The following is a 113,117-nucleotide window of genomic DNA, read 5'->3' as shown; positions in this document are numbered from 1 at the left end:
ACGCTGGCACTCGCGGGCTGTATCGGCGGCACGGGTGGCTCGGGAACGAACGAGAGTGGAACCGACGACTCGAACTCGGGGTCCGAGCAGGGAAGTCAATCGCCGAAGAAACTACGGGCTGGCGGCTCTTCGACGGTCTACCCGATTACGAGTACCGCGGGGTCGGTCTGGTCGTCGAATCCGCCCGCCAGCGACGAGGAGTATTGGGGTCCGAGCAACTACGACATCGACACCAACGAGCGTCGGGAAGCACAGTTGGATAACCTCCCCGACCCCGAGAACTAAGCGGTCACTCCGGCACGAAGGCGTCGAGTGGATACGCGGCGACCACGTCGTCGATGTCGTCGTCGAGTGCCCCGAAGTCGTAGCCGCCCTGTCGCCGGTCGAAACTGGCGAACGCGCCGATTTTCCGGTCGTCACCGGTCAGGAACGTCCGGAACTGCTCGAACTCGCCGAACCCACGGACGGTGTAGGCGTAGTCGGCGTAGTAGAGGTCTCGGTAGATGTCTCGGGTGATGTAGCCGTAGCGCTCGTTGTCCAAGAATCGCGGCACGTCGAGGTCCGCGATTTTTTCGGCCACGTCGTCGCGCAGGTAGAGTCGTTCGTGGTTGCGCTGGTCGAACAGCCACACGTCCCGAAGAGCGTCGTTCTCGAACGTCGAGAACGCTTCGACGAGCGCGCGCTTGGCTTCCGGTCGGCGTTCTGCGTTCTCGTCTCCCATTTCACTCAATCTGGGTCGCCCTCGTGTATAAAAATTAGGTCCCATTCGGCTCTCCGGAAACTGGACCAACCCCGGAATCGCCGACCTCGGAATCGCCGACCCCGGAATCCGCCCCGACGCCGAGACGAACCATTTACCCCGCGCTCGGTCGTACGCTCGGCCATGCCACGACCGAAGTCGGAGTTCGAACAGCTCCACCCCTGTGACTTCTACACTGCCGAGGAACTGCTCGACGCCGACCAGATGTACACCGTCTATGAAATCGCGCGCCTCCTGCAGGGTCTCGAACCCGACGCGGAAATCGACGCCGAGACCGAGGACATCCTGCTCGACTGGGCCATCCCGTGGGTGATGAACAACGCCGACGACCTTGTCATCGCCGAACCCGAGGACGACGACGAACCGGGCTACTACGGCCTGAAGTCCGACGACCGATGAGGATACTCGTCGCTGGCGGCGAGCGCGTTGACGCCGGAAAGACGACGTTTACGACTGGCCTGCTCTCCCGACTCGGCGCGGTCGGGTTCAAGCCCCGCGCGGGCAACGACTACTGGTTCGACCACGACGACTACCGGCACGCCGTCTCCGAGGGCCGACTCTACGGGAAGGACGCCAAGCGACTCGCCGACGCGAGTTCGACCGCCTGTGACGCCGATTTCGATCCCGAAGACCTGAACGCGGTCCATCGACTCTGGCGGCCCTCGCCCGGTCCCGACACCGGACTCGTCGGGCAGGCCCGCCGACAGTTCGTGCTGGACCGCGTCGGCGAGTCGTTCGTCGTGAACGCCCGCGCCGACGTGCCCGAGTCCGCCCGCAAAGCTCTCCCGTTGGCCGACGCGCCCGCCGTCGAATCGGTCGCCCAACTGGACGAAATCACCCGACAGCTCCACCTGCCGATGTTCGAGGGGTTCGCCGAGCGCGTCCGCGAACTCCAGCGCGAGACCGGCGGGACCGCAGTCGTGGAGTCGTACGGCGACGTTGCGCTCCCGATTCGGGGCCTCTCGTTCGACGCGGTAGCCGTGGTCGAACCCGGCCGCATGCGGGCCTACGACGGCGAGCGCTTCCTGAAGGCCTGCGAGGTGGCGGGCGGGAGCGCCCGCGAAGGCCGACTGGAGGTTCACACCGACGACGTGACAGACCTCGCGGACCCCAAGGCGACCGCACGCCTCCCGGCGCTCCCCAGCGAGGACCGACGGGACCCCGCCGCCGTCGCGCGCGCCTACGCCGACGCGTTCGGCGAACTGCTGGCGGTCACCGAGGCGTAGTCAGAAACCGATGTGGGAGGTCGAACTCGGCGCGTCGTCGCCGTCGTCCTCCGCGTCGTCGCTCCCTTCTTTCGCTCCGTCTTCGAGGCTTCCCTCGTGGACGAACTCGTAGCCGTCGTCGGTCAGGTAAACCCCGCCGTCTTCGACCGCGACTGCGACCGAGACGAGCGTCGTGCCCGCGGCGTCCCCGTTGTCGCAGTCGCCCGAGCAGGCATCGAACAGCGACCCGTGCTTCGGGCAGACGACCTGCCCGTTGCGCATCGCCGCGCCGAATCCGCGGTCGAGTCGCTGGGCCTCGTGGGTACAGCGGTTGACCCACGCCTCGACCCCGGAGTCGGCGCTCGCGTCGCTTGCGTCATCGTTCCTGTCTTTGCCGTCTTCGCAGGGCACCAGAATCACTTCGTCCAGTTCGCCGTGACGGTCTCGGACCGTGAACAGCCACGAACGTTGTTCATGGACCGTCTCCGCCGCGGTCAGTCGCGTTTGCTCGGTCACGGCGCGAAACACGAACCGACAGAAAATAAATCTGGCCGACGGGTCGCCGTTCGCCGAAACTCACCCCATCCGGGCCGCGCGAGCGGCCAGTTCCACGTCGTGATACGGGTCGGTGGTGACGCTCGGCCCGTGGCCGACGTACATCTCCGAGAGCGTCTCGTCCGTGCGCTCGCGCACTCGGTCGATGCTCTCGACGAGTCGGTCCCGGTCGCCCTCTTCGAGGTCGGTCCGGCCGAAGCTTCCGTTCTGGAAGATCAAGTCGCCCGCAAACAGGACGCTCGCGGCCGACGTGTGGAAGCAGAGGTGGTCGTTCTTGTGGCCCGGCGTGTGGAGTGCCGTGTAGGCGTGGTCGCCGAGTCGCACCGTCTCCTCGTCCGCGATGGCGTTCTCGACGGCGGGGTGGTCGGTGTCGAAGCCCCACGTCTCGACGCCGAACGCCTCCGTGACGGCGTCGAGGTTTCCGATGTGGTCGTGGTGGGTGTGCGTGAGAACGACCGCGTCGAGGTCCGCGCCCCGGTCGCGGACTCGCTCGACGGCGTCGAAGTTCGCCCCGGTATCGACCAGCACGGTCCGGTCGCCCTCCACGAGAAAGGCGTTGCTCGTGAACGCCTGCACGCCGCGCGCGAGGTTCGTAATCATGCGTCGTGGTAGTAGCGGGAGGGGTTTGTGGGTGTCGCTGTCAGTTGAATCGGAAATTGCCTCCGACGAAAGCGGGAAACAAAAAAGGCGAAACACCGAAGGTGGCTCTGTGGGATATTCCGATAACCGAGAGCCTACTATGGAAGTCAAACTGCTGAAAGCCACTGAGGACCCGGAAGAGACGATTTGTACCGCGGCGCGCAACGATTACATGGAGGAGTTCGCCGGTGACAAGTCGTTCAAGGAAATCATGACGACGATTGAGGGCGAGACCATCGAGGAGAAGAAGGAGACGCTTATCGGACATCTTCTGAAGCAGGGGCACTTCGGTCCCTTCGAACACCCGCAGGCGACGTTCGCGGTGAAGGGCATCAGCCGGTCCTGCATGGCTCAAATCACGCGCCACCGGCACGTCTCGTTCGACGTACGGAGCATGCGCTACGTCTCGTTCGACGACGTGGACCCCGAGAACGTCGCCGAGGGCGAGATGGTTGTCACGCCGCCGTCCGCCAACGACCCCGATTGGGTCGGTCGGAACCAGAAGGGCGGCGCGGTGGACGACGAAACCGTCGAGAAGCGAGAGGAGATTTTCCGGGAGTCCGTCAAGCGGTCGGTCGAGGATTATCAAGAGCTGCTCGACCTCGGGATGCCACCGGAGGACGCCCGGTTCGTCCTGCCCATCGGAACCGAGGTCAACATGGTGCTGTCGATGAACGCCCGGATGCTCATGCACGTCGCCGATATGCGCGCGGCGGCCGACGCCCAGTGGGAAATTAGGGAGATGACGGAGGAAATCCTCGACTTGGCGAAGGAGTGGTGTCCCATTACCTTCGAGTACTACGAAGAGAACATGAAGAACCGAAAGAATCGACTCGCGCCCTAACTTCTCGTCGCGGTGCTGGTCTGGTCGCTCCGCTACTCGTCGGCCAGTTCTTCGACCAACGTTTCTAAACTGTAACTCTCCAGTGGATTATCAGTATCCCGTAACGAGGAGATGACGAACGTCGAGTTGGTGCGCTCGACGCCGTCGATGCTCTCGAACTCGCTGATGAGGCGTTCGACCGCGTCGCTGTCGGGGAGGCGCGCGACGAGGATGAAGTCGGTTTCGCCCATGGCGAAGTACGCCTGCGTGACGCCCTCGACAGCAAGCAGTTCCTCGCCGAACTCCTCGTAGGAGTCGCTGTAGTCGGCCAGCACCTCCACGACGACGGTGACGCCGAGACCCGCCGCTTCGAGGTCGATGTCGTAGAGGTCGTTCTCGATGACGCCCTCCTCGCGCAGGTTGTTCAGTCGGTAGTGGATGGTCGAGACCGGGATGTCGGTCTCCTCGCTCAGTTTCTCGGGACTGCCGGTTCCGAGGTCGGCGATGGCCTTCAGGATGGTCACGTCGCGCTCGTCCATTTTCCTCCACGTTGCGGCCCCGACTACTTAACCTCGGGTCTGTCGGTGTGGCGAGAATAGGCGACGCCGACCGTCCGAGTCAGGTCGAACCGAGAAGAGTCAGTATTTGCGATAGATGTTGGCTAAAATAACCGTCTTTAGTCCTATATTCGTCTCCAGTTCAACTACGACTGGCTCTGTTGTAGAAGCGTTTAAGGACGAGTAGCCACGACGATTGAAACAGAATCATGATTTCGGAGAAGGTTGGAAGTAAAATTCCACTCTCTGCCGTATTGTTCGTACTACTCGCTACGTTCTGGGGCGGTTCGTTCGTCGCCATCGAAATCGGGCTGCATTACTTCCCGCCGCTGACGTTCGCCGGACTCCGCTACGCGGTCGCGGGCGTAGTCATTCTGGGCTACGCCGTCGTGGCGACCGACCGCTGGCGGCCCCGCGACCGCGAGGAGTATCTCGCGGTCGCCGTCGTCGGTGCGTTCGTCATCGCGGGCTACCACGGCCTGCTCTATCTGGGCGAGATGCGCGTCTCCGGCGCGGTCGCGTCGGTCGTCGTCAGCCTCTCGCCGGTCCTGACCGCCGGATTCGCGGCGGTCCTGCTTGACGAGCGACTGACCGTCCTGAAGGGCGTCGGCTTCGCGCTCGGTATCACGGGCGTGGCAATCGTCGCGGGCCTGAACCCCGCGAGCGCACTCTCAGCGAGCGTCGTCGGCGTCGGTCTCGTCGTGGTCGGCATCGCGTGCTTCGCGCTCGGCGGAGTCCTGACCCGACCGCTCCGGACCGACCTGCCGATAGCGACGCTGGAGGGGTGGGCGATGCTCAGCGGTTCCAGTCTGCTGTTCGTTATCGGCGCGGCCCGCGGCGAGTCGCTCGGCGCAATTCGGCCGACGCCGACCGCGCTGGCGTCGTTCGCCTACCTGACGCTCCTCTCGGGGGTCGTGGCCTACATGGTTTACTTCTACCTGCTGGACGAGGTGGGACCGACCCAACTCAACCTCGTGGGCTACCTCGAACCCGTCGTGGCGACGCTGGCGAGTTGGGCGCTACTGGGCGAGTTGGTCGGTCCCTCGACGCTCGTCGGGTTCGCCGCCATCTTCGCCGGGTTCGCGGTGCTGAACCGCCACGCCGTCCGCGAGTTGGTGGTCTCGGCCCAGCGTTCGATTGGGCGCGACGACAGCTCAAACGCCGACGGCGAAGAGAGCGCGTGGTCCGGCTCTGCGGGACCCGCCGACGACTAGTCGCCGTATTTCAGCCGCTTTCTCGACATACTCCATGTTGTTCGACTATCGAATTTATATCACCTATTTCTTCACCGATATTATTTATATCAATTTTTAACTTTGTTGGAGGACGAGTTCTCCCCGAGCAGAGTCTGTCGGAGGAAAAATGGATTTAGAAACGTGGACCACGCGCGAACGTGGGCAGGTCGGTATCGGGACACTCATCGTCTTTATCGCAATGGTGTTAGTGGCGGCGATAGCCGCGGGCGTACTCCTGAACACTTCGGGAGCGTTGGCCGACAGAGCCGAACAGACGAGTCGTGACTCAACCGACCGGGTCTCGAACCGCCTCATGGTCGTCAGCGCGTACGGGCACGTCACCGACGAGGAGTACAACTCCGAGCCGAAATCGACGACGGACATCATGCCCAACGAGAGCGTCGATACCGTGGAGTTGACGGTGAAGTTGTCGCCGGGGTCGGGCACGGTGAACCTCTCGCAGGCGACGCTCTCGTGGGTCGGTCCGCGGACCGCGACCACGCTCGTCCACGGGGAGTCCGCCGATTACGCGCCGGGCGTTCTGGATAAGGGGAACCCTGGAACGTTCGGTTTGGAACCCGATGACGGCGATTCCGACGACGACCAGACCGCTCCCCATCAGGTGTTCAACACCTACGCGCTCGACGACAACGACCACACCACGCTCTCGGGACAAGGCCAGCGAATCAAGATACACGTCAACGCCGGTCTCGTCGAGGCGGAGACCCGCGACGCGGTCACGCCGCCGTACTCCGAACCGCTCCGGGGCGGGAGCGAGGTCCGACTGAAACTCACCACGCCATCGGGCGCGACCACGGTCTATCGTCTCACGGTGCCCCAATCGCTGGCGGGAAGCGAGTTCGTCTCGCTGTGAGTCAGACTCCACTGAACTTGTCGCGCCAGTAGATGAGAGAGACGACGAACGGCTCGGTGTCCCACTCGCGCTCTATCGTCTCCGCTACCTCTTTCAGTACGTTGACGCCCTCCGAACAGCGGTTCCGCAACCCCTCACTTTACCATGGTGCGTGCAAACACGGGAATATGCTCGTAGTTCGAGGCGGAACCGTCGTGGACGCCGACGGGACCAGAGAGGCCGACGTGGCGGTCGAAGACGGACGAATCGTGACGGTCGGCGACGTACCAGCCGACCCCGACAAGGAAATTGACGCGACGGGCCAGTTCGTCGCGCCCGGACTCATCGACGCGCACGTCCACCTGATGATGGACGGGCGGGCCGACCCCGGCGAAATCGACGGCGACAGCGAATCGACACTCGCCTACCGAGCGACGGCCAACCTCCGGGACGCGCTTGATGCGGGTGTGACGACCGTCCGGGACCTCGGCGCGCCGGGGTCGCTCGCGCTCGACGCCCGAGATGCCGTAGAGGCGGGCGTCGTCGAGGGACCGCGCGTCCTCGCGTGCGGCGAGAACATCGTGATGACCGGCGGGCACGGCCATTGGTTCGGCCGCGAGGCCGACGGCGTGCCCGAAGTCAAGAAGGCGGTCCGCGAGCAACTCAAGCGCGGCGCGGACGTGGTGAAGTGCATGGCGACCGGCGGGGTTCTCACCGAGGGCGCGCTGACGGGCGCGCCGGAACTCGACGAGGCGGAACTCGAAACCGTCGCGGAGACCGCCGGAGCCAAGCGGGTGCCGACCGCGGCCCACGCTCACGGGACCGCGGGCATCAAGAACGCGACTCGGGCCGGGATTTCGAGCATCGAACACGGGACTTTCATGGACCGCGAGGCGGCCGAACTGATGGCCGACCGAGGCACCTACTGGGTGCCAACCGGGAAGGCGCTCTACGGCATCGTCGAGACCGGGACTGAGGCGGGGATTCCGGAGTTCGCCGTCGAGAAGGCCGAGGAGGCCAAGGAGTCGTGGGACGACGCCTTCGAGTACGCGCTCGACGCCGGGGTGCCGATTGCGATGGGGACCGACGCCGGAACGCCGTTCAACCACCTCGCGGACGCCGCCGAGGAGTTAGAGTTGATGGTCGAACACGGTCTCTCGGAGCGACAGGCGCTGGAGGCCGCGACAGTCAACGCCGCAGACCTGCTCGGGCTTGACGACGTAGGCACGGTCACTGAGGGCGCTCGCGCCGACCTCGTGGTGCTGGATGAGAGTCCACTGACCAACGTGACAGCGTGGCAATCGCCAACGCGCGTCGTGTGTCGTGGAACCACAGTTCGGTGACAGGCCTACGTCAAAAGGTCTTTTATAGCGGGCAATGGAGAATTAAGGTACATGAGACGGCTGCTGGCTGTCAGCCTCGTAGTCGTGTTATTCGTTGGGACGGTCCCCGTAGCGCCGGTTTTGGGTGTCCCTGCGCACGACGCGACGGGTCCCTCGACGATGTCCCCCACGGAGACGCGCGACGAGATTCCGCGAACGGCTCCGACACCGAAGACTCTCGACACGTCCGGGGCGACGCTCGCCGAGTTCCCGACGACAGTCACTGCCGCCCCGCGGACGCTCGGCGTCGCCAATAACTTCGACAGCGTCGAGTTTCACATCACGGTCCACGAGAACGGGACCGCAGAGTGGACGTTCACCTACCAGCGCACGCTGAACAACGAGACCGAGCGCCAGCAGTTCGAGCAGTTCGCCGAGGAGTTCAACAACAACTCGACGCAACTCTACACCAACTTCAAGCAACAGGCCCGCCAGTTGGCCAGCGAAGGCCAGAACGTCACCGAACGTTCGATGAAGGCCGAGAAGTTCGGCAAGCGGGCCGAAATCGGCGGCATCGTGAACGACAACCGGGGCGTCGTCAAGATGTCGTTCCACTGGACCAGTTTCGCCCGCGGTGACGAGGAGATGACCGTCATCGGCGACGTGTTCGTCGGCGGTCTCTACATCGGTCCCAATCAGTCGCTGGTCGTCCACGCCGGGTCCGGCCTGAAGTTCGAGTCGGTCGAACCCCGCGAGTCCGCGATTCCGACCGAAGACTCGCTGGCCAGCAGCGAGTCGGTGACGTGGCAGGGAGAACGCGATTTCGTTGACCAGCGCCCGCGCATCAAGTTCGAACCGCTAGCGACCACGACCACGGCGACGGAGGAGACGACCGCGGATGGCGGTAACGTCTCGACCGTCACGACGAACCCGGCCGGACAATCGCCGTCTGGCGAAGACGGCTGGTCGCTTCTGATGCTGTTTATCGGTGCCGTCGTCGTCCTGCTCGGTCTCGCGGCCGCGTTCGCCTATCGGCAGGGCGACTTCGACTCGTTCTCCGGGAGTAGCGACACCTCCAACGGCGGCGACGGTGGCAGCGGAACGACCGCGGCAGGCAACGGCGGGACCACCACCTCGGAGCCGTCGGTCAGCGACGAGGAACTGCTCACCGACGAGGCCCGCGTCAAGAAACTCTTGGACGAGAACGGCGGCCGGATGAAGCAGGTCAACATCGTCGAAGAGACCGGCTGGTCGAAGTCGAAAGTCAGCATGCTCCTCTCGGAGATGGAAGAAGAGGGCGACATCAGCAAACTTCGCGTCGGCCGCGAGAACATCATCAGTCTCGAAGGCCACGAACCCGACGCCGCGGGGTCGCCGCTCGAAGGCGAGTAATCGTTCACGTCCGTTCATTCTGACTGGTTGTCGAGACTGTTCGGAAAACGACGACCGGAAAGCACCGATTTCGCCTGTGTGGACCGTTCTCGGTCGGTGTACGTATCCTGTGTGAGGATTCGCTAGCCATGCGGACAAGACCTGAGAGACGAGTCGCGCAGCGGCACCCACAATGGTTGGGAGAGATACAATAGCTCGCTAATATGGGGGAGCGGAACACGGCGGCGTTGAAACGCAACTGTTAAACATTCCGTGCCACTACGAAAGAGTGCAGGCACGCTCCGTTGGTGTAGTCCGGCCAATCATCTTGCCCTCTCACGGCAAGGACCAGGGTTCGAATCCCTGACGGAGCATTCTTCCTTTCGCTGTCCTTCGGTTTTGAGCGGTGGCAATCGAGGGAGAGACCTTGCTACGGATAGCGTGTGTACCGCTGACGCTCGTTGCATTGCACTTATCGTGAGGTCCCGTATTTGTTTCTACGTTGTCGCTTCCGAACGACAAAACATCTGTCCGGCAGGTCAATCTACTCGACGGCCCGTTCCAGACTCCGTAAGAGGATTAACCGACCACTGGAAAGTTTCACCACACAATGACGAACAGCCGACAGCTGTGGCGGCGCACCTTGGCTGGCGTAGCCGTGGCCAACGCCCTCCCGCTCGTCGGAATCGCTCTGTTCGATTGGGGTCTCGCACACCTCCTGATCGTCTACTGGGTCGAGATTACCGCCGAAGCGCTCCGGCGAACGCTGGAGGCGACGTTTGCGGGCCAGCGTGGCGCTGCGGAGAATTGGGCGGCCGCCGACTCGCGGTGGGGATGGCGCTCACCGTTTCGCTCGCTCCGAGAGAAGCGTGGCGGGGTCCAACTCCACGAGACACTACCGCCGACCTACCCGCGGTCGTTTCCTCGCGTGTTCGACCTCGGACGAGCAATTCTTGGTCTCTCGCTCTTCAGCGGTGCTGGACTCTGGCTCGCAACCGCCGGGAGCGGCGTGTTCGTCGAGAGTCTACTCGTCGCGGGCGCGACGACACTCGCCCGCGAGGGGACGACACTCGCAGATCACGTCCGCTCGCGCGACTACCACGAACTCGTCCCACAGTCAATCCTCACCCCGCGATCAATCCTCGGAGTCGTTTTGCTCGCGGTAATCGTCGTCTGGGGCGTTGCGCTCGGTCCATCACCGACCGAAAGCACAGGAGTCGTCTTCGCGCTCGTCTACCTCGCTCGCGTCGGGTTCGACGTGTACAGCGTGGTCGGACAGCGCGAACGGTTCGACCCGCTCGACCCGAGCGAAGCCGACTTCGAAGACGACGATGAGTGGCAACTGGTCATCGTCCCCGACAGAGACCCGACGGACGTATTTCACACGAATCGCCGCGCGGTGTGGCTCAGCGCGGTCGTCGATGGACTCCTCGGAATGTTGAACCCCCGGCGCTTCGCCGCGGCGGGCGTCACCGCCTTCCTCGGGTTCGTCGTTGCCGGGACGATGTGGGCAGTCGTCGGTGCGAGCGTAGTTGTGATAGTAACAGTCGCACACACGCTCGTGGAGAAAGACCTCCGGTGGGGGCACTTGGAGTACCGAGTGTACGAGGGTGTCGTCGTCTGTTACGACTGTCTGCTGGACGAACCGCAGTGGCGCGTCGAACGCGGACAGGTCACGGACGCGACGGACCGGTCCGGACTGCTCGGAAGCGCTCTGGGCGTCTCATCGATTTCGCTGGAGCGTCGAGGAAACGGAACCCGCCGGACGCTCCGGCACCTCGACACTGCCAACCCACCGGTCTCGGAACTCGGCTGACGACCTGCCAAGGTCTGATGCCGTCGATTTCGTTTCGCGTTTCCCAAGGTTATAGGCTGGTTTAAACGCGCAACGGTTCTGCTGAAACCGACGCGCCCCTCGGCGCGAAGCGGTACCACAAGCAGCTTCAAACCCACAAGGGTTCTGCTGAAACGTCGTCGAGATGACCGCCGCGGGGTCGGACTCAACGCTTCAAACCCACAAGGGTTCTGCTGAAACAAACCGCCGACAATTCGCGTATTCAGCGATTGGATGCTTCAAACCCACAAGGGTTCTGCTGAAACTCGCTGAGTCGAGTTGGTCGAACGGTTGCCCGATGCTTCAAACCCACAAGGGTTCTGCTGAAACCGCTCGGTCCGAACGCGCGGCACCGACCCGATGAAGCTTCAAACCCACAAGGGTTCTGCTGAAACCATGGCAGGTAAGCGAAGCCAACACGCCGTGTACCTGCTTCAAACCCACAAGGGTTCTGCTGAAACAGCTTCCGAGCGGTGCGGGCCTTGCTGTCCGAGAGGTCGCTTCAAACCCACAAGGGTTCTGCTGAAACTCAACTCGGGGTTAAGTGACACTCTGAGTTACTTAGCTTCAAACCCACAAGGGTTCTGCTGAAACCAGCGAGGTCTCGTCTTCATCGCCGGGACCATCGGGCTTCAAACCCACAAGGGTTCTGCTGAAACCGGTGACTCCATCCGAGGTGAATCGCGTCGGCCGCGAGCTTCAAACCCACAAGGGTTCTGCTGAAACCGGATAACTCTCGATTGGACGTTAGAGACGAACGGGCTTCAAACCCACAAGGGTTCTGCTGAAACGGCGTGCGACCCGCGAGACCACGCGGACCACCACTTGCTTCAAACCCACAAGGGTTCTGCTGAAACTCACAATGTGGGGAGTTAAAGGTTCGGGTCGGGAGGTAGGGCTTCAAACCCACAAGGGTTCTGCTGAAACCGGCAGACGGCGGGAGCGTTGCTGAAGTGGTTGCGGCGGCTTCAAACCCACAAGGGTTCTGCTGAAACCTGGAAGCTTCCCAACCCTCGAAAACTCCTCTGGAGCGCTTCAAACCCACAAGGGTTCTGCTGAAACACGTAGCGGTCGCCCCCGGCGTAGGTCGTCACCTGGCTTCAAACCCACAAGGGTTCTGCTGAAACACGTAGCGGTCGCCCCCGGCGTAGGTCGTCACCTGGCTTCAAACCCACAAGGGTTCTGCTGAAACAACCACCGTCGAGACCGCCGACGGCGAGCAACAGGCTTCAAACCCACAAGGGTTCTGCTGAAACCGCCGGAGCCGCCGCCTCCGCCGCCTCCGCCCCCCGCTCCGGGCTTCAAACCCACAAGGGTTCTGCTGAAACCCGACCTTTTCTTGCGCTTCGCTTTTCGAACCACATGCTTCAAACCCACAAGGGTTCTGCTGAAACGAGGCTCCAATTCGATAGTTCCGCGGTCGCCGCGGCTTCAAACCCACAAGGGTTCTGCTGAAACAGTCCCATGCGTTCTATACTAGGGCCGGTAGCTCAATGCTTCAAACCCACAAGGGTTCTGCTGAAACACGTGTCGTCTTCTTCGATGGATTTCGAGACCGAGCTTCAAACCCACAAGGGTTCTGCTGAAACCCTGCTGGCGAAGCTTCTCGCGGGCCTGCTCGCGCTGGCTTCAAACCCACAAGGGTTCTGCTGAAACGGGGCCGGGGGTCGTCAATGGGGGTGTCTTCGTAGGCTTCAAACCCACAAGGGTTCTGCTGAAACGGCAAAACGCTCCGAATCCCGGAGGGTGCGAGCCAGCTTCAAACCCACAAGGGTTCTGCTGAAACTCGGGTCCACGTGGTCGCTCGGTCGGGCTAAGGCGCTTCAAACCCACAAGGGTTCTGCTGAAACACCGCGGCGGCCGCGTACAGGATGGCGTCGCTCACGGGCTTCAAACCCACAAGGGTTCTGCTGAAACCATGCCCGATTCGCGGGCCTCACCCCGGTCTACTCACCGACGACACATCAACATTTTCGTCAACCCTCGATACCCGCTGTACCCCCCGAGGTCGATGACGCGTTCACGGAACACTCCGGAAGCGAACCCCTAACGAAGAGTTACAGAAAGCGCCGGTCTTCGGTAGGGTCCTCGCCGAACACCGACCGGTCGAGTAGTTTCTCCGAGGAGACTTCGTAGATGATGGTCGATTCGTCGGGTTCGAGAAGCGAGTCGAGCCGGTTCTCGATGGTTTCGAGGTCGCCTTCGGTCACGTCGCCCTCGAAGACCGAGTTCTGTACGTGAGTCAGGTACTGGCGGAGGAAGTTGAGCAGGAGGTGGGTGCGGTCGGCCTGCACGTCGTAGACGACGACTACGTACACCACGCTACCACCACCGCTCGAAGGGTTCGTAGTTCTCACCGGTCAGCAGGTGCTTTTTGAGCTTGTACGCTTCCAGTCGCAGGAGGTACTGATAGCTGACCTTTCGCTTGAGGTTCGGATGCTCGACGGTCTCCTCCAGCGTCTCCTCGAAGGCTTTCGAGAACGTTTTCCGACCGCTCTCGGTGAGCAGACAAGAGTTGAGTTCCGTCTCGAACTCGTCGGTACTGAGTTGTCCGCGGTTCACCAGTCGGAAGATGAGGCGGTCGGTAAGGAGTGGTTTGAACAGCTCTGCGATGTCCAGTGCCAGCGAGTAGCGCCGCTCGCCCGGTTCGTGGAGGTAGCTCACCGCGGGGTCGAGCGCCGTCGCCCGAATCGCCGATACGACGTTGGCGTACACCAGCGAGTTCCCGAACGAAATGAGACTGTTGACCTCGTTGTTCGGCGGATTGTACTGTCGTCCCCCGAAGACGAACCCCTCGGGCAGAATCGCGTCGAAGATCGAGTAGTACGCCCGCCGAGCGGTCGCTTCGACTCCCATCGCCTCGTCTACGTCGTCGGCCTCGTCCAGATTCCCACGGCAGTCCTCCAGCGTCTCGACTATGCTGGCGAAATCGTGGCCGCGGTTGTCGTAGTATTTGACGTTGGTCCGCATGTTGTGGATACTTCCCGCAACGAACTTCCGAGCGAGACCGAGTCGCCGTTCGGGGTCGTCGTAGGCACGGACCTGCTCGACCAGCGTCTGCCCGGAGGTCTGGCCCCGCTTGGGCATTATCGACCCCGAGTAGTAGTCACCCCACCCAAATACGTGCATGGCGACGCCGTGGTCGTCCAAAAACGACATCAAGCGCGTGTTGTAATCGACCTGCCCGTGGACGAACAGTGCTTCGGCGTTCTCGACGGGGAGATACTTCTTCTCGCCGTCCTCGGTCACGAGTCGGACCGTGTCGTTGTTGCGCTCGAGGCGACCATCCGAAAAGACGTGGTAGTTCCTATCCATGTTAACAACTCCAGCAGAAGTCGTAGTACGCACACGATTCGCAGAACGGTTTTTCCTCGGCAGGCGGCGGCGATTCCCGAGTCACAATCTCGTGAACTCCGCGGATGGCGTCTTCGACTCGCGCCGCGTTTTCGTCGGTCAACTCGACCGATTCCCGCTTGCGCTCGGTCGGGTGGGCGAGGACGCCCGATTTCTCGACGCCGACCACGCGGTCGAGATACCACAGGTAGTACAGCAGTTGGAGCTTCGCCGGTTCGACCAACGATGACGAGGGTTTGACCTCCAACACCTGCCCGTCGTCCAGCACGTCGAGCGAAATCGTCCCGTCGATGCTGAAGTTCCGGCGTTTCTCCTCGTAGGTCTCGTCGTCTACGTGCGTTCCTCGGACGACAGCCGGGTTTTCGCGGTCGATTTCGATATTTCGGCTCAGAAACCAGAGTTCGCGCTCACACACCTCGTAGTATTGCATCATCACGCCAGTGACACGAAACTCGTCGTGGACCGCTTCGTCGCGCGCCGACCGCAGGAGGAGTTCGACCGGGTCCTCGGGAGTCGAACCGCCGCCAGCGCGTTCGTCGTCGGTCAGAAAAATCGCGCCTCCACGCCGCTCTCGGGAAGATGAACGCCCTCCCGAACGTCGAAGTATTGCTCGAAGCGCCCGACATCTCGCTCGGGGTCGAGGACGCGCTCGGTGTCGTGGTCCCAGCCGGTCCGGTCAGACCCCTCGCTGTAGTCGAACAGCGGTTCGGCGTTCTTCAACTTCCGTGCGGCCTCCGAATCCGGACGATAGACCGGTACCGAGACCCGCAACTCGGCGAGGTCTTTCCGGAGTCGCTTCACCCTCTCGAACGCCCGCTCCTCGCGGGCGTCTCGCAACTCCTCGACGCGCTCGCTCTCAGTTTCGGTCCGGCAGACGTAGACTTCGAACGCGAGGTGTTGGTCGATGAGCGATTTCTGCCGGAGCGACTTCGCCTGAGCGTTCTCGAAGTCGTCCACCATGTCGATTCCGTCGGGCGTCACGTCGTGGCCGACGAGACAGTGATACGTCTCGACCGCCTCGTCGGCAACTGTCGCTTCGGAAGCCGTCACCTCGTCAGCGAAATCTTCGACCGTCTCATCGAGCGCGTCCCGAGTCGGCGCAAGAAGGTTCTTCTCGCCGGGTTTTTGCGGGCGCGCGTAGACCGCCTTCGAGGGAAGCATCTCACAGTCGTCGGGCGCATCGAGTTGCCAGACGGATACGTTCCCGAGACCTTCCTCGCGCTCGAACGACCGGTTGCACCGGCCCGCCGCCTGCACGATGCTGTCCAAGGGAGCGAAGTCGCGGTACACGCGGTCGAAGCTGATGTCCACGCCCGCCTCGATGAGCTGCGTGGAGACGACGACCAGCGGCACGTCGAGCGCCGTCAACTCCTCCGCGATTTGCAACAGCGCCCGGCGGTCACAGGGCCGGAGGCGAGTCGAGAGGTGGAGGAGCGCGAGGTCAGAGGACTCGGTTCCCGTCTCGCGGTCGATTCGCGCGACCAACTCGCCCGTCGATTCGGGTCCCGCGAACGAGTCGCCGAGCGCGTTGGCGTAGCAGTCGTTCACGTCTGTCAGCGATTCCGCATCGACTCGCTCTGCGACCGCTTTCGAGAGGTCTTGAGCGCTATCGATAGTGTTACACACCGCGAGCGCCGAGTCGGCGTCCTCGCTTGCCGCGGCGACGAGTCGGCTCGCGGCCTCGTCGTAGCCGAGAACCGCCGCCTCGTCGTCGGCCGTGGCGGTCGAGTCGAACTCGTAGCGCACGCGGTCAGGACCCGGCCCGTCGAAGTACCGGTCTTTCTCCCGAATCAGGTCGAATCGCTCGTTCGAGTCCACGATTTCGGGCTGGGTCGCCGTCATCAGGACGACGCGGGCGTCGTACACCTCGGTCAGCACCTCGACGAGGCGTTCGACCAGCGGCCACCAGCGAAGCGGTAGGGCTTGCGGCTCGTCCACGACGACCACGCTCCCGTAGAGTGCGGGGAGCTTCATGCTCTGGGCGTTTCCCGGTCCCGCCAGACTCTCGAACAACTGGACGAACGTCGTCAGTGTCGTCCCTGAGCGCCAGCTCTCGCCGACCAGATACTCGTCACGCGCGTACTCGTCGGTCGGGTCGTCGGCGTCGCGCGCCGTCTCACTGTCGTCTTCTTCGGACTCGTCGCCGACCGTGACGGTCTCCGCGAGGTGATGGTGTATCGTCAGCCCTCGGCCGGTCGGGTCGGCGTCGAACACCTCCCAAAGCGTCTCGGCGGTCTGGTCGATGATGGAGGTGAACGGGAGCGCGTAGACGACTCGCCCGTCGGTATCGCGCTCGGCCTGCATTTCGAGCGCCGCCCGCAGGCCGACCAGCGTCTTGCCGTATCCTGTCGGGAGTGTGACGGTGGCAACCGACTCCTCGCCGTCGAGGAAACGCTGGACGTTCTCGGCGACCTCGTCTTGGGCGGCGTCTCGGAGTCGGTTGAGCGTTTCCTCCTCGTCGTTTTTCGGGTCGCCACCGAGGTCGTCAAGATGTGACTTGAGGTCGTTCAGTTCGGCCGTCTCGGGTTTCAATCGCTCATCCGTTATCTTGCCAGCACACGACTTGTCGGCGAGGACGAGCGCGCTCGACAGTTGGACCGTATCGGTGTAGGTGTCCTCGGTTATCACGTCAGAGGGCGCGCCCCACGAGTTCGACAGTGTCGGTGCGTCTCGGATAGCTTTTCGCACGTCGGGGACGCTCCTGAGGAACTCCGACCACGAGGGCGCGTCGTCGGTCGCGCCGTCTCCGATTGCGTCGGCCAAGAGACGGTCGGCGAGGTCGGGTCGGTGTCGCTGTATGTTCCCGGCTTGCTTACATACCTCGCCGTACGGCCCGGTCTCGGTGTCGTCACTGAGTTCGTCTTTGAGGCCGGTCTCCACGTCCGGAAGCGCCCCGTGGTGTTTCCAGACCGCAACCGTGCCCGCGATGCGCGTCTGCTGGCTGTAACCACACTCGTCGAGCGCGTAGTAGGCCACGAACGCGCCGAGTCGGGCGTGGTGAGTCGCTTCCTCGGGAGACCCGCCGCGGACGTGTTCCTGAAAGAACGTCGTGAGTTTCCCGATGTCGTGAAGCCGACCCAACAGCTCTGCGAGTTCTCCGAGGTCGTCGCCTTCGCTGGTCGTCGCCCCGTCGAGAACGAGTTTCCGGGCGCGCTCGCCGACCTCACAGAGGTGGGTTTCGAGCCAGACCGACCCGAGACCTTCGGGGTCGTCCTCTACGTCCGAGGTGTGAGAGAGGACCGCGTCGTAGCCGTCGCTCACACGAAGACCACCGTTCGGTCGCCGACCTTCGCGGGGTCAACGCCCCGTACTTCGAGCGCGTCGCACTCGGGACTGTAGGTGTAGGTCAGAAACCCGGTGGTCTTCCGACCGGTGAACTCGCCTTCTCCGGAGGTCCGAGTCATGTATCCCGGCGAGCGCTCGGTGCCGTAGGTCACGCCCGCGTCGGGAACGACGCCATCGGCGTCCGGAATCGCGGAATCGACTCTCGCGGTTCCATCCACCGCCACCGGCTCTGCGCTCTTCTCGCCGTGATACTCAATTTCGGCCAGATGCTCCGAAAGGCCGAGCGAGGGCGTGTAGTACGATTTTCCGGCGTCGAGAACCGACTTGAGGTGGTCGTAGGCCTCGCCGTCGGCTAGCCACACGTCGATTCGGTACTCGGGGTCTACTAGCACCTCGTAGTTGACGCGCTGTCGGTCGGCACTCGGGTCCGGGTAGGTAATGGAGACCTTCCCGCGACTGTTGACCGTCTTCAACCCTTCGCCGGAGGTCGTCAGGCTGTTTTCGGGCAGGTTCATCGTTCGAATCTCGCTGGTCGGCTCGATGGCGATGCCGGACTCACCGCGAGCGAACAGGTCGTAGTAGCTATCGCGGTCGTAGCCCGCGATTGCGGCGAGCAGTCCCGCGACGGTCGTCCGGGGCATAATTCGGTAGGTCCGCTTGATGGTGTTACCATCGACATGGCGGAAGTGGCCCCACGGTCCCGAGACGGTCAGTGAGAGACATCGGCGTGTCTCCCCGTGGCTGTCGGAATCGCCTTCGTCAGCGTCGTACGTGCCGAGTTCGGTCTGAGACATGGGTTACGGGCGCGTCGCCTCGTACTCGTCGTAGACATCGACCGAGCGAACCGCGTCCTCGCCGAGTTCGGCTTCGAGCGCGCCGGTCACGGAGTCGTGGTCCGCCTCGGTCGAAACGTCCAGCACGTCGCTCTCGACGACGTGGACAGCCTCGATTTTGTCGGCGTGGTTGTTGAGGCGCGCCACGAGGTCGGTCGCATCGAGAGTCACATCGTGAATCGTCCGGAACTCGCTTTCGTCCTGTCCGTCGCGGCCCGCTACGTCAAGGAGATGCGTCAGGCCGCCGAGGTGGAAGCTCTCCTCGGCGTACTCGACGCGGAGGTAGAGGCGCGGCTCTTGACCGACTTTGCTTCGCGTGATGGTCTGGTTCTTGATGGCGCGCCAGAGCAAAGTGTCGAGACGGCGCACGTCCTTCTCGGCGAGGTTCGTGTTCTCGGCGGCGTGTTCGTCCACGAGACCGTGGAAACCGACGAGTCCATACTTGATACGGTGGTCGTCCAAGTCGAACCCGCCCTGCTCTTTGTCGTCGCCCGTGGCGATGACGCTCGTGAGACTGTTGTACTCCTCGTTGATTTCGACCGCGTGGAGCGTCTTGCCGGGCGAGAACTGGACCGGGCCGGTGAAGTTGTCCGGTAAGTCCTCCTCGATTTTCCCGATGATGTCGTCGTCGCTCGTGTCGATGCTCATCGTTGCGCCGAACAGGCGCACGTCGGCCGCGTTGGCGAGGAACTCGCCGTAGGGGTCGTCGGGGATGTCCTCGGAGTCGGTGACGCCGAGGGCGTCCTTTATCATCTGCTCGCGCTGTTTGGCGTTCTCGTCGCGCTCGCGCGAACTCGTGATGTAGACACCGTGACCGTCAGCCTCCAACTGGTCGCGGAGATAGCGCTTGAGACGTACGTCGGTCACGACGGCTTGCTTGGTGTGGGGATCGATTCGCGGTCGGTTCGACCCGCTCAGGGGGTTGCCGTTGGGGTTGGCGTCCACGGCGTCGTACAGGTAGACGATTTCGGAGCGGTTCTCGACGGGTGCGTAATCAGTCATCGTTGTAGTCCTCGTTGGAAGTGTCGTTCAGTCCGTAGGCGATACCCATCGCGTAGTGGAAGCGCAGGTCCTCGGTCGTGAGGGTCCAATCGCCAGCCATCTCGTACTGTAAGTCGTCAGAGAGGCGGTCCGCCAGTTCGTTGCGGATACGACTCCTGTCACCTTCGCTCCAGTATGTGTGGTTCAGGTCTACGACCTCAGTCGCAGTGCGGACGACGTTGTGTTTCGTCAGTCCGTCTACCGGGTGACGTTTCACCGCGGTCATGCTCTTGCCCTTGTACCGCTGATGTTGCGTGAGGCGACCGACGAGCGCGCCGAGGAGGAAGACACCGCGACGTTCGTGGTTGTCGGCTTTGTCGTCTTCTTTGCGCTCGATAGCGGGATGTCGGTCGATAAAGTCGTCTAACGCTTCGATTCGAGACTGTTCGTCCGCGTCCGGTTCGTCGGTCATCTGTAAGAAATTTTCCAAGGGTTCGGTGGTTTCGCGGCTCGCGTCGAGGACGCCTCGGTCTGCGAGCGCGGCGAGCTGTGCGTACTGGGAAGCGACCAATCGGTCCGGGTAGCCTCGAAGTCCATCGCTGGCGTCGAACTCGTCGCCGATTCGCTCGACGTAGGATTCGAGGAGAGACTCGACCCGTATCGACTCGCCGGAAATCGCGGCGACGGTCGCCCGGAAGCGTAGGTCGTCGGCGCTCGGGTCGTCCTCGTCGGTCTCGGCGCAGGTCCGGAAGAAGTAGCTCGGCTCCGATACCAGCCCAGTGTACTGCGGTCCAGTTCGTGAAGCATCGAGGAGGCCCCACGACTCCACGGTCGGGAATGCTCGCTCCGGGCCGAACGTCGGTCCATTCAGAACATTTCGATGGGCCTCACCGAGCTTCGAAGTTTCGGCTGCCGACACGTCGCCCGACCCAGCGACGAGTCGCCACCTGTCTTTCTGGTACTTGTGGACGACGAGGACGAAGTACCGGAGCGCGTCTCGACTCGCGGGATAGTCCTCGTAGGCCCGCTCGATTGGCGTGCGAGTTTCGTCGCCGTCGGACCCGTCGAGGGCGGCGAGGAGTTCGAACAGACGCTGTGCCGTCTCGGCGTTTGGAGTCTTCCGAAGATACGGCAGGTAGTACACCGACACGCCCCTTGAACCCGAATACTGGCAGGCGTCGAGAAACGTCTCGGCGTTCTGGGCCGCGATTGCGGCGTCCCTGCTCAGGGGTTGGGTACGCCACGACTCGTCCGAATCGAACCGAGGGAACTTCTCGGCCTGCTTCGAGAGGTACGACTTCATCGGGTCGTCAACAACGCCGTAGACCGACTCTTCGGTGTCGCTGACGAAGCAGACGCCATCGCCGACCGCGTCTTTCGCCTCGTTTTTGGCCTTGAACTTCCGGGTCTTCCGGGCGGCCATCGCCTCCTGAAAGACCTCGAACTCGCCGGGATAATGGTACTCGGCGGCGGAATCGTAGGTCTCCGTCTTGGCGACGCTCGCTTCGTCGTCGGCGTCGAGCGCGACACGGACCGTGACCAACATCGTCGCTTCGGGCGGGACCTCGCTCTCTGCAGTGGCTTCAAGCGTGTCCATCATCTCGTCGTCCTCGCCGAGGTCGGCCAGCACGTCGAGGAGCCAGCCGTCCTCGTGGCGCTCGGCGGTCTCCCGAACTGCGTCCTCGGTCGGCCAGCGCGTGAATCGGTCGGTCGCGTGGACCGCCAACTTCTCGGCGCTGTTGTCTCGGCCGGACTGGTGCGTGAGACTGTGGTCCACGCCGCGGGCCGAGGCGTACTTCGAGTGAGCGAGCATCGGGACGAGGTCGTCGCGGTACATCTGGACCTCGACTGAGTCTTCCTCGTCGAATGCGGGTGTTTCGCCCCGGAGGTCCAACCGAACGACGAGAACCGACTGGTCCATCCCGAGGAGAGTAGCCGCTGCGTCGGGCGTGCGGTACTTGGCGTACTCGTCGCTTCCCAACTCCGCGAGCGCGTAGAGTTCGCCGTATAGCGCTTCGATATCCCGGAGCGACGTGACCGGACGGTCCGGCAAGGCCGCCTCGATTCGCTCGGGGTCCACCTCGCTGAGTGCGTCGGTCTCAACCATCGTCGTCCTCCACGATATTCACGAAGCCGAAACCCAGCGCGTTGCGCTCGCCGAGACCGCAGTCGAGCGCGAGATTCAGGTGTCGTCGGTGGTGGTCGTCTCGGACCGTATACTCGAAGCGCCACTTGCTGAGGACGTAGGTCATTTGCTCGCCCGTCGTCACCGTGACCGGCAGGGCGAACGTCTTGATGAGTTCGTGCGTGTCGAATAGCGGTCCGTCGCGGTCGCTCGGGCCGGGACGCTCGGGATAGAACCGGCCGTGCTTCCGGTCGAGGTTGTTCGTGATTTGGACCCGGAAGGGTTCGGTCGTGTACTTGGGCCGCCAGAACGCGGCGGTGTCGCCGTCGCGGTCGATTCCGTACTCCTCGAAGCGACGTGGCGGGATACGAACGACGACGCCGGTTCCGCTCTCGATAACGCCCGTGGTCCCCGGTTCACCAACGTCGGGAGAAAGCTGGCTCAGTCCGTCAACGTAGAACGGCATCTCGCCGACGTTTAGCTCGCGCTTCGTCTGGAGATCGCGGGCGACGTGGCTGAGTAGTTCCTCGTTGGGGGACGCGACGAGCAGCGTTCGCTGGTCGCCTTCCGCCATATCTCTCGGTGGAAACGGGTTCGAGTAACAGAACTCCGAGGGGACGTTAGCGTCGTGGCGGTCCTCGAACTCAGTCCCTTCGAGGGCCTTCCAGAGCCGCCCGCGAAGCTTGTGGTGATACGCGTCGTCGTACACGGTGTCGGCGCGTGCCGACAGTCGAACTAAGAGCCGCATCCCGAAGCGGTCACCTCCGACCGCTCCACGTATTGTGTCGCATGTCCGAACGAATCGAACGCATGTTATTAATGGTTTGGGTATTGGAATTTTAGGGGTTTTGGGGCGGGCGTCCGGCCGTCGAGAGCGCCGTTTCGTCGTCGACCGCCGGGGGTACAGAGGGTATCGAGGGTCGACGGAAATGTTGATGTGGGTTCGGCCGCGAGTGGGCGTGTGGCCGGGAAATCCGGCATGGTTTCAGCCGAACCCTTGTGGGTTTGAAGCACCGAACCCTTCACCGTAATAGGTGGCTAACAGGAAAGTTTCAGCCGAACCCTTGTGGGTTTGAAGCCAACGATGTTCGTCAGACTCATGGCGAGAAGGACGTTCGGACCGAGGTCGAGTTTCAGCCGAACCCTTGTGGGTTTGAAGCGCCACGACGGCGAACACGGTCAGAATCGTTAGCAGTTGTTTCAGCCGAACCCTTGTGGGTTTGAAGCGTCGGAATCGGGTGCGTCGCGTTGGTCCTGCACCCAAGGTTTCAGCCGAACCCTTGTGGGTTTGAAGCTGTTGCCAGTCGGGATGGGTGCGCTCGGTGATGTCCGGTTTCAGCCGAACCCTTGTGGGTTTGAAGCGCGTGGTTCGTGTCGGTGCTCGCGGTCGGTTTGGTTGTTTCAGCCGAACCCTTGTGGGTTTGAAGCGTCGTCCAACTCCTCAGAGAGAAAGGCATCAAGCGGTTTCAGCCGAACCCTTGTGGGTTTGAAGCACAGACTGTCTTGCCGAACCAATCCGACTCGTTCTCGTTTCAGCCGAACCCTTGTGGGTTTGAAGCGTGGCCGACGACGGCGAGCGCGGCGTCTTCCGGGTTTCAGCCGAACCCTTGTGGGTTTGAAGCCCTCAGTTTCCACAAGGAGAAGCTCCGACTCGGCAGTTTCAGCCGAACCCTTGTGGGTTTGAAGCGCTCAATTTGCTGATGTCGAAGCTTGGTAGCGTGGTCTGGTTTCAGCCGAACCCTTGTGGGTTTGAAGCGGGTCACTGTCGAAGTCTACCGATATGCCTCCATCGTGTTTCAGCCGAACCCTTGTGGGTTTGAAGCAGCCCGGCGACGCGGTGGCGAGTGGCTTCGAAGGTTTCAGCCGAACCCTTGTGGGTTTGAAGCCCGGAAGCGACGCGCTTGAAGGCGGACTGGAGGGTTTCAGCCGAACCCTTGTGGGTTTGAAGCACGCAGACAGACCTCTCCGAGTCACGACAGTGGGGTGTTTCAGCCGAACCCTTGTGGGTTTGAAGCATCATTACTGTCGAACCCTCACTCTCGAACTGCCCGGTTTCAGCCGAACCCTTGTGGGTTTGAAGCCAAACGTCAGTCCCTCCCGAGAGTTCGCCGACAACGGTTTCAGCCGAACCCTTGTGGGTTTGAAGCAACAGCCAGCAGAAGCCGTACGTATGGGGTGAGACGGTTTCAGCCGAACCCTTGTGGGTTTGAAGCGGATAATTGTCGGTCTCCATGACGCCGGTCGCGTGTTTCAGCCGAACCCTTGTGGGTTTGAAGCCGAGCGAGCTGTGGTCTCAGATAGACAATTTCGTGAGTTTCAGCCGAACCCTCGTGGGTTTGAAGCCTGAATGAGCAGAACCACGCGGTTGAACCCGCCTTGTTTCAGCAGCACTCTCGTGAGTTTCAGACGACGTGGTCTACGAGGTGACGCTGTTCGACGGACACCCTTTCTAAACAACATAATTTATACACAGAGGAGCTTATTTTCTCTTTATGGAGAAAGAAGATAACGTACAGTCCTGTGGAATCGGTATCCGGGGCGTAGCGATGGCGATTGACACCGTCATTTGGTTCGCGCTGTTTTTCGTCGCCACGTTCCTGATTGCCTCGGTTTCGGGAGACATAGTAACCAGTAGCACGGGCGCGGACGCGGACCTGACGGGAACACCGGCGCTGGTGGCGCTCATCCTCTGGCTCGGACTCTCGATAGGGTACCACACGATTCTGGAGTGGCGATACGGAAAGACCATCGGGAAGGGTCTCGTGAACATTCGGGCCGTGAAAGACGACGGCTCGTCGTTGACGTTGGGGTCGTCGTTGACCCGGAACGTTCTGCGACTGATCGATTTTCTGCCGCTGCTCTACGTGATCGGCATCGTCTTCATGATCTTTTCGAGCCGAGACCAGCGGCTCGGTGACCGACTCGGTGGGACGACCGTCGTCCAAGCCTGACCCGAGACTTCGACTTTCTTCAAGCTACTACTCGGTCGTCAGCGACGAGTCGCTGAGCGTCCCGGATTTGCACGACTCGACACGGGACCCGTATCGAGGTCGGGCGACGGCAGTGGACGTGTTCTGGACGAGTAGGGCCGATAAAAAGTTCTCCGGCGAAAACAACTCCGCCGAAGAGGGAGTACGGCGTGGCTGAACCGAAACGTTCAGCCTGCTCCCTGTTGTTGGTGTGGTGCGCTGCGACTGTCCTCGTTAAATGAGGACGACCGACGTGCCCGCGGACCGACAGAGCGAGCAGCCGACGCGTTCCCACCCACCGTCGTCCTCGTCACAGAACTCACGCCCGAGACAGACCTCTCCATTGCCGCCGAGTTCGAGCGACGGGTCGGGGTTGAGCGGGTTGCCGATGCTGGCGTTGAGCGTGACCGACACCGTCACCTCGAACGGGACACCGTAGAACGTACCCTTGGTACTAACGTCGATGGTCTTCCCACCGAAGCCGACATCGACGCCAGCGATGCTGACGCAGGAGCCGCCGACGCAGATGTCGAAGCTGGCGGAGACGCCGCTGAGACCGACACTGGCCGAGACCTCGATGGTAACGTCTTCGCCGCCGATGTGCGGAACGGAGTCCGGAATGGTCCATGTGAAGAGGGTCGCCGACGCGCTGACGCTGAGGTTCTGGGTGCTCACGTCGCCGCCGCCGACCGAGCGACTGTGGATGGCGGACTGGTTCGCGTCCGCGGTTTTGTTCGGACCGACGTAGATTTCGGTCGCGCGGGGTCGCGTCGATGTGCTGATGTCAGGCTCACTCTGGCTCTCGACATCGATGTTGACGATCCAGTCGCTGGGGTCTAGCTCCTTCTCCTGTGCGGAGGCGATTCCGGGAACGCTGAGCGCGGTACCGGCACCGCCAGCGAGTGCACCACCGGCCACACCGAGCGATTTGATTACGTTACGACGCTGCATGTCTTGATTACTGTCATTTTCAGGCATGCATTAATTTCACGGTAGAGATAGTTATTAAATATTTTGATTTAAATCTATAATGTGAATAAATTTATTAGAATCCCTATTGTATCTTCCCTTCTAGTCGTGAGCAGAGCGTCTGAGAACATTTTTCCTGGGCGAAACGCGTCAGTGTCCGGGCGTGAAAGTTCCCGTGCGATTCTTCCACCCGCCTGCACGCCGGTTAGATGGGATGGAGTGTTGGCACCCGACGCCGTAGGACGACGAGATGGTGCGACGGAGTCGTAGCGACAGGAGCAGTCGGCGGTACCGAGTCGCACTGGTCGCTGTCGTCGTCTTCGGTTCGCTCGCGGGATGTGTCGGCGGTGCGCCACCCGACGCCAACTCCGAGAGCGCGCCGCTGGACTCGTCTCGAAACGGGACCCTCTCGGTCCACTTCATTCACGTCGGACAGGGAACCAGCGTCCTCGTCGTCGGTCCCGAGGGCGAGACTCTGCTCTACGACACCGGCAACTGGAACGACGACGGCGAACACGTCCTCGACTACCTCCGGAGTCGGAACATCACCAGAATCGACTCCCTCGTGACCTCTCACGCCGACGCCGACCACATCGGCGGCCACGCCGAGGTCATCGAGCACTTCGAGACCGAAGCGGAGGGCGTCGGCGCAGTCTACGACCCCGGCATCGCGGCGGCGACCCGGACCTACGAGGACTACCTCGATGCAATCGAGGAACACGACGTGGCGCTCTATCGGACGCAGGCGGGCGACAGGATTCCGATGGCGGGCGCGTCGGTGCGCGTCCTCGTACCACCCGAGGACTCGCTCGCCGACCGCGAGCGTAACGAGAACAGTCTCGTCCTCCGGGCGGAGTACGGAAACGCGAGCGTCCTTCTGCCGGGCGACGCCGCGGCGGCGGCCGAGCGATACCTGACCGAGACTTACCGTGGGTCGCTGAACGCGACCCTGCTCGCGGCGGGCCACCACGGGTCGAACTCCAGCACCGGTCGGCGGCCCAAGCCCGGTTCGACAGGTTGACCGAGCGCCCCACCGGGGATTCCGACGACGAGTAAGCGGACGTATTTCCTGGACCCGAAATCGCCCGCAAGCGGCGCGCCGGAGCGTTGCCAGCCTGACCCACACGCCCGCCGTTTGCGTGAACTTAAGTGCGCGCCAGATAATATTCGGATATGTCTCAGCGAGCACTCGAATCCGACCTCTCGGAGTCGGGCGAGCGCACCCTCTACGTCGGGCGCGACCGTCCCATCCGCATCTCCAGCGGCCACCGCATTCAACACCACGACGGCAAGTGCAGTCGGCCCCACGGCCACAACTACGAGATTACGGTGAAAGTCGTCGGCGAGTTGCGCGATGAAGGGTGGGTCGCGGACAAGGGAGATATTACCTCGGTAATCTCCGAGTGGGACCATCGCTTCCTGCTCGAAGACGACGACCCCCTCGTGGAGGCCTTCGAGGAGTCGGGCGACGGCGACGCGCTGGTCGTGTTAGACGCGCCGCCGACCGCCGAGGTCATGAGTTCGGTGCTGGAGCGCCGCCTCGCCGAGGAGTTGCCCGATAACGTCTCGGAGGTCGCCGTGCAGGTGAGCGAGACGGCCGAACTCTGCGGCGGGGCGACGTTTTAGCGATGCCCGTCACCAGCGACGTAGATGTGAACCCAAAGGCGGACGCAGACGCCGACTCTTCGGAGTCCGCGTCGGAAACCGGCGACGAACTTCCCATCAACGAACTCTTCGAGTCTCTACAGGGCGAGGGCCGACTCGCGGGCGTGCCAAGTGTTTTCGTCCGCACCTCGGGGTGTAACCTCCGGTGTTGGTTCTGTGACTCCTATCACACCTCGTGGGAACCGACCCACGCAACGATGAGCGTCGCGGAGATCGTCGCCGAAGTCGAGTCCTACGACGCCGACCACGTCGTCCTCACGGGCGGGGAACCCCTGATGCACGACGCCGCGGTCACGCTCTTGGAGGAACTTGACGCGCGGGGCTACCACACCACGGTCGAGACCAACGGCACTGTCGCCCGCGACGCGCCCATCGACCTCGCCAGCGTCAGTCCCAAGTTGGCCTCCAGCACGCCGACGCCCGAGAAGGACCCGACCCCGGACGGGAACGCGGGCGAGTGGGCCGAGCGCCACGAGGAGCGCCGCATCGACCTCGACGCGCTTGCTACGCTCGTGGAGCGATACGACTTCCAACTCAAGTTCGTCGTGAGCGAGCGCGAGGATGTCACCGAGATAACCGACCTGCTCGGCCGGATTCGGGACGCCGCCGCGGTCGAGATTCGGGACACCGACGTACTGCTGATGCCCGAGGGTGCGACCAGAGAGCGCATCGCCGAGACCCGGCCCGTCGCCGCCGAACTCTCCCAAGAGTACGGCTTTCGGTACACGCCGCGCCTGCACGTCACCCTCTGGAACGACGCGCCCGAAACATAATTTCAACGACGCGCCGGAGAACCGAGCGGCGGACCGGTAGGGCGAAAAACGGGGGGAAACGCGGGGAAAACGCCGGGAAAAGAAGTAGCGCGAGGTTTCAGGCGACCGAGTCGAGACAGTCATCGTAGAACGCGACTTGATACACCGACCCGAACGCCGAGACGACCGTCGAGACGACGGCCACGAGCACGGCGACGATTGCGAGGAGACCGAGACTCAACTCGGGCCCGGCCGCGTTGGTCGTCTCGGCAAACCCGCCACCGGCGACGACCGAGACGCCGATACCACTGATACCGCTGACGAGACCGACTAGCACCGCGACGACGAGATAGCCGAGCGTCGAGACGAAGTTCCGGCGGACGAGGAGCGCGCTCCGCTTGAACGCCGCCCCGATATCGAGGTCCGAGACGACGATTGCGGGGGCGTAAAACTGGAAGAACAACACCGGGAGGAGGAACGCGAGCGCGCCGAGCAGTCCGACTACGACGAGAATGGCGAAGTTACCGCCTGAAACGGTGAGCGCCTGCTCTGCACCGCTGACCCCCGTCCCGACGACGAAGATGGCGATTACCGCGCCGACGACGAGAACGGTGAAGCCGATGATGCTGATGAGGACCGAGAACAACAGCATCGACCCGAGCAGTCGGACGTAGTTGTCTTTCCCGCCGCTGACGAACGTGTCGAATCCGGTCGTTCCGTCGAGACCTTCGTACGCCATCGACAGGATTCCGCCCGTGAAGAACGGTGTGAGCAACAGCGACAGTCCCGACCCCACCATCGAGGCCAGCGCCGCCGCCGCTGGCGGGAGGACCGCGCTGATTCCGGAGGGTATCAGGCTGACGAGCATGATGACGAACGCCGCGGCGAACAACACGCCGTTTCGCTTGAGCGTTCGACCGGTAGTCGAGAGGGCAGAGATTGCACCCATAAAACACCCATCAAATCTACGTGTTTTATTACTGTCGATATCGCGGTCCGAAACCGCACCGCTCTTAGTATTCGCAGGCGAGTAGTCGAGTATGACCGAGAGCACATCGAAACGCGCGGTCGTCCTCGCCTCCGGCGGGATGGACAGCGCCACCGCGGCCTACCTCGCCGCCGACGAGGGGTACGACTGCTACCTGCTCCACACCTCCTACGGGCAGGAGACCGAGGACAAGGAGTACGAGTGCGCCCGGCAACTCGCCGACGAAATCGACGCCGCGGACTTCCTCCGGGTCGAGACCGGCCACCTCGCGGCAATCGGCGACTCCAGTCTGACCGACGACGAGATGGCCGTCGAGGACGCGGACCTCGACTCCGAGGAGGTCCCGACCTCCTACGTCCCGTTCCGGAACGCCAACCTGCTGGCGATGGCCACCTCCTACGCCGAGGCAAACGACTGCGAGGCCATCTTCATCGGGGCACATAGCGAGGACTTCTCGGGCTATCCGGACTGCCGCCCGGCGTTCTTCGACGCCTTCCAGCAGGTCATCGACACCGGCACGAAAGACGAGACCGACATCGAACTCCGTGCGCCGTTCGTCGAGTGGAGCAAGACCGACATCGCCGAGCGCGGCGCGGAGCTGGGCGTTCCCTACGAACACACCTGGAGTTGCTACCGCGCGGAGGTCCCGGCCTGCGGAACCTGCGACGCCTGCGCGTTCCGGTTGCAGGCGTTCCAGAACATCGGCGCTCGGGACCCCATCGAGTACGAAGAGCGGCCGGAGTACGCTGAATAGGGTGCGAGTGAACTAGGTTTGTGTAGACCTCGCGCGGAACGGCGCGGCGCGCAGTCGCGCGCCGGGCAGAAGATTCGCCGAGCGCGCGAGTACGTCCGTTCGACCGTATTCACCTGCTGAGTTCTCACTTGCAATTTGGGAAAACTATTCGTCCGTGGTCCGAGTATCCGGAGGACGAATGGCGCGAACCATCGACCTCTCGGGCGACTGGCTCAGTCTCTTCCTCTACGCCTGCCAGTTTTGCGGGGGTCTAGGAGTCCTGTTCGTCGTTGCGCTCCCCCCTCGACGGATTCGCCAGCGTCGCGTTAGCGGGCCTGTTCGCGGTCATCGTGACCGCGACGGCGGTCGGTCTCTGGCGGCGGATGACCGACAGCGACGGGGCAACGTATCTCGGCACGGCCGAAGACATCACCTACGACCCGTTCGCGGACCCCGGACAGGCAGTGCGTCGTCCGCCCGGCGACGACGAGCACGATGACTGACCGTAAATATACGCTAAAAGAGCGGAAATCGCGCGAAAGCGTCGCGGTTACTGTCGCCGGAGGGCCACCAGCGCGGCGGCCACTAGCGCGACCAGCGCGACGCCGATACCGAATCCGGGGACGCCCGAGGAGTTGCCGGGCGTGGTCGTCTCGACACCGTTCGACTCGTCGGTGGTTGCCTGCTCCACCATGACTTCGGCGCTCGCGTCGCCGACGCCGAGTTCGGTGACGCCGCTTCGTGCGAGCGCGTGCGTGAAAGTTACTTCGGCCGTCTCGTCCGCCGCGACGGAGACCGTCTCGGCGGTGACGGCTTCGCCGCCGACGGTGAGTTCGACCTTCCGCGTGGCGTCGGCGTGACCGGTGTTCTCGACCGTCGCTGTCACTTCGACGGACTCACCGGACTTGACCGATTCGCTCCCCACCGAGAGGTCAGTAACGCTCGTGACTGCCTTCCCGATACCGACCGCGAAGGTCCCCTCCGAGACGTTCGCGCGGAACCGGTGGGAATCGTTGGTCTTCTCGACGTGGGCCGTCTCGACGGCGCTCCACTCGCCGTCGTCGTGGCGGAAGAGACCGACCGCGTCCGCCGACGCGCTCGCTTCGCCGAGTCGGTCCGTCGAGACGTTGAACAGCACTCGCTCGCCGCCGCTGACGTTCAGATACGAGAGCGCCGCGAAGCCATCAGCATCGGCGCTCGGAGCGGTGACGTTCTCGGGCGCGGTGTCGGTCACGTTGATTTCGGGGTTCGCGCTCGCACTGGCCGCGCGGACCGCAATCGACCCGACTTTGCCGTCGCCGTCGTTCAGCGGCGCGATGGCCTTCGAGTCGTCGTGTTCGTCGTCGTTCCCGTCGGGACTCGCCGGTGGGAGACCGCCGCCGGTGTTACCTCGGTTCGGTGAGTCGTCGAAACCGCCTTCCTTCGAATCGTCGCCGTCGTCACCACCGTCGCCGCCATCGTCGGCTTTGACCGTGATGGTCTCGTTCACGACGTTCTCCACGCCAACGCGGGTGCGCATGACCAGCGAGACCGTCTGTTCGCCCTCCTCCTCGAAGGCGGTGGTCCACTCGGTGGTCCGGTCGGGACCGTCAGTCTCGCCGACCGTCCAGCCGAAGTGGTCCAAGTCCTCGAACGCCTGCGTGGGCTTGCTCGCGGTGAACGTCACGTTCTCGCCGACCGCGACCGTCTCGTTGGAGGCCTCGACGGTCGCGTTGGGCGTGACTTTCTCGATGGTGTAGCTCACTGTCTCGGAGTCGGTCTGCCCGGCCGAGTCCACGACGGTGACCGTAGACTGGTGCGTGCCGGGGTCCATGGAGTGGTTGTACGGTTTGAACGACGTTATCTCGTCGTCACTCCACTCGACTTCGCCGTCGCCGTCCACGTCCCAGCGGTAGGTTACGATTTCGTCGTCGTCGGACGACCCCGAGGCGTCGAGCGGGTAGAACAACTGGCTCATCGTTCCCGTCTCGGGTGCCGAGAGCCGCGCGGTCGGCGGCGAGTCGTCGCTCCCGCTCAGTTCGCCCGCGGTCGCGGTCCGGGCGGTCGCGTCGCTCTGGCCGAATTTGCTCCGGTTGAGCGTCCACACCGCGCGCTCGTCGTCGCTGTCAGGCGTCCACGTCACGGTGACGGACTGCTCACCGGACGGGAACTCCTCGGGAGCCTCGCCCGAGACGTTCCCGGAGAAGGTGCTGTTCGACAGGCTCAGCGTCTCCTCGTTGGGGTTGTCCGCGACGAACGTCACCTCGTAGGTGCCGTTCTCGACCTCCGTGACGCTATCGACGACGACGGTCACCGGATGAGGCTTGATGGTTTCGGCGTAGTAGTCGAGTCGCGGATTCTCCTTCTGGGAGTCGGCCTCGCCGGGGAACTCGTCTTCGTGAAGTCCCACGAGGTTGATAACCGTCCCGTTGATGCCGTAGTCTTCCTCAATGTGGACGACGGTCGTTCCGGAGACGTTCTCCTCGACGTACCGCGACTGGCCGTATCCGCTCTCGGTGTAGTAGCCGAGCGTGAGGTCCACCGCGCGGTAGGTGCCCTCGACTTCCACCGCGGTCGCGTTGAGGTAGGTGACGTTACCGCCGGGGGTGGAACCGGCTTTTTCGACGGTTACCGTCGCCGTCGCGCTGTCGGCGTTGCCCGCCTCGTTGACGACCGTCACCGAGGCGTCGTAGCTGTCGGCGGCGTCGTACGTGTGGTTCGTCTCCGGGGACGAGGTGTTCGTCTCTGCCTCGCCGTCACCGTCGAAGTCCCAGCGGTACTCCGCGATGGCGCTTCCGCCTTTGGTCGATTCGCTGGCGTCGAACGAGACTGATTCGCCGATCTGTGCAGTCTGGGGCGACGCCGAGAGCGCGGCGCTCGGTCCCGAGTCGTCGTCGCAACTGCCTTTCTCGATGGTCAGTTGCTGGCCCTTGGTGAGGTCGTACTCGGTTCCGTCGCCCGACCGGAGCTTCCAGTCGGTCTCGTTTTCGGCGTACGGCCACTGCGGGTCGCGGTCCTGATACGCCCACGAGTTCTCGCCGAAGGCCGACTCGACGGTGATGGCGTCGAAGCTATCGCCGAGTCCGCGGACCGCGGCACCGTCGGTCCGGTTTGAGGCCCACATCCAGTCGATGGACGAACTCGTCGCGCCGTGGTCGAAGTTGTCGTCCGGGTTCTCGTAACTGTCGTCCTCGACGACCCACTCGCGGCTCTCGGGCAGGCCCGAGAGGTCGAACGAAATCGCGCCGCCGTCCGACTCGTTGAGGTCGTCGTGTAGCATCACGAGGCTCAGCCCCTCCGCGCCCTCGTAGACGAAGAGGTGGCTGACCTGATTGTCCTGAATGGCTTGCGCTCCTTCGCCGTACGAACCGTACTTCGTTCCGGCACCGGCCCGGTAGTCGTAGAACTCTTCGACCGTGTCCTCGTCGGAAGTCACCGTCGATATCTCGTAGCACTGGCCGCCCTGCGTGACGTGGAACGTCGTCTCGTTGCCCGTCGGCGTCGAGGCGACCGTTCCGACGCCCATCGAGAGCGATGAGGCGACTATCAGGAGCGCCAGCAGGACGCTCCGTGCGCGTTCGGTCACAGCGAGTCACCGCCGTTCGGCGTCCCGCGGTCTGCGCTCCGCGGTGCTTCGGTTGGCCTGTCGGTGCTAGTGCGGCAATACCGCCGCGTCGGCGGTTTTCCGTGGTGTTCGTGGCGGGGGTTCGAGTCGAACATTCGTTTTGGTTTTCGGGAGTTAATTCGGGTTTTCCGTGCGTTCTGACCATCGTAACCGGGAGTCCGTTCGTCAGCGCATCGTTACCCCGAAGCTTCCGCCACGGTGGCCCTTTGTTATCGTTCGGCTGTAGGGGCTATAGAGAGCGCCTGAAAATCGAGAAAGCGGCGTCTACTCGGCTCAAACACTCGGTTGGGAGCGGTTAAATTCCTACGCACAGCGCCCGACGGCGGCGCTCTTGGTGTGCGCCGTCTACGCGCCGCTCGGTCGCCCGGTCGCGGTGACGTAGATGCCCGCGAGGACGACCGCACCGCCCGCCACGGTGAAGGCATCCGGGACCTCGCCGAGTAGCGCGAGCGCGAGGAGCGTCGATCCGACCGGTTCGCCCAACAGCGTGACGCTGACGACGCTCGACTCGACGTACTTCAGCGCCCAGTTGATAACCGTGTGGCCGAAGATTCCCGGCCCGACGGCCATGCCGACGAAAAGAAGCCACTCCTCGGGCGGATAGTCGGTCAGCGCCGCCGCAGTCGCGGCCGCGCCTCCGGCGTCTACCTCGACCACCGCGACGGCAAGCAGGACGACCGCGCAGACCGAGTAGACGACCGTGACGTAGGGCACGAGCGCGACGCGTTGGCGGAGCGAGCGCCCGGCCAGCACGTAGCCCGCGGCCATGACCGCGCCGACGAGCGCGAGACCGTCGCCGTAGAGCGGGCGCGCCCCGGCGAGCGCGGCCCCCGAAAGCAGGCCGCCCAGCGACATGAACGCGACGCCCGCGACTGCGAGGAGGATGCCGCCGACCATCCGGCGGTTGAGCGCCTCATCAAGCAGGACCGCCGCACCGACGGCGACGAACAGCGGTTGGGACTGGACGAGCGTGACGCTGGCGGCGACCGTGGTCCACTCCAGACTCTCGAACCACGTTGCGAAGTGGGCCGCGAGCGCGACGCCCGTGACGACGGCAACGAGCGCGTCCCGACCGGACAGCGCCCGGAGGTCCTCGCGGTAGTGCGTCACGGCGAACGGTGCGAGCAGGAACGTGGTGAACACCACTCGGTAGAGCGCCTTGACAATGCTCGGGGCGTCGCTGAACCGAACGAGAATGGCGCTGGTGCTGACCGCCACGACGGAGACCGCGAGAGCGGCCATCGGCGGGGTTCGTTCTTCGAGCGACGCCAGTCCCGTCATCGTCCCCGAAGTCGAACGGCGGTCGTTTAATCGAACCGATTTTGTAAGGTCTCTCCCAACGCCGGGCATGGACCGAGCGGGAACCGCGCTGGTGTTGGTATCGGCCGCCGGGTTCGGAACGCTGGGCGTCCTCGGCGAACTGGCGGCGGACGCGGGGCTGTCGATTCCCACGGTGCTGGCGTTTCGGTTCCTGCTCGCCACACTGGTCGTGTGGCTCGTGCTGGGCGCTCGCGGCCGACTGCACCTGCTCGAAGGTCGGGCGCTGGCGGTGGGCGTCGCGCTCGGCGCGGTCGGCTACGCGGCCATGAGCGGCCTGTTCTTCTGGGGCTTGGAGTTCATGACCGCCGGACTGGTCGGCATCGTTCTCTACACCTACCCGGTCTTCGTCGTCGGCGCGGCGGCGGTGAGACTCGACGAACCGGTGACGCGCCGGACGGTCGCCTCGCTCGGGACCGCGCTCGCGGGCGTCGCGCTCGTGACCGGCGCGGACCCGGCCGGGGCGGACCCGCGAGGAATCGCCGTCGTCCTCGCGGCCGCGGTGGTGTACGCGGGCTACATCACCGCGAGTCGGTCGGCGCTGGCGACGGTGGACCCGCAGGTCCTGACGGCGCACGTCCTGCCGGGGGCCGCGGCGTCCTACCTCGTCGTCGGAACCGCCACCGGGAGACTCGCGACTCCGGCGACCGACTACGAGTGGGCGCTGGTCGCGGCCATCGCCGTCGTCGCCACGGCGCTCCCCATCTTCACGTTCTTCGCGGGTCTGCGGCGCATCGGCGCGAGCAACGCCAGCATCGTCAGCACCGCGGAGCCGGTGATAACGCTGTTGCTCGGCGCGGCGGTGTTGGGAGAGCCGATTACGCCCGCGACGGTCGTCGGCGGTGCGCTCGTCCTCGGGGGCGTCCTGCTCGTCCAGACCGGCACGGACTGAACGCTCTCGGTGCCACTGGCTCAGCCCTCTCGGGGTAGTCGGACTGGCGGTCCCCGGTCCTCGACTGCCGGGCGACCGCACGATACGTCCGGGCCGAGTTGGTCCCATCTTCGGACTTAAACATTCGTGACGGCGGATTTCCGGACTTTTGAGACGTGTCTCGTGCAGGTGGAGTTTCTATTTCGGCGCGTGCTGGCGCGTCGCCGTTGGCGACGCGCCAACCGCGCGAGGGACGAGCAACGCAGGCCGAAGGCCGAGTAGCGCAGGCGGTTGGGGAGGCGTGAGGCCCGCAGTCGCGGTGCCGTGCGGCCCTGATTGGCGTCGGCAGTAGCTAGCTCTGACTCAACAGTCACCGAATCGCCGACGCGGCGACACCCACCCAATCGCCGACCCCAACAGTCACCGAGTCCACGAATTTCGACAGCCACCGACTCCCCGAGCTTTCGACAACTCTCCTCACGAATCCATCGTTACATGTATCCCGACTTCCGGAAGTACGCGACCAGAATCACCGTCACCGCGAGCATCCCGACCATTACGGCGGGATAGCCGTACGTCCAGCCGAGTTCTGGCATGTTGAACGGCCCGCCCGAGAAGTTCATCCCGTAGACGCCGACGACGAACGTCAGCGGGAGGACGATGGTAGCGACGACGGTCAGAGTCTTCATCACCTCGTTGGTCGAGAGCGACAGCGAGTTAAGGTAGATGTCGCGCGCGCCGCTGGCCAAGTCCCGGTAGGTCTCGGTCAGGTCCACGAGTTGGACGAGGTGGTCGTACACGTCCCGATAATACTTCTCGGTCTCCTCCCGAATCTGATCGGGGTCGCCGCGCGCGAGGACGCCCATCGCCTCCCGCGAGGGCCACAGCAGTTTCCGGAACGAGAGCAGTTCCCGGCGGACGTTGTTGATAGTTTCGAGCGTCTCGATGTCCGTCGCGGTCATCACGTCGTCTTCGACCTGCTCTATCTGGTCTTCGATTTCGTCCAGCACGTCGAAGTAACCGTCCACGATGGCGTCGGCGACCCGGTAGGTGGCGAAGTCCGGGCCGTTGCGGAGGATGCGACCCTCCTCGCGGACGACCAGTTCCCAGACGCGCTCGACCGCGCCGACCGGTTCCGGCGACATGGTGACCACCCAGTCGTCGCCGACGAAAAAGCCGACCGACCGCAGGGCGATTTCCTCGCGGAAAGTCGTCTCGCCCCGGCGCAGAATCGCGGTCTTCAGCAGGACGAACGCGTGGTCGTCGAACTCCTCGGTCTTCGGTCGGACGCCGTTGCGAACGTCCTCGACGGCGAGCGAGTGGACGCCGAACGTCTCGGCGACGCGCTCCATCTCCGCGGCCGAGGCGTCCGACGCCCGGACCCACGTCGTTCCGGTCGCTTCGCGGGCGGTCTGCAGGTCGTCGTAGGTCGTCGTTCCGTCGGGCGTGTAGACGACCGCTTTGACTGTCACGCCGCATCACCGCCACGGGTGTCCATCACGCCGAATCGCCTCCGTCAAGGCCTCTCACGCCGAATCGCCTCCGCCCCAACCGATAGCCAGCAGTGTGACGCCGACCATCACGCCCGTCACGGAGAACGCGCGTCCGGGGTACGGCGCGGCAATCCCGACCAGATAGCCGCCGAGTCCGGCGACCGTGAGCGCGAGACCGGCGGCCAGCGCGGTATTCATACCGTCCGTGACACACGCAACCGAAAAAAGCGTTGTCGGACGAGTCGGTGACGTGTCCGCTACTCGCCGTGCTGGACGCCGCGAATCAGTCGGTACACCTTCTGGTCCTGTCCGGGGAGCTTCTGGGGGTAGACGCCGATTGCGACCACGAAGTCGCCCTCGTGTTCGACCTTGGTGACGTGGAGGTAGGCGTCGAACTCGATGCCCATCGCCGTGGTGACGCTGCCCTTGAACTTCGAGACGCGCGTCGTCTTCCCGAGCATCGTGCGGTTCTGGCTATCGACCTGCTCGATACCGCGCACGCTGTCGAGTTGCGAGGTGAACTGCTGGGCGAGTTGGCGGTCGTCGTACTTCTCCAGAGGGTTGAACGACTTGCCGAGAATCTCGACTTTCGGGCTGGCGAACGTGGCAAAGACGGCGACTTTCTGGTCGCCGACGCCCGGCAGGCCGACTCGCTGGTGGTACTCGGAAATCCAGTTGGTCACTTTGACCTCCTTGCTCTGTCCGGCGCCCTCGAACGTCCGCGAGACGTTCATCGCTTTCGTGCTGTTGTGCTGATACCCCGTCTCTTCGAGGGCGTCGTCGCTCACCGTCGCCTGCGAGGCGGCGAACGACACCGGTCCCGAGAGGAACCCGGTGCATCCGCCGAGGACGAGGAGGACCGCGAGCGAGACGCTGGCAACTGCGCGTCGTGTCATGCTACTCGCGGGGTAGACAGTCGGGGGTTATGAACCTCGTGGCTTTGATGACTGGAATGCCAATAGCACCGGGAAGATAACGTTAAATAACTCAAATATTAATACAGCCTAATAATGGCCGAGTGTGACTACTGTGGTACAGTTACAGAACACGCGTTTCCCTGCAACTATTGTGAGAGTTCCTTCTGCGGAGACCACCGTCTACCGGAGAATCATGATTGTACTCGGTTTCACCGTACTAGTAGTGGAAGTAGTCTTAGCGGAAATGGACCTGATACTTCAGATAGACGAAGCACACATCGCACTCGGGTTGAGCGAGTTCGGGAGAAAGAAACGACAACAATGGACCGTCGGGTTCCGGATACCACTCCGAACACCAAGAACAATCACCAAGAGGATAAAGCGGAATTGAAAGCGCTTTCATGCCCGACGTGTGGTTCAAATACGGCCACAGTACAAACCTGTGATTCCTGCGGACAATCAACTTGTCCAGACTGTGACCATGACTGCAATCTATCCGATGAACCCGAAGAAGAACGGGACTCGCTGATTAATCGCATCAAGCGATTTCTATCTGTGTAAGTCCGGTTAATACGATTACGTCGGCGAAAACTGTGGACGCTTCTACTCCAGTCGGAACTCCGCGCCCGAGTCGGTGTCCTGGACTTCGACGCCGAGGGCTTCAAGGTCGTCGCGCAGGTCGTCGGCGCGCTCGTAGTTGCCCGCCTCGCGCTCCTGTTCGCGCACGTCGAGGACGAGTTCGACCAGTTCGTCCAGCAGTTCGACGTTCCCCTCGCCGTCGCCCGCCAAGGCGAACCCGAAGACGCCCTCGCCCAGTTCCTCGAAGGTCTCGACGGCGTCGCAGAGCGCCCGGTAGTCGTACTCCGCGCGCGAATCGACGTGCTTGTTGACCGCACTGACCAGTTCCAGCAGAGCCGTGATTGCCTCGCGGGTGTTGAAGTCGTCGTTCATCGCGGCCGCGAACTCCTCGCGGGTCTGGGCCACCGCCTCGCGGAGCGCGTCGTCTTCGACCTTCGTCCGGGCGTCGGAGCTATCGACGGCCGTCACGGCGCGGTCGTATCCCCGTTCCAGTCGCTCCCAGCGCTCGACGGCCTCGTTCAGCGTCTCCTCGCTGTAGGTCTGGCGGTTGTTGTACGCCGTCGAGAGCAGGAACATCCGGACGGCGTCGCCGCCGAACTCCGAGACGGCATTCCGGACCGTGAAGTAGTTCTGGAGGCTCGAAGACATCTTCTCGCCGCCGGTCTCCAGCAGGCGGACGTGCATCCAGTAGTTGGCGAACTGCTGGCCGGTTGCGGCCTCGCTCTGGGCGATTTCGTTCTCGTGGTGCGGGAAGACGAGGTCCTGCCCGCCGACGTGAACGTCGATGGTGTCGTCGAGGTGGGTCATGCTCATCGCCGAGCATTCGATGTGCCAGCCTGGTCGGCCCTCGCCCCACGGCGAGTCCCACGTCTGGCCGCCGGGGTCGGCATCGTCGGGATGGGACTCCCCTGCCTTCCAGAGCGCGAAGTCCGCGGGATGGCGCTTCTCTTCGAGTTCGTCGTCCTCGCCTTGCGCCTCCATCTCCTCGACGTTCTGGTTCGACAGTTTGCCGTACTCTTCGAACTCGGTCACGTCGAAGTAGACCGACCCGTTCGACTCGTAGGCGTAGCCCCGCTCTATCAGGGTCTCCACGAGGTCGATGATTTCGGGGACGTGTTCGCTCACTCGGGGGTAGACCTCCGCGCGCAGGAGGTTGAGCGAGCGCATGTCGGTCAGCACCTCCGAGATGAAGTGTCGAGCGACCTCGTCTTCGCTCTCGCCGAGGTCGTCCTCGCCGACGCGCGCGACGATTTTCTCGTTCACGTCCGTGAAGTTCTCGACGTGTCGCACGTCGTAGCCGAGCTGTTCGAGCCAGCGATGCATCACGTCAACGTGGACCCACGACCGGGCGTGCCCGAGGTGGGCAAAATCGGAGACCGTCAGCCCGCAGTAGTAGAGCAGCACCGACTCGGGGTCCTGCGGTTCGAACGGTTCCCGCTCACCGGAGAGGGTGTTCGTCAGATGGAGCGTCATTGCCGACTAGTAGCCAGAGCGACCGTTTTAAAGCGTCGATAGGCGCACTACGCGCCGATTACGCGGGGCGATGGTTCGCGGACTCGACACTGCGACTCAGCGACTCGCAGTCGCACCTCATCGACTCGGAACCGTATCGAGGGCGTCCTCCGCGATTCGGAGCGCGTCCGGACCGTCGCGGCGCTCGACGGCGACGAGCAGGGTCTCGCCCGCGACGCCCGTCGCCCGGACCGGAATGTCGGCCGCGTCCAAGCGCCCGAGGACGTGTGCCAGCGCTGTCGCGTCAACCTCGCCCTCCGCGAGAACAGCCGTGAGAGACCCCTCGCCGGGCGCGAGGTGGGTTCCACCGACTGCGAGCAGGGCGTCGGCGTCCGCGTCTGCGGATGCCGCCTCGCCCGCGGACTCCGAGTCGATTTCACGCGGGGACTTCGGGGGGACTTCGCCCAATCCGCTCCGCATCGAGACGCGCACGCGTCGGGAGTCGGTCTCGCGGTCGGGCAACGACTCTGCGAACCGACGGAGTGCGGTGGCTATCGAGTCGGTATCGGCGTCCCCGTCGATGTCCGCGGCCAGCGAGCGGGCCGCTGCGGTGTAGTTGACGACGCCCGCCCGGAGCGCCGCGAGCAGGAAGGGACGACGCCGGACCGCCGCGCGGGTCTCCTCGGCAAGTGACATGTTCGGGGCGAGGGTGGCGACGACGAAAAGCGATGCGGTGGCCGCGGCAGAACGCAGGGTCTAACTCGAGATGTTGTCTTTTCAAATCCTCACCCATATCCATTAAATATAATTATGATTAAACACAATTACGTGTTTTATAAAAATTTCCTAATGGGATTGCGACTTGGCTTACAACAGCAAACTGTTTCGGCAACTGCCGCAGCCAGCGGGTCCGAGATATGCGCTGTCGAAAGCGTGTGACGAGGGTCGCCACATCGTGTTAGTCTGTGCCCTGAGATTGCCGCAAAGACTTAGAGAAATAGGCGTTTGCGCACTCTTTAATTATCATCTCACACGAGTAACTCCGGAAAATAAGTTCCTCAGGGTAGTCCCGACTGAATTGGACAGGCTTCTGTTCTCAGTTAGTCGAATAGTTATTCGCTCACCAGCGTCGATAGGTGGTTCGTATTCGCAGCTATCGACATCGTGAGAAGAGGTCGACTATCTAGCGAGCTATAATAGACCTATCTATTTTCTTCTATATTAAATAATGCTGCATTATTTGGACGTTGTTCTATGCTAATGTTTTCTAAATAACTTTTTTGTACCAACAGTACTTTGAATCATGTGCATGTTGAGTAAAATAAGCCGGAGGAAGTTTATGCGTGCGAGTGGTACCACTGTGGGACTAACTGGACTCTCCGGGCTGACATCCGCCAAGAAAACTACGAAAGCGAGCAACTTAGACGTGAAAGTGGACACCGTTGTTGAAAGCGGAATAAAATACTCTGCTTGCATTGCCCAGAACTTGAAGACCGGTGAAATCGATGGTGCAGTCATTCCTGTACCGACCAGTGATGGGTCGACAAACGAAATCGCACAGTTAGATGCCAACGATCTTGACGTACACGAGATATCTGAAGACGTCCTTGCTGACATCCGTGAATCAGTCTTTAGTGCAGAGGTGAATAGTTCCAGCACGGCAGTGAACTCCGATTCTTCGACTGCCGAACAGAGTCCTGTTTGGGGTCCGCTGCGAAACGCTGCTAGCTCAAAAAGCAACCAGTCAGACGGAGTGACAATTCAGGCTAAGAGCATCCTTGAAGATGTTCTAGAGGAAATCTCTGCAGGTACCAAGGATTCGATCGACAGGATAGGGGCGTATTATATCGAAAGTCCGAAAGGGACAGACTGTGATGCTGCAGTAAACAGCCAACCACACCACCAGCTCGGTTTCTCGGTTGAGTACGAGAAAGTGCTGGGAGACTTCACCGAAACGGTGCTCACTACGGTCCTTGGGGCCGCGCTGGGTCTACTAATCGGTGGTCCCTATGGAGGGGCTATTGGTACAATTGCCGGAGCGATTGTCGGATTCGCTATCAAATACCTCAAAGACACGACGAACATCACTCAGGTAATTCGTGATATTGACAAGTGTGCCTTCGAGGAATGTGCACCGAGTACAAGGCTCCTCGTCAGTGGAGTTTGGATGGATGAGGATACCGACCTACTCACTATCAACGGCACGCCTGATGTACCTGCAGTCCATCTTGAAAACGGGGTCCAAGTGAATGACGGTTACCGCGAGACCGTGAGAGTCTCGTCGTAAATCCACTCGCCTTAATTTTGTAATTTTGAAAAGTGAATAAAATCGAAATTCACATAGACTGGATATACGATAAACCATACATGCGTGACGCACTTTCCGATGTTCGGAGCGAACTTGACAAAGGGTTTCGTCGTCCGATAATTGGGTATCCGATTGTCGTATTGTTGGTCGGTACTGGAGTTTGGGGGATAATTACGCTTTTAAACTCTGTAATCAAAGCGCCCGAATTCATTACTGTGTTATTAACAATTCTATTTGTAGGAATTATACCATTGGCATCCTCCTATATTATGATTAAATTAGGTATTTAAATACAGTCTTCTAATTAATGTCTTATTCATTCTCGTGGCTACTACTGAAGCATGGGTCCAAACTTCGCGGTCTGATATAACCCCATCTAATCAAAGACGATAGTGAAAGAGAGAACGCTAACGCATGAGAAGATAGGCCGCGGCGACGACGCTCCCGAGGACGGCCAGCGCGCCCGCCGATACGGCCGGACTGTTCGAGAGCGAGGCCGACCCGGCGGCGACGGCCAGCGCGAGAATACCGAGGACCGCGACGGGGGCGTTCCGTCGCACGGAGAGGTCCGGGAACTCGAAGTTCGATGCGTCGTCGTCTCGGTCGCCCCCGTCCTTGTCCTTCTCGTTGTCGTTGTCGTCTTCGGCGTCGCTATCGGCGCGCTCCATGAGCGTCTCGTCTACCGTGACCGCTTCCTCGGGCACAGGTTCGGCGACGGTCACGGAGACGTAATCGGTCTCCGCGCCGTGGCCCGTGACGATTTTGAGTTGGCCCTCGACCGGGCGCGGGCCGCCCTCTTCGACCTCGACGCTGACCTGCCGGGTCGAGTCGGCATCGACGAAGTGGTTGTTCGCGGGGATAGATGCGACTGCCGAGAGGGCGTCGTCCAGATGCAGGTGGACGTGGACCGGGGCGTCGCCGTTGTGGAGCAAAACCGGGAACGAACCGGTCGCCTCGAACGACGCCCGCGTCTGGATGTCGTGCAGTCGGTCGCGGTTCAGACGGACGGGGAGACTCTCGGACACGCTATCGTCACCTCAAACGCAGGGTAGAAAAAACTACGCCTCGATGTCGCGCATGTCCGGCGGCAAGAGGTTCGGGATGCCGTCCTCGACGGGGTAGGTCTCGCCGCACTCGGTGCAGGTCAGCGTGCCCGAGATGACTTCCTCGTCGTCGTCGGTGTCGGTAGCGTCGAGTTCGAGTTCCTGCTTGTCTAGCGGACAACAGATGATGTCCATCAGCGACTGCTTCATGATACTGTCTGTGCGTGGGGAGGGCAAAAGCGTGACGGGTTCGCCGAACGCGACCGAGGACACGCTGATTGTGTTTCAACCCGTATAGTAATAATATATACAAACTTATTTGATAACTTTTAATATTGTGAACGTTACTCTATCACATAGGAGGTGACAAATGATGATTGACTTCACTCCGATGATCTGGTGTGACTACCTCGGTTGCTGAACAGCGATTCATCCGACGACTACCTTTTTCTGGAGGACCCCCGATTTCGTGCGATTGGAGTCCACTCCCTAGCAACGAGGCGGGACGACCGACTACCACGACTCGTGCAGTTCAGGTCTCCCGAAGTTCAACTTCCAGCGACTCGTTCTCGTCGTCGCCGGACAGTTCATCGGCGAGGAATTCGCCGAGCAGTCGGACCGCCGCCTCGTGTGCGTCTTTCTGAAACTGGACCTGATACGGGCCGATGTCGTCGGTCTCGTAGCGCTCAAACGTCTCCGGCACGTCGTGACGAACCGCGAGGTATTCGTGAATCTTTGCGAGCAGCGCGTGGAGATAGACGAGTTCGGCTTTCTGCATGGCGCGTGGTCGGCGTAGCAGGTGGGTCGTGCGTCTGGCTGGTCTCTACTCTCGCTTAAGCGGTCGCTTTCCGCTACGCTTCGTCACCCCCAACTACCCCGGTTTGGGATACGTTCGCACGGACTTAAACCTGACCACCGACGCGTTCCGAGCGAGACGAGCGAAAGAAAACGAACAGTTCGTGGCGCTACTCTAACGGATTCTCGACGACGACGGTCTCCTCGCGGCCCGGCCCGATGCCCACCGCGTAGATGTCGGCGTCGAGTTCGTCGCTGAGGTAGTCGAGGTACGCCTGCGCGTTCTCCGGAATCGCGTCGTACCCCTCCTCGGCGACCGCCTGCCAGTCGGCGTCCTCCCAGCCCTCGAACGTCCGGAAGTTGGGTTCACAGCGACCCCACCGCTCGGTCGTCGCCGGAATCGTGGTGATTTCCTCGCCGTCGAGGTCGTAGCTGTGGCCGACCTTCACCTCGTCCAGTCCGGCCAGTACGTCGATGTGGTTGACCGCGAGACCGGTGAAGCCGTTGGCGCGCGCGGAGTGGCGGAGCATCGGCACGTCGAGCCAAGCGACCCGGCGCGGGCGACCCGTGACAGTGCCGTACTCGCCGCCCTCCTCGCGGATGTAGGTGGCCAGTTCCTCGTTTTCGCCCTCGCCCTGCTCGTCGTAGCCGGGGGTGTCGCCGACGACGCCGCCGAGTTCGGTCGGGAGCGGCCCGCTCCCGACGCGCGTGAGATAGGCCTTCACGATACCGACGATTTCCCCACCGCCGACGACGCCCGGACTCAGGCCGGTCCCCGTCGCGGCCCCGCCAGCCGTTGGGTTCGAGGAGGTGACGTAGGGGTAGTTTCCGTGGTCGATGTCGATGATGGTGCCTTGGGCACCCTCGAACATCACTTCGTCGCCGTCGTCGATGCGGTCGGCGAGGTAGTTCCCCGCGTCTACGAGCATGTTCTCGTCGGCGAGTCGCTCGCCGTAGCTCTTGTACTCCTCGTAGAGGCTGGCGATGTCGAACTCCTCGCCCGTTTCGACGCCGAACACGTCCTCGGCGAGTCGCTGTTTCTGCGGGACGACGTACTCCAGTTTCTCGCGGAGACCGTCGGCGTCCAGTAGGTCGGCGACCCGGATGCCGCGCCGACCCATCTTGTCCTCGTAGGTCGGACCGATGCCGCGGCCGGTCGTGCCGACCTCTTGGTCGGACTCGCTTTTGACATCTTCCTCGATGCCGTCAAGCACGCGGTGGTACGGGAAGATGACGTGCGCGCGCCGGGCAACCCGAACGTCCGGGTCGAGACCGCGCTCGCGCAGGTCGTCTAGCTCCTCGAACAGCGTCGCAGGGTTGACGACGCACCCGTTGCCGAGGATGCCGACCTTCCCGCGAACCGCTCCGCTCGGAACCAGCGAAAGCTTGTACTCAGTGCCATCCTCGACGACGGTGTGTCCCGCGTTGTCCCCGCCCTGATAGCGGGCAACCACGTCGACGGCGTCGCCCCAGAGGTCCACGACGCCGCCTTTCCCCTCGTCGCCGAGTTGCGAACCGACGATGGTTACGGTCATTACGCGGATTGGTTCTCTCCCACTCCGTAAACCGATTACGGTCTTTCGCGCCGGATTATACACATTCCTGTCTATTTCTCCGAATACTTCCGCGAAAAGCCACAGTATCGAGGATACTACTCGGAGGGAAAGAAATTTATACGTCTCGTACCAAGTTTAGAACTGTTAACCTCTCGCACTAGAGTGCGGTAGTGTAGCCTTCTCACGGTCCGCGCGGACAGCAACTTTTAAAAGGCTCTAAGACAAGTTAACACATGCCATGATAGATAGACTTGAGAAAGAAGTCGATATGTTGGAGCGCCATCTGCAGGTCCTGAAGATGGTCATCGAGAGCGAACCTATCGGTATCGTAAAGATGTCGAACGAGACGGGCTACCCCCACCACAAAGTTCGATACTCCCTCCGTGTCCTCGAAGAGGAGAACCTCATCGAGCCGTCGAGTCAGGGTGCAATCACGACCGAGCGCACCAAGGAGTTCGTCGGCGAACTCGACGGCAAGATAGACGAAATCTCGGACAAACTGGACGAGATGAAAATCAGCGAAACCGCAGAAGCCGAAAACTAGAGTTCCGGCACGTTCAGGTGGAAGCCACCGCTCCGTGATTCCACGAGACAGAGGTGGTATCCCCGCTTTCGGGAGAGTTTCACGAAGCTCTCTCTCTTTTCCCGGCTGAGAAATCCGCCCGAGGTAGCCGACTCCGTCGTCTCCAGTGCCTCGGGTTCGAAGAAGCTCTCGGTGACTTGGAACGAACCCGATAGCTCGTCGTGGACCTGCGCGACGTCCGAGGCGGCATCGACCAGCGACCCCATCATCTCGCCGGTCGTTGGGTCCCGCGAGTCGTTGAGGTCCGCGACGACCAGCGGGTTGCCCATCCGGTCGCGCATGATGATGTCGAACGCCTCTTGGCGCGTGTCGTCACCGTTTCCGGCGCTCACCGACCCGTGGAGGTCCACGCGGTCTATCTTCGGAATCGACTCGTAGAGGTCCTTCAGACTTCCGCGGTGGCCGGTGTCCCGAATCTCGTAGAGCAGTTCCTCGATTATCCACGAGACGAATCGGTACTCGAAGGAGTCAGTCAGGAACGACTCGAACGCCTCGCCGCCGACCTCGACGTTCTCGGTCTCGAACTGGGTGTGGTGTTCGAGTCGGAGGTTCGCGTTCACGTCTCCGGCCTCGACGTTCCCCTCGGCGGCCTCGTCCAGCGTGGCCTTCCCCTTCGACTCGTAGCGCACGAAGAGGTTGGTCCCGTCGAACGCCTGCGAGGCGTCGAGTTGGCGCTTATCGCTCGCGCTCGCGGCCGACCCGGCGTTTTCGAGTTTGGCTTCGAGGCGTTCGACTTCTTGGCGGAGCGCGTCGCGCTCGCGCTTGTACTCGTTGCGCTCGGACTCGACGTTCGAGAGCCTACTCTTCAACTGCTCGACCTGCTGTTTGCGCTGTTTGAGCTGTGTCCGGAGCTTCTGGATTTTCTCTCTGGCCTCGTCGCTGGTTTCGCCCGACGACCGGCCGGACGCGCGCCCGGAGGCGGTTTCGGTCCCGCTCTCTTTCTCGGTCTCGGTCTCGGTCGTCCGACTCGGTGCGGGGTCGCTCTCGGACGCGCCCGGTGCGCTCTTCGGCGTGGATGCGCTGGGCGTACTTTTCGACGCGGACACGCTCGGCGACCGTTTCGATGCTGACGCGCGCGGCGTCGAATCCGGCGAGTCTCCGTCGTCGGTCGCACTCTCGGAGGAGTCGTCCGCGAGCGCTCCGTCGGGACCCTCGCTCCGGTCGGGGTCGAGCGACGGAATCGTGGTCGTCTCGCGCCACTGCTCCTCGTCGGCGAACGCGCCGCCCTCCTCCTGTCCGCCGGTCTCGCCGTCCGACTCGGTCGTTGAATCGCGGATTTCCTTTGCGCGGGTGCCTGCGCCCACCTGCTCGCTCGCGTCCGGACTCGTCTCCGTCTCCCGCGAGTCGCCCGCGCTCGGTTCGGTCTCGCTTCCGGCCGTCTCGACTTCGGCGGCCGCCGCGTCGGCGCTCGGCGAAGCGTCGGCGTCGGAAGCGGGTGCCGACGCTTCGACGTGGCTCGCGGTGGACGGCGACCCGGCCGAGTCCGTCCGTCCGCTTCGGTCGCGTCCCGAGCGTTCGGCGGGGTCGGTCGATTGGGTGTCCCTCGCGGATGGAGTGTCCGTCGAGGGCGCCGTAGAGACGCCTGTCGAAGGAGAATCGTCGGCCGAGGCGTCGGACTCTCTCGACGCATCGCTCGGCGGTTTTCCGGCACTCTCGGAGGACTCGCTCGCGCCCGCACCGAAGTCGCTTCCACTACCCGTTTGCTCGCTCGCGCCGCGCGAGTCCGCGCTCCTCGTGTCTCTCGTCTCGCCCGCCCCGCTGGTCCCGCTTGCTCCGCTTTCCCCACCAGTTCTGCTTTCCCCGCCGGTCCCACTGGACCCGCTTGCGCCCGCACTGCTTGCGCCCGCACTGCTCGCGCCCCCACTGCCCGCGCCCGTCCCGCCCGAGGGTTCGCGCTCTTCGGGTTCTTCGGGTTCTTCGGGTTCGGGAACGTCGGTGACTTCGATGCTCACATCCGTGACCTCGTAGATGCCGACCTCGTCGTTGGCGCGCTCGAAGGCGTCGTCGCCGGTGATTATCTGCTCGCTCGCGCCGACGAACGCGACGCTCATCGAGCGCCCGCCGTAGTAGGCGACGTAGTAGTCGCCGCTCAAGACGTTCTCGCTGAGTTCGATGTAGCCCGTGAATTTGCCGCTCGTGAGCGTCGAATCGACCTCCGAGAGCGGCGTGTCGTTCGTGTAATACTTTGCTTGGGTCTCGCCGCCGCGCTCCTGCATGCTGAACAGGAGCGGGAGCGACGGGTGGGGCGCGGCGTAAGCGGTGCCATCGGCGTCCTCGAAGTCGTCGAGACTCCCCTCGTAGACGCCGATTATCCGCCCGTTGAGCATGAACAGCCACGCGCCACCGGCCCTGACTGCTCCCGAGAACTCCCCGTCCGAGAGTTCGCGCAGGCCAGCGTACCCGTCCGCGAAGGAACGAGTCTTCCAAGTTTTGACCTGCTCGACCGTGCGCGTTTCCATATTACGAGAAGGCCACAAGCCTCTCAAATATCTTGCGGCCCAAACTTTTGCTGCGGTCGAGCGCGCCTCCGGCGCGCTCTCCCTGGCAAAACGTTGATGAAAACCGTCGTCACCCCCTCAGAAGCGCCTGCGGCGCTTCTTCGAGGGATTCCTCGGTCCGCGAGCGATAGCGCGGCGCATCGCGCCGCGCTATCGCTCGACGGTGGATTTCGGTGCCATTTCGGCAAAGACCCACTGAGCTACCGACAACCGAAAATCGGTTCCCGCGCGTCCTCGACAGTCCACGAGGAGTACCAGCAGTGCTACCGTGAGGGAGCGAAGCGACCGAGCGGACCGAGGAACCTTCGACCGAGCGAAGGCGGTGCGCGGAGCGCACCGCCGAGCGAGGAGGAGGTGACGACGGTTTTTCATCGACGTTTTGCAAGGCCGCGCCTCTCGGGGCGCGGCCGCTGGAAAAGGTCGTGTTTTAAATTTTGGATTCCGCGTCGTCGGCGAGTTCCTGCATGCGCTTGCCGATGCGGCCCGCCTCGCTGAACTCGTCGTCGCTCATCGCGGTGGCCAGCGCGTTCCCGAGGACGAAGACCGCGTGCTTGTGCTCGCTCTTGGACTTGTGGACGTGCGAGGGGTCCACGTCGAGTTCCTCGTAGGGGTCGAAGAGACCGTCGGTGACCCGCTCTTGGTCTTGGAAATACTCCATAATGAGGACCATCTCCTCGTGGAGTTCTAGAAGCTCGTCCTTGTGCATGCCCGTGGGTACGGATGTGTCCCGTTTAAGGGTTTCTGACAGCGGCTCACACTGCTCCGAAAAGAGAGGGTTAGAAGACGTACTCGTCCTCGTGGCCCATCATTCCTTCGTCTTCGAGACCCGGTTCACGGTCGTCGTCGTCCATCGGGCCGCTCGTTTTGTAGGCTTTCATACCGGTCGAGAGCAGATCCTCGATGGCCTCCTCCCTATTCACGAACTCCCCCTGTTCGACCATCTGGGCGATCTGCATTTCGAGATGTTCCGGAATAGTTATCTCTACCTTCGGCATTGGAACATTGGTGGCTTCGGGAGGGGTGTTCATAAGTCTGACGGGGTGGGATACCGACGACGGCAAACCAATCCAGATATCTTGGAAGATGAATTTAAAGAATCAAAACTAATACTGCGTTTTCGCCAATCAAAGTTAATTATCTTCGGGACGCCCTGCGACTGCTTGTCCGTGGCAAAAAACCAACAGTCGGAACTCAGCGGTTGCTGAGCACCTTCTCGATGGAGTTGACGATCCGATTTGGGCCGAGCGACATGACCGCCTCCTCGATTCGCTTCTGGTTGTTGTAGCTGGCGAACGCCAGAATCGTCGGCGGCCACAGTCCGATGAAGATACCCTGCATTCGGTTGCCTCGCACGAAAAACTGGTAGAGTGCGAGGACGACCGATGTCGCCGCCGCGAGTACCGTGATATCGGTCGCGGTGTCCTCGGCCGCTTGCACGGTCTGTTCCTGACCGGTCGATCGTTTTTCTTGTGTCGCCATGCGAACTGACTTTAGTACAGAGTGGCCTTTGTTATTGAGTCGATACTCCGACCGACTGGCCAACACCCGAGTTAGCCCGGAGTTACCGGACTCGAAACGGGCCGTTATTCACGAACCATTCGCTCGCAGTCGGGCGATTGGTCTCGCCCTCGCGCGTAGTCGATAAATCTACCTGTATCGCCCACCGACTGGCGTGTATGAGCGTCACCGACGTAACGGACCTCCACGAGGAGTTCGACGGCGAGCGCCTGCCGCCGGGCCAGCGCGAGACGAGCAAGTTCCCGGTCCTCTCGAAGGGCGGCACGCCCGACTGGGACCCCGAGACGTGGGAGTTCACCGTCTCGGGCGCGGTCGAAGAGGAACTGTCCTTCTCGTGGGAGGAGTTTCGTGACCTGCCGAGCGAGACCCAGAATCAGGACTTCCACTGCGTGACGGGGTGGAGCAAGTTCGACTGCGAATTCGCGGGCGTCACGTTCCCCGACCTCGCAGAAATGGCTGGCGTCGAGGACGACGCGGTCCACGTCATGTTCTCGGCGCTTGACGGCTACACGACGAACTTACCGCTCGAAGACTGCATGCGCGAGGAGGTCATGTTCACCTACGAGTTCGACGGCGACTCGCTCCCGGCGGAACACGGCGGGCCGCTTCGAGTCGTTACTCCGCACAAGTACGCCTACAAGGGCGCGAAGTGGGTGGACGGCGTCGAGTTCCTCACCGAACCCGAACGAGGCTACTGGGAGAAGCGTGGGTACTCGAACACCGCGAACCCGTGGAACGAGGAGCGGTACAGTTAGAGCGTGGAGTTCGGGGGAATCGGTACTTTTTGTGGCAAACTGAGCGAGTCAGCTAGCGTCAGGCTTGAGCCAATCATACCGCACGGCACAGCAACGCGACTGCACAGCGCCGCACTACGACCGCGAACCTCACTCCTCCCCAACCGATTGCGTTGCTCGTCCTCCGCTTCGCTCCGTCCTGCGCTACTCATCCCTCGCGCGAAAGGGCGCGGCACGCGACTGCGCGCCGCGCCCGCACGCGCCGAGATAACGTATCAGTACGTATCAGTAGCGTCCGAGTCTACAGATAGTCGGCGCGCCACGCGATTCGATTGCCGTGCCCCAACGTGAAGCGAGTCACGAGCAATTCAGTTAGACTAAAGGCTCCCCAATCCTGAGTTCGACTGAATGGAGTCTCCGCCCCGCGACGGACAGGTGTCGGCCGAACCGACCGGCTCCGCCCTCGTGAGCCGGGCCAGCAAGCTACCCGACTGCGACCCCCGACCCTTCCTCGCCGGGCGGGACGCACCACGAATCTACTGGACCAGTCCCTACGGTCCGGAGTTCGCTGGCGGCGGCACCGCGGCCCGAGTCGCGGCCGACGGTGCCGACCGGTTCGAGACGGTCCGCGAGGCCGCCGACGAACTGTTCGACGGACTCGACTACGACGGTCCGCGAGCGGCCCGCCCGCGACTCTTCGGCGGGTTCGCGTTCCACGCGGACCACGACCCCGCCCCGCCGTGGCAGGGGTTTGGCGGTGGCGAGTTCGTCCTGCCACGAACCCAGTTGACCCGCGCGAACGGCGAGACGTGGCTGACCGTCTCGGCGCGCGACGCCGACCCGGAGGCCGTCGAGCGCGAACTCGCCGAGGTCCGCGAGGCGCTGACGGAGTCCCGAGAGAAAGCGACCGACGCGGACACCCGGAACTACGGCCCGCCGGGCGTCGTCTCGACGACTTCGACCACGACCCGCGAGGAGTGGGCCGAGCAGGTCAGTGCCGCCGTCTCCCGCATCGAGGCGGGCGACCTCCGGAAGGTCGTGCTGGCCCAAGCGCTCGCCGTCGAACTGGCCGCCGAGGTGTCGATTCCCGATGCGCTCGCGCGCCTCGGCGAGTCGTACCCCGATTGTTTCCGATTCTGCTTCGAACCGACGCCCCACGGAGCCTTCTTCGGCGCAACCCCCGAACGCCTCGCCACGCTCCGCGGGCGAACCGTCGAGACCGACGCCCTCGCGGGGTCGGTCGGCCGGGGCGACACCCCCGAGGAGGACGCCGAACTCGAAGCCAGCATCGAGGAGAGCGAGAAAATGGCCCACGAACACGAGTTGGTCGTCGAGACCATCCGCGACCAACTCGGCCCAGTCTCGGGCGAGGTCCGCGTCGCGGACCGCCGAGTCCGAAAGCTGGCGACAATCCAGCACCTCTGGACCCCCATCGAGGCCGACCTGACCGACGACGGTCACGTCCTCTCCATCGTGGAGGCGCTACACCCGACCCCCGCAGTCGGCGGTCTCCCGCCGGAGAAAGCCCTCCAGACCATCCTCGATACCGAGAGCTTCGACCGCGGATGGTACGCCTCGCCGGTCGGGTGGTTCGACGCTGACGGCGACGGCACCTTCGCGGTCGGTCTCCGCTCGGCGGTCACGAGCGGAACCTCGGCGACGCTGTTCGCCGGAAACGGCATCATCGCCGACAGCGACCCCGACGAGGAGTACGAGGAAGTTCAGTTGAAGTACCGACCGATTCTGGACGAACTGGAAAATGAGTGATTCGCCTGCTCCCAACCGAAACACGCTCTGGGCGCGAACGCTCGTCTCGGAGCTTCACGCCGGAGGCGTCGATGCGGTCTGTATCGCGCCCGGCAGTCGCTCGACGCCACTGACCGTCGCGTTCGCCCGGCACCCCGAAGTCGAGGTCTTTTCGCACTTAGACGAGCGCTCGGCGGCGTTCTTCGCGCTCGGTCGAGCCAAGCGCACCGGCAAGCCGACGCCGCTGGTCTGTACCTCCGGCACCGCGGCCGCGAACTTCCACCCCGCGGTCATCGAGGCCAGTCAGGCCCGCGTGCCGATGGTCGTCCTCACGGCCGACCGACCCCCGGAACTCCGGGACTCGGGCGCGAACCAGACCATCGACCAGCAGAAGCTCTACGGCGACGCCGTCAGGTGGTACGCTGACCTGCCGGAACCCGAACCGGACGGACGGAAGCTTCGCTCCCTGCGGACGACCGCGGCGCGCGCACTCGGCGAATCCATTGAGACGCCGTCGGGACCGGTCCACCTCAACGTCCCGTTCCGCAAGCCCCTCGAACCAATCGACGTGCCGGGCGACGTGCCGGAGAGTCTGGCCGATGAGGAACCGCTGGGCGCGGAGGGGCGCACCGAGCGCGACGGGACCGCACGCCCCTTCGTCCGGACCGCGCAGGGCCGCCCGGAGTTGACCGACGAGGAGATGCGCCGCGTTCGGGAAGCGGTCGAAGACGCCGACAGGGGCCTGCTCGTCGTCGGTCCCGCAGACGCGCAGAGTTGCGAGCGCGAGGCGCTGGCGGCCCTCGCGGAAGCTACCGGCTTCCCGGTTCTCGCAGACCCGCTCTCCGGACACCGGTTCGGCCACGACGACGAAACCCCGATTCTGGGCGGTTACGACGGCTATCTCGACGCGCTCGGCGAGTCGTTGCCCGACCCGGAGGTCGTCGTCCGGTTCGGCGCGTCGCCGACCTCGAAGGTCCTCCGGCGGTACTTAGAGGAGAGCGACGCCCGGCAGTTCCTCGTGGACCCCGCGGGCGAGTGGCGCGAGGCGACGTTCACCGCGACGGACCTGTTGGTCGCCGACGCGACCCGGTTCGCGCGGACGCTGGCCGACGAGGTTCGCTCCGACGCAAACGACTCGTGGCGCGACCGCTTCGCCGCCGCCGAGAGCGACTACTGGGAACTGGTCGCGTCGGCCCGCGAGGAGCGACTGTTCGAGGGCGGCGTCCTCTCGGCGGTCGCCGCCGACGTTCCCGACCCCGCGACCGTGATGGTCTCCAACAGCATGCCGGTCCGCGATTTGGACCGGTTCGGGGAACCGCGAGCGGCCGACGTGACGGTGCTGGGCAACCGGGGCGCGAGCGGCATCGACGGCATCACTAGCACGGGACTCGGCGCGGGGAGCGCGACCGACGACCCACTCGTCGTCGTCACGGGCGATTTGGCGTACTACCACGACATGAACGGCCTGCTCGCGGTGGCGCGCTGCGGCGTGGACGCGACCATCGTGGAGATAAACAACGACGGCGGTGGCATCTTCCACATGCTCCCCATCGAGGAGTTCGAACCCCCGTTCACCGAGCAGTTCCGGACGCCCCACGGTCTCGACTACGAATCGACGGGTGACCTCTACGGTCTGGACTTCGAGCGCGTGGCGGACCTCTCGTCGTTCCGGTCGGCGTTCCGGGAATCGGTCGAAAGCGAGGGGACGCAGATAATCGAGGTCACGACTGACGCCGAACGGAGCCACCGGTTCCGCGACGAATTAGCCGAGCGCGTCGCCCGCCAGTTCTGACAACTGCGCGGGTTCCGCACCGAGAACTCTTTTAATATAACCTTCTGAAACAAGATTAATATCTTCGCGCGCGAAAATTCCTGCCATCTTTATGTCAGTAGCATCCTCCGAGGCCCTGACCGAGTTCCTGCAGGAGCAAGTCGGCGATTACCTGCGGAGCGTCATCTACTACGACGACGATGGCGGCGACATCCTGTACGTCCGCGAGGACGTGGCCGACCAGTACACCGACGACGACATCGACGAGGTGGTCCGCGACGTTCGACTGGAGGCCGTCGAAAAACCACATCAGGAGGACCTCTACTCTCACGGACCGCTCAACTATACGGTCCGGTCGTTCGAGGACGCCGTGGAGATGCACTTCCTGCACGACGAGACGACCGGCACCGCAGTCGCACTGGACCGTGAAATCTTCGCCAGCCACAACACCTTCATATGGCAGTTTTTGGACGCGATAGACAACTAGCGCTGGTCTCGAACCATTCGCTCGATTCTGTCCAACCCTTCCTCGATGCGGTTCAGACTGTTGGCGAAGCTAATTCGGAGATACCCCTCGCCAGCGTCGCCGAACCCGTCGCCGGGCGCGGTGACGACGCCGCGCTCCGAGAGAAGTCGCTTGGCGACTTCGAAGCTCCCGCCCGGCAGGTCGCTCACGTCGAGGAATGCGTAGAACGCCCCCTCGGGCCGCGGGCAGGAGACGACCGGCATCTCGGCGACGCGCTCGACCACGAAGTCCCGGCGCTCCGCGAAGGCGGCCTTCATCTCGGCGACTGGCTCCTGCGGGCCGGTCAGCGCGGCGAGGGCGGCCTGCTGGCTCACGCTCGACGGGCAGGCGGTCGTACTCTCGCCGATACTGGTGACGGCGTCCACGACCGACTGGGGACCTGCGAGCCACCCCAAGCGCCACCCAGTCATCGCGTAGGTCTTCGAGCAGGAGTCCACCGTCAGGACGTTCTCGGGTGAATCGACGTAGGACGCGACGCCCCGGAACTCGTCGTCGTAGGTCAGTCTGCCGTACACCTCGTCGGCGATAACGTAGGCGTCGTGGGCCGCCGCAACCTCCACCACTTCGGCCACCGCGTCCTCGTCGTAGACCTGTCCGGTCGGGTTCGAGGGACTGGTCAGAATCACGGCCGCGGTCTCGTCCCGAATCTCGCTCGCCACGCGCTCGGGTTCGAGGTCGAACCCCGACTCGGCGGACAGGGGCACCGTCACCGGAGTCCCGCCAGCCATTTGCACCTGATTTACGTAGTTCGGCCACGCGGGCGTGGGCACGACCACCTCGTCGCCGGGACCGACAAGGGCCATCATCGCAAGCGACAGCGCCTCCATCGCGCCGGTCTTCACCGTGACCTGCTCGGGTTCGTACTCGACGCCGCTCTCGCGGGCCATCGTCTCGGCGATGGCTTCCCGGAGCGGCGGGATGCCCGCGTTCTCGGTGTAACTGGTCGCGCCCTCGCGGGCGGCCTCTGCCGCGGCGTCGATGACGTGGTCGGGCGTCCCGAAGTCGGGTTCGCCGACTTCGAGGCGAACCAGTTCGCGGTCGGACTTGCGGCGGGCTTCCTCGGCGAGACCGAACATTACCCGAATCTTCGAGCGTTCGAGGCTTTGAGTCCGGTCGGCGAGTCGAGCGGCGGGGTCCCGTTCGCTGGCGTCGGTCATGAAAAGTGGTCACGGAACGACGCGTGAAGTATGTTCCCTCTGCGGAACGTCACGGGCGAGTGACCGCGAGCGACCGGGGGCTTTCTAAGTCACTGCCTCGGTCGTTCCGGCGTTTGCCCTCATCGTCCCGAAGTAAAGCGACTCGAAAACCACCGAGAAATTACCCCATCGACACCCCGAACAAGCAATCTTTTTCCTCGCACCGACCCCACGCCGACACATGGTATCCGAAATCTTCGACCCCGAGGCGTGGGAGCAAGCGGGACCCGACTTCGACGACATTACTTACCACCGCGCGGTCGAGTCGGGCACCGTGCGAATCGCGTTCGACCGCCCCGAGGTCCGGAACGCCTTCCGGCCCAAGACGGTGGACGAACTCTACGACGCGCTGGACCACGCCAAGCGCCAGACCGACGTGGGATGCGTCCTGCTCACGGGCAACGGCCCGTCGCCGAAGGACGGCGGGTGGGCCTTTTGCTCGGGCGGCGACCAGACCGTCCGGGGCGAGGAGGGGTACGAATACCGCGGCGAGGACGGCGAGACTGACCAAGCCGCCGAAGGCGGCCGCCTCCACATCCTCGAAGTCCAACGCCTGATTCGCCACATCCCCAAGCCGGTCCTCTGCGTCGTGCCCGGATGGGCCGTCGGCGGCGGCCACAGCCTCCACGTCGTCTGCGACATGACCATCGCCAGCGAGGACCACGCCGTCTTCAAACAGACCGACCCCGATGTCGCCTCGTTCGACGGCGGATTCGGCTCTGCGTATCTCGCCAAGCAGGTCGGCCAGAAGAAGGCCCGCGAAGTCTTCTTCCTCGGGAAAGACTACGACGCCGAGGAGGCCGCCGACATGGGCATGGTCAACGAGGTCGTTCCCCACGAAGACCTCGAAGAAGTCGCCTTGGAGTGGGCCGAGGAGATGAACTCGAAGAGTCCGACCGCGATGCGAATGTTGAAGTACGCGTTCAACGCGACCGACGACGGGATGGTCGGCCAGCAGGTGTTCGCGGGCGAGGCCACGCGACTGGCGTACATGACTGACGAAGCCCAAGAGGGCCGCGACGCCTTCGTCGAGGGCCGAGACCCCGAGTTTGACAAGTTCGACTGGCACTACTAGGACCCACCTTTTTTCGTCGTCGGGAGACCGCAGGGCATACCCTGCGGTCTCCCCCTCCTCGAAAAAATCTGGACCAAAAAAGAGCCGCTCGCTCCTCGCGTTGCGCGGCGCTTCGCGCCGCGCTCTCGCTCGTCACTCACGGTCGTCTCGCTACCCCGACCGCACCGCAGTTATACTTGCGCGACCGCACCGTCGCAGTCGGCGACGCGCCACCGACCGACTCGATTCTTCTTTAAGTGCTTCTGGCGACAAGGAGTAGATACGAGCGAAGAGGACTTCTCCCAGCAGGTTCGATTCGACAGCATCCGCTCTGCCGAAACCGTAGGTGCTATTGGTCGCTCGCCGTAACTTCCGATAATGAGCGACATGGCTACCGAACACTCACGCCGAGAAGCGTGGCTGATGGCCGCCCGGCCTCACACGCTCCCGGCGGCCGCGGCCCCAGTAATCGTGGGCGTCGGTCTCGCCGTCCACGAGGGCGAGTTCGCCGCGCTCCCGGCGCTGGCGGCGTTCGTCGGCGCGGCACTCATCCAGATCGGCACCAACTTCGCCAACGACTACTACGACGCCGTGAAGGGCGTGGACACCGACGAGCGCAAAGGATTCACCCGCGTCACCCAGTCCGGACTCATCGCCCCGGAGTCGGTCAAGCGCGCGATGTACGCCACGTTCGGACTGGCGATACTCGTCGGGGTCTATCTCGTCTCCGTCGGCGGTCTCCCCATCCTCATAATCGGTCTCGCCAGCGTCGTCTCCGGCATCGCCTACGCCGGGGGTCCCTACCCACTCGGCTCGCACGGTCTCGGCGACCTGTTCGTCTTCGTCTTCTTCGGCGTCGTCGCCGTGATGGGCACCTTCTACGTGCAGGCCGCGAGCAAACTCGCCGGAGCGTTTCCCATGGGAATCCCCGAGGGCACCGTCACGCTCGCGGCGTTCGTCGCCAGCCTCCCCGTCGCGGCCATCTCGACGAACATCCTCGTCGTGAACAACGTCCGTGACCTCGAAACCGACCGCGAGGCTGGCAAGAAGACCCTCGCGGTTCTCATCGGCTACACCGCGAGTCGGGCCGAGTTCGTCGGCCTGCTGGCGCTCTCGTACGTCGTGCCGGTCTGGTTCTGGCTCGCGCGAGACTACTCTCCGGCAGTCGTCCTGCCGCTGGCGACGATTCCCTACGCCGCCTCCATCGCGCGGACGATGCTCACCGAAAGCTCCGGTGAGGCGCTTAACCCCGCGCTGGAGCGGACCGGGAAACTGCTGGCCGCCCACTCGGTCCTGTTCGCGCTGGGCCTGATAGTATGAGGGCCGCCGTCCGCCCCTTCTCGCTCCCGCTGGCCGACCCCCTCGACACCGCGCGCGGCACCATCGAACACCGGGACGGACTGCTCTTCAGACTGGAAGCCGACGACGGCGCGGTTGGCGTCGGCGAAGCCACGCCGCTTCCGGGGTGGACCGAACACTACGACGAGTGCGAGTCGGTCCTCGCCGATGCCGTCGCGTCGATAGACTCCGGAGCGACCCCCGCCGACCTGCTCGCGGACCTCGACTCGACTCCGGCCGCGCGCCACGCGCTCGACCTCGCGCTCGCGGACCTGCGCGCCTCGGACGAGGGCGTGCCGCTCTACCGATATCTTGGCGCGGAGAACCCTGCTAAGAGCGTCCCGGTCAACGCGACGGTCGGCGACGCGCCCACCGAGGAGACGGTCGCCGAGGCCGAGCGCGCCGCGAACGCTGGCTTCGACTGCCTGAAGGTCAAGGTCGGCGCGCGCCCGCTGACGGCCGACATCGAGCGAATCGAGACCGTTGCCGACGCGCTCCCCGAGGTGGAACTCCGCGCGGACGCCAACGCGGCGTGGACCCGCGAGCAGGCCCAGCAGTTTCTGGACGCGGTGGGCGACCATCTCGCCTACGCCGAACAACCGCTTCCCGCGACCGATATTGCCGGTCTCGCGTCGCTCTCCGGGCCAATCGCGCTGGACGAGACGCTCGCGGAAGTCGCGTTTGAGGACGCGCTTGACGCAAACCCCGACGCAGTCGTCCTGAAACCGATGGCGCTGGGCGGTCCGCGCGCGGCGAGCGCGCTCGCCGCGCGCGCTCGTGGAGAGGGAATCGAACCGGTCGTGACGACGACCATCGACGGCGCGGTAGCGCGGACCGCCGCGGTCCACGTCGCGGCCGCAATCAAGCACGTTCCGGCCTGCGGATTGGCGACACGCAAACTGCTCGACTCGGACCTCGGCCCGGACATCGCGCCGGTCGCGGACGGCCGGGCGGTCGTCCCGCAGGGCGAGGGCAACGGAACTGCGGATACGTGGGGACACCATGACTGACGAGAACGCTACCCGAACGCACGACCGACAGATGCGCGATTGGCTAGCCGACCGAGCGCGGACCTCGCCGGAGTCGGTGGCGCTCGTGGAGACTGACGACCGGACCGAGTGGACCTACGCCGAGTTGGACGCCGCGGTCTCCGAGACTGCGGGCCGACTCGCCGCGCTCGGCCTGCGGGCGGGCGACCACCTCGGCGTCCTGATGGAGACGCGGGTCGCGTTCGTTCGACTGGTTCACGCCGCGATGCGACTCGGCGCGGTGCTGGTCCCGCTGAATGCGCGCCTCGCCCAGACCGAACTCGCCCGACAGGCCGACACCGCGGACCTGAACGTGCTGGTCTGTGAGCGGGAGACCGAGAGCGACGCCGCGGCCATTTCCGGGGTGCCGGTCGCCTCGGTCGATTCGCCCGCGGACGAAGCGGTCGCCGCGCTCTCGGACACCGCTCGCGCCGATTTCGAACCGGCGTCGTGGTCCCGCGCAGACACGCAAGCAATGTTGTTCACCTCCGGGACGACCGGCGACCCGAAAGCCGTCGAGTTGTCCATGGGCAACTTCCTTTCGAGCGCGACCGCCTCGGCGTTCCGTCTCGGCGTAACCCCCGACGACAACTGGTTGCTCTGCCTCTCGATGTACCACATGGGCGGGCTGTCGGTCGTCCTCCGGTCGGCGCTCTACGGGACCACGGTCGTCCTACAGGAGGGCTTCGACGCAGAGAACGCCGCGGACGCCATCGCCGAGTTCGGCGTCACGGGGGTCTCGCTCGTGCCGACGATGCTCCGACGGATGCTCGACGCCCGCGAGTCGCTGGCCAACTCCCTGCGGTTCGTCCTGCTCGGGGGCGCGCCCGCTTCCGAGGAACTGCTCTCGCGGTGCGAGACGCGCGGCGTGCCGGTCCACCCGACCTACGGCATGACCGAGACCACGTCCCAAATCGCCACGGCGCGACCCCGCGAGGCGTTCGCGCACCGCGGCACCGTCGGGCGGCCCCTCCTCTGGACCGACCTGACCGTGGTCGGCGACGAGGGCGACCCCCTGCCCGCGGGCGAGACTGGCGAACTCGTCGTCGCCGGGCCGACCGTGATGTCCGGCTACTACGGCGACCCGGAGGCGACCGCCGAGGCGTTCGGCGAGTACGGTCTCCCCACCGGCGACGTGGGCTACTGCGACGAGGCCGGGCGCGTCTGGGTGCTGAACCGCCGCGAGGACCGCATCATCACGGGCGGGGAGAACGTCCACCCCGGCGAAGTCGTCGCGGCCCTACGCGAGCATTCCGGTATCCGGGACGCCGCGGTCGTCGGCCTCGACGACGAGGAATGGGGCGAGCGCGTGGCCGCGCTGGTGGTGCGCGAGGCCGACACAGACCTGTCCGCGGCGGACGTGGCGACCCACTGCAGGGACCGGCTGGCGGGCTACAAGTGCCCGCGGACGGTCGAATTCGCGGACGAACTGCCACGGACCGCCTCGGGGACCGTCGAGCGCGAGGCCGTCCGGGAGCGACTTCGGGAACCGCACGAGTCGTAGCGCGTCGGTTACGCCGCGGATTTTCACCGACGACGGGAGGCGACGGGGCAGGGCTATCGACGGAGTGCGCTCGGTGTCACTCTCGCCAGCACGCGCCGGAATGAATCTTCACAGCGTTCCAACCCCGTATCGCCACAGCAGTACCACCCACAAATCGCCGAGGCCGCGAGACTTTAGCCGGACAGGTCCGTAGCGTGTGCCGTGTGTACACTCATCCTCGCGTGGCAGGTGTTCGACGACGCGCCGGTCGCCGCGGCGGCGAACCGCGACGAGGCGCTGGGCCGTCCCTCCCGGCCGCCGGGCGTCCTGAACGAGACTCCCCGAGTGGTCGCGCCGCGCGACGAGGAAGCGGGCGGGACGTGGATTGGCTACAACGACGCGGGCCTGTTCGTCGCCATCACGAACCGCCGCACGGACATCGAGGGCGAGCGCTCGCGGGGGTTGCTCGTCCGCGACGCGCTGACCTACGAGTCGGCGAGCGACGCCGGGTCGTTCGTCCGAACCGAACTCGCCGACCGCCAGTACGCCGGGTTCAACCTCGTCCTTGCCGACGCCGAGGAGGCCGGACTGCTGGAGTGGGACGGCGTCCTCCGGACGACCCACTTCGACCCCGGCGTCCACGTCGTCGTCAACGAGGGCCACGACGACGACGAGGACGACGCTCGGAAGACCAAAGGCATCCGCGAGGCGGTCCGCCCCGACCCCGAGACGACGGCCGAGGCGTGGTTCCACCACGCCACGACGGTCCTGAGCAACCACGACCTCGACGCCTGCGTCCACGGCGATGGGTACGGCACCCGGTCGTCGTCGCTGGTCGCCATCGACGCCGACGGGGACGGTCGCTACTGGTTCGCCGACGGCAAGCCCTGCGTGACGGATTACGAGGTCGTCGCGGTCGAAGGCGGTGCCAGCGCGAGGGAGGCCGAGGCGAACGCCGACGACGCGGACGGTCACATTTAAACCGCTCGGGGTCCCTGTTTGGCATATGGCAGTATCCGAGGAGGACCTCACCGACGCGGAGCGCGCGGGACTCGAACTCGTCCGAGAGTCCGGCGGCATCCACCAGAGCGACTTCTGGAAGCAACTCGACGTGGACTCTCGGAAGGGAAGCCGCATCGTCGAATCGCTGTACGAGAAGGGTTTCGTCCAGCGCGAGGAGACCGTCTACGAGGGCCACAACACCTACCTCATCACGCCCGCGGCCCGCGATTTGGATTTCTCGCTTCTCATGGCGGGCGACATGCTCTCGCCGTTCATCGGCGAGGAAGAGGTGGACGCCGAGAGCGACGCCTTCTCGCAGTGGATCATGAACCTCGCGTACAGCGAGTAGTCACTCCGACTGCGATTCGGTCTCCGACTCCGTTTCTCCCGACTCTCCCGACTTCTCCAAGTCCGTCTCCAGCGCGGGCAGTCGCCGCACCACCAGCGCGGGCGTCACCGACTGGGACGCGACCTGCTCAGACACTTCACCGAAGACCAGTTCCCGGACCGAGGGTTTGCTCTCGCCCATCACTACGAGGTCGCGCTCCCCGGCCGCCGCCGCGAGCGTCTTTATCGGCGTCTCGGAGACGACCGTCTCCCGGCCGACGCGCTCGGGTGCGACGCCTGCCTCGGCCAGCGCCTCGGCCGCCGCGTCCACGAGTCGCTGTCCCGCATCTCGGTCGGTCTCGTCGTCGGGGACCGTGACGTTGTAGAGGGTGACGCTGGCGTCGGTCGCGTCCAGAATGCTGGCGACCAGCGAGACGATTCGCTCGACGTTTATCTCGCTCCGGAGCGGGACCAGTATCTCCTCGACTTTCGTCGCCGGATTGTTCAGGAGAACGGCGTCACAGCCCTCCTCGACCGCGACGCGCTCGAAGGTCTGCTCGGGTTCGTGGGTGAAGACGATGCGCGTCTCGACGGTGCCGCCCATCTCCTCGAACGTCGCCGCGAGATCAGCGAGTTCCGTCGCCATCCGCTCTTCGAACTGCATCCGGGCCTGCCCCGGCGGGGTCTGTTCAGGCACAGCGTGGTAGCCGACCAACTCGACCGCCACGGTCGAGAGTGCTTCAACGAGCGCGGGCGCGAGGCTCTCGCCGTCGAGAACCGCGAGCGGGACCAGCACCATGGGTCGGTCGGGGACTGTGGCTCTCATAGCGCACCTCGCAACTGCACGTCGTCGGCGTACAGACGATACCATACGGCCGCCCCGATCATGATACTGACGCCGACGACCTGCGAGAGCGGTTGCATGAACGCGACCAGTCCGAAGCTGGCGAGCGCGCCGAGTATCGGGACGGCGGGGTAGCCCGGCACGGTAAACGACGGGTCGTACCACTCCGGCCGCGAGCGCCGCAAGCGGACGAGCGCGACGCACGTCAGCCCGTACATCACGAGGTGGAGAAACGACGCGACTTCCGCCAGCACCGCGACCCGGCCCAAGGCGACGAGGAGAAGAACCGGCCCGCCAGCCAGCACGAGCGCGACGTGGGGCGTGCCCCACCGGAGATTGATTTCGCTCGCGCGCCGCGGGACGAGCGCGTCCCGACTCAGCGCGTAGAGCGCCCGCGACGAACTCAAGATGGAGGCGTTCGCACTCGACAAGGTGGCCAGCAGCCCCGCGAGTAGGATGGCGATGGCTCCCGCATTCCCGAGCAAATCGCGCGCTACGGCGACGATTGCGGTCTCGCCGAGCGTGGCGAGTCGGGCGCTCCCGAGCGCGCTCGTCGCCACGAAGATGGTCACGACGTAGAGGGTGCCGACTGCCACCACCGACCCGACCATCGCCAGCGGGAGATTTCGAGACGGCGATTTTATCTCGCCCGCGACTGTCGCCACCTGCGCGAAGCCGAGATACGAGGTGAACACCAGCGCGGCGGTCGTCAGCACGGGAAACGAGCCGTAGGGCAGGAACTGTTCGGGGGCCGACTCGCTCCCGAACACCCCCACGGCGTCGAGGACGCCGAAGCCCAGAAAGACGAGGAGAACGACCACGAGCAGGCCGACCACGGCGTTCTGGACCTTCGCTGCGTTCTCCGTCCCGGTCAGGCTAATGGCGGTCAGCAGGACGCCGAACAGGAGTGCCAGCGGCGTCACCGGACCGACGCCGCCTACGGAGACACCGACCTCGGTCAGCGCGGCCACCGCGTACTGGCCGAAGCCGACGAGGTAGAACGCCGACGCGAAAACCAGTCCTAACCAGAGGCTCAAACCGACGACCGCGCCGAACGCCGCGCCCATCCCCCGCGAGACGAAGTAGTACCCCCCGCCGCTCCGAGGCATCGCGGTCGCCAACTCGGAGGTTGGCAGGGCGACCAGCAGCGCGATGACGGCCCCGATAGCAAAGGAGAGCGCCGCGGCGGGTCCGGCCTCGCCCGCCGCGAGACCGGGGAAGACGAAGATGCCCGCGCCCACCATCGTCCCGACGCCGATGGAGATGCCCCCACCGAGACCGATGGTGCGCTCCAACTCGACGCCGTCCTCGTGGACGGTGACCTCGTCGGTGGTTTCGCCCTCGTCGGGATGGAGGCCTTCTTCCGCCGTCGGCGCGGGTTCCGGGGCCGGTTCCGCGGGGTCGCTCATGGGAGATAGACAACGGGGAGTAACAAATGATTGTGGTCGGTACGGCCTGAAGTAGTGTGAGCCGTGCTCGCCAGCTTCATTACGGTGAGACGACAGTTTGGGACTCGATTCTGCGTCTCTATTCCGGAACCTAATTAAATAGCTATTACATTTCTGGCGCACATGGGAACGGTACAGGAAGCCGCGCGGGACCTCGTGGAGTTGGAAGCGTTGAAGTTGAGCCTAAAATCCCGGCGTAGCGAGTGCATCGGTGCAATTAAGGGTGTTAGAAGTGCGGACGAGACGGTCTACTTTCTGAACGCCGACCAGACGAAACACCTCCGCATCTTCGAGGCACAGTGGGAAGTCTACGCCTATGTAAACACGATACACGCTCTGTGGGAGTTCGCCAAGACCTGCGAACCGTTTCTTCCGAAATCCCAGTTCGCTCCGGTCAACACCGTGCCCGAACTCCTCGCAGTCCGAAACTGTATGCAACACAATGGCCCGGTTCAGATCAACTACGAGAAGAACCGAAACGACATCGTCGTTCCAGTCGAGCGACTGAAAAAACGAGGAGATTGGGGCGGCAGACATACGCCCTTCGAGAGATACTTTCCGAACTGGTCGAAGGGTGACTTAGTACATCTCCGTACTTTCATCGAAGCCAGTAATATTGCGTACAACTCGATAGTAGATAAAATCGAAGACGAATACAAAGAGACGCACTCGGCGAACCAACTCGAAGAGGCCGCGAACGACCTCTCCCTCTACGAGTAACGACTACTGCTCTTCGTTTGGGTCCGGCATCGAGACGCCTTCGACACCGTCCATCGTCTCGTCATAGAACTCCAATTCGACTTCGACACCGTCTTTCTCCGGGTTGATGATGCCTCTTTGTGAGGCAGTATCGGAGTTCGTATCGGTCATGCCAATCTCGACTACTACGTAGCGAGACAAAAATTTAGTGGAGACGGTCGCTACTCCTCCAACGCACTTCCAACCCGAATAATCTCCTCTTCACCGAACGCCGGGCCGATGAACTGAATCCCGACCGGGCCGCCGTCCACCTCGCCCGCGGGCACCGAAATCGCGGGCAGGTCCGCCAGATTCACCGGGACCGTGTTGGCGTCCGCGAGGTACATCTGGAGCGGGTCGTCCAGACTGTCGCCGACCTCGAACGGCGGGGTCGGCATGGTCGGACTAGCCAGCACGTCCACCGACTCGAAGGCCTCGTCGAAGTCCTGCTTGACCCACGCGCGGGCGTCTTGGGCCTGCTTGTAGTATTTGTCGTGGTAGCCCGCCGAGAGGGCGTACGTTCCCAGCAGGATGCGGCGCTTGACCTCCTCGCCGAAGGCCTCGCGCGACTTGCTGAAGGTCTCGTTCCAGTTGCCGTCGAAACCGCCGGAGTTGCCGTAGCGCACGCCGTCGAAGCGCGCGAGGTTCGAGGAGGCTTCCGACATGGCGATGACGTAGTAGGCCTCCACGGCGTGTTCGACCGAGGGGAGCGAGACCTCTTCGACGGTCGCGCCCCGCTCGCGGAGGTCGTCAAGCGTTTCCTCGAAGCGTTCGCGGACGCCCTCGTCGGCACCCTCCACGAGTTCCGTGGGGACGCCGATGGTCGTGCCCTCCACGTCGCCCGTCGCGGCGCTGGCGTAGTCCGACTCTTCGCCTTCCTCGCGGGTGGTGGCGTCGTGGTCGTCCGGGCCGCTGATTACGTCGAGCAGTGCGGCGGCCTCCTCGACGGTCGGTGCGAGCGGACCGATCTGTTCGAGGCTGTTGGCGTAGGCGACGAGTCCGTAGCGCGAGACCAACCCGTAGGTGGGCTTGATGCCGACGACACCGCAGAACGCCGCGGGGTTGCGGACCGACCCGCCGGTGTCGCTCCCGAGCGCGAGGTCCGCTTCTTCGGCGGCGACCGCCGCCGCGCTTCCGCCCGACGACCCGCCGGGGACGCGTCCGGGTGCCGCGGGGTTCTCGGTCGGGCCGAACGCCGACGTTTCGGTGGTCGAACCCATGCCGAACTCGTCCATATTGGCCTTGCCGACGATGGTCGCGCCCGCGTCTTTCAGGCGCTCGACCACGGTGGCGTCGTAGGGCGGCACGTAGTCGTCCAGCATCTCCGACCCGCAGGTCGTTCGCACGCCCTCAGTGCTGATGTTGTCCTTGACCGCGACGGTGCTGTCAGCGAGGGGACCGTCGGCCGCGCCCTCGATGGTCTCCTCGGTAATGAATACGTTGTAATCTGCGCTCATGATTGGATGGTCTGGATGTTGGTCGCTCGGTCGTCGGAAGTTACGAGACGTTCGGTCCCTTGAAGTAGCCGTCCTCGGTCTCGGCCGCGTTGGCCAGCGCCTCCTCCTGCGTGAGGGAGTCGCGCACCTCGTCTTCGCGCATGACGTTCACGAGGTCGGCGTCGCGTTCGACTTCGGGCACCTCCTCCAGCGTCTCGAAGTAGTCGAGGATGTCCGCGAACTGGTCGGTGAACCGCTCGACCTCCTCGTCGTCGAGACCGACGCGCGCGAGGTCGGCGACGTGACGGACCTCCTCGGGACCGGGAGACGTGTCGCTCATACACGTCAAGTCCCGCGGGCCAGCGGTAAGGGTTTCGATACCGACCCCTCGAAGGTAGTATTAAAGGGTGCCGAATCAGGGGGTCGATAAGAGAACCGGAGACGCGGCTTTAGAGGGCGGATAGCCGCAGTGACGGGTTAAATCCCTGAATCGGAGAAAACGCGCGTCGCCACAGTATTTAAGTAGGAATGGTCCTAACTAGGGCACGTCTTCTGACCCCGTTATCTACGGTCCGACCCGCGGTGACTGCCTCACCTACTGATAGCTCTCCCCTTCAAACTCCACTATGACTGAAACACGCACCCGAACCCACACCGACGAGCGAACCACCGACGAGACCGAGCGCGAGGAACACCACTGTCCCGAATGCGGCGGGAACCTCGTCTCCGACGAGGAGCGCGGCGAGACGGTCTGTGGCGAGTGCGGTCTCGTCGTTGACGAGGACCAGATCGACCCCGGACCGGAGTGGCGCGCGTTCGACGCCAGCGAGAAAGACCAGAAGTCCCGCGTCGGCGCGCCGACGACGAACACGATGCACGACAAGGGTCTCTCGACCAACATCGGGTGGCAGGACAAGGACGCCTACGGCAACTCGCTGGGGTCGCGCCAGCGCGAGAAGATGCAGCGACTTCGCAAGTGGAACGAGCGATTCCGCACGCGCGACTCGAAGGAGCGCAACCTCAAGCAGGCGCTCGGCGAAATCGACCGCATGGCCTCCGCGCTCGGCCTGCCGGACAACGTCCGGGAGACCGCCTCGGTCATCTACCGGCGCGCGCTCGACGAGGACCTGCTTCCCGGCCGCTCCATCGAGGGCGTCGCCACTAGCGCGCTCTACGCCGCCGCCCGGCAGGCGGGCACGCCGCGCAGTCTCGACGAAATCAGCGGCGTCTCCCGCGTCGAGAAGGACGAAATCGCCCGCACCTACCGCTACGTCGTCCGGGAACTCAGCCTCGAAATCCAGCCTGCAGACCCCAAAAGCTACGTCCCGCGGTTCGTCTCGGACCTCGGCGTCAGCGACGAGGTGGAGCGCCGCGCCCGCGACCTGCTCGACACTGCGACCGAGAAGGGCATCCACAGCGGCAAGTCGCCGGTCGGTCTCGCCGCGGCCGCCGTCTACGCCGCCGCACTGCTCAGCAACGAGAAGGTGACCCAGAGCGAGGTCAGCGATGTCTCGGACATCAGCGAGGTCACCATCCGAAACCGCTACCACGAACTGCTCGAAGCGAAAGACGACGCCATCGCGCCCTGAGATTATGTTTTTGCCGCGCGAGTCGCCGTGAGGAGCGTCGTCGCTAACCGTAACTCCCAACCCCCGGTATTTCGTTGCCTCGGGCATGGAGACGACCCGCCATTTCACCGCGACCGTCTACGTCGTCAACGACGGCGCGGTCGCCCTGCACTACCACGACCGACTCGGTAAGTGGGTCGCGCCCGGCGGCCACCTCGACCGCGACGAACTCCCCCGCGAGGCGGCCCGCCGCGAGGTCCGCGAAGAGACCGGACTCGACGTGAGCCTACTCGAACCCGAGACCGATCTCGACGCCGAGGCGGGGCGCGAACTCCCGCCCGCAGAACACGTCTTGTTGTTCGACGTGGACGTTCACCCGAACGGCGAGGTCAGCCACCAACATCTCGACCACGTCTACTTCGGCGAAGTCGAGGGTCGCGCCATCAACCCCGCAGGCGACGACGAGGCGGCCGCCGACGAGTGGGAGTGGTTCACCCGCGAGCAACTTCGGGCGTTCTCGCAACTGGAGACCGAGGTCGAGCAGTTGAGCATCGAAGCCATCGAGGAAATCGAACGTCGCTCCGCGTAGCGCCGCCCGGAAATGTCACTCCTCTAAGTAAGAAAGTTAATTACCGCGCGTTTTGAACGGTTCGCTTACATGAGTGTCGGCGAGGTCGGCGTCGAAGACACCGCGAGCGACTACCCCGCGGCCATCGAGACCGAACTGCAGACGGGCGAGCAGGTCCGGCGCTCGTGGACCGCCTCGAACGTCCGGTGGGCCAACCAGTGGCAGACGCTCCCTAACGCGCCGACTCAGTTCGCCGCGACCGACCGGCGAGTCATCTTCACGACCGGCGAGGGGACCACCTCCATCGGCTACAACCACATTCGGGCGGTCGAGACCGACCCCGCGGGCGAGGGGTTGGACCTCTCGGCGGCGTTTCTCGCGTGCGGCGGTCTCTGCCTGCTGGTCGGCGTCGTCGTCGCCACACGAGACCTGCTGAACGGAGTCGGACTCGTCGCGCTGTCGGTCATGCTGCTCGTCGGGAGCAACGCGGTCGGGGTCGGGTCCCCACAGGCGACCGTCACCGTCGTCATCGACAACGAGCGCCAGCGCCTCTCGTTTTCGGCCGACGAGTCGGTCGGGTCGGACCTCGCGGCGCTGGTCGCGGACTAACGCTCGACTACGAACTCGACGTACTGTGAGACGTGGTCGTCCATTCGGCGTTTGAACCCGGCCTGTCGAGCGAGTCGGTCCACCTCGCGGGCGACCAGACTGCCGTACTGGACCGCCTTCTTCTCGCGGAACGCCACCGCGTCGGGGACGAACTCGCGGGCCGCCAGTCGGAGCGCCTTCTTGCGCTCGCCGCGGCCGTCAACCAGCAATTCGCCCGGAAGCGCAAGCGCGGCCCGAATCACTCGGTCGTCCAACAGCGGCGCGACCGGTTCGACGCCCGCCGCGCGGAGCGCCAGCACGTCTCGTTCCAGTTGGTCCGGGAGCGACCCGATTACCTCGCGGGCCGCGCCACGAACCGTCTCGGCCTCGACGCGGGGGTCCTCGGGCGCTCGGGCGACCTTCGCGTACCCGCCGAACAGTTCGTCCGCGCCCTGTCCGACCGCAAGTCGTTCGAAACCGTCCGCGGCCGCCTGCTCCGCGGCGAGATACAGCGGCAGCGCGATTTGCACGTCCATCGCGTTCGTCCGCCCGGTCGCGCGGGCCACCTCGGGCACCGCGCGCTCTACGTCCGCCGGAGATAGCTCCACGACCCGTAACTCCTCCTCGCGGCCCATCAGGCGGGCCGCGCGCCGCGCCGCCTCGATGTCGTGACTCTCCGGAAAGCCGACGACGTACAGCGGCGCGTCGAAGGCGCTGGCGACCACCGCCGAATCGACGCCGCCGGAGAACGCCACCGCGAGGTCGTCCGGCGCGACTGCGCCGAGACTCTCGCGGAGCGCGGACTCCACGTTCAGAATCGCCTCTCGGGAGTCTGCCGCTGTCGGTGGGTCCGGAAGCGAGAAAACCGGCTCCGTGTCTCCGCTCTCGGGGTCGAAAATTCGGCCCGCGGGGAGCGGTTCGGGGTCGTCGAGGTCGCCGGGCGCGAACGACCAGTCTCTCTCGCCAAGAAAAATCGGCTGGCGGCCGAGCACGTCGCGGACGAGGCGGCCGTCGGGGAGTCGCCCGGCGAACCCCCGCGAGTCGAACAGCGGTTCTCCGTCGGCGACGGCCCGCGCCGCGCGCTCGGCCGACGCGCCGCGCATCTTGGCGTCCGGCTCGGAGTCCGTCCGGTCGGTCATCAGAAGAATTCGCCGAGTCGGTTCTTCACTCGGCGCTTGGCTCCGCCCGCGGCCTGTCGAAAGCTGACGTGCCACGGGGTTCGCTTGCCCTCGACGCTCGTCCGACCGTCAGCGATTGCGTCGAGGATGGCCTTGACGCTCCGCTCGTCGGTGTCGATTCGCGTCACCGCCTGCCCGACCATCTCGCTGATGTGGGCGTCGCTTCCCGCGGTCTGGGGCAAATCGTGGCGCTCGGCGAAGCGCCGCGCCTTCCGGTTTCCGCGGCCGGTCAGCAGTCGGGAGTTGTACACCTCGATGGCGTCGGCCTCGGCGAGTTCGGTCTCGCCGATGTTGGCCATCACGCCGCTCCGGGATTTCTGGAACGGGTGGGGAACGACGGCGACGCCGCCCTGCTGGCGGATTCGGTCGAGCGTCTCGGAGAACGACAGGCCCGCGGGAACTCGCTCGGAGACGCCGAGCGCGAGGACGTGTCCCGCGGCGGAACTGACCTCCATCCCCGGAATCCCGACCAGTCCGTACTCGCTGGCCTTCTCGGCGGCGTCAAGGCTGGCCGCGATTTCGTCGTGGTCGGTGACCGCCAGCGCGTCCAGACCGACCGCGGCGGCCTGCTCCAGCATGAGGTCAACCGGGTCGCGGCCGTCGTACGACAGCGACGAGTGGGCGTGAAGCTCGACCGATAGCACGGGCGGGGGTTCGAAGGCGGACCCCAAAAGCGCCTCGGTACGGCGTCGTTCGCGGTCGCTGGCGAACGGTTCGCGGCGGTTTCGCACGCGCCTCGATTTTTCGACGCGAGACTAAATGCCAAAACGCGGTAGTAGCGTGCTTCTCCGAGCGGTTTCCGAAGGGAGCAGTTTCCTCGCCGCGAGAGAATTCTGTATATCGATATAGAATTTATGAGTCGAGTGCGGGACGCGAGAACGTGACAAAATACGACATATTTCCATCACTTCCGAGCGCACCCTGCCGAAATCGGGAACGAGCGACAGCGCGGAGCGGTCCCGCGACGACGCTCGTCCCGTCAACTCCTACTCGCCGCGACGCCACCCGCTCAGTATCCACGTACCTGCACATGGAAAGGCATTAATCCGCCCTGTCTGTACAGACAGGTGAATGACTCTCTCCGAGCAAGACCGCGAACTCGTCGCCGCCGAACTCGGCCGGGACCCCACGCCCGCCGAGGCGGTGCTGTTCGAGAACCTTTGGAGCGAACACTGCGCGTATCGGTCGTCTCGACCGCTCCTGTCGGCCTTCGAGTCGGAGGGCGAGCAGGTCGTCGTCGGGCCGGGCGACGACGCCGCAGTCGTGGCAGTCGCGGATGGAACGTACATCACGATGGGTATCGAGAGCCACAACCACCCCTCGTTCGTGGACCCCTACGACGGCGCGGCCACGGGCGTCGGCGGCATCGTCCGGGACACGCTCTCGATGGGTGCCTACCCTATCGCGCTGGCCGACTCGCTGTACTTTGGCGATTTCGACCGCGAACACTCCCGCTACCTGCTGGAAGGCGTCGTGGAAGGTATCTCGGACTACGGTAACTCTATCGGCGTCCCCACGGTGGCCGGAAGCACGGCGTTCCACGACGACTACGAGGGCAACCCCCTCGTCAACGTGGCCTGCGTGGGCCTGCTGGACGACGACCGACTCGTCACGGCGGACGCGAAGGAACCCGGAAACAAACTCGTGCTGGTCGGGAACGCGACCGGGCGCGACGGACTCGGTGGCGCGAGTTTCGCCAGCGAGGACCTCTCGGAGGACGCCGAGACGGAGGACCGGCCCGCGGTACAGGTCGGCGACCCCTACACCGAGAAGTTGCTTATCGAGGCCAACGAGACCCTGCTAGACCGCGATTTGGTCGAGGCGGCCCGCGACCTCGGCGCGGCCGGACTCGGCGGGGCCTCCTCGGAGATGGTCGCCAAGGGCGGTCTCGGCGCGGAGATTCGCTTGGAGGACGTTCACCAGCGCGAACCCGAAATGAACGCGCTCGAAATCCTGCTCGCGGAGTCTCAAGAACGGATGTGCTACGAGGTCGAGCCGGAGAACGTCGATGCGGTCCGCGAAGTCGCCGAAAAGTACGATTTGGGCTGTTCGGTCATCGGCGACGTAACCGAGGGCAACTACGTCTGTACTTTCGAGGGCGAGACAGTGGTAGACGCCGACGCCGAGTTCTTGGGCGACGGCGCGCCGATGAACGATCTCGATTCGACCGAACCGACCCAACCGGAGCGCGACCTGCCGGACGCCGACCTCCGCGAGGCCTTCGAGTCGGTCGTCGGCCACCCCAACACCGCGAGCAAGCGGTGGGTCTACCGCCAGTACGACCACGAGGTGCAGGTCCGGACCGCGACCGGGCCGGGCGACGACGCCGCGGTCTTGGCCCTGCGCGAGGCAGAAAAAGGTCTCGCCATCTCGTCGGGCGCGGACCCCAACTGGACTGACGCCGCGCCCTACGAAGGAGCGCGCGCCGTGGCGCTCGAAAACGCGACGAACCTCGCCGCAAAGGGTGCGACCCCGCTGGCCGCGGTGGACTGTCTGAACGGTGGCAACCCCGAGAAACCCGACGTGTACGGCGGATTCAAAGGCATCGTGGACGGTCTCGCCGACATGTGCGCGGAGTTGGACGCGCCGGTCGTCGGCGGGAACGTCTCGCTCTACAACGATTCTCCCTCGGGACCGATTCCGCCGACGCCGACGCTGGCGATGACGGGGACCAAGGAAGGGTACGACGCCTCGCCCGCCGCGCTGTCCGGAGACGCGAGCGAGGCGACGCTCCTCGCAGTCGGCGACTCGGGAGGCGACCGACTCGGTGGTTCGCAGTTCCTCGCCGAGATGGGCGGGAGCGACCGCTTCCCCGCGCTCCCGGAGAACCCCCGAGAGGTCGTAGAGACGCTGGCGGACGTGGCCGACCGCGAGGCGACCGTGGCGGTTCACGACGTGAGCCACGGCGGTCTCGCCGTCGCGCTCGCCGAGATGGTCACCGACGAGGCTGGCGCGACGGTCGAACTCGACTCGGTCGAAGCCCTCTTCGCCGAGACGCCGGGCCGTGCCGTCGTCGCCACGACCGACCCCGAGGCGGTCCGCGAGGCGTTCGCGGGCGTCGCACCGGTCGCGGAACTCGGTGAGGCTGACGAGTCGGGCGCGCTCGACCTGACCGTCGAGGGCGAGTCGCTGTGCTACGACGCCGACGACATCGCGGCGCTCCGAAACGTGCTGGCCCGCGAATTGGACTGACGGGAGCGCGGACCCTCGCTTTTCGTGCTGGAGACGCGATTTAGCGCAGATGTTCTTCGCCTTGGCAGAAATAAATCATATGCCGCGATACTGACGCGACCCTCCCGTTCGTCGAGAACGGAGCAGCGTCTTCGAATACGGACGTTTCTAGTCGAGAACCAACGGACAGCCCTTCGAAGAACGCGCGGTGAGGTCGCACTTAGGCCGCCAGAAGCGGGAGCGCGAACGCGACGGCGAGACCGACCGCGAGGACGGCGAAGCCGATGCCGACCTGCGACATCGAGAACTCCTGCATCGGCGAGGTGACTCGGTCAAGGCCCTCTACGTCGTGGCCGTGGTCTGCGTGGTCGTCCATACGAGTGGGTTTCCCGTCCGGATACTTAAACGCAACCAAACCTAAGCCGCCGGAAACCGTTCGTGAAGCGGAGACTAACTCGGGGGAGTTCGGCGTTCGGCGAGACGGACGCTGACCCGATATCACGAAATCGTTTCGTGACGATTGATTTTGGCTCCCGGCGCGACGCCCGCGGTCGCGGTGCTGTGTGGGGTGGTCTGCGTTGCTCGCGCCTGAAGCTACGTCAAGTCGGCTCGTCATCCTCTCGACCGGTTGTCCGCAGAAACGAGAGTTCGAAAACCCGAGCGACGGTCACTCCGCGTCGAAGTGGACCGTCTCGCCGACGACCGGAATCATCTCCGTCGCGCCCATATCGAGGAAGTTCTGCGCGTCCGCTTGCACCTGCTGGCCCTGTTCGGACGCGAAGGCCTCGTCCATCGCTTCTGAGTCCTCGAACCAGAGCTGTGCCACGTAGTCGTAGTCCACATGCTCGGGATTGGCTGGCAGCGAGGAGGTGTATCGCTGGAGATTCGGCAGATCGTTCACCAGCGGCGCGTGTTCGTCGTGCATGTAGTCGATGCACTCGTCGTGACCGATGTCGTCGCCCCGCACCGCCAGAATCACCATCTTGCAGGTCATGTTGCATCGGTTCGGGGCGTGCGGTGGTGAAACTTGGGGATTCGGCAGTGGAAGTGGTAGTAAAACGCGGTCGGGCGAGGCGTGTCGGTAGCGAGAGTCGATTAGAAGCTAGCTACTGGCGACGCCACTCGGACCGTAACAGCACGGCACCGAGCCGTACGCGCCGGGAAAAATGTCTACTCGAACGCGACGATTCGGAACCTCCTGTCGCGCGAAACGAGGTCGTTCGAGTTCGACTACCTGTCGCAGTCGAAACCGTGAAACCCCGAACAGACCAACGTTCACACAACCAAATGACTCTCAGCAAGCGCATCATCCCGTGTATCGACGTGGACTTGGACGACGACGGGAACCCCGCGGTCTACACCGGCGTCAACTTCGAGGACTTAGAGTACACCGGCGACCCGGTGGAGATGGCCCGCGCGTACAACGAATCGGGGGCCGACGAGTTCGTCTTCCTCGACATCACCGCGAGCGCCGACGGGCGCGAGACCATGCTCGGCGTCGTCGAGGACGTGGCCGACGAGATATTCATCCCGCTCACGGTCGGCGGCGGCATCCGGACGAAAGCCGACATCAAAGAGACCCTGCGCGCCGGGGCCGACAAGGTCTCTATCAACTCCGGCGCGATAGCGAACCCCGACCTCATCACCGAGGGCGCGGACGCCTTCGGAAGCCAGTGTATCGTCATCTCCGTGGACGCAAAACGCCGCTACGACGAGCAGGGCGAACACTACGTCGAAGTGGACGGCGAGTCCTGTTGGTTCGAGTGTACCGTCAAGGGTGGCCGCGAGGGAACCGGTCTCGACGTGGTCGAGTGGGCCGCGGAGGCCGAATCACGCGGCGCTGGCGAACTGTTCGTCAACTCCATCGACGCCGACGGAACGAAGGACGGCTACGACATTCCCCTGACCAAGGCGGTCTGTGACGCCGTGGACACGCCAGTCATCGCCTCCTCGGGCTGTGGCGGTCCCGAAGACATGCACGAGGTCTTCACCGAGGCTGGCGCCGACGCCGGACTCGCGGCCTCCATCTTCCACTTCGGCGAATATTCGATTCGAGAGGTCAAGGAGTACCTCGACGAGCGCGACGTGCCGGTCCGGCTCTGAGCGCTCGCTCGCGGGCGGCGCGAAGAAAAACGAGAGCTGTCGGAAGACGTGGGTGCTATCGCTCGGGTACCGCGAGCGCGCCGGTCTCGTTGCCTGTGTCGTCTCCGGTCGCGGCGTCTTCGGTCGTCGTCTCGCCGCCAGTTCCGCCGCCGATGATGCCGATTCCCGCCGAGGCGTTCTCGATGCTGACGCGGTTGGCCTCGATGGTGTCGAGGACCGCGCTCCCGACGGTCATGTTCTCGATTTCGACGGTCGGTTCGCCCTCGATGGGCGAACCGTCAACGACGCCGCCCGGCGAGAACGACGTGCGGACGTTGTTCACTTCCGCACTGGCGAGGCGACCGGTCTCGACGAACAGCGTCTGGATGCCGGTCTCGGAAAGCGTCGCGTTCTCTATCGTCGCGTTCTCGCTCTCAGCGGGCGTCTCGCCGCCGAACAGTTGCTCGGCGACGGTGGCGTTCCGAATCGTGACGTTCCGGAGCGTCACGTTCTCGAAGGAGGCGTTCACCACGGTCAGGTTCGACGCGGTGGCGGTGCCAAGCAACTGGCTACCGTTGGACCCCCGGTCGAGTTCCGTCTCGTTCAGCACGGCCTGCTGGACCGAGACGTTCGTCATCGTGAGATTCCCTATCGTCAGATTCTGGTACTGGTAGCTCTCGTTGTCCGCTTGGTCTTGGACCGCGACGCCGTTCGCCGTCGGTGCGGTACCCTCCGCCGCGGCGTCGTGCGCGTTCGGCGTCGCCGCGAGCGCGGAGGACGCCCCGGCGAGCAGTACGAGCGTGGCAACGACTACTGCGCGTGTTCTCATGCGGAGGAACGTTTCCCGACTGCGCCAATAAACGGTCCCGACTGTTTCGGGGTTCCGTGCCGGATTACGCCGATTAAGTCCGGCTTATTCGCCGTCCGAGCGCGACTGGCGGCGTTCTCTCGGAAGGGGCGCTCGCCGAAGGATGAACGGCGCGAACGGGGTGAACGACGAGAAAGAAGCTAGACTGCGCTCTCGTAGGCGTCGCGGAACGCCGCGGTCTTGTCCTTGATGTCGCCCGTGGCGTCCTCCAGCGCGTCGAGGGGTTCGGTGCCGTCCTCGGTCTTGATGGTCAGGATGGGTTCGGTCTGTCCGCCGGACTGCTCGGGGTTCATGTCGTACGTCGCGGCCGCGACGCCCTCGTGTTCGAGGAGGGTGCCTTTCAGCACGTTCATGAAGGTGTGGTCCTCCCCGGCGATTTCGATGGAGATTTCGTCGTCGGCCTTCTCGGCAACCCGTAGTTCCATACCTCTCAGTTCTGGCTTTGTGCGTTTCAACATTACGGAACCACGCGTTCGCACCGAGTCGCTACCCCGACGCGAATCCAGCCACCCATTTATATCCTGTTGGCCGAAAACACGCCGTATGGTTCAGTTGCCCCCGTGGTTGCCCGCACCGACGCAGGTAGCGATTCCGGCCGTCGTCCTGCTGTCGCTCGCGCTGGTCCGGCACCTCGATGCCCCGGCGGGCGAGTGGGGGCGGAAACTCCGCTCGCGGTTCCTGCTGGGGGTTCCGTGGGGCACCGTCGTCTCCGTGCTGGGCGTGCTGGCGGTGTATCTCGTCGTCCAGCAGGGCGCGGGCAACTGGCGCAACCCCGTGACCCTCCCGTTCTCGTCGTGGTCGTATCTCTACCCCGAGGGGTGGCTCCTCGCGCCCTTCTCTCACACCGGGCCGGGGCATCTCGTCGGCAACCTCACCACGACGCTCGCCGTCGCGCCCCTCGCGGAGTATTTTTTCGGCCACTTCCCGTCGAAGCGCGGCGAGAACCCCTTCTTCTCGCGGACGACCAACCCGTGGGTTCGCGCGTTCGTCATCTTCCCGGCGGGCGTCGCGCTGGTCGGACTGGCGACGAGCATCTTCGCGTGGGGTCCAATCATCGGCTTCTCGGGCGTCGCGTTCGCGTTCGTCGGGTTCGCGCTGGTTCGCTACCCCCTGCTGACAGTCGTCGCGGTGTCGGCGCAGGGAGCCATCCGGACCGCCTATCAGGCCATGCGCGACCCCGTCGTCGTCGGGTCGGCCTCTCGGAGTTTCGGCAATCCGTGGTGGTACGGCACCGCCGTGCAGGGCCACACGCTCGGCCTTCTACTCGGCATCCTGCTCGGCGTGGCGGTTCTCTATCGGCGACGCGAGCGCGTCGGCGCGCTCCGACTCTGGACCAGCGCGGTCGTCCTCGGCATGTCGATGACCCTTTGGGCAGTCTGGTGGTACCGCGGCGAGAGCAGTTACGTCCTCTATCGCGGGTGGGGCGTGGTCCTCGTCGTCGCGCTCGCGGTGCTGACGACCGTGGCGGCGACGGCCGACCGCGGACCCCTCTTTGACAACGCCTCTCGCCAGCAGGTCGGCCTGCTCGCGCTGTTGCTCCCACTGGCGGTCATGGTCGGTGTCGCGGTCCCGGTCAACTTCACCACGGTCGGGGACGCCAGCATCCCCGGCGACGGCCCGGCGATAGAGGTCCGGGGCTACGACGTGACCTACGCCGAGGGCGTCCAGAATCAGAAGGTCTCGGCCATCGACGTGTCGATGTTCGGCGAGACGACCGACGTGACGACCAGCGGCGTCGTCGTCGTCAACGACGACCGCGAGATATGGTCCCAAGCGGTATCGAAGGGTCGCCTCGGGTTCGCTGGCCGGACGAGCGTCCGGGTCGGCGGCGTCGGGTGGGCCGAGGACGTGCGCGTCGAGCGCCGGGGCTGGTCGGCGGCCAACGGGCCGAAGGCGTATCAGGTGTGGCTCCGCGGCCCGGACGACGAGGAGTGGACCCACACTTTCGCCTCCGAACCGGCGACTGTGGGAGCGACGCTCGCCAACCACTCGGTCGAAGTCGTCCCGGCGAACGGGACGTTCTACCTCCGACTGGCCAGCGGGAACGTCACGGTCGGGACCGCGGCGATTCCCGAGCGCAACGAGTCGGTGACGCTCGGACCGGTCCGGTTCGAGCGCGAGAACCGAAAGCTGCTCGCGGCCGTGAACGGGACCCGCGTGCAAGTCGCGGCCCGCGAGACGTATCGGTGACCGCTACGGACTCGCCTCAGACGACGCCCCAGAGCGTGACGACTGCCCCGAAAAAGACCAGCGCGAATCCGGCGGAACTGTACTCCATGACGGCGAGACCGAGCAGCGACGTTTGTAGGCCCGCACCGAGTAGTCGCACTCTGCTTACGAGACGTTCGTCCATGCTCGCCGACACGAATGCCGGGAAGAAAACGTTGCGCTACGCCCACCGAATCCGGAAGACTTCGGCGTCGATGGATTCGGTCTCGCTGGTCTGGTGGCCGAACTGCCGGGAGAGCGCCAAATCGGCCCGGAAGGCGTGGGTCACCTCGCCGCCCTCGTCGTCGGCGAACGCCTCGACGAACTCCTTGCTCCCGGCGTTGTGAATCGAGTAGGAGACCGCCGCGATGTCGCTCGCGGTCGCCAGAAACGCGCGGTCGGCGTGTTCGTTGCCCGACTGCGCGCCGAACGGCGGGTTCATCAGGACCGTGACCGACGAGCGGTCGGCGAGTGCGTCGGCGGGCGCATCTGGCGACGCGCCCGCGGCGCAGAGCGGCGCGCGAGTCGCATCCCCGAGAAGCCACTCGACTGCGGTCGCAGATGCGGAGTCGGTCGCGGACGCGGGCACGTCCGCGTCCGCGACCCGGCGCTCGTTCTCGCGGGCCTGCGCGAGCGCCGCGGGGTCGCGGTCCAGCGCGAGGACGCGCGCGGGACCTCGGTAGGCCGCCCCGAGCGCGAGCATCCCGGTTCCGGTCCCTAAATCGAGGACCGTCCGCCCGGCGAGGTCGCCCTGTACGCCCGCGAGGTGGACGAGATGAGCCGCGAGGTCCGCGGGGGTCGGATACTGCTCCAAGTCGAGTCGCGGGTCTGAGAAGCCTTCGACCCGCGAGAGACGGCGCTCCAGCGCGGCCTTGTCCATGAAAGGGAGAAATCGCCCAGAGAAGGAGAACGTTCGGATTCGACTCTCAGTCGAGTGTGATGGGACCCTCGATGTCGAGGGTGACACCCTCGCGGTGGGCGCGCTCAGCGACGGCGGCCAGCGCGGGCCGGACCTTCGACTCGTCGCCCACGCTGTCGAACTCGACGGTCACGGTACTCGCGCCGAGGAAAGCGGCGGCACGGACGTACTCGCGCACGCGGTCGGCCTCCTCCTGCGTGGCGAACGAGCAGTCCTCCCCGAAGCAGGCGTCAACCACGACGCGGGCGGCCACGAGGTCGTCGGCGTCGAGTTCGCGCTTGAGTTCTCGGAGGTCGTCGCGCGCGGTCGAGATGGCGTCGGCGTCGAGACTGACAGGGGTCGCGTCTTCGACGCGACAGCATTCGATGGCGGTTCGGACATCCGCGGAGCGTGTGGCACTCATCGTTACCAACACATACCCATTACTCATACAAAAAGGTTAGGTAATGCACTATAGTAATATTTTGGGCGTATATCGCAGCCGCAGTCGCCGCCCAGAATCCCGTCAAAACCTTAATAATTAAATTTAATATATGACGTTTGAACATCCGACTATGCACTCATCAGCGGAACAGGACGCAACAACATCGAATCGCGTCGGTCGGCGAACGGTGCTCCGAGCGGCGGCCGGAACCGTCGCGCTCGGAGCCGTTGTGGGGTCGGCCTCGGCGTTCGGGGGCGACGACGGAAACATCACCGGAGCCGAGGACTTCCCGCGCGCGACGACCCGCGGGCACTTCGACATCCACTGGTGGCACGGCGACCAGTTGACCGACGGCCACACCGCGCGAAACTACAGCACAGTCGGAGACATTCCCGGCTACGGGTCCGCGAACCCCGACGAAATTCTCGTCTCGGTTCACGGCTGGCGAGTCGCCGCCGCCGACGCTCCGGACCACTTCGCCACCGTGAAACAGTCGCTCCGGAACAACGGCTACGACCACCCCGTTATCGGGTTCAGCTACGACTCGGACACCAGCACGGACAACTGGTGGCCCACCACCGACATCGCCGAGCGCAACGGCAAGAAACTGGCCAACTTCCTGACCGACTATCGCGCAGAGACCGGCGCGCGAGTCCGCCTCGTCGGCCACTCGATGGGCGGCCGGGTCGTGCCCGCGACGCTCCGAGCGCTCAACAATCTCGGCAAATCTGACTTCGTGGAGTCGGCGACGCTTCTCGGCGCGGCGACGGACAACGACGCGGTGGCCGTCGGCGGCGAGTACGGCGACGACATCGCGGCCGCCGCCAAGTCGGTGGACAACTACTGGAAGTCCGACGACGACGTATTGAACTGGGCCTACTCGGCGGGCGAGTTCGACTCGGCGGTCGGCGAGGAGGGCTGTGAGGGCACGCCGCCCGCGAACTACACCGACCACAACGTCGATTACGTGTCCGACCACTTCTCGTACCACGAACACGGCAACGGCTGTATGGCCGAGGTCGTCTCGAACTTCTGAGAACTACTCGTCGATCTCCGTCTCTTGGAGTCGTTCGACGGCGCCGCGGACTTCCCGAACCATCGCCTCCTGCTGTTCGCTCGCGGCCGCGATTGACTCTGCCTCTCGGGCAGTCTGGTCGGCCTGCGTGGCGGTCTCGTCTATCATCGCCGCTATCTCCTCGGCGCTCGTGGCTTGACTCTCGGTCGCTTTTGCCACCTCGTCGATTCCCTGTGAGGTCTCGCGGGCGTGTTCGGCGATGCGTTCGAGTCTGTCGGCGGCCATCTCGACGTGTTCCATCCCGTTTTCGACCCGGTAGTTGGTCTCCTCGACGCTCTCGACGGTGTCGTCGGTGTTGCTGTGTATCTCCTCGACCAGCCGCTCGATTTCGTCGGCCTGTTCCTGCGATTCCGACGCGAGCTGTTTGATCTCGTCCGCGACGACGGCGAACCCGGACCCGGCCTCGCCCGCGCGGGCCGCCTCGATGGAGGCGTTCAGCGCCAGTAAGTTGGTCTGGTCGGCGATGTCGTTGATGACGGTGACTAGGTCGTCTATCTCGTCTATCTTCTCCTGCAAGTCGTCGGTGTTCTCGGCGACTGCCTTCCCCGCCGCCTCGATGTGGTCCATCGAATCGACGACATCCGCGACCGACTCGTGGGCGGACTCGGCCAGTTCTTCCGAACGGGAACTCTTGGTCGAGACCTCGTCGGCGCTCGACGCTATCTCCTCGACCGTCGCGCTGAGCGACGAGACCTCGCTGGCTATCTTGTCTATCTTGTCGCTCTGTTCGTCCGTGAGTGCGTTTATGTCGCTGGACCCTTCCGCGATGTCGCTCGCCGTCGTCTCCAGTTCCGTGACCGACCCCTTTATTTCCTCACTGACTTTCGTCTGCAACTCCTCGATACGCTCGCGTTCCTCGACGAGTTCGGTCACCAACGGCATCATCTCCACGCCGCCGACGACGTTTCCATCAGAGTCGGTCAGCGGCGCTCCCATCGCGCGTATCCAGATTTTCCCGCCCTCATCGTCGGGGAGCGCTCGAAACGACTCTTCCCGAATCGACTCGCCGGTTCGTACGACCTCCTCGACGAGCGTCTCGTCTTTGTTCGGTTGGAAAACTCCCGCGTGTTCGCCGATGACCTCCTGTTCGGGGAGGTTGTACGTCTCGACGGCCTTCGCGTTGAACTTCGTAATCTCCCCGTCGGCGTCAACCGTGAACATCGGTTGTGGGAACTCGTCTATCATCGACTCGAAGAGATGTTTCCAGTAATCTCGCTCACGACACAGTTCCGCGTTCGTCTTCTCGGCGTCGTTCTCCTCGTCAAACTGCAAACTATCCATGGTACGTAGTGATTTTGACTAGTTAGGCAAGTAGTTTATTCAGAGTTACAGACACGATAACGAAAAATTTTCGCCGGGCGACCGGCTTCGCTACTCCAACGCTCGGCGTCGATACAGCGGTCTCAAGCGTGTCGGGAGAGGGCTACCACGTTCCGTGGAACGTGTCGAAGCTGAGTTCGTCCAGCGGCTTGTTGCCCACGGCGATTTCGTACTCGCCGGGCGTCAGCATCGGCTTGTGGAACTGCGGGCCGTCGTCGGTCGTGATGCGCGGACAGCCGGTGTTGACGAACGCGTCCATGTCGAAGTTCCGCAGGCGGTCGGGCGTCACCTCGTCCATCGTGATGAGATAGGCGTCGTCGTTGTCCTCCAGAATCTCCTCGGCCTGTTCCCAGCGACCTTGCCCGATTTTGGTGCAGAAGATGACGCCCCACTTCTCGGCGTCCATCGCCTTGTGGACCGAGGCGTAGCGTTGCTTGAGGAATTTTTCCGTATCTGCGACCGTGACGACGTTGTTGACGGGGTCGGCGATGACTACGTTCTTGTCGGGATGCTCCATCGCCAGTCCGAGCGGGTGGAACTTCCCGCCGCCGACGTACAGCACTTGGTCGGCGTCGATGTCGGCGCTGGCGTAGTTACAGCCCAGTACCTGTCCCTCGTGGGTGAGTCGGTCGTCGCCGCGCCGAGTCTTCACGTCGAAGCCTCGGTCGTCCAGCCACGCCTTCATGTCCTCGAACTGGTTCATGTGCTGGGCGGTGGTGACGAGACCGACGTTCGGGTCGTCGTCGGGGTCCGCGAGTTCGTCCAGCGACTCCTCCATGATGGGGAACACGTCCACGTTCGAGAACAGCGGGACGTAGATGACCTTGTCCGTGTTCTTCATCGGCGAGTGGCCGAAGTGGACGAACACGTCGGTGCGCTTCATCAGGTAGGTGTCGAGGTCGCAGGCCCCGTAACAGGGCTGGCCCGACAGCATCACGGTCACGTCGTCGGGGACCAACTCGCGGATGTCGTCGGCGACCTGCGGGCCGCGGCGCTTCAGGCCCTCGGGGAACTGAAGTCCGACCTTGGTGGCGTCGCGCTCCTCGACCGCCTCCACGATGCGGTCGAGTTCGTAGTCCCACTCCCGGTCGTGCTTCAGCGACATGCCGGTGTTTCGGAGGTCTCCCTCGCTGTACTCGCTATCTTGGCTCATTGAAACTGTTTTGTTCGTGAGGACGTTTAAGCACGATGTTCTCCCCTGAACTCCCTGATGCGGGACTATCCGGCAGGCCTAAAACGCCACAGTCCCAACTCACTCGTACATGAGCATCGAAACCGAGGCCGACAGCGAGACGACGGAACTCTCCGGCGTCGAGGAACTCGCGGGGGAACTCGGCGAGGCCATCGCCCAGACGCCCGAGTACCGGCGCTTCGAGGAGACCAAGCAGGCCGTCGAGGACGACGACGAGGCCCAAGAGAAGGTCCAAGAGTTCGAGCAACTGCGCCAAGAGTTCATGCTCGCGCGCCAGACCGGCGAGGCCACCCAAGAGGATGTCCAGAAGGTACGCGAGGCCCAGCAGGAACTTCACTCCATGCCGGTGATGGACGAGTATCTGCAGGCCCAAGAGGACCTCGAAGAGAAGATGCAGACGATTAACGAGACCATCTCCGAGCCGCTGGCGGTCGATTTCGGCGACCAAGCGAGCGGTTGCTGCGAAGACTGAGGCCGCGTCTCTTCTACGTTTCCCGCGGCAAGCGACGCCGCCGATTTCGACGCCGAACAGTCCTTAGTCCGTCCGGCCACGGAATTTGGCAACGAGACCTAAGTTCGTCGGCCACGACTCTGTTGACGGTGGGGAACATGGCAAACGACAGGACAAGCGATACGGACGCCGACCGCAGCGGAGCAACGAACGTAACGACTGACCGCGAGACGATTCGCTCGTGGATGGAAGAGAGCGGGTCCAAGCCCGCCTACCGGACGAGCGCCGCGGGCGAGCGAGCGCCGTACGTCCACCATCCCGACGACGAAACGACGGAGAACGTCGAGGAAACGTCGTGGGACGAGTTTTTCGACCGACTCGAAGACGACGAACTGGCGCTGGTCCGGCACCACGACCGGTCGAGCGAGGGCGGCGAACAGTTCGAGTTCGTGGACCGGACCGAGGCCATCGAGCGCGCCACGCTCGAAGACGAGGAGGTCGAGCGGGCGCTGATGGAGGGCGAGACCGTCGAGACCGAAATCACCGAGACGAAGGTCATCGAGAAGACGGTCCGGGAGACCGAAACCATCGAGAGCGAGGTCATCGGGAGAGAAATGGTCCACGACGAGGTAATCGACAGGGAGTTGATTCGGCGCGAAATCGTCGGCATGCACATCGGCGAGGAGGAGGGCGTCGCCATCGTGGAGGACAGAGAAAGCGCCGCGTGGGAGGACGATGTCGAGGAAATGGACGTGACCGACCGCGAGGTCGTTATCGTTGACATTGACGAGACTCGCGGAGTCACGCGAGAACTCGTCGAGCGCATGACCGTCGAGAGCAGGGTCGTGGACCACGACGTAGAGGAGACCGAAACGCTCGAATCCGACACGATGGAAAGTCGCGTAGACCTCGAAGGCGTCCAGCGGAACATCCTCCAGAGCGACCTCCTTGGCGGCGAAATCGTCACCGAGGACGCTATCGAGGGCGGTCACGTCGAAAGCGAGTTCACCGACGAGGGCGTCATCGAGACCCACCTCTACGAGCGTCGCATCGTCGAAGACGAAATCGTGGACCGCAAGCGCCTCACCTTCGAGTTCGCCGACGAGGAACTCGTGAGTAGCGAGACCATCGACACCATCCTCGTCGAGACCATGCTCGTCGGCTCCGACGCCACCGAAACGACCGCCGAGGGCGAGCGCCTCGACGTAGAAGGTGTCCGGATAGACCGCGACGAGACCGCCGTCGCGGGCACCACGACGGACGAGACCACCGCCGCCGAGAGCGGGACCGCGATGGGCGACGAACCGACCGACGACGAGTCGGTGGCGGGCATGGGCGACGAGACGGTCGGCCGCGAGGAGATGATTACGCTGGACGACCACGACGTGGGCAAGGACGTGATGGACGCCAACGACGAGAAGGTCGGCGTCGTCACCGAGGTTGACGAGGACGAGAACCTGCTGTACGTTGACCCGAACCCCGGACTCGCCCAGCGCGTCAAGACGCGGCTCGGGTGGGAGGGCCACGACGACGACGCCTACTCGGTCACCCCCGACCGAATCGACGACATCGACGACGACCACGTTCGACTGCGAAGCCTGTAGCGGGACTCGGCGCCGGTCCCGTCGCGTAGCGGTCGGCGCGAAGAACAACACTTACCCCTTTTGTCGGCACACTGAGCGACATGGCAATTCACAGCGACTGGGGAGACTGGCTCCCGCGTGCGGTCGAAGACGCCGACCCCGAGGGCATCGCGGTCTGGTATCTCGGCTGTAACGGCTTCGTCCTGAAGGCCGAGGAGACGACGCTCTATATCGACCCCTACCTCGGAACCGGCGACCCGCCCCGCACCGTTCGGATGGTGCCGGTGCCGTTCGACCCCGCGGACGTGTCCGAGACCGACGCAGTGCTGGCCACGCACGAACACACCGACCACGTTCACGGCCCGAGTCAGGCACCCATCCTCGAAACCACCGGCGCGACCTTCTACGCTCCCGACGACAGCCTCGCGGTCGCCCGCGACGAGGAGAACTGGACCGACGAGTGGGACGTCGGCGAGGACCAACTCGAAGAAGTCGCGGAGGGCGACACCTTCGAGGTCGGCGCGTTCACGGTCTCGGTCGAACCGGCCCACGACCCCGACGCGACCCACCCAGTCAGCTACGTCGTGGAGTACGACGGCCGGACGTTCTTCCACGGCGGCGACACCAAGCCCAGCGACGAGTTCGCCCGCGTCGGCGAGCAGTACGACATCGACCTCGGCGTGCTGGCGTTCGGGAGCGTCGGCCGGATTCCGGACAAGGAGACCCGCGAACCGAAGCGCACGCGCTGGTACAACGACGAGAATCAGGCAGTCGAGGCCGCCAGCGACCTCCAGTTCGAGCGGTTCCTGCCGAGCCACTGGGACATGTGGAAGGGGCTGACGGCGGACCCGACCGCGCTCCACAACCACGTCCGGAGCTTCGACTCCCCCGAGCGGTTGGAAGTCGTGGAAATCGGTGACAGAGTCGATATCTGACGCGGTTTTCGTTTTCTAGAAATTTTCGACAGCTGTCACTCCGGTAGTCGGCCGCGGAGTGCGCCGGTCCGGGAGCGAGTTAGAGATAGCTTCAGGCGTGAGCAACACAGACCGCAACCGCACAGCACCGCCACCGCGGGCCTCACGCCTCCCCAACCGCTTGCGCTACTCGGCCTCCGCTTCGCTCCGGCCTGCGTTGCTCGCCCTCGCGCGGAACGGCGCGGCGCGCAGTTGCACGCCGCGCCCGCACGCGCCAGTATCGAAAAAATCCCAATAGCTCGGCGATTCCGAACGCGAACAGGTCGTTCCGAGGCAGGTCGAACCATTTCGCGACGACGACGCCGGGCCAGCGCACGAAGGTTTAAACCCGAGGACGGGACCAACTCGGCCCGGACGTATCGCGCGGTCGCTCGGAGGCGAGGCCGGGGGACCGCCAGTCCGACTACCCCGAGAGGGCTGAGCCAATTCCACCGAGAGCCGCTGTTACAGCCAACAGAGCGACGCCACGCCCGCGGGCATCTCGCCGCCTTCGACCCAGTCGCCGGAGGACCGGAAGACGACGCTACCGTCGTTCGTGCCCGCGACGACGTGGCCCTCGTCGTCGGCCGTCCACGAGAGGACGACCTCCTCCGGTTGCCCCGGATAGGCCACCGCGTCGAGGGTGTCGCCGTCGTTCTCAGACTCGAAGAGCGCGGCGTCTGCGCCGCGCTCGCCCTGCCACGTCCCCGGCGAGGAGCGCGCGGCCGCGGCGTAGAGCGTGCCGTCGTGGGCGAACGCCTCCCGGAAGTACGTGTGGGTGTGGTCCGCCCCGTCGTCACCGCGCGCGCGAGTGCTGGTCGGGCCTTGCTCGCTGGTATCGAGGCGGACCCAACTCTCGCCCGCGTCTCGGGTCCGGTAGAGACCGCCGCCGCAGGAGGCGACGTAGTGGTCCGGCCCGCGCACGAGGATGTGGTGTACGTCGTCGTGGACGCCCGACCGCCGCTCGGTCCACGTCTCGCTGCGGTCGTCGCTGACGTGGACGCCGCCGACTTCGACGCCCGCGACGACCCGCTCCGGCGCGTCGGGGTGCGCGCCCAGACTCCGGACGTGGGCCTCGTCGCGGTGGCGCGGCGTATGCCACCGGTCGCCCGAGGGCACGTCTTGAAAGCCCGATAGCTCCCGCCACGTCTCTCCGCCATTCTCGGAGACGTACAGGTGGGCCGGGTGAGTGCCCGCGTACAGGCGCTTTCCGTCGAGCGAACCTCGACCGTGTTCGTCGTCGCCACGGGACGACTCACCGCCCGCCGGGGCGGCGAGGACCGAGTACACTTCTTCGCGGGGCACGTCGAGATTCGTCCACGAGTCGCCACCGTCCGTCGAGCGATACAGTCCGGACTTCGTCGCGGCGAAAACGCCCTCGTGAGACGACTCAGCGTCGAACTGCCGGACGCGCATGACTCGGTCCGAGTCGAGGACTCGCTCGACCGAGTCGAACCGCAGTCCGTCGGCACGGTAGACGCCGTCGTACGTTCCTGCGAGTAGCATGGTCGTGGCTACGCCGTGGGTAGTCAAATAGGTACACCCCGCCCACGCGAGCGCCGGGATTTCACCCGCGACGGCGTGTGATTTATATGGCCATTGTGGGATGTGAACCGTATGAGCGACAGCATGACCGAGGTGGTGACGACGACCGAGAGCGGCGTCGTCGTCGAGAAGTCTTTCGAGGGCGACGAGTTCGCAGTCCCCGCTATCAAGTTCGTCGTTCGCTCGGAACGCGACGAGCGCACGACCCTCCAACTCGCGGACGATATCCCCGAGGAGTTTCCGATGGACAACGTCGGGTTCCACCCCGACTACGAGAACGACAACTGGACCGCATACAAGGACCACCGGGTGCAGTTTGAGCGCGAACTCGACCCCGGCGAGGAACTAGTGACCGTCTACGGCGTCCGACTCGCCGATGACGACGACCCCTCGATGTTCCTCGGTACGCCGAGCATCGAGTCGGTCTCGCCGGTCGGTATCGACTCCGGCGAGGATGACGCCGACGAGGTCGTCGCAGTCGGCGAGACCGACGACGACTCGCCCGGTCCGGACCTCGACGCCGAGGTCGGCGGTCCCGACGGCAACACCATCACGGACATCGTCTCGGAGAAGGACAGCCAACTCGTCCGCGACGTAGTCGCTGGCGAGGAGGACCTCGGACTGGACGAGAGCGAGGACCCGCTTGCGGTCGGCGAAGAGGACGACCCGCTCGCGGAGGCAGATGACGGAGACGACCCACTCGCCGAAGCGAACGACGACCTTCTCGGCGATTCGGCAGACGGCGAGGGCGCGGCCGACGATTTCCTCGAAGCCGAATCCGAGGTCGCAGACGAGATCGAAGCGGACGATGCGGACGAAAACGTCGCGGACCGAGACGACGAGGACGAAGCGCTGGACCTCGATACCGAGGACGTTGCCGACGAGAGCGACGACGGTGTGACGACCGACGACGAAGCGGTCGCAGAGGACGCCGACGACGGTGCGAGCGACGACGCCGACGCCACGGACTCGACGCCGCCCTCCCAAGTCGCCGACGAGACCACGACTGCCGACGCCGAATCGCCGGGGCACTCCCCGCCGAGTCCGGGGAGCGTCGCGGCCGCGCTCGCCGACGAGATTCGGGCCGGTGAAGTCTCCGACGAAGACCTGACGGCCATCCAGCGCGAGTTGGACGTTGCTACGCCCGAGAGCACGAACGTCCGCATCCGCCACCTCCAGTCGCGCGTCGAGGACCTTTCGGCGTACACCGAAGCGCTGGAGGAGTTCATCGACGAGAACGGTGTTGCCGACGACATTTTCGGCGACTTCGAGGACGATATTGCCCAGATTCGGGCCGACGTGGAGGCCTTCGAAGACGAGGTACAGGCGGTCCGAACCGATGCCAAGGCGACCGACGAGCGCGTCGATGGTCTCGGCGAGGACCTCTCGACTGTCGAATCCGACCTCGACGAGTTCGAGGCGGACCTCGACCGCGTCGAAGACGAACTGCGAGACGTGGAGAGCGACCTCCGAAGCGACCTCCGAGAGTTCAAGGCCGACTTCCGCGAGGACGTATCCGACCTCGAAGACGATGTCGAGGCAATCGGCGGCGATGTCGAGGCGCTGGACGACCTCCGCGACGATGTGGCCGAAATCGAGACCCTGCGCGAGGATGTCGAGGAGTTGGAGGCGCTTCGGGACGACGTGGCCGAAGTCGAGAGCCTGCGCGAAGACGTGAACGGACTCGAAAGGCTCCGTGAGGACGTTGCAGAACTCGAAGCGCTCCGAGACGATGTCGAGGCGCTCGAAGGCCTCCGCGAGGAGGTCCAAGCCCTCGAAGCGGAACTCGAAGACGCGGGTGACTTTGACGAGGAGGTCGAGAGGCTCGAAACCCAACTGGGCGAACTGGAAGAACTCGTCGGCGCGAACACCGACGACGTGACCTCCGTGAGCGACGAACTCGACACTGTCACCGACGAACTACGGGGCGTCCGCAAGGAACTGGACGACGTGAGCGACGTGACCGATGAAGTCGAGACTGTCGCCGACGAGGTCGCCTCGCTGTCCGCCGACCTCGACGCGCTGGAGGAGAACCTCACGGCTCGCGTCGAGAGCGTCGAGGCCGATATCGGGGACATCCGCGACGAAATCGAAGGGATACAGGAGTGGCGCGACCGAATCAGCGACGTGTTCGGAAACTAACTTACGACTACGCGTATGCACTTCCCGTTGAACGCATCGTCGGTAACTCGCTACGCCGCCCCGATTAGGCGGTGGTCCGTGGCTGGACTCGGCGGCGGTCTTCTCGCCGTCTCGGCGAGTTACGTCACCGTCGGCGTCGAACTGCCCTCCGCGAGGTTCGTCCAGTTTGCCATTCCCATCGCACTCTCGCTGTTCGTCGTTGCGCTCGGCGTCTGGCTTCGAACCGCCGACTTCCCCGCCCGCTTCGTGACCGTCGTCTTCCTGTGGAGCCTCGCGGGGGGTGTCGTTATGGGCTTGCTCGCGGGCTGGATTTCGGTTCTCCACTCGATGGAGGGCCGGGTACTGCTTCAACCCGCTTCGGTCGTGCTGACGAAGGTCGGCGTCGGCACGCTCGGCGGTGGCCTGCTCGGGGTCTACTACAGCAAACTCCAACAGCGCACCGACGAGTTGGCCCGACAGCGCAACCGACTGGACGAGTTCGCCAGCATCGTCTCCCACGATCTCCGGAACCCGATGAACGTCGCGCAGGGCCACCTCGAACTGGCCCGCGAGACCGGAGACGAGACGCACTTCGACGCTATCGAGCGCTCGCACGGCCGAATGGAGCGACTGATAGAGGAAGTGCTTGCGCTCTCGCGGCGCGGCGAGACCGTTGACGAACCCTCCCTCGTCAGTCTCCAAACTGTCGCCCGAGAGGCGTGGGACACCGTCGAGACCAACGAGATGGAACTTCGGGTCGAAACCGACCGGCGAGTCCTCTCGGACGACCGGCGACTCCGCGCGCTCTTCGAGAACCTCTTCCGAAACGCGGTCGAACACGGTGGCGAGACGGTCGTCGTGGACGTGACTGAGGACGGGTTCTTCGTCGGGGACGACGGGCCGGGCATCCCGCCGGAGGACCGCGAACTCGTCTTCGAGGGCGGGTACTCCACGTCCGCGAACGGCACGGGATTCGGACTGGCAATCGTCCGGCGCATCGCTGAGGCTCACGACTGGCACATCCGCGTCGGCGAGAGCGACGCGGGTGGTGCGCGTTTCGAGTTCGTCGGCGTCGCCAGCGAGTGACCGGTGTCGATTCTTCCAGACGCCGTCTATCCCACCTGACACCGCATCGCACGAAGCGCAACGGGTTTACTCCCGGTTCTCCTTCGAACGAACAATGACTGATACGATTGCGGTGGCAGTGCCGCGCAAGGGGCGGCCGCTGGAGGCTGTCCTCCAGCGGGTCGCCGCGGAGGCCGACGCCGAGGGAGTCGCCGACGAGATAATCTCGACGCTTCGCTACGAGAAGGCCGTCACGAAGGGCGACCAGACGCCCGAGAAGAACGCCTACGCCCGTCTCACGGAGTACAGCTACCTCGGCGACCCCGAGAAGCCGGATTTCACGCTCCTGCGCGACGACCGGGCAGGAAAGCCCCGGCGAATCGTCTTCGACAGCGTCGATGTTCCCGTGGGCGACGTGACTCTCCGACTCGTCGGGCGCGAGGAGCCGTTCCGGTCGCTCCGCAAGCACGACTTCGCGCTCGGGTTCGACAGCGCCGACCTCGTTTTGGAGGAGGTCGTGGAACTGCGCCCCGACCCGGTCTCGCGCATCGCCGACGTGAACGCCCGCATCGACCCCCACGACACCGACGTTCGCGTGGTCGCCGGGATGGGAGACACGGTGTACCACACACTGATGGCGTCGCCGGAGACGCTTCCGCAGGGCGCCCAACCCACCCGCGAGTTCCTGCAAGGCTACGGAGGGGAACTCTGCATCTCGCCGCGCTACGAGCGACTGGTCGAGGCCGTCATCGGCACGCGAAACAGCGAGAACATCGAGTTTGCCTACCCCGGCGAGGACGAGGAAGAGGAGGCCGCCATCGCCGACACCGGAGCGGGGGTCTACCTGACCGTGACCGGTTCGACCGCGCGCGAACACGGTCTCGTCGTCGGCGAGGAACTGTTCCCGAGCGAGACGGTGCTGATGGAGAACTACGAGGAGAGCGACGGCGTTGCGGAGCGAGTCAAGGAGATGTTCGAGCGCCCGGAGACCGAGACCGAAATGGCGATTTACTGACTATTCGTCCTCCGCCTCGGTTGTCGAAGAAGTGAACAGTTATTCTCGGAAATAATACTGTGGATGGTCGGGGATTGTATCCTCTAAAATTATTTCAATCCGTCATTTATGCCCCATCAGAATGTCCATTTTTGAGATAGAATGGATGGGCGTTTCGAGACCGTGACCCCAAGGGTTGGAGACCGCAGAACACCTCTACAGACGGTCGTGTGAGCGTGGTGTATTTCAACGAAGTTCCCACAGCGGCTGTCGAGTCGTACTCGTCGTCGAATGGACCGTCGGCAGTTTCGCAATCTATATTTTAGAGATGCGAGTGTAGTACCACAGCTTCGATTTAATAGGCATAGACTCACAAATAAGCTGAATATGTGTGGCAAAGTTGCGGCCTTCTCTCCTAAATAAGATTGTTTATTCTTGTGTCTAGGGTAGTTTGATAACGATGGGGTGAGTCGCCCCGAATATGGCCGACGACGAGGAAGTCGATACCACTCGGAAATCCGTCAAGACGTTCGTGCCCGCGTATCAGAAAGCCGAATGGAAGCGACACGCCGACGAACTCGACATGAGCCAGAGCGAGTTCGTTCGGACGATGGTGCAGGCGGGGCGGCGCGACTTCGATATCGAGCCGATTGCGTCCTCGGAGTCCGACTCGGAGGAGGAGTCCAACGGCGGCGACCCGGATACCGCCGACGGCGAGGAGTTAGAGGAACACGTCCTCGCTGTTCTCTCGACTTCCGACCATCTCGCGTGGGACGAACTCGTGGACGAACTCACGAACAGCATCGAGGACAGACTGGAGGAGACGCTCCAGCAGCTCCAGCGAAACAATCGCGTCCAGTACAGCGGACGCCGGGGCGGGTACACGCTCGTCGGGGAGACCGATGGCGACTGAAGAGCACGCGCGCACCGAGGAGGGCGTCGGCGACCCGATAGGGTACTTCCTACAGGACATGACTTACCACGGGAAGACCGAGCGAACGCGCGACACCTACGAGCGGGTCCTGCGAGAGTTCGAGACGTTCCTACAGACGCCAGCAGAGAATCCGATGGGCGTCGAGAAATCCGTCGCGGAAGCGACCCGGCGCGACTGCATGGCGTGGATTCACGCCCTCCGAGGTCGGGCCGCCGAGAGTACGGTGGCGACCTACGCCTCGTACCTCCATCGGTTCTACGCCTACATGAATCAGGTCGGCGAGTTCGAAGCGAACCCGATGGCCCTTGTGGTCGAGGAGATGGACGAGCGAATCGACACGAACCCGACGCGACGCGACATCTCGGTCGCCGCGATGCGGGCCTTCGTCGCCGACGTGACTCACCCGCTCGACCGGGCCGTTGTCGTCACGCTCCTGAAGACGGGGATGCGGGCGGGTGAACTCTGCAATCTCGATTTCCGGGACGTGTCGCTGGCCGACACGGGCGCGACGCGCCCCCAACTCGACGGCAAACCCGACTCGATATACGTCTCGCCCGAACCGAACGTCGGCGACTCGTACAACGGCGAGCGCCGGTCGGCCTCCAACAAGCGCAAGCGCGAAACCGTCGTCCCCGTTGACGCCGAACTGAAGCGGACGCTGAAACGGTGGCTGGCGGTGCGACCAGACCCCATCTCCCCGGCCGACCCCCTCTTCACGACGACGCGGGAGAACTGGGGCCAGCGCGTCACTCCGGCCATCGTCCACGACATCGTCACGAACCACGCCAGCGACAACGGGTGGCATCGAAAGGGCGGCGACGCCGCGGAGAACGTGACGCCCCACTACTTCCGGCACTTCTTTACGACGCATCTCCGGGACCGGACCGGCGACCGCGGTATCGTGAAGTACCTCCGGGGCGACGTGGCCGAGGACATCATCGACACCTACACGCACAACTGGGGCGACAGGGTTCGAGAGGTGTACGACCGGCACGTCTACTCGCTACTGTAGGTCGGCGACTTAGCCCCCGCCGGAGGGTGTGACCCTCGTCGGTCTCCTCGGAGGTCGGACTCGGGGGAGTTCGATGACGGCGAGCAGAACGGCGATATGCTTTCAAATGTAAACGTGGTGAATGCTTCGACGCCGAGGTCGAGTTACGCGCTCGGCCGCTCGCGGAGTATCGCCGTCGCGGAGGAGCGAGTGACGTGAGCGACTTAGCGTCTGCCGGAACGCTTCCCGAAGCCTCGGGAAGCGACGAACAGGGTTGGGAGTTTCGGAATGTGGGTCACACAGAAAGTTAGAGTATTTTTCACTTCTTGCGTCTCGAACGCGACTGGTAAACCTTATTTCGATATAGAAAATTTGCGAACGAACGGTGCAGACTCTGGCAGTTTGGATTTCTACAAATCAGACGCTGAGTGATACTTTCGAATGCAGGGCACTGTCTAGTTGAGGCAGTTTGAGGAACGAGCAGGTCGTGGAGTTTCTTGTCTAAAGATGCTCGCAGGCCTGCTCAAACAGGACTTAGAGACAGATTTAGAAGAAGCTTGGGAGGATGAGCGGACGGCGACGCCCGTCAGGGCGTTCGCCGTCCGCCTCCACGAAACAGGCTGTTCGCTCCGAGAAACAACAGCAATTTTGTCGGTTTCAGGCGTTGGGCGGTCTCATGGGGCAGTTTAGGGCTGGGTGCATCGGCTAGCTGACAGCGGGTGCGACCCGCCGTCGGCGCAGCCGACGCGGTTCGCGGTTGACGAGACCGCTGTCAAGATTAATGGCGAGTGGTCGTGGGTGTATGCTGAAATAGACACCGAGACAAAACTGCTGCTCGATGTCGCGTTGTTTGGGCGGCGTGGCACTGATCCAGCAGTTGCGTTCTGCATCGACTCACCGAGAAACATGATCTCTTGGACGCAACGTTTCTCGTCGATGGCTACGGCTATCTGACTGCCCTCTCTCGAATCGGATTGAGCGGTCACCTCGACTACACTGACCGAAACCTCATCGAAAAATGGTTTCACACCCTCAAGATGCGGATCGACCGCTTCCACAACTCATGGGTGGGCAGTCGGGCGAGCGTCCGCGAGTGGGTTGAACAATTCATGCATTACTACAACCGTCAGCGGCCGCATCAAGCACTCGATAGAAAAACACCGGTCGAAGAGGTAAACTAGACCGTGCCCTCTATTGTTTAACTATGAGTTTGAGCGAGTTCGATTCTTTACGAACTTCTGTGCCCATTGATCGAGGAACTCTACAGTCTCCGACTGCTCACCGATTGAGCCATCGTCAGTAAGGTGGATGAGAGATCTGTCCGCACCATCTTCTTCGGACCATCCGGTAACGACCCACGGCTCCTCTGCGGTGTCAACAATTTCGCCGTCAACATTCATTGTACAGGCGGATTGAGTGAGATTCATCTGACCCGACGCTTCGACCAGCGTCGCTGCTAACCAGTTGAACAATGGGCTCCCTGGTGCGAGGAATCTGAGTGAGGGGTACTCATCTGCTGTTTCGGAGTCGAATGTCACACCGATTCCCTCGTGCTTATTTGCGATGCTCGCTGCAAGCGTATCCCCGTTTTCTTCTGCTGTGACTGGAGCGTCTCCTGTATGCTGGAGGCAGTAAATGGATTCTGCATCTTCCGGTTCACTAAGGTCGAACTCCGTATCTAATTGCGACAGTGAATCGAAGTGGACTCCTGCCTCGTTGAGGGTTTCGCTCTCTATGAAAACTCCCTTAATCGCCTTTACGGTGAAGACTGGGTCCCGATTTTCATCTAGGTTCCCGACCTTCCCGAGATCAGGATGGGAGTAGGTTTCCCAGGCGTCTAAGCGGGCTTCTTGGATGACCTGTTCATGCAAGGGTCGGTCGCTGTCGACCTCTGCGAGCGAATCTTTCAACTCGACTGGATCGTCTTCACTCTGTTGCTCCTCGATATCTTGTTCAATGTCCTGCTCAAGCTCTTCGTATTCCTCGCTGTCCGCTTTCGCTCCCTCAACCATTGTTGCCTCCCGAATCTTCGACCCGACACCGGACAGAATCGGCTGCATATCGCCAACGACGTACTCGAACAGGCCGATGCGGTCATCCAGTCGGTCATAGATATCTGATTCGACAGTATCCTCGTAGCTGTAGTTGAGGATGTAGATGTCGTCGTATTCCTGACCGATGCGGTCGATACGACCGATTCGCTGTTCCACTCGCATCGGATTCCACGGAAGGTCGTAGTTGATCATCGCACCACATTCCTGCAGGTTCAACCCCTCACTCGCCGAGTCGGTACACACGAGAATATCAACCTCACCGTCGTTATCGGAGAACTCTCGCTTGACCGGCTCCTTCCCGACGTTCCGCCAAGTATCCTCATCCCCGTCGTACATTTCTCCGCCATCACCCGAGTAGCAGGCAATATTCTCGCCGTACTTCCATCGGAGCTGCCGACGGACGAAGTGCATCGTGTCCTTGTACTGTGTGAAGACGATGATTCGACTCCGACCTTTCCGGTCAAGCATGTCGAGGTCCTCGTACAGCTGATCCATCTTCGGGTCGTCATCGACCTGCTTGACCTCCTGAATGAACGACTCTAGTTCCTCGATCTCCTCTTTGAGGAGGTTGATCCCTTCGTCTGTAAGGCTAGGTGCCAGCTCAGTCAGATCGACGTTCAGCACGTCCTCGCCGGCGTCTTCCATCTCGGCGATCTCTTCTTCGTCGAAGTCACTTAACGCATCCAGCACTGCCTGGCGATCCTCATCCTGCTCGTCCCGGATGCGCTTCCGGCGTTCGAGCACTTTCTGCTGTTTCTTGAGTTTCTCCAGGCGCGAGGAGAGGCTCTGGGAAATAGCGTAGACACTGCTAGTTAGCCGCTGGCGATACGTGGTCATCACGAACCCGATGGCGCGGGCTTCCGTCTCAGTCGACTGTTGAGCCTTCTTGTAGAAGGTTCGGGTGTACTCGTCGATTCGATCATACACTCGGCGGGTCTGCTCATTGAGTTCAATCCGTCGGCGTTCGGGCTTGCGCGTCGGAACTGTCGCTTCGAGTAGCCCTGCTTTACGATATTTCTTGAGGGTATCCCTGGTATTCCGGTGGATGCACGCATCAACCGGCGTCGCCCACGAGAACACGTCCTGGAGTACGTTCCAGCCGTCTTCACTGAGCTCATCGAGCGCATCAAGCCGATCACTCCGTGAGGAGATAATCATCTCCTCGTTCAGCACCGATTCTGGATACAGCAACCGCTTAAGTTTCGTGTCTTCGTCAGCTCCGAACGGATCGATTTGCTCGTCGATAGCTGCGTCGACTTTCCGTCGGTAGTCGTCGTACTGTTGTCCATAGCCTCGTGCGAGGTTACACGCTTGAAGCAGTCGTTGCTTCGCAACACCGCGACCTTGATCCTCCACCCCGAGTTTGTCGACGAGTCCCTCGAGGACGACGTCCGCATATTCAATCGACGAATCGAAGCAGTCCTGATACGTTCCGTCGAGTGTTGCTTGCGACGGTTCGCTTGACGTTGAGCGAGACGACAGGTCTGCCCCACCTTCGAGAACGGTTGAAAACGCTTGCCGGGTCTCGAAGAACTCGACAAATCGGTCCCGATCGTCCCACGTATCCGGGATATCAAGGAGCGTTAGTAGGTCGTACAGCTCGCGATGGTGGAGTTGCATCGGCGTTGCGGTGAGGAGATAGTAGCAGTGGGTGTGGTCGCGGAGCCGTTCGAGCAGGTTGTAGAAGTTGCTCCCTCGGCGAGCGTTGTGTGACTCGTCGACGACAACAGCATCCCAGACGCCTTCTCGAGCGTCCGCGTTGCGTCCTCGACAGCTCGCCGGGATATCGTCCCTCGTGCGGGGGGTCCCTTCGTCCGCGGGAGCGACCTGATCCCACCGGCCTGTGAGACGCGCTGTGTGCCAGGACATGATGATGACGGTCGGCATGGGGTTATCCTGCCGAGCGTGTGCGAACCGCCACAGCGGGCTATTCGTCCACGCCTCGTCACGTCGATCCGCATCGATGTTTATGTCACTCGTGCCCGGAACTGGATGCTCCTGCCCGAATGAATCGATGAAAGCATAATCATAGTCACTCCCACGGTCGTACCGAAAGGCGTTGATGTTGAACTTCTCCCAAAGCTCTTCTTGCCACTGGACGGCGAGACTCGCAGGAGTGAGGACAAGCGAGTTCTCGAGTTCGCCAGTCAGGCCGAGTCGCGAGAGCGTCAGCCCGACTTCGATAGTTTTGCCGAGTCCGACCTCGTCACAGAGAAGGTACGAGTTCGGATACGTGTTGACTGCTGTGTCAGAAACGACCCGTTGATGAGGCCACGGATCGATTGTACTCGCTTCCTCGGCGAGTTGGAGGCCACCAGGAGCCCGTGCCCCGTCAGCTAAAATTCTCCCCTTATCGCCTTCAGTTGGTCCTTCGGGCCCGCGGATCTTCTCGACGATCTGGGATACCTCGACATTGTTGTCCGGAGCTTTCCAGTCGATGAGTTCTTTTTTTACGGCCTCTGGAAGATCGTAGACATCGACATAGGAATGCTCGTCCTGCCACAGCTTCTTGAACGAGTCTTGGTCGCCTTCGACGTAGGGTGCTTGGCCGTCGTCCCACGAGCGGTGGACTTTGAACCGCTCGTAGTTCCGCGTCCAACCGCCAGCCGTCTCGTTGATACTCCCCTCGAACGAGATTCGATTCCCATCCTCATCTCGGAATATACCTACTTTGGGGTGGAAGATCCCCCACTCTCCACTGCTAGGGACCGCGATTTTGAGCTCAAGTCGGTCCTCTCGGAGAAGCCAGGCAAGCAGTTGAAGCTGCTGATCTAGTGTTTCATCGTCTAAATCCGTCAGGTTCTCATCGAGATTGTCGGCAAGTGGTTCTAGCACAGGTCGGTCCTTAGGCTGTAGCTGTGCGCCAACGATCAGGCGCATCCGACCGTCGTTTTCGACGAGTGCCTCAATTCCGTTTGCTGCAGCAGCAAGGGAGCCACTATCGAAATAGCCCGCGATCCGGTCGTACCGGATACTCCGTTCGAGAGCAGGAACGTAGAATTCCTTGATTAGATGAGACCCGTCTTTGCTTGGCTGGCTTTCGTAGATAGACTGCCACTCGTAGTCACGAAGGGACCTAGCCATCTGATATTGACGTATGCCTGTTCCAGTACATAAATAGTTGGTACATTTGGATAAAGAAGCACAGAACTTTGATGTGCCGCTCTCGGACCCCGACTGCGTGAGAGATTGAGCCATTCTCCTTTCCAAAATAGTGACAGATCTCAGAAGTCGCTCAGATTTCCTTGACGATCTCCCTCGTCTTCTTCGTCTTGGAATACGCTCGCATCAACATCCAAATCAAGTAGGTCTCCAGTCTTCCCAACTGAAAGATCACGTGCGAGCTCCCAATCATTGTGATCGGAAGGTAATACCTGAAGTAATGCTGTGAGCGCAGATCGGAAATCAGAGTTTGATTGAACATTCCGCTCGTTCATCCAGTTCCAAGCCTCCGTTTCACCCTTTGCTTCATAGACATGCATCGCGGCATGTACTGCGTCCAGGGCAACAGAGTACGACATATCATCTGGATTTACAGGTCGCCGACTAGAACGGCTTTCGGGAGGTTTGTTGACATCTTGGACACGAACGTCATCGTGAGAACGGAGTTGGATGGTATTGCTCCCACTCCCCTTCCGCCAAACTTTCATTTTACTGTTGATGTCGTCAATATCAATACCAACTCCCAGGCCAAGCTGACGGCCGTCATCATATTCGAATGTATCTGATTCATGCACCAGCCACGAGAGTATATACCACTTAGTGACTTCATCAAGACTATCGATTCCCTCACCCTCAAGGTACGTATCGACCAAGACTTGAGTTACAGCTTCTCGGGCTTCTGTCAATGCCTCCCGTGGTCTGACCTCATTCCCCTTATCGTCAACAACGGGATAACTGTCTGCGTAGACACCAAGTGTTGGTCCGAAAGCACTGATAATCACGTCCGTCTTCGTTAAGCTGAGGCCGGAATCTAATAGATCACGCGCTGCGTCTTTTGCAGTTGCTCTAGTTTCTTTTTTCACATCATCCCATAGAGTAGGTTGTCCCGATTCTGGGTCTTGATCTTGTGCGGGCTTTCTCCCTGTTAATAATAACGTACTGTCTGCAGACCCTCCACCACGGGTATCCAACCGCTGGGGCATCTCACTAGTTATGGGATGTGTTGAGGTGATGGTGAAGCCAGAGTTTATCAAGGACATTGTAAGAGTATCCCACGCATCAGTTTCCTTGTGCGTGAACATCACAGTCATTACTCCCCCACGCTCCAGTGTTCTGTAGACCTCAGAAAAGATATTACTCATCTTCTGCTCATAGTATTCGTTAGCCAAATCCTTGCTTGACTTCTCCCCAGTTGCTACAGATTCAAATCGACTTGGGTTCGCGACGGCCTCTTCTTCCTTATTTGTTAATGGGGATCTGAACGTATCCAGATAAATTTCCTCAAGGTACTCTCTTAGCCAGACATAAAAGAAGTCCGACAACTCAGAATACATAATGCTGGTGTAATACGGAGGATCCATAACAGCAGCGCTAATCTCGCCAGCCTCATAGGGGAGATCGGCTGCGTCACCGACAGACAACGAAACGTCTGGATCCTCAACTTGGTCTGCAAACTCAACTAGTTCCTCATACGAATCAGTTATTCTCTCCAATATATCCAGATACCCCTGTTCTCGCTCTGATAAATTGTTCTCGACGTAAAGTCGCTGAACAGGGTAATTCTTCCCTCCCATTGCGTTCTCTGGATAGCCCTTTTTCGTGCTCCAGGGGGACAGAATTGAATTACGGTCTAATGATTTACTCGCGGTTAAGGAGAGTAGGGTTAGAATCGCTTTCGCCGTTTCTTCGTTGTACTGATCTTCAATGGACTCTCTGTATTCCTTGAACGCTTGAAGATATTCGTAATGCGTTACGAGCTGACGGGGTGAGTAAATATCTCGCCACTCGGTGAATCCCCAATTAAAGAGCCGGTCTGTTTCTTGTCCTTCCGGGATTTCCGTAGTAAGAAAAGTGGCCAGATCCAAATCGGAATTTATCCGATCTACGGCAGCATCCATCGCCGCTTCGTCATCCGTAGTCGGTGACCGATAGCTACCCTGTGACTCTCCAGCTTTCTCATATTTTACTCCTAAGAGTTCATAATTGAAGTTATCCGCAGCTATTTTCTCTTTGAACCGGTCCGCATCCATAGGAGCATTGCAGTTAAGACATGTAGCACTTCCATCGACTACGCCCTTCTGCGGATCAAATTCCTCTTTCGTTACATCATCTGGTAGACGTACGACATCGTACTCCACCGTATTTTTTTCTTGATTCACAGAAGGTCGAACCGCTACGCCCTCTCGTGCACTATCCTTGTACAGCCACCATTTTGAGACGAGAGGAATGTCACAGCCGCAATCGTCACAAGGTACAGTAAAGGTACACGCTGAATTCAGAATCTTGTGACTGGGATTCTCTTTCGGAAAATACGGTTTTATACGCTCTTTTGCGATTTCGTTGATTTCTCCTCCCCAGTGTTCAAGCTCGTCTCTCAGGGAACCGACTTCAGGCGCATACTCCAGCATCACCTTCAGAATTAAGGCCGGTATTGGGTTGAGTTCGTTAGCCCGTACGGGCAGATTATACCGGAGTGCCTCGAACGGGATCACTCCTCCACCGGCTGTAGGATCTAAAATAGTCGGCAGCTCACCATCCCAGTGTTCCTTCAATTCTTCATGGAGTTCGCTGATTTCTGATTTGGAAGGTGACAATCTGAATGGACGGGGGTATCCGTAGTGTTCCTCAAAATTCCCGGACCGAGAAGCTTCAGTTGCTTTCTTTGATTCAACGTGTTCCGCGATTCCAGACTCTAGATGCTTCGGCCCGATTTGCATCCATTTCAACAATTGATCTGAACTCACGCTTTCAGGGAGAATTGAGGCGAGCACCGCCAATCGCGAAACAGGAGTTGGGCGACGGGCGAACCACGGGTGCAGATAAATTTGAGGTGGTTTATGCTTCGGATTAGATTCTTTTAGGTTTTCAATACCAATTGTTTTGAGAGGTAGTTCTCCTTCTATTGCCAGTTTTTTCAGTTTCTGGGCAGACTCTAACGGTTTTTCTTCGGACATATGTGTTATTTGTGTTTTGCTAATAGCGTTCGAAGGGCTTTTGCTCCATTTGGACTATTTGGCGAACGACACTTAGCGTGCCAATAGTAGCACTCTTCCAGACTCATCCGTGCTACGCCTCGAGTAAGTGCTCGCATCCGATCAACTCTCTGTAACGGTTTGACTCCGATAAATCCGAGTGAGAGCCGAACTCCTGGCTCTTCAGGAATGAGGACGGTTGCAGAACCTGTACCGGTTATCAACGAGGGGTCAATATCTGTGTCTCTGAAGGCTTCGTCGAAGAGTTGGAGGAGACATCGGAGGCGGGAACCGGAGAGTTGCCGCACTTTCATAGCAACCCAGCTGTCCCACGTCCAATCCTCCGTGTCCGCTACGTCTTCACCAATCACTTCGTGGAACGGATGCGTTTTCGACGACTGTCGTCGGCGTCGTTCGAGTCGCCGCTTCCGTGCGTCAGCCTGCTCGGTCGGAAGCAGCTCGTAGAGTGTGATTGTCGCTTCGTTCCCCGTTTCGTCACGAACGAGGGCGAACGTGGGACGACCACCATAGATACTACTCCCTAGGGCGAAGGATCCTGCCTGTTCCTCGTCGGGATATACACTCATGAGTCGTCTCTTTCGACATTAGTCGGTCCGTTGGCCTGCGCTCTGACGGTGATATTCATCCCGTCGAGTTCATCGCCGAGCTGGGCGAGCACGTCATCTTCGTCGTTATCGATAGGTTCGGGTTTGTCCAACTGGAACTTAAAGCTTAGCTTGACCTTCTGATTCCCACCTGCCCGGTCGCTAAAGCCCTCTGGGCTCTGATTTAGTGTCGTGAAGGCATCGAGCGGGCCATTGAAATTAGCATTGAAGGTTGCCTCACCGTCACCCATCTCGGCACGACTCTTGTAGTCAAGGTCAACCGTGATAGACTCACTTCGAGATTTTACTGGGGAGCGCTGGGCGACGAAGGAGCCGTGTTTGAACGGCTGGTCGCCTTCAATCTGCACAATCAGCGAGTCAATTCCTGGTATCGAATTGCTACCTGCTTGGGATACGGCGTGTCCGCGGATCTCGTTAAAGGCCCGCTTCGCACTCATCGACCCCGTCGTGGATTTGTTCCACGTTCCACCAGGACCCGTTTTGCAGTCCTCACACAGAACGGGTTCATCGGCTTTTGTTTTGCTTTCGACTCGATCTCCGCATTCGTCACACTCGGCAGACTTGTTCCGACATTCCTCACACAGCTTGTGGGTACTCTGGGAAGGGAGGTCCTTGTCGCAGTTCGCGCATCCGGAGAGCTCCGGCGGCCGAATCTCGTCGCCGTGTTGATCGAGGAGATCCTCGATACTCGCGAAGAGTTCGTACTCGTCGCCAATCTTGACCTGCGAATCAGTAATCGAAGTCGTGACGTCCGGCGAATCTGGGAGAGGGGCATCGTGCTGCCAGTTGTCAGGCTGTGACTTGGCGTTCCAGTATGCTGTCCCCGTCTCACTATCCCAGTAGGCGTACTCGTAATCTGAGACCATTCGTGCGATGGTCTTTCGTAACGGCTTCGTACTTAAGAGGAAGGGTAGCCCCGGTTTCCGTGCGAACTGTGCTTCTAGGTCCGCCGTCGTCATCCGCTGCTTCTGACTCTGCCACAACTTCTGGTTGAACCAGACCTTTCCTTTGGGCTGGTCGTCGTCCCGGATGATCCGGTTCATATCTTCGAGCGTGGTCCGGACCGCATCGACGAGCTTTGTTCCGCCGCTGGCATCAACGGAAGTGATAGTAACGTGTGTCAGGCCGTCGTCCTCGACGTAGAACAGGTGACGATAGACGTTTCGAACGCTCTCACCGAGGAGCCCACGTGCTTCGTCCTCTCTGTCACGAAGTTCCTGAAATTGCTCGTCGGAGAGATCCGCAGTCTGCTGGGAGTCCCCCCGTAGGTCCTCGATGGCTTCGAGACGCGTCGCCTGGCCGATAGCATTCTCAAGGAGTTCCGAATCGGGTGCCAAGAACAAGACGTAGTTCTTATTTCTCCGGTTCTGAATCTTACCTCCGTGTTTCGCGGCGGTCTTCTCGTACAACTCCTGGATCTTGTCAGGGACTTCGGTTTCTTTCCCTCGCTCCGTTTGCACGGGTGCCGTAAGCATGTGCATGATCGAAAGCGTGGGCGTGGAACCATCATCTGTTACGTCCGCTGGTTCCTCGGGGAACATTTCGATGTTGAAGCCCCCGCTTCCGACCTCACGGTCTAATCGCGCTTCGAACCGACTCCGGGCTTGCTCCTCGGAGGTGTTTTGAATTCGCTGGTCGATAATCCTGATCAGGTTCGGTTCGGCCTTGAACCGAATCTGGTCCTCGTCGTAGAGGTAGTAGCAGGCGACGCTCATATCGTCGCCGCCAAGGTTCTTCAACGCGTTATCGTAGTGATCGAACGAGACATCGGGATGTCCGATTGCTTCGTTGAGGCCACGTCGAGCGATCCCAGACGCCTGTTCACCAAATGCGAGACTATTCCAGAGGACCGTGGTCGTGATGTGGGTACCGAGCGCAGGAATCCCCTTCTCCGTCCATTTCTGATCCTCAAGCTGCGCGTGTGCCGTTCCGTCACGCGTGTAAATGTCAGCGGTCACCGCAGCACCCAGATCGACGAATTCAAACAGCGATTCGTTGAGTGTCGCTCGGATACTACCATCTGGAGCATCATCCGCTGGCGTGAGGTCATAGAGTCGGAGAAAGTGCCGGTCGTACTCACCAGGCTGATCATTCCAGAGATAGTGAATCGCTCGCCCGAGCAGTTTTAGTGCCCCACGGGTTCGCTGGAAGTCCGGAATCGTATCGATTTTCTCGGTGAGCGTTTCAATGACGGTCGGGTGGAACGGATACTCCCGTTCAAGCTTAGAGCGATAGCTGTCGTCGCTGACCTCCTGCGGGAACTGGCGCGGAGCTTCGTCGTAGAAGTGGAAGTATTGTTCCGCCACCGTAGTTGCGACGTCTGTATCGATTTCATCGAATAGACGGTGCTGGAGAACAGCGCCGACTTCGGTTTCCCCGGTAGGGGTGATTACCTTCTGCTGGCGCTGGACGACGGCATCTAGTTCGTCAATCAGGCCGCGGACCTCTTCGGCTTCCTCCTTGAATGCCGAGTCTGCAATACTGTAAATGACCGTGAGCGTGTCGACCTGAGCTGCCGTCTCCAGCAGTGACTTCATGAAGGAGACGGTCTGGCTGGCAAGCGTTGCCCCACCGACCTCGAGCGTGGAGGCGTCCTCAAGATATTCCGCGATTTCGTCGATGAGGACCACCGAGGGTTGGTCACTCTGTTCAAGCAGATCTTTTAATGTATTCTGACCCGGTGCCTGCCGGTCGCGGTCGTAGTCCTCAATCTCGCGATAGCCGTCGAGACCGAATAGCTGGTACGCAATTTCGCCCCACATCGTATTCGTGTCCGGGGCGTTCGGGTCGGTTCGGCTACTCCGGGCGCTTCGAGCGTCGACGTGCCCTCCAACGAAGACGGCCGAATTTGCTTCGAGCCCATCGGAAACAGCGTCCAGATACTCGGTCGCCAGATCGTCTTTATCGACGAACTTAGAGAGATTCCCGATATCAGTCGGACTGTTCGCGAGGTGGTAAGAAGCGATAAGATCGTGCGTTTTCCCGCCGCCGAAGGTCGTGTCTAGACAGAGAATGCTACTCTTATACCCATAAGTATCCCTATCTGTGGCGTCCAAAAACCGCCCTGAGAGGTTGCTCAGAAGAGTGGCCAACCCCTCGGTGGGGTACGTGGTTTCGAAAAATTCTACGGCGTCCCGATACACAGGGGCAGCCTCATCGGGTTCGTGGGCGACGGTCGCGAGGTTCGCGGCGAATTGCTCTTCTTCCAACGTCCCATTGATAACGTCGGAGCGAGGCTGGCAAGCCTCGAAGAGCGAAGTCACCTCCTCCTCTTGTGTACTCATCGTATGACAGGACGTGGTTTTCACACTGACTTAAAGGTTTGAATCTGGGTCGCGCATTGCTGGCAGTCCCCGCTCCTGGAATTGATGGGCTAGAGGACGGTGGGTGCAGGTATAGACGCATCGTGATTACTGGAACCCTGAGCGTGGATACCACTGAAGAAGCCTTTGGCCGTCTTCAGGGGTAGTGTTCAGATAAGGCTGAAGGATGAGGCGGTTGTGATTCGTGGTGCTCTATGCCCGAATTCAACCACCTCAACGAGTGTAGCGACTGGATCGAATTAGATTTTGTGGAGAGAGAAGCGACACCGGAGCCGCTGATGAAGCTCAGTATTCATCTTCACGCGGCCGGATTATCACTTTCGGATACTGTTTCTGTTCTCGAACAGTTCGGTGTCGAACGGTGTCGCTCAACTATTCATAATTGGGTGCAGAAAGCCGATCTACAGCCGACAGACGGGAAAGAGCCGAATCACGTTGCGGTCGATGAAACTGTGATTCAACTAAACGACCAGCGCTACTGGCTGTACGCCGCCGTCGATCCCAAAACTAACGAATTCCTGCACGTCAAGCTCTATCCGACACGAACTATCGTTGTGTCGAAGAAGTTTCTTACCGAATTGCAAGAGAAACACCACGTCGGCGACGCGGTGTTTCTCGTCGATGGTGCGCCGTGGTTACAGGCCGCACTCTTCGAGCAAAACTTTCGATTTCAGTATGTTCGCTATGGAAATCGGAATGGCGTCGAACGTGTCTTCAAAGAACTAAAACGGCAAGCTCAACAGTTCGCTAATCATTTCCGCCACGCGACGCACCGCTCTGCCGAAATTGGTTGCAGACCTTCGCCTTCGCATGGAATCAGCTAATTTGGACAATGCCCAGAATTCGAATTGCCATAATATTTCCGCGTCGACCGATTCCCATCCACAGCGAATGAGCTAATGAGTCAGGATTTATTGTATATACCTCATTTTGTAGCGTGCCACATCTCGAACGTGTGGATTTATTCTATCTTGTTCTTTGATAAATTACTTTAATATTCTAAACAAATCTAAATTTTATCCTACCGATATTTAACATGCATGGGTTTATTCTAAAACAATTTCTCTTAAATCTGCTCTCTTATAATACCAATGAAAGTGACGTGAAAACTCCGAATTAAGCATAGGCGGTCGCTCGTAGAGGTGTTCACGCAGAAAAGACCTCAATATTCGCGAGCCACAAGAACAATGACAGCTACTTATAGGAGTTCTACGGCAACTCGCCTGTTGAAGAGCAAGTAATCGTCTCGGTAGACGGGCATCAAGCAAACATTGTGCTTCCCGACCGCTTGGAAGACGACGGCAACCCGTGGACCAACAGGTCGTATCTTTTGAGAGAAATATCCGTAGAGATTTCCGTCGCTAGGGGTACTCCTTAGTTTAGTATAGTATTTTCCTCACTGTTATAGAATAAGAAAACCACCGGACTACGGCAGGAACTGAGTTTTCTTTATAATCCTCTAAACTCTACATTCTACTTCTGGTGAATATCTATTACCTCACTAAGTGCCTTCTCAGACCATTTAACCAGCGTATTGGTTAAGTCTAGAAGATTATATTTTCCGCCGGGATTTAAATATAGCGCGCACAATGGTACTGTCGCTAAGCAAGGACAACGATCAAGAAAGGAAACGGCCTAGACAACTGTTTCCTCTACTTCCACCGTAATAGTGTTTCCCCTTCAGGAGCGGTAGCTATACGGCGAAAGAGTAAACGATACAGCGTTGCCGATAGCCACTTTCCGAAGGATATCATACGTAAATTACGAAGACAGCTACTGCAAAGAGTAGCCAGACAGATCAAAAGCCCCGGAATGCCCTCACAATCTCGACAGAACACTACTGAATCGCAACTCGCAGTAGATCAAGAGAGTGACTGGAGAACCGTCATTGAAGCCTTATGTCAACAGGCAGACGACCTGTGTCACATTCACAACCACATCACCCGCGTAGTTTCCAATCTTAATATCACCGAAAGCTGGTTCTCCGACTACGACGAGCCCGGTCGGGCAAAATACGAGCTTGAATCGGTCGTTTTGATGTTCCTGTACCAGCACATCCAAGGATTTAATGATTCGAGACTCGCTCGACGTCTCAGCGGCGCAGCATTTGTCCATGTCCGGTTGGGTCTTGATCAGCCACCCCGTCAACAGACTATCAACTACATGTGGCGGAATCGGTTTAGCATTCACGAACGCCGGGGGATTACGACGGCAGCGAAGCATATCCGCGAAATATGCACTCGTCAAAATGTGACCTTTGCGAGTGAACCTGCATTTGACCCTGACGACATCAATGCCGGAGATAGTATCGGAAAAGAGCAAATTGCCGAGGCCGTCAATCGGGCCACAGAACTTGGGTTTGATGAGTTTAGTGCCAACCGAGCTTCAAACTGTAAATACGAACTACAGGCGTATTTCGAGCGGCAAGGCTACCTCACCCTAACAAATGCAGGAACGACTACTCCACGTCGGCGGTTCGCGTGGCTGAGTAGGCGTGATGAGGTTCCACACGGCTCTTCGCATAATCGAACGATGAAAAAGATCGCTGCCCCAGACTCACAAACCGATCTTAGCGACTTTGCTGACGGGCGACGACCGCCGGACTGGGAACGGATCCGAAAGGAGGTTTTGTCGCCATTCCACGCTGGCGTTGACCAACTGCTAAATGAAATAGCAGAGCGTGACCAAGGCGGTCTCCGAGAACCAGTCAAAGCAGCTATTGACATTACATCATGGGAGTTTGAGCCCTCCCCGTACTGCAACGAAGAAGATACTGAGGAGTGGAAAGAACCCATTCCAGTAGACGGTGAGGAGCGTTACCTACGGAATGACTATCCAGAGATGGTAAGTGGATTGAAGGGTGACGGTAAGCGTGGCTATCAATTTGCGACACTTACCATTGTCGCAGAGGATACTCCTCTCGTCCTCGCTATCGAACCAGTTCGTGACAAGCGGTGGTGGGAGGACGAAGAGATACAAACGACGTCACGGGCGAAGATTGTTGATCGTTTGCTAGAGCAGGCAAGCCGTCATGTTAATATTCAAAAATTATTCGCCGACAGGGGTTTCGATACAATCGGAGTTCGAGACGTGATTGATCGTCACGACGTTCAGTACGTGATTCCAAAACGAATGAACGCCACAGTAGACTATGATAATATAGAAAAAGTCAAAGAACATTCCGTTGCAGACATCGCGGTGGAACCTGCAAGGCTTGACGGAGGCGACGGGCGTTCTCACGATGTGAGCATCATGTACGTGCCTTCGACAGAAGAGAAAGAGACGTACTCAATTTTCACGACGAACGCGGAAGTTTCTCCTGATCGGGCGCAGGGGTTAACTGCTCAGTACGGCCATCGGTGGGAGATCGAGAATGAATATAAAACAATAAAAGAACACTTTCTACCAACGTCGGCCTCGAAAGATTACCGTGTTCGGTTTCTGTATTTTGTAATCGCGGTGATTATGTACAACGTCTGGCGACTAACGAACTTCTTGTTACGCGATGAAGTGACTGTTAACCTTGGCGAGAAGCCTCTGATTCAGGCAGGAGAAATTAGCGAGCTGGTTGGCGTCTATTTGTTTGATCCCGGAGACTGAGAGGTCTCGGCTATTAGTGTTCATCTCTCGATGGTGAGCTACTGCAATCTGTTTTTGTGGGCGATTTAGTCAGTATTTGCAAGGAATAGACGTATTACTTCCACGAAGAAGCTATCTCTAGTAGTCGAAAGAAAATTCTGATCTTTCACTGCCCAGACAATCCCCCAGTGACCCGTTTCATTTGTATTTTTGGCCAAACTGCCAACTTCTGAACGGTGTCACAAGTCGTCGGCGCGTTCTGGCAGATTCTCGGCTCTCAGCGACGAAGGCAGAGAAATAGTCCTCGCTCGGTGTCGCGTTACGTGGCGGGTTGATTACAATACTACGAATGGCGCGCTCTCAGGAGAGGACAGGAGGGCGAATCGGCGTTCGGATTTTCGGGCGAGCGGCGACACTATTGACCCACCGACCGCGCGTCGGTCTAATCCTTTCGCTTGACCACGTCGCCGAGGGTGTACTCGCCGGTGGAGTTGCCGCCGCTCCAGTCCTCGTCGTCGTCAGAGGAACCGCCAGCAGTTAGTTGAATATCGAGTTTGCGTTCGAGCTTTTGCTGGACCTCGTCGCTCGGAAGCACGTCGCCGAGTTCCAGTTTCCGGATGAGACTGGCCTTCTCGTTGAGTTCGTCGGCGAGGTCCTCCTGACTCATTCCGGTACTCTCGCGGGCCTTTCGGATGCGGTCGTCGTAGTCTTGGGCGAGTTCGTCCATGTCGTCAAACATGTCCGAGCGCCGCGACCGGGAGGAACTCGAAGAGGTACTCGACGACGAAGACGAAGAACTACCGGAAGACGACGAACTCGTCGAGTACTTGGTAGACGTAGAACTGGCGTCCTGAGTCTTGACCTCGGTCCCGAAGTCCGAGCAGTTGTCGCAGACATCCAACTCGGCCCCTTCGACCTTGATGGTCTTCGGGGAACTCGTCTCGGCACCGCACATCTCACACTGAACCATACTGAATGGTAGTCTGTCGCCGCTCTTAAATTCCACGCCGCGAGGACCGCCGAAGTCGTGACTACGGCAGGCGCTCGTCGCGTTGGTCGCGGAGATAGCCGAAACCCTGCTTGACTTCCTCGCTTCGCTCGAAATACTTGAGAATCCTCCGACACTTATCGCGTGAGAGTCGGGTCTCGCGGCTCAACTCGAACAGCGAGTCAACCTCCTCGGCGGTTTCGAGGAACTCGTCCATCGTGATGTGGCTGTTCGCTGGGAGAATGTCCTCCAAATCGACGCTGATACCCGACTCGCCCGGACGTTCACTCGTCATGTCTCTGTACCTCTGCTAATTTCGACACTTCCAGCACTGAAAAAGTTAACTGTGTGCCGGTCTTCAAGAAAGCGCCCGCCACGCGTAGTAGAATCGCTGGAGGGCGGTGAAGTGGCCGACGACTGCGAAGACGACGAGCAACCACGCGACCACCGAGAGACCCGCGGGCGTCGCCGTCACGAAGGCCGCGAGCGCGCCGGTCACGCCGATGAGCGCGAGACGGTCGGCCCGCCCGAGCAGGCCGCCGTACACTCGGTCGAGTCCGACCGCTTGGGCCTGCGTGCCGAGATAGGAGGTCATCAGTACGCCCGTCACGGCCGCAAGTCCGAGCGCGTAGCGACCGATTCCGGCCGCGAGGCCCGAGATGACCACCACGTCAGCGTACCGGTCGAGGACGTGGTCGAGCAGGTCGCCCGCCTTCGAGTCGGTGCCGAGTTCGCGGGCCAGCGCGCCGTCGAGCAGGTCGAGCCACCCGTTCAGGAAGACGAGAATCGCCCCGGCCAGATACCAGAGCGGGTCGGTCCCGCCCAGATAGAACGCTGCGCCAGCGCCACCAGCGAGTGCGAACGCGACGACGCTGACGGCGTCGGGCGTCAGGCCGAGTCTGGACGACAGCGAGACGAACGGGGCGAGCATCCGGTCGGCGACGTGGCGAAACTGGTCGAGGGTCATACGTAGTCGATGTACGAAACCTCGCCCGCGCTCGGTTCTCGCTCGCCCTCGACGACGGCCGAAATCTCGTCGGCCACCTCGTCGGGGTCTCGGTCGGTCGTTTCGATTTCGTAGACGTTCTCGACGCCGTGGGCGTTCACCGCTTCCGAGAGAATCACGTCGAGGGCTTCGCTCTCGGCGTTCTCCTCCGCTTTCGTCTCGGACTCGCCACGCTCGGTGAGTCGTCGTTCCAGTTCCTCGGGGTGACACCGCAGGACGACGACTCTGTCGGCATCGAGGTGATGCGCGAGGTGTGACTCGACGAGCAGGTCGTCGCGCCCATCCAGTCGCTCGGCCACCGCGTCGAGGTCCGCTACGAGGCTGTCGCGCTCCTCGTCGCGCTCCGCCCAGAGGTTTTCGTCCTTGATGAGGTCGTTGAGGTGGACGACTTCTAGTTCTGTGTCGAGAACGTCTACTGCCGAGGTCTTTCCCGTTCCGGGAGTCCCGGTGACGACGACTCTCACGACGACAACACCTCGTTGAGTTCCGAGACTGCACGGCGCGTCTCGTCTCTCGTCCCGCAGGTGATGCGGACGCACTCGGGCAGTCCGAAACTCGTGCAGTCTCGGACGATGACGCCCTGACGCTGGAGTTCG

103 protein-coding genes, 1 tRNA gene, 2 pseudogenes and 2 CRISPR repeat arrays (2 of these 108 running past the window's edge) are annotated in these 113,117 nt (G+C 62.4%); of the genes and pseudogenes, 49 read left to right on the top strand and 57 right to left on the bottom strand.

Annotation, left to right across the window (positions count from 1 at the left end; translation table 11 throughout):
* Positions 1–285, top strand: partial view of a hypothetical protein gene (locus tag EP007_RS14360; RefSeq protein ID WP_128478306.1) — the 3' portion only. The gene continues 54 nt to the left of window position 1, outside the view; 285 of the gene's 339 nt are visible here — the last part of the coding sequence; the start codon falls outside the window, past its left edge; the stop codon is at positions 283–285.
* A 4-nt stretch (positions 286–289) separates the two neighbouring features.
* Here EP007_RS14360 and EP007_RS14355 read toward each other — a convergent pair whose 3' ends face one another.
* A complete protein-coding gene (locus tag EP007_RS14355) occupies positions 290–721 on the bottom strand; it encodes a DUF7522 family protein (protein ID WP_128478305.1) in 432 nt (143 codons plus the stop codon).
* A 162-nt stretch (positions 722–883) separates the two neighbouring features.
* Here EP007_RS14355 and EP007_RS14350 point away from each other — a divergent pair, with 162 nt between their 5' ends.
* Entirely contained in the window at positions 884–1,159 is a 276-nt protein-coding gene (locus EP007_RS14350) for a DUF5827 family protein (protein WP_128478304.1), read from the top strand.
* Entirely contained in the window at positions 1,156–1,986 is an 831-nt protein-coding gene (locus EP007_RS14345) for an ATPase (protein ID WP_128478303.1), read from the top strand. The genes EP007_RS14350 and EP007_RS14345 overlap by 4 nt, the downstream gene beginning before the upstream one ends.
* Here EP007_RS14345 and EP007_RS14340 read toward each other — a convergent pair whose 3' ends face one another.
* Both EP007_RS14340 and EP007_RS14335 read right to left on the bottom strand, forming a co-directional pair.
* Positions 1,987–2,481 carry a Rieske (2Fe-2S) protein gene (locus EP007_RS14340; protein WP_128478302.1) on the bottom strand — a complete coding sequence of 165 codons (495 nt, stop codon included), beginning with the start codon at positions 2,479–2,481 and terminating at the stop codon, positions 1,987–1,989.
* Positions 2,482–2,541: 60 nt separating this feature from the next.
* Positions 2,542–3,120, bottom strand: a complete 579-nt coding sequence (locus EP007_RS14335; RefSeq protein ID WP_128478301.1) for an MBL fold metallo-hydrolase — start codon at positions 3,118–3,120, stop codon at positions 2,542–2,544.
* Positions 3,121–3,259: 139 nt separating this feature from the next.
* Here EP007_RS14335 and thyX point away from each other — a divergent pair, with 139 nt between their 5' ends.
* Entirely contained in the window at positions 3,260–4,003 is a 744-nt protein-coding gene (gene thyX, locus EP007_RS14330; protein ID WP_128478300.1) for an FAD-dependent thymidylate synthase, read from the top strand.
* Positions 4,004–4,035: 32 nt separating this feature from the next.
* Here thyX and EP007_RS14325 read toward each other — a convergent pair whose 3' ends face one another.
* Positions 4,036–4,521: an Lrp/AsnC family transcriptional regulator gene (locus EP007_RS14325; protein WP_128478299.1), complete on the bottom strand. Its 486-nt coding sequence runs from the start codon at positions 4,519–4,521 to the stop codon at positions 4,036–4,038.
* 227 nt (positions 4,522–4,748) lie between these two features.
* On the opposite strand from EP007_RS14325, the gene EP007_RS14320 reads away from it, so the two are divergent.
* Positions 4,749–5,753, top strand: coding sequence for a DMT family transporter (locus tag EP007_RS14320; protein WP_128478298.1), 1,005 nt, complete (start codon positions 4,749–4,751; stop codon positions 5,751–5,753).
* 148 nt (positions 5,754–5,901) lie between these two features.
* Positions 5,902–6,648, top strand: a complete 747-nt coding sequence (locus EP007_RS14315) for an archaellin/type IV pilin N-terminal domain-containing protein (RefSeq protein ID WP_128478297.1) — start codon at positions 5,902–5,904, stop codon at positions 6,646–6,648.
* Between the two features lies 1 nt (position 6,649).
* Here EP007_RS14315 and EP007_RS18200 read toward each other — a convergent pair whose 3' ends face one another.
* On the bottom strand, positions 6,650–6,778 hold the full coding sequence (locus EP007_RS18200) for a hypothetical protein (protein ID WP_281062924.1): 129 nt from the start codon (positions 6,776–6,778) through the stop codon (positions 6,650–6,652).
* 37 nt (positions 6,779–6,815) lie between these two features.
* Here EP007_RS18200 and EP007_RS14310 point away from each other — a divergent pair, with 37 nt between their 5' ends.
* The 4 genes from EP007_RS14310 (at position 6,816) to EP007_RS14295 (ending at position 11,136) form a co-directional block, all read left to right on the top strand.
* The gene (locus EP007_RS14310) at positions 6,816–7,970 is read left to right on the top strand and encodes a metal-dependent hydrolase family protein (protein WP_128478296.1); all 1,155 of its coding nucleotides are present in this window, start codon (positions 6,816–6,818) and stop codon (positions 7,968–7,970) included.
* Between the two features lie 159 nt (positions 7,971–8,129).
* On the top strand, positions 8,130–9,341 hold the full coding sequence (locus EP007_RS14305; RefSeq protein WP_128478295.1) for a helix-turn-helix transcriptional regulator: 1,212 nt from the start codon (positions 8,130–8,132) through the stop codon (positions 9,339–9,341).
* 278 nt (positions 9,342–9,619) lie between these two features.
* Positions 9,620–9,694 (top strand) — tRNA-Glu (locus tag EP007_RS14300).
* Between the two features lie 236 nt (positions 9,695–9,930).
* Positions 9,931–11,136 carry a DUF6498-containing protein gene (locus tag EP007_RS14295; protein ID WP_128478294.1) on the top strand — a complete coding sequence of 402 codons (1,206 nt, stop codon included), beginning with the start codon at positions 9,931–9,933 and terminating at the stop codon, positions 11,134–11,136.
* A 58-nt stretch (positions 11,137–11,194) separates the two neighbouring features.
* A CRISPR array of direct repeats spans positions 11,195–13,071; the repeat unit is 30 nt; unit sequence GCTTCAAACCCACAAGGGTTCTGCTGAAAC.
* A 140-nt stretch (positions 13,072–13,211) separates the two neighbouring features.
* Here the strand turns inward: EP007_RS14295 and cas2 are convergent.
* The 8 genes from cas2 to cas6 all read right to left on the bottom strand — a co-directional run bounded on the left by cas2 (position 13,212) and on the right by cas6 (position 22,480).
* Positions 13,212–13,475, bottom strand: a complete 264-nt coding sequence (cas2, locus tag EP007_RS14290) for a CRISPR-associated endonuclease Cas2 (protein WP_128478293.1) — start codon at positions 13,473–13,475, stop codon at positions 13,212–13,214.
* Between the two features lies 1 nt (position 13,476).
* Positions 13,477–14,469, bottom strand: a complete 993-nt coding sequence (gene cas1b, locus EP007_RS14285) for a type I-B CRISPR-associated endonuclease Cas1b (protein WP_128478292.1) — start codon at positions 14,467–14,469, stop codon at positions 13,477–13,479.
* 1 nt (position 14,470) lies between these two features.
* Positions 14,471–14,944, bottom strand: coding sequence for a CRISPR-associated protein Cas4 (gene cas4 / locus EP007_RS14280; RefSeq protein ID WP_368408080.1), 474 nt, complete (start codon positions 14,942–14,944; stop codon positions 14,471–14,473).
* Positions 14,945–15,051: 107 nt separating this feature from the next.
* A complete protein-coding gene (locus EP007_RS14275) occupies positions 15,052–17,769 on the bottom strand; it encodes a CRISPR-associated endonuclease Cas3'' (protein ID WP_128478290.1) in 2,718 nt (905 codons plus the stop codon).
* Entirely contained in the window at positions 17,766–18,587 is an 822-nt protein-coding gene (gene cas5b, locus EP007_RS14270; RefSeq protein ID WP_128478289.1) for a type I-B CRISPR-associated protein Cas5b, read from the bottom strand. The genes EP007_RS14275 and cas5b overlap by 4 nt, the downstream gene beginning before the upstream one ends.
* A 3-nt stretch (positions 18,588–18,590) precedes the next feature.
* Positions 18,591–19,628, bottom strand: coding sequence for a type I-B CRISPR-associated protein Cas7/Csh2 (gene cas7b, locus EP007_RS14265; protein WP_128478288.1), 1,038 nt, complete (start codon positions 19,626–19,628; stop codon positions 18,591–18,593).
* Complete coding sequence (gene cas8b, locus EP007_RS14260) at positions 19,621–21,714, bottom strand: type I-B CRISPR-associated protein Cas8b/Csh1 (RefSeq protein WP_128478287.1); 2,094 nt, start codon at positions 21,712–21,714, stop codon at positions 19,621–19,623. The genes cas7b and cas8b overlap by 8 nt, the downstream gene beginning before the upstream one ends.
* Positions 21,707–22,480, bottom strand: coding sequence for a CRISPR-associated endoribonuclease Cas6 (gene cas6 / locus EP007_RS14255; RefSeq protein WP_128478286.1), 774 nt, complete (start codon positions 22,478–22,480; stop codon positions 21,707–21,709). The genes cas8b and cas6 overlap by 8 nt, the downstream gene beginning before the upstream one ends.
* Positions 22,481–22,714: 234 nt before the next feature.
* A CRISPR array of direct repeats spans positions 22,715–24,075; the repeat unit is 30 nt; unit sequence GTTTCAGCCGAACCCTTGTGGGTTTGAAGC.
* Positions 24,076–24,224: 149 nt separating this feature from the next.
* Between cas6 and EP007_RS14250 the strand changes: the two genes are divergently transcribed.
* Positions 24,225–24,683: an RDD family protein gene (locus EP007_RS14250; RefSeq protein WP_128478285.1), complete on the top strand. Its 459-nt coding sequence runs from the start codon at positions 24,225–24,227 to the stop codon at positions 24,681–24,683.
* Between the two features lie 252 nt (positions 24,684–24,935).
* Here the strand turns inward: EP007_RS14250 and EP007_RS14245 are convergent, their stop codons facing one another.
* Positions 24,936–25,679 (bottom strand): hypothetical protein, encoded by a 744-nt coding sequence (locus EP007_RS14245; RefSeq protein WP_128478284.1) that lies wholly within the window; start codon positions 25,677–25,679, stop codon positions 24,936–24,938.
* A 244-nt stretch (positions 25,680–25,923) separates the two neighbouring features.
* Here EP007_RS14245 and EP007_RS14240 point away from each other — a divergent pair, with 244 nt between their 5' ends.
* The 3 genes from EP007_RS14240 (at position 25,924) to EP007_RS14230 (ending at position 28,108) form a co-directional block, all read left to right on the top strand.
* Positions 25,924–26,691, top strand: coding sequence for a ComEC/Rec2 family competence protein (locus tag EP007_RS14240; protein ID WP_243700394.1), 768 nt, complete (start codon positions 25,924–25,926; stop codon positions 26,689–26,691).
* A gap of 152 nt (positions 26,692–26,843) precedes the next feature.
* Entirely contained in the window at positions 26,844–27,296 is a 453-nt protein-coding gene (locus EP007_RS14235) for a 6-pyruvoyl trahydropterin synthase family protein (RefSeq protein ID WP_128478282.1), read from the top strand.
* Between the two features lie 2 nt (positions 27,297–27,298).
* Complete coding sequence (locus tag EP007_RS14230) at positions 27,299–28,108, top strand: 7-carboxy-7-deazaguanine synthase QueE (protein ID WP_128478281.1); 810 nt, start codon at positions 27,299–27,301, stop codon at positions 28,106–28,108.
* 97 nt (positions 28,109–28,205) lie between these two features.
* Here EP007_RS14230 and EP007_RS14225 read toward each other — a convergent pair whose 3' ends face one another.
* The gene (locus EP007_RS14225) at positions 28,206–29,036 is read right to left on the bottom strand and encodes a DUF7847 domain-containing protein (protein ID WP_128478280.1); all 831 of its coding nucleotides are present in this window, start codon (positions 29,034–29,036) and stop codon (positions 28,206–28,208) included.
* A gap of 91 nt (positions 29,037–29,127) precedes the next feature.
* Between EP007_RS14225 and queC the strand changes: the two genes are divergently transcribed.
* Together queC and EP007_RS14215 are read left to right on the top strand one after the other, a co-directional pair.
* Positions 29,128–29,829, top strand: coding sequence for a 7-cyano-7-deazaguanine synthase QueC (gene queC, locus EP007_RS14220; RefSeq protein ID WP_128478279.1), 702 nt, complete (start codon positions 29,128–29,130; stop codon positions 29,827–29,829).
* Between the two features lie 269 nt (positions 29,830–30,098).
* Entirely contained in the window at positions 30,099–30,311 is a 213-nt protein-coding gene (locus EP007_RS14215; RefSeq protein ID WP_208023503.1) for a hypothetical protein, read from the top strand.
* A 47-nt stretch (positions 30,312–30,358) separates the two neighbouring features.
* On the opposite strand, the gene EP007_RS14210 is transcribed toward EP007_RS14215, so the two are convergent.
* A complete protein-coding gene (locus tag EP007_RS14210; protein ID WP_128478278.1) occupies positions 30,359–33,373 on the bottom strand; it encodes a PKD domain-containing protein in 3,015 nt (1,004 codons plus the stop codon).
* Between the two features lie 384 nt (positions 33,374–33,757).
* Positions 33,758–34,693, bottom strand: a complete 936-nt coding sequence (locus EP007_RS14205) for a DMT family transporter (RefSeq protein ID WP_128478277.1) — start codon at positions 34,691–34,693, stop codon at positions 33,758–33,760.
* A gap of 67 nt (positions 34,694–34,760) precedes the next feature.
* Between EP007_RS14205 and EP007_RS14200 the strand changes: the two genes are divergently transcribed.
* Complete coding sequence (locus EP007_RS14200; RefSeq protein WP_128478276.1) at positions 34,761–35,621, top strand: DMT family transporter; 861 nt, start codon at positions 34,761–34,763, stop codon at positions 35,619–35,621.
* 470 nt (positions 35,622–36,091) lie between these two features.
* On the opposite strand, the gene corA is transcribed toward EP007_RS14200, so the two are convergent.
* From corA to EP007_RS14190, 3 genes are read right to left on the bottom strand one after another with little or no spacing between them, the layout of a single operon-like run.
* Positions 36,092–37,072, bottom strand: a complete 981-nt coding sequence (corA, locus tag EP007_RS14195) for a magnesium/cobalt transporter CorA (RefSeq protein ID WP_128478275.1) — start codon at positions 37,070–37,072, stop codon at positions 36,092–36,094.
* A gap of 54 nt (positions 37,073–37,126) precedes the next feature.
* A complete protein-coding gene (locus EP007_RS17605) occupies positions 37,127–37,291 on the bottom strand; it encodes a hypothetical protein (RefSeq protein WP_166035612.1) in 165 nt (54 codons plus the stop codon).
* A 59-nt stretch (positions 37,292–37,350) separates the two neighbouring features.
* Positions 37,351–37,989, bottom strand: a complete 639-nt coding sequence (locus tag EP007_RS14190; RefSeq protein WP_128478274.1) for a DUF6517 family protein — start codon at positions 37,987–37,989, stop codon at positions 37,351–37,353.
* A 114-nt stretch (positions 37,990–38,103) separates the two neighbouring features.
* Between EP007_RS14190 and EP007_RS18295 the strand changes: the two genes are divergently transcribed.
* Positions 38,104–38,571, top strand: coding sequence for an AN1-type zinc finger domain-containing protein (locus EP007_RS18295; RefSeq protein WP_128478273.1), 468 nt, complete (start codon positions 38,104–38,106; stop codon positions 38,569–38,571).
* 42 nt (positions 38,572–38,613) lie between these two features.
* Here EP007_RS18295 and cysS read toward each other — a convergent pair whose 3' ends face one another.
* Positions 38,614–40,062, bottom strand: coding sequence for a cysteine--tRNA ligase (cysS, locus tag EP007_RS14180; protein WP_128478272.1), 1,449 nt, complete (start codon positions 40,060–40,062; stop codon positions 38,614–38,616).
* Positions 40,063–40,179: 117 nt separating this feature from the next.
* The gene (locus tag EP007_RS14175; RefSeq protein WP_128478271.1) at positions 40,180–40,737 is read right to left on the bottom strand and encodes a DUF7523 family protein; all 558 of its coding nucleotides are present in this window, start codon (positions 40,735–40,737) and stop codon (positions 40,180–40,182) included.
* Positions 40,738–41,350: 613 nt separating this feature from the next.
* Here EP007_RS14175 and EP007_RS14170 point away from each other — a divergent pair.
* The gene (locus EP007_RS14170; RefSeq protein ID WP_208023502.1) at positions 41,351–42,328 is read left to right on the top strand and encodes a glycine zipper family protein; all 978 of its coding nucleotides are present in this window, start codon (positions 41,351–41,353) and stop codon (positions 42,326–42,328) included.
* Positions 42,329–42,756: 428 nt separating this feature from the next.
* On the opposite strand, the gene EP007_RS14165 is transcribed toward EP007_RS14170, so the two are convergent.
* From EP007_RS14165 to EP007_RS14150, 4 genes are all read right to left on the bottom strand, one after another.
* Positions 42,757–43,374 (bottom strand): DUF7524 family protein, encoded by a 618-nt coding sequence (locus tag EP007_RS14165; RefSeq protein WP_128478270.1) that lies wholly within the window; start codon positions 43,372–43,374, stop codon positions 42,757–42,759.
* A gap of 33 nt (positions 43,375–43,407) precedes the next feature.
* On the bottom strand, positions 43,408–43,602 hold the full coding sequence (locus EP007_RS14160; RefSeq protein ID WP_128478269.1) for a methytransferase partner Trm112: 195 nt from the start codon (positions 43,600–43,602) through the stop codon (positions 43,408–43,410).
* A 322-nt stretch (positions 43,603–43,924) separates the two neighbouring features.
* Positions 43,925–44,170 carry a UPF0058 family protein gene (locus EP007_RS14155; protein ID WP_128478268.1) on the bottom strand — a complete coding sequence of 82 codons (246 nt, stop codon included), beginning with the start codon at positions 44,168–44,170 and terminating at the stop codon, positions 43,925–43,927.
* 187 nt (positions 44,171–44,357) lie between these two features.
* Positions 44,358–45,722, bottom strand: a complete 1,365-nt coding sequence (locus EP007_RS14150; RefSeq protein ID WP_128478267.1) for an adenylosuccinate synthase — start codon at positions 45,720–45,722, stop codon at positions 44,358–44,360.
* Between the two features lie 259 nt (positions 45,723–45,981).
* Here EP007_RS14150 and EP007_RS14145 point away from each other — a divergent pair, with 259 nt between their 5' ends.
* On the top strand, positions 45,982–46,287 hold the full coding sequence (locus EP007_RS14145) for a hypothetical protein (RefSeq protein WP_128478266.1): 306 nt from the start codon (positions 45,982–45,984) through the stop codon (positions 46,285–46,287).
* Here EP007_RS14145 and EP007_RS14140 read toward each other — a convergent pair.
* The 4 genes from EP007_RS14140 to EP007_RS14125 all read right to left on the bottom strand — a co-directional run bounded on the left by EP007_RS14140 (position 46,284) and on the right by EP007_RS14125 (position 50,303).
* Entirely contained in the window at positions 46,284–48,785 is a 2,502-nt protein-coding gene (locus tag EP007_RS14140; RefSeq protein WP_128478265.1) for a DUF7527 domain-containing protein, read from the bottom strand. The two genes, EP007_RS14145 and EP007_RS14140, sit on opposite strands and share 4 nt — an antisense overlap.
* 466 nt (positions 48,786–49,251) lie before the next feature.
* Entirely contained in the window at positions 49,252–49,530 is a 279-nt protein-coding gene (locus EP007_RS14135; RefSeq protein ID WP_128478264.1) for a UPF0058 family protein, read from the bottom strand.
* A 70-nt stretch (positions 49,531–49,600) separates the two neighbouring features.
* A complete protein-coding gene (locus tag EP007_RS14130) occupies positions 49,601–49,819 on the bottom strand; it encodes a ribbon-helix-helix domain-containing protein (RefSeq protein WP_128478263.1) in 219 nt (72 codons plus the stop codon).
* A 196-nt stretch (positions 49,820–50,015) separates the two neighbouring features.
* Positions 50,016–50,303, bottom strand: coding sequence for a hypothetical protein (locus EP007_RS14125; RefSeq protein ID WP_243700393.1), 288 nt, complete (start codon positions 50,301–50,303; stop codon positions 50,016–50,018).
* Between the two features lie 197 nt (positions 50,304–50,500).
* On the opposite strand from EP007_RS14125, the gene EP007_RS14120 reads away from it, so the two are divergent.
* From EP007_RS14120 to EP007_RS14105, 4 genes are all read left to right on the top strand, one after another.
* A complete protein-coding gene (locus EP007_RS14120; RefSeq protein WP_128478262.1) occupies positions 50,501–51,097 on the top strand; it encodes a sulfite oxidase-like oxidoreductase in 597 nt (198 codons plus the stop codon).
* A 387-nt stretch (positions 51,098–51,484) separates the two neighbouring features.
* Positions 51,485–52,843, top strand: coding sequence for an isochorismate synthase (locus EP007_RS14115; RefSeq protein WP_128478261.1), 1,359 nt, complete (start codon positions 51,485–51,487; stop codon positions 52,841–52,843).
* On the top strand, positions 52,836–54,614 hold the full coding sequence (menD, locus tag EP007_RS14110; RefSeq protein WP_128478260.1) for a 2-succinyl-5-enolpyruvyl-6-hydroxy-3-cyclohexene-1-carboxylic-acid synthase: 1,779 nt from the start codon (positions 52,836–52,838) through the stop codon (positions 54,612–54,614). The genes EP007_RS14115 and menD overlap by 8 nt, the downstream gene beginning before the upstream one ends.
* Before the next feature lie 91 nt (positions 54,615–54,705).
* Positions 54,706–55,080, top strand: a complete 375-nt coding sequence (locus EP007_RS14105) for a DUF7522 family protein (protein ID WP_128478259.1) — start codon at positions 54,706–54,708, stop codon at positions 55,078–55,080.
* Here EP007_RS14105 and EP007_RS14100 read toward each other — a convergent pair.
* A complete protein-coding gene (locus tag EP007_RS14100; RefSeq protein WP_128478258.1) occupies positions 55,077–56,276 on the bottom strand; it encodes a pyridoxal phosphate-dependent aminotransferase in 1,200 nt (399 codons plus the stop codon). The genes EP007_RS14105 and EP007_RS14100 overlap by 4 nt on opposite strands.
* A gap of 220 nt (positions 56,277–56,496) precedes the next feature.
* Here EP007_RS14100 and EP007_RS14095 point away from each other — a divergent pair, with 220 nt between their 5' ends.
* From EP007_RS14095 to EP007_RS14070, 6 genes are all read left to right on the top strand, one after another.
* Positions 56,497–57,390, top strand: coding sequence for a 1,4-dihydroxy-2-naphthoyl-CoA synthase (locus EP007_RS14095; RefSeq protein WP_128478257.1), 894 nt, complete (start codon positions 56,497–56,499; stop codon positions 57,388–57,390).
* A 357-nt stretch (positions 57,391–57,747) separates the two neighbouring features.
* Positions 57,748–58,689, top strand: coding sequence for a 1,4-dihydroxy-2-naphthoate polyprenyltransferase (locus tag EP007_RS14090; protein WP_208023501.1), 942 nt, complete (start codon positions 57,748–57,750; stop codon positions 58,687–58,689).
* Entirely contained in the window at positions 58,686–59,717 is a 1,032-nt protein-coding gene (gene menC / locus EP007_RS14085; protein WP_128478256.1) for an o-succinylbenzoate synthase, read from the top strand. Before EP007_RS14090 ends, menC begins: the two co-directional genes overlap by 4 nt.
* The gene (gene menE / locus EP007_RS14080) at positions 59,710–61,239 is read left to right on the top strand and encodes an o-succinylbenzoate--CoA ligase (protein WP_368408079.1); all 1,530 of its coding nucleotides are present in this window, start codon (positions 59,710–59,712) and stop codon (positions 61,237–61,239) included. The genes menC and menE overlap by 8 nt, the downstream gene beginning before the upstream one ends.
* Before the next feature lie 201 nt (positions 61,240–61,440).
* Positions 61,441–62,199: an NRDE family protein gene (locus EP007_RS14075; RefSeq protein WP_128478255.1), complete on the top strand. Its 759-nt coding sequence runs from the start codon at positions 61,441–61,443 to the stop codon at positions 62,197–62,199.
* A 25-nt stretch (positions 62,200–62,224) separates the two neighbouring features.
* Entirely contained in the window at positions 62,225–62,569 is a 345-nt protein-coding gene (locus EP007_RS14070) for a helix-turn-helix transcriptional regulator (RefSeq protein ID WP_128478254.1), read from the top strand.
* Here the strand turns inward: EP007_RS14070 and EP007_RS14065 are convergent, their stop codons facing one another.
* Both EP007_RS14065 and EP007_RS14060 read right to left on the bottom strand, forming a co-directional pair.
* On the bottom strand, positions 62,570–63,373 hold the full coding sequence (locus tag EP007_RS14065) for a universal stress protein (RefSeq protein WP_128478253.1): 804 nt from the start codon (positions 63,371–63,373) through the stop codon (positions 62,570–62,572). It abuts the gene before it with no gap.
* Positions 63,370–64,800: an APC family permease gene (locus EP007_RS14060; RefSeq protein WP_128478252.1), complete on the bottom strand. Its 1,431-nt coding sequence runs from the start codon at positions 64,798–64,800 to the stop codon at positions 63,370–63,372. The genes EP007_RS14065 and EP007_RS14060 overlap by 4 nt, the downstream gene beginning before the upstream one ends.
* 162 nt (positions 64,801–64,962) lie before the next feature.
* On the opposite strand from EP007_RS14060, the gene EP007_RS14055 reads away from it, so the two are divergent.
* Positions 64,963–65,559, top strand: coding sequence for a hypothetical protein (locus EP007_RS14055; RefSeq protein ID WP_128478251.1), 597 nt, complete (start codon positions 64,963–64,965; stop codon positions 65,557–65,559).
* A gap of 3 nt (positions 65,560–65,562) precedes the next feature.
* Here EP007_RS14055 and EP007_RS17600 read toward each other — a convergent pair whose 3' ends face one another.
* Genes EP007_RS17600 through gatC form a run of 3 tightly spaced genes read right to left on the bottom strand, consistent with a single transcriptional unit; the run spans position 65,563 to position 67,353 of the window.
* The gene (locus tag EP007_RS17600) at positions 65,563–65,709 is read right to left on the bottom strand and encodes a hypothetical protein (protein WP_166035610.1); all 147 of its coding nucleotides are present in this window, start codon (positions 65,707–65,709) and stop codon (positions 65,563–65,565) included.
* 50 nt (positions 65,710–65,759) lie between these two features.
* Positions 65,760–67,034 (bottom strand): Asp-tRNA(Asn)/Glu-tRNA(Gln) amidotransferase subunit GatA, encoded by a 1,275-nt coding sequence (gene gatA / locus EP007_RS14050; RefSeq protein ID WP_128478250.1) that lies wholly within the window; start codon positions 67,032–67,034, stop codon positions 65,760–65,762.
* Positions 67,035–67,074: 40 nt separating this feature from the next.
* Positions 67,075–67,353: an Asp-tRNA(Asn)/Glu-tRNA(Gln) amidotransferase subunit GatC gene (gene gatC / locus EP007_RS14045; RefSeq protein WP_128478249.1), complete on the bottom strand. Its 279-nt coding sequence runs from the start codon at positions 67,351–67,353 to the stop codon at positions 67,075–67,077.
* Between the two features lie 286 nt (positions 67,354–67,639).
* On the opposite strand from gatC, the gene EP007_RS14040 reads away from it, so the two are divergent.
* The 3 genes from EP007_RS14040 to EP007_RS14030 all read left to right on the top strand — a co-directional run bounded on the left by EP007_RS14040 (position 67,640) and on the right by EP007_RS14030 (position 69,758).
* Positions 67,640–68,602 carry a transcription initiation factor IIB gene (locus EP007_RS14040; protein WP_128478248.1) on the top strand — a complete coding sequence of 321 codons (963 nt, stop codon included), beginning with the start codon at positions 67,640–67,642 and terminating at the stop codon, positions 68,600–68,602.
* An 85-nt stretch (positions 68,603–68,687) separates the two neighbouring features.
* A complete protein-coding gene (locus tag EP007_RS14035; protein WP_128478247.1) occupies positions 68,688–69,170 on the top strand; it encodes an NUDIX hydrolase in 483 nt (160 codons plus the stop codon).
* 69 nt (positions 69,171–69,239) lie between these two features.
* Positions 69,240–69,758, top strand: coding sequence for a hypothetical protein (locus EP007_RS14030; protein ID WP_128478246.1), 519 nt, complete (start codon positions 69,240–69,242; stop codon positions 69,756–69,758).
* Here EP007_RS14030 and EP007_RS14025 read toward each other — a convergent pair.
* Both EP007_RS14025 and EP007_RS14020 read right to left on the bottom strand, forming a co-directional pair.
* Positions 69,755–70,840: an asparagine synthase C-terminal domain-containing protein gene (locus tag EP007_RS14025; protein ID WP_128478613.1), complete on the bottom strand. Its 1,086-nt coding sequence runs from the start codon at positions 70,838–70,840 to the stop codon at positions 69,755–69,757. The genes EP007_RS14030 and EP007_RS14025 overlap by 4 nt on opposite strands.
* 35 nt (positions 70,841–70,875) lie before the next feature.
* Positions 70,876–71,559: a PHP domain-containing protein gene (locus EP007_RS14020; RefSeq protein WP_128478612.1), complete on the bottom strand. Its 684-nt coding sequence runs from the start codon at positions 71,557–71,559 to the stop codon at positions 70,876–70,878.
* Between the two features lie 427 nt (positions 71,560–71,986).
* Here EP007_RS14020 and purL point away from each other — a divergent pair, with 427 nt between their 5' ends.
* Positions 71,987–74,107 (top strand): phosphoribosylformylglycinamidine synthase subunit PurL, encoded by a 2,121-nt coding sequence (purL, locus tag EP007_RS14015; protein ID WP_128478245.1) that lies wholly within the window; start codon positions 71,987–71,989, stop codon positions 74,105–74,107.
* A gap of 199 nt (positions 74,108–74,306) precedes the next feature.
* Here purL and EP007_RS17595 read toward each other — a convergent pair whose 3' ends face one another.
* Both EP007_RS17595 and EP007_RS14010 read right to left on the bottom strand, forming a co-directional pair.
* A complete protein-coding gene (locus tag EP007_RS17595) occupies positions 74,307–74,462 on the bottom strand; it encodes a DUF7550 family protein (RefSeq protein ID WP_166035608.1) in 156 nt (51 codons plus the stop codon).
* 291 nt (positions 74,463–74,753) lie between these two features.
* A complete protein-coding gene (locus EP007_RS14010) occupies positions 74,754–75,080 on the bottom strand; it encodes an EthD family reductase (RefSeq protein ID WP_128478244.1) in 327 nt (108 codons plus the stop codon).
* A 293-nt stretch (positions 75,081–75,373) separates the two neighbouring features.
* On the opposite strand from EP007_RS14010, the gene hisF reads away from it, so the two are divergent.
* On the top strand, positions 75,374–76,189 hold the full coding sequence (gene hisF / locus EP007_RS14005; protein ID WP_128478243.1) for an imidazole glycerol phosphate synthase subunit HisF: 816 nt from the start codon (positions 75,374–75,376) through the stop codon (positions 76,187–76,189).
* Positions 76,190–76,244: 55 nt separating this feature from the next.
* Here the strand turns inward: hisF and EP007_RS14000 are convergent, their stop codons facing one another.
* Both EP007_RS14000 and EP007_RS13995 read right to left on the bottom strand, forming a co-directional pair.
* Complete coding sequence (locus tag EP007_RS14000; RefSeq protein WP_128478242.1) at positions 76,245–76,997, bottom strand: hypothetical protein; 753 nt, start codon at positions 76,995–76,997, stop codon at positions 76,245–76,247.
* Positions 76,998–77,176: 179 nt separating this feature from the next.
* A complete protein-coding gene (locus EP007_RS13995; RefSeq protein ID WP_128478241.1) occupies positions 77,177–77,461 on the bottom strand; it encodes a DNA-directed RNA polymerase subunit L in 285 nt (94 codons plus the stop codon).
* Between the two features lie 118 nt (positions 77,462–77,579).
* On the opposite strand from EP007_RS13995, the gene EP007_RS13990 reads away from it, so the two are divergent.
* Entirely contained in the window at positions 77,580–79,226 is a 1,647-nt protein-coding gene (locus EP007_RS13990; protein WP_128478240.1) for a rhomboid-like intramembrane serine protease, read from the top strand.
* 16 nt (positions 79,227–79,242) lie between these two features.
* On the opposite strand, the gene EP007_RS17590 is transcribed toward EP007_RS13990, so the two are convergent.
* The 3 genes from EP007_RS17590 to EP007_RS13980 are packed head-to-tail and all read right to left on the bottom strand — an operon-like array spanning position 79,243 to position 80,566.
* Positions 79,243–79,389 carry a hypothetical protein gene (locus tag EP007_RS17590; RefSeq protein ID WP_166035606.1) on the bottom strand — a complete coding sequence of 49 codons (147 nt, stop codon included), beginning with the start codon at positions 79,387–79,389 and terminating at the stop codon, positions 79,243–79,245.
* 36 nt (positions 79,390–79,425) lie between these two features.
* Positions 79,426–80,124, bottom strand: coding sequence for an METTL5 family protein (locus EP007_RS13985; RefSeq protein WP_128478239.1), 699 nt, complete (start codon positions 80,122–80,124; stop codon positions 79,426–79,428).
* Between the two features lie 46 nt (positions 80,125–80,170).
* Positions 80,171–80,566, bottom strand: a complete 396-nt coding sequence (locus EP007_RS13980; RefSeq protein WP_128478238.1) for a hypothetical protein — start codon at positions 80,564–80,566, stop codon at positions 80,171–80,173.
* Between the two features lie 151 nt (positions 80,567–80,717).
* Between EP007_RS13980 and EP007_RS13975 the strand changes: the two genes are divergently transcribed.
* Positions 80,718–81,623, top strand: a complete 906-nt coding sequence (locus tag EP007_RS13975; protein WP_128478237.1) for an esterase/lipase family protein — start codon at positions 80,718–80,720, stop codon at positions 81,621–81,623.
* A 3-nt stretch (positions 81,624–81,626) separates the two neighbouring features.
* On the opposite strand, the gene EP007_RS13970 is transcribed toward EP007_RS13975, so the two are convergent.
* On the bottom strand, positions 81,627–82,943 hold the full coding sequence (locus tag EP007_RS13970; protein ID WP_128478236.1) for a methyl-accepting chemotaxis protein: 1,317 nt from the start codon (positions 82,941–82,943) through the stop codon (positions 81,627–81,629).
* Positions 82,944–83,085: 142 nt separating this feature from the next.
* Positions 83,086–84,135: a diphthamide biosynthesis enzyme Dph2 gene (dph2, locus tag EP007_RS13965; RefSeq protein ID WP_128478235.1), complete on the bottom strand. Its 1,050-nt coding sequence runs from the start codon at positions 84,133–84,135 to the stop codon at positions 83,086–83,088.
* A gap of 109 nt (positions 84,136–84,244) precedes the next feature.
* On the opposite strand from dph2, the gene EP007_RS13960 reads away from it, so the two are divergent.
* The 3 genes from EP007_RS13960 to EP007_RS13950 all read left to right on the top strand — a co-directional run bounded on the left by EP007_RS13960 (position 84,245) and on the right by EP007_RS13950 (position 87,143).
* Positions 84,245–84,646, top strand: coding sequence for a YlbF family regulator (locus tag EP007_RS13960; RefSeq protein WP_128478234.1), 402 nt, complete (start codon positions 84,245–84,247; stop codon positions 84,644–84,646).
* A gap of 137 nt (positions 84,647–84,783) precedes the next feature.
* A complete protein-coding gene (locus EP007_RS17965; protein ID WP_128478233.1) occupies positions 84,784–86,229 on the top strand; it encodes a hypothetical protein in 1,446 nt (481 codons plus the stop codon).
* A gap of 80 nt (positions 86,230–86,309) precedes the next feature.
* Positions 86,310–87,143: an MBL fold metallo-hydrolase gene (locus EP007_RS13950; RefSeq protein WP_128478232.1), complete on the top strand. Its 834-nt coding sequence runs from the start codon at positions 86,310–86,312 to the stop codon at positions 87,141–87,143.
* 483 nt (positions 87,144–87,626) lie between these two features.
* On the opposite strand, the gene EP007_RS13945 is transcribed toward EP007_RS13950, so the two are convergent.
* On the bottom strand, positions 87,627–88,667 hold the full coding sequence (locus EP007_RS13945) for a WD40/YVTN/BNR-like repeat-containing protein (protein ID WP_128478231.1): 1,041 nt from the start codon (positions 88,665–88,667) through the stop codon (positions 87,627–87,629).
* Between the two features lie 111 nt (positions 88,668–88,778).
* Between EP007_RS13945 and EP007_RS13940 the strand changes: the two genes are divergently transcribed.
* The 6 genes and pseudogenes from EP007_RS13940 to EP007_RS13915 all read left to right on the top strand — a co-directional run bounded on the left by EP007_RS13940 (position 88,779) and on the right by EP007_RS13915 (position 95,992).
* A complete protein-coding gene (locus EP007_RS13940; protein WP_128478230.1) occupies positions 88,779–90,848 on the top strand; it encodes an AAA family ATPase in 2,070 nt (689 codons plus the stop codon).
* 78 nt (positions 90,849–90,926) lie between these two features.
* A complete protein-coding gene (locus EP007_RS13935) occupies positions 90,927–91,913 on the top strand; it encodes a sensor histidine kinase (RefSeq protein ID WP_166035604.1) in 987 nt (328 codons plus the stop codon).
* A gap of 94 nt (positions 91,914–92,007) precedes the next feature.
* Positions 92,008–92,907, top strand: coding sequence for a type 2 periplasmic-binding domain-containing protein (locus tag EP007_RS13930; protein ID WP_128478228.1), 900 nt, complete (start codon positions 92,008–92,010; stop codon positions 92,905–92,907).
* 460 nt (positions 92,908–93,367) lie between these two features.
* Complete coding sequence (locus tag EP007_RS13925) at positions 93,368–93,799, top strand: DUF5805 domain-containing protein (RefSeq protein WP_128478227.1); 432 nt, start codon at positions 93,368–93,370, stop codon at positions 93,797–93,799.
* On the top strand, positions 93,789–94,832 hold the full coding sequence (locus tag EP007_RS13920; RefSeq protein ID WP_128478226.1) for a tyrosine-type recombinase/integrase: 1,044 nt from the start codon (positions 93,789–93,791) through the stop codon (positions 94,830–94,832). The genes EP007_RS13925 and EP007_RS13920 overlap by 11 nt, the downstream gene beginning before the upstream one ends.
* Positions 94,833–95,318: 486 nt before the next feature.
* Positions 95,319–95,992: pseudogene (locus EP007_RS13915) on the top strand (IS6 family transposase).
* A gap of 21 nt (positions 95,993–96,013) precedes the next feature.
* Here the strand turns inward: EP007_RS13915 and EP007_RS13910 are convergent.
* The 4 genes from EP007_RS13910 to EP007_RS13895 all read right to left on the bottom strand — a co-directional run bounded on the left by EP007_RS13910 (position 96,014) and on the right by EP007_RS13895 (position 106,909).
* Entirely contained in the window at positions 96,014–99,949 is a 3,936-nt protein-coding gene (locus tag EP007_RS13910) for a helicase-related protein (RefSeq protein WP_128478225.1), read from the bottom strand.
* Positions 99,950–100,089: 140 nt separating this feature from the next.
* A complete protein-coding gene (locus EP007_RS13905; RefSeq protein ID WP_128478224.1) occupies positions 100,090–102,981 on the bottom strand; it encodes a DUF1156 domain-containing protein in 2,892 nt (963 codons plus the stop codon).
* A 5-nt stretch (positions 102,982–102,986) separates the two neighbouring features.
* Positions 102,987–103,586, bottom strand: a complete 600-nt coding sequence (locus EP007_RS18365; RefSeq protein WP_128478223.1) for a DUF7680 family protein — start codon at positions 103,584–103,586, stop codon at positions 102,987–102,989.
* Entirely contained in the window at positions 103,583–106,909 is a 3,327-nt protein-coding gene (locus EP007_RS13895; protein ID WP_208023500.1) for an ATP-binding protein, read from the bottom strand. Before EP007_RS13895 ends, EP007_RS18365 begins: the two co-directional genes overlap by 4 nt.
* A gap of 233 nt (positions 106,910–107,142) precedes the next feature.
* On the opposite strand from EP007_RS13895, the pseudogene EP007_RS13890 reads away from it, so the two are divergent.
* Together EP007_RS13890 and EP007_RS13885 are read left to right on the top strand one after the other, a co-directional pair.
* A pseudogene (locus tag EP007_RS13890) lies at positions 107,143–107,774 on the top strand (IS6 family transposase); the annotation flags it as partial.
* Positions 107,775–108,760: 986 nt separating this feature from the next.
* Entirely contained in the window at positions 108,761–110,548 is a 1,788-nt protein-coding gene (locus EP007_RS13885; protein WP_243700392.1) for a transposase, read from the top strand.
* A 421-nt stretch (positions 110,549–110,969) separates the two neighbouring features.
* Here EP007_RS13885 and EP007_RS13880 read toward each other — a convergent pair whose 3' ends face one another.
* The 5 genes from EP007_RS13880 to hisC form a co-directional block, all read right to left on the bottom strand.
* The gene (locus EP007_RS13880) at positions 110,970–111,497 is read right to left on the bottom strand and encodes a multiprotein bridging factor aMBF1 (protein ID WP_128478222.1); all 528 of its coding nucleotides are present in this window, start codon (positions 111,495–111,497) and stop codon (positions 110,970–110,972) included.
* Between the two features lie 61 nt (positions 111,498–111,558).
* Positions 111,559–111,810 (bottom strand): hypothetical protein, encoded by a 252-nt coding sequence (locus EP007_RS13875; protein WP_128478221.1) that lies wholly within the window; start codon positions 111,808–111,810, stop codon positions 111,559–111,561.
* Positions 111,811–111,873: 63 nt separating this feature from the next.
* Positions 111,874–112,482: a CDP-alcohol phosphatidyltransferase family protein gene (locus EP007_RS13870; RefSeq protein WP_128478220.1), complete on the bottom strand. Its 609-nt coding sequence runs from the start codon at positions 112,480–112,482 to the stop codon at positions 111,874–111,876.
* Positions 112,479–112,985, bottom strand: a complete 507-nt coding sequence (locus EP007_RS13865; protein WP_128478219.1) for an adenylate kinase family protein — start codon at positions 112,983–112,985, stop codon at positions 112,479–112,481. Before EP007_RS13865 ends, EP007_RS13870 begins: the two co-directional genes overlap by 4 nt.
* Positions 112,982–113,117, bottom strand: partial view of a histidinol-phosphate transaminase gene (hisC, locus tag EP007_RS13860; protein ID WP_128478218.1) — the 3' end only. The gene runs 938 nt beyond the window's last position; 136 of the gene's 1,074 nt are visible here — the last part of the coding sequence; its start codon lies off the right edge, out of view; its stop codon occupies positions 112,982–112,984. Before hisC ends, EP007_RS13865 begins: the two co-directional genes overlap by 4 nt.

The organism is Halorussus pelagicus (assembly GCF_004087835.1).
Taxonomy (GTDB): domain Archaea; phylum Halobacteriota; class Halobacteria; order Halobacteriales; family Haladaptataceae; genus Halorussus; species Halorussus pelagicus.
This window is presented reverse-complemented; position numbering and strand designations above follow the sequence as displayed.

What these genes read in the sequence shown, in the direction of transcription:
- EP007_RS14355 (WP_128478305.1), bottom strand. Translation starts at nt 721, where the DNA reads ATGGGAGACGAGAACGCAGAACGCCGACCGGAAGCCAAGCGCGCGCTC.
- EP007_RS14350 (WP_128478304.1), top strand. Translation starts at nt 884, where the DNA reads ATGCCACGACCGAAGTCGGAGTTCGAACAGCTCCACCCCTGTGACTTC.
- EP007_RS14345 (WP_128478303.1), top strand. Translation starts at nt 1,156, where the DNA reads ATGAGGATACTCGTCGCTGGCGGCGAGCGCGTTGACGCCGGAAAGACG.
- EP007_RS14335 (WP_128478301.1), bottom strand. Translation starts at nt 3,120, where the DNA reads ATGATTACGAACCTCGCGCGCGGCGTGCAGGCGTTCACGAGCAACGCC.
- thyX (WP_128478300.1), top strand. Translation starts at nt 3,260, where the DNA reads ATGGAAGTCAAACTGCTGAAAGCCACTGAGGACCCGGAAGAGACGATT.
- EP007_RS14325 (WP_128478299.1), bottom strand. Translation starts at nt 4,521, where the DNA reads ATGGACGAGCGCGACGTGACCATCCTGAAGGCCATCGCCGACCTCGGA.
- EP007_RS14320 (WP_128478298.1), top strand. Translation starts at nt 4,749, where the DNA reads ATGATTTCGGAGAAGGTTGGAAGTAAAATTCCACTCTCTGCCGTATTG.
- EP007_RS14315 (WP_128478297.1), top strand. Translation starts at nt 5,902, where the DNA reads ATGGATTTAGAAACGTGGACCACGCGCGAACGTGGGCAGGTCGGTATC.
- EP007_RS14310 (WP_128478296.1), top strand. Translation starts at nt 6,816, where the DNA reads ATGCTCGTAGTTCGAGGCGGAACCGTCGTGGACGCCGACGGGACCAGA.
- EP007_RS14305 (WP_128478295.1), top strand. Translation starts at nt 8,130, where the DNA reads ATGTCCCCCACGGAGACGCGCGACGAGATTCCGCGAACGGCTCCGACA.
- EP007_RS14295 (WP_128478294.1), top strand. Translation starts at nt 9,931, where the DNA reads ATGACGAACAGCCGACAGCTGTGGCGGCGCACCTTGGCTGGCGTAGCC.
- cas1b (WP_128478292.1), bottom strand. Translation starts at nt 14,469, where the DNA reads ATGGATAGGAACTACCACGTCTTTTCGGATGGTCGCCTCGAGCGCAAC.
- cas5b (WP_128478289.1), bottom strand. Translation starts at nt 18,587, where the DNA reads ATGTCTCAGACCGAACTCGGCACGTACGACGCTGACGAAGGCGATTCC.
- cas7b (WP_128478288.1), bottom strand. Translation starts at nt 19,628, where the DNA reads ATGACTGATTACGCACCCGTCGAGAACCGCTCCGAAATCGTCTACCTG.
- cas8b (WP_128478287.1), bottom strand. Translation starts at nt 21,714, where the DNA reads ATGGTTGAGACCGACGCACTCAGCGAGGTGGACCCCGAGCGAATCGAG.
- cas6 (WP_128478286.1), bottom strand. Translation starts at nt 22,480, where the DNA reads ATGCGGCTCTTAGTTCGACTGTCGGCACGCGCCGACACCGTGTACGAC.
- EP007_RS14250 (WP_128478285.1), top strand. Translation starts at nt 24,225, where the DNA reads ATGGAGAAAGAAGATAACGTACAGTCCTGTGGAATCGGTATCCGGGGC.
- EP007_RS14245 (WP_128478284.1), bottom strand. Translation starts at nt 25,679, where the DNA reads ATGCCTGAAAATGACAGTAATCAAGACATGCAGCGTCGTAACGTAATC.
- EP007_RS14235 (WP_128478282.1), top strand. Translation starts at nt 26,844, where the DNA reads ATGTCTCAGCGAGCACTCGAATCCGACCTCTCGGAGTCGGGCGAGCGC.
- EP007_RS14230 (WP_128478281.1), top strand. Translation starts at nt 27,299, where the DNA reads ATGCCCGTCACCAGCGACGTAGATGTGAACCCAAAGGCGGACGCAGAC.
- EP007_RS14225 (WP_128478280.1), bottom strand. Translation starts at nt 29,036, where the DNA reads ATGGGTGCAATCTCTGCCCTCTCGACTACCGGTCGAACGCTCAAGCGA.
- queC (WP_128478279.1), top strand. Translation starts at nt 29,128, where the DNA reads ATGACCGAGAGCACATCGAAACGCGCGGTCGTCCTCGCCTCCGGCGGG.
- EP007_RS14205 (WP_128478277.1), bottom strand. Translation starts at nt 34,693, where the DNA reads ATGACGGGACTGGCGTCGCTCGAAGAACGAACCCCGCCGATGGCCGCT.
- EP007_RS14200 (WP_128478276.1), top strand. Translation starts at nt 34,761, where the DNA reads ATGGACCGAGCGGGAACCGCGCTGGTGTTGGTATCGGCCGCCGGGTTC.
- EP007_RS17605 (WP_166035612.1), bottom strand. Translation starts at nt 37,291, where the DNA reads ATGAATACCGCGCTGGCCGCCGGTCTCGCGCTCACGGTCGCCGGACTC.
- EP007_RS14190 (WP_128478274.1), bottom strand. Translation starts at nt 37,989, where the DNA reads ATGACACGACGCGCAGTTGCCAGCGTCTCGCTCGCGGTCCTCCTCGTC.
- EP007_RS18295 (WP_128478273.1), top strand. Translation starts at nt 38,104, where the DNA reads ATGGCCGAGTGTGACTACTGTGGTACAGTTACAGAACACGCGTTTCCC.
- cysS (WP_128478272.1), bottom strand. Translation starts at nt 40,062, where the DNA reads ATGACGCTCCATCTGACGAACACCCTCTCCGGTGAGCGGGAACCGTTC.
- EP007_RS14175 (WP_128478271.1), bottom strand. Translation starts at nt 40,737, where the DNA reads ATGTCACTTGCCGAGGAGACCCGCGCGGCGGTCCGGCGTCGTCCCTTC.
- EP007_RS14170 (WP_208023502.1), top strand. Translation starts at nt 41,351, where the DNA reads ATGTTGAGTAAAATAAGCCGGAGGAAGTTTATGCGTGCGAGTGGTACC.
- EP007_RS14160 (WP_128478269.1), bottom strand. Translation starts at nt 43,602, where the DNA reads ATGAAGCAGTCGCTGATGGACATCATCTGTTGTCCGCTAGACAAGCAG.
- EP007_RS14155 (WP_128478268.1), bottom strand. Translation starts at nt 44,170, where the DNA reads ATGCAGAAAGCCGAACTCGTCTATCTCCACGCGCTGCTCGCAAAGATT.
- EP007_RS14150 (WP_128478267.1), bottom strand. Translation starts at nt 45,722, where the DNA reads ATGACCGTAACCATCGTCGGTTCGCAACTCGGCGACGAGGGGAAAGGC.
- EP007_RS14145 (WP_128478266.1), top strand. Translation starts at nt 45,982, where the DNA reads ATGATAGATAGACTTGAGAAAGAAGTCGATATGTTGGAGCGCCATCTG.
- EP007_RS14140 (WP_128478265.1), bottom strand. Translation starts at nt 48,785, where the DNA reads ATGGAAACGCGCACGGTCGAGCAGGTCAAAACTTGGAAGACTCGTTCC.
- EP007_RS14135 (WP_128478264.1), bottom strand. Translation starts at nt 49,530, where the DNA reads ATGCACAAGGACGAGCTTCTAGAACTCCACGAGGAGATGGTCCTCATT.
- EP007_RS14130 (WP_128478263.1), bottom strand. Translation starts at nt 49,819, where the DNA reads ATGCCGAAGGTAGAGATAACTATTCCGGAACATCTCGAAATGCAGATC.
- EP007_RS14125 (WP_243700393.1), bottom strand. Translation starts at nt 50,303, where the DNA reads ATGGCGACACAAGAAAAACGATCGACCGGTCAGGAACAGACCGTGCAA.
- EP007_RS14120 (WP_128478262.1), top strand. Translation starts at nt 50,501, where the DNA reads ATGAGCGTCACCGACGTAACGGACCTCCACGAGGAGTTCGACGGCGAG.
- EP007_RS14115 (WP_128478261.1), top strand. Translation starts at nt 51,485, where the DNA reads ATGGAGTCTCCGCCCCGCGACGGACAGGTGTCGGCCGAACCGACCGGC.
- menD (WP_128478260.1), top strand. Translation starts at nt 52,836, where the DNA reads ATGAGTGATTCGCCTGCTCCCAACCGAAACACGCTCTGGGCGCGAACG.
- EP007_RS14105 (WP_128478259.1), top strand. Translation starts at nt 54,706, where the DNA reads ATGTCAGTAGCATCCTCCGAGGCCCTGACCGAGTTCCTGCAGGAGCAA.
- EP007_RS14100 (WP_128478258.1), bottom strand. Translation starts at nt 56,276, where the DNA reads ATGACCGACGCCAGCGAACGGGACCCCGCCGCTCGACTCGCCGACCGG.
- EP007_RS14095 (WP_128478257.1), top strand. Translation starts at nt 56,497, where the DNA reads ATGGTATCCGAAATCTTCGACCCCGAGGCGTGGGAGCAAGCGGGACCC.
- EP007_RS14090 (WP_208023501.1), top strand. Translation starts at nt 57,748, where the DNA reads ATGAGCGACATGGCTACCGAACACTCACGCCGAGAAGCGTGGCTGATG.
- menC (WP_128478256.1), top strand. Translation starts at nt 58,686, where the DNA reads ATGAGGGCCGCCGTCCGCCCCTTCTCGCTCCCGCTGGCCGACCCCCTC.
- menE (WP_368408079.1), top strand. Translation starts at nt 59,710, where the DNA reads ATGACTGACGAGAACGCTACCCGAACGCACGACCGACAGATGCGCGAT.
- EP007_RS14070 (WP_128478254.1), top strand. Translation starts at nt 62,225, where the DNA reads ATGGCAGTATCCGAGGAGGACCTCACCGACGCGGAGCGCGCGGGACTC.
- EP007_RS14065 (WP_128478253.1), bottom strand. Translation starts at nt 63,373, where the DNA reads ATGAGAGCCACAGTCCCCGACCGACCCATGGTGCTGGTCCCGCTCGCG.
- EP007_RS14060 (WP_128478252.1), bottom strand. Translation starts at nt 64,800, where the DNA reads ATGAGCGACCCCGCGGAACCGGCCCCGGAACCCGCGCCGACGGCGGAA.
- EP007_RS14055 (WP_128478251.1), top strand. Translation starts at nt 64,963, where the DNA reads ATGGGAACGGTACAGGAAGCCGCGCGGGACCTCGTGGAGTTGGAAGCG.
- EP007_RS17600 (WP_166035610.1), bottom strand. Translation starts at nt 65,709, where the DNA reads ATGACCGATACGAACTCCGATACTGCCTCACAAAGAGGCATCATCAAC.
- gatA (WP_128478250.1), bottom strand. Translation starts at nt 67,034, where the DNA reads ATGAGCGCAGATTACAACGTATTCATTACCGAGGAGACCATCGAGGGC.
- gatC (WP_128478249.1), bottom strand. Translation starts at nt 67,353, where the DNA reads ATGAGCGACACGTCTCCCGGTCCCGAGGAGGTCCGTCACGTCGCCGAC.
- EP007_RS14040 (WP_128478248.1), top strand. Translation starts at nt 67,640, where the DNA reads ATGACTGAAACACGCACCCGAACCCACACCGACGAGCGAACCACCGAC.
- EP007_RS14035 (WP_128478247.1), top strand. Translation starts at nt 68,688, where the DNA reads ATGGAGACGACCCGCCATTTCACCGCGACCGTCTACGTCGTCAACGAC.
- EP007_RS14030 (WP_128478246.1), top strand. Translation starts at nt 69,240, where the DNA reads ATGAGTGTCGGCGAGGTCGGCGTCGAAGACACCGCGAGCGACTACCCC.
- EP007_RS14025 (WP_128478613.1), bottom strand. Translation starts at nt 70,840, where the DNA reads ATGCGCGGCGCGTCGGCCGAGCGCGCGGCGCGGGCCGTCGCCGACGGA.
- purL (WP_128478245.1), top strand. Translation starts at nt 71,987, where the DNA reads ATGACTCTCTCCGAGCAAGACCGCGAACTCGTCGCCGCCGAACTCGGC.
- EP007_RS17595 (WP_166035608.1), bottom strand. Translation starts at nt 74,462, where the DNA reads ATGGACGACCACGCAGACCACGGCCACGACGTAGAGGGCCTTGACCGA.
- EP007_RS14010 (WP_128478244.1), bottom strand. Translation starts at nt 75,080, where the DNA reads ATGACCTGCAAGATGGTGATTCTGGCGGTGCGGGGCGACGACATCGGT.
- hisF (WP_128478243.1), top strand. Translation starts at nt 75,374, where the DNA reads ATGACTCTCAGCAAGCGCATCATCCCGTGTATCGACGTGGACTTGGAC.
- EP007_RS14000 (WP_128478242.1), bottom strand. Translation starts at nt 76,997, where the DNA reads ATGAGAACACGCGCAGTAGTCGTTGCCACGCTCGTACTGCTCGCCGGG.
- EP007_RS13995 (WP_128478241.1), bottom strand. Translation starts at nt 77,461, where the DNA reads ATGGAACTACGGGTTGCCGAGAAGGCCGACGACGAAATCTCCATCGAA.
- EP007_RS13990 (WP_128478240.1), top strand. Translation starts at nt 77,580, where the DNA reads ATGGTTCAGTTGCCCCCGTGGTTGCCCGCACCGACGCAGGTAGCGATT.
- EP007_RS17590 (WP_166035606.1), bottom strand. Translation starts at nt 79,389, where the DNA reads ATGGACGAACGTCTCGTAAGCAGAGTGCGACTACTCGGTGCGGGCCTA.
- EP007_RS13985 (WP_128478239.1), bottom strand. Translation starts at nt 80,124, where the DNA reads ATGGACAAGGCCGCGCTGGAGCGCCGTCTCTCGCGGGTCGAAGGCTTC.
- EP007_RS13980 (WP_128478238.1), bottom strand. Translation starts at nt 80,566, where the DNA reads ATGAGTGCCACACGCTCCGCGGATGTCCGAACCGCCATCGAATGCTGT.
- EP007_RS13975 (WP_128478237.1), top strand. Translation starts at nt 80,718, where the DNA reads ATGCACTCATCAGCGGAACAGGACGCAACAACATCGAATCGCGTCGGT.
- EP007_RS13970 (WP_128478236.1), bottom strand. Translation starts at nt 82,943, where the DNA reads ATGGATAGTTTGCAGTTTGACGAGGAGAACGACGCCGAGAAGACGAAC.
- dph2 (WP_128478235.1), bottom strand. Translation starts at nt 84,135, where the DNA reads ATGAGCCAAGATAGCGAGTACAGCGAGGGAGACCTCCGAAACACCGGC.
- EP007_RS13960 (WP_128478234.1), top strand. Translation starts at nt 84,245, where the DNA reads ATGAGCATCGAAACCGAGGCCGACAGCGAGACGACGGAACTCTCCGGC.
- EP007_RS17965 (WP_128478233.1), top strand. Translation starts at nt 84,784, where the DNA reads ATGGCAAACGACAGGACAAGCGATACGGACGCCGACCGCAGCGGAGCA.
- EP007_RS13950 (WP_128478232.1), top strand. Translation starts at nt 86,310, where the DNA reads ATGGCAATTCACAGCGACTGGGGAGACTGGCTCCCGCGTGCGGTCGAA.
- EP007_RS13945 (WP_128478231.1), bottom strand. Translation starts at nt 88,667, where the DNA reads ATGCTACTCGCAGGAACGTACGACGGCGTCTACCGTGCCGACGGACTG.
- EP007_RS13940 (WP_128478230.1), top strand. Translation starts at nt 88,779, where the DNA reads ATGAGCGACAGCATGACCGAGGTGGTGACGACGACCGAGAGCGGCGTC.
- EP007_RS13930 (WP_128478228.1), top strand. Translation starts at nt 92,008, where the DNA reads ATGACTGATACGATTGCGGTGGCAGTGCCGCGCAAGGGGCGGCCGCTG.
- EP007_RS13925 (WP_128478227.1), top strand. Translation starts at nt 93,368, where the DNA reads ATGGCCGACGACGAGGAAGTCGATACCACTCGGAAATCCGTCAAGACG.
- EP007_RS13920 (WP_128478226.1), top strand. Translation starts at nt 93,789, where the DNA reads ATGGCGACTGAAGAGCACGCGCGCACCGAGGAGGGCGTCGGCGACCCG.
- EP007_RS13910 (WP_128478225.1), bottom strand. Translation starts at nt 99,949, where the DNA reads ATGGCTAGGTCCCTTCGTGACTACGAGTGGCAGTCTATCTACGAAAGC.
- EP007_RS13905 (WP_128478224.1), bottom strand. Translation starts at nt 102,981, where the DNA reads ATGTCCGAAGAAAAACCGTTAGAGTCTGCCCAGAAACTGAAAAAACTG.
- EP007_RS18365 (WP_128478223.1), bottom strand. Translation starts at nt 103,586, where the DNA reads ATGAGTGTATATCCCGACGAGGAACAGGCAGGATCCTTCGCCCTAGGG.
- EP007_RS13895 (WP_208023500.1), bottom strand. Translation starts at nt 106,909, where the DNA reads ATGAGTACACAAGAGGAGGAGGTGACTTCGCTCTTCGAGGCTTGCCAG.
- EP007_RS13885 (WP_243700392.1), top strand. Translation starts at nt 108,761, where the DNA reads ATGCCCTCACAATCTCGACAGAACACTACTGAATCGCAACTCGCAGTA.
- EP007_RS13880 (WP_128478222.1), bottom strand. Translation starts at nt 111,497, where the DNA reads ATGGTTCAGTGTGAGATGTGCGGTGCCGAGACGAGTTCCCCGAAGACC.
- EP007_RS13875 (WP_128478221.1), bottom strand. Translation starts at nt 111,810, where the DNA reads ATGACGAGTGAACGTCCGGGCGAGTCGGGTATCAGCGTCGATTTGGAG.
- EP007_RS13870 (WP_128478220.1), bottom strand. Translation starts at nt 112,482, where the DNA reads ATGACCCTCGACCAGTTTCGCCACGTCGCCGACCGGATGCTCGCCCCG.